Here is a 115,343-nt window from a genome sequence, read left to right as displayed (position 1 = left end):
AAACGTGCCATCGCTTCATCAATGCGTGAATTATCAAGTTGGCCACGCACACTGCGTGATGATGCCGCTGCTTGATAACGCACCTGCAATGCTTGCTGACGAGCACGTGTTTCGCTCAATTTTTTCTCAAGCTCACCCGCTTCACTGCTCATGCGGTGAATACTGATCTCTACCGCATCAAGCTCTTGTTGCAGGTGTGTGATCAACTCAGCCACTTTTTGCTTTTCAATCAAGGCTGCACGAGCCAAATCTTCACGATCTTTACGCAATGCTAACTCAGCTTTATCTTGCCACTCTGACTCTTGCATTTGAGTATGCTGAATACGGCGCGCTAAATTTTTCTTTTCTGCTAACGCGCTGGCTGAAGTAGATCGCACTTCAACTAGCGTATCCTCCATCTCTTGGATCATCAACTTAACCAACTTTTCTGGATCTTCTGCTTTATCTAATAACGCATTAATGTTGGCATTTACAATATCGGCAAAACGGGAAAAAACACCCATGGTCGTACTCCTCGTCAATAATTATGTTGGTTATCAAACAAAATCAGCTCAAGAAAAATACTGCGCTTGTCATCTGTTTGTACCTCACTACTACATATCAAATTGCATGCCAACATTTTAAATTAACGTATATCATTGAAAAATAAAGCATTTAAAATTAACCTTGGCTTTTACTGACTTTCACGCTATGAGTATATTTACTAAAAAATAGCTTATTTAACGAATAATCGGCGAATTTAACCATGCAGAAAAATGAAAATCTTATTGGTGTTTCAGACTCCTTTCTGGCGGTAATTGCACAGGTCTCACGCCTTGCACCGTTAAATAAACCGGTACTGATTATCGGGGAGCGTGGCAGTGGTAAAGAGCTAATTGCCAAACGATTACACTACTTATCGCACCGCTGGCAATCACCACTCATTACCCTTAACTGTGCAGCACTCAATGAAAGCCTGCTTGACTCTGAACTGTTCGGGCACGAGGCCGGATCATTTACCGGTGCACAAAAACGGCATTTAGGGCGCTTTGAACGAGCACAAGGTGGCAGCCTATTTCTAGATGAGTTGGCGAATGCCCCACTACGGGTTCAAGAAAAACTATTGCGTGTTATCGAATACGGTGAGTACGAGCGAGTTGGCGGAAATCAGCCCCTTTTTGCCGATGTACGGCTAATTTGCGCCACCAATGAAGATCTGCCACAAAAAGCCCAACAAGGTACATTTCGTGCTGATTTGCTCGATCGTCTTGCGTTTGATGTGATCAATATTCCGCCTTTGCGTCAACGTCAGGAGGATATCCCATTATTGGCTGATTTTTTTGCCGTAGAAATGTGTAAAGAACTCGGCCATGCTTTTTTTGCCGGATTCAGTGCAAAAGCACAACAGGCTCTATGTGAATATTCATGGCCAGGTAATATTCGTGAGCTCAAAAATGTCGTAGAACGTGCAGTCTACCGTAATCCAAACCCACATCATCTAGTAGAGCAGATTATCTTTAACCCCTTTTTGCCGTTAAACACAATAACACTTCCTGAAAAACGGACTATATTACCTACTCCATACCTTGAGGATCAACCACTTAGCCTCAAATTCCCCCTAAATTTAAAGCAATGGTTAGCACAACAAGAGCAATATGCGCTCACCGCTGCAATGCAGCAAACCCGCTATAATCAAAAACAGGCTGCAGTGTTATTAGGCATCACCTACCATCAGTTACGCGGCATGTTACGCAAGTACCCCACGCTATTTATCACACAAAAATCCACTGAAATTCAGCCAAAGGTTGGCGTTCAGCAGGAGTAATGTAAAATGACACTCTTGTCAGAACAAAAACGAGTCAACATGCGTGGTTTGAAAATAAGGGACACATTTTCTGTATGCTGCCATTTTTTGGTAGTCAGTAGCCTATTGGTTTTTTTCAGCAAACAGGCTGATGCCGATACATTACCGACAGAGGTGTATCAAAAAGGGTTTGTCTATTGTACCCCTGGAAGCACGAATATCTTAAACCCGCAACGGGTCAAAGCCGGTGTCACTATTGATGCTATCGCTAACCAAGTGTATGACCGCTTACTTGATATCAACCCATTTACGTATCGCTTAATGCCCTCTGCGGCAGAAAGCTGGGTCGTCAGTGATGCAGGGCGCACCTTTACCTTTACGTTGCGTCAAGGTATACAGTTCCACCAAACTTCGTGGTTCACCCCTTCGCGCACTTTAAATGCCGATGATGTTGTATTTAGCTTGCAGCGAGTACTTGATGAGAAATCCCCTTATCATGCTGTTGGTGGTGGGCACTACCCTTACTTTGATAGCCTGCAACTAAGCCGTAAAATTGCCTTCATTAGCAAACTCAGTGATAATCAGGTGCAAATTAAATTGCTGCACCCTGACTCCTCATTTCTAACCCATTTGGCTACACATTTTGCGGTTATCTTATCAAAAGAGTACGCCGATCAACTGCTGGCCATAGGAAAGCCTGAGCAAATTGACCGCTTACCGATTGGTTCAGGCCCGTTTAAATTACAAGAGTACCGTTATGGGCAATATATCCGCCTTGCGCGCCATGATGAGTACTGGAAAGGCCGAGCCCGAATTGCACAAGTGGTGGTTGATTTTGCTTCTGGTGGTGCTGGACGTATGGCCAAGCTCATTACCGGTGAGTGTGATGTTTTGCCTTATCCAGCAGCAAACCAAATTGCGTTACTGCGTGATGACCCTGCACTGAAACTGAGTGTGCAATCAGGAATGAATGTCTCGTATCTGGCATTAAACGTACAACGGCCTCCCCTGAATAACCCGAAAGTACGGCAGGCATTATCAATGCTTGTTAACCGAGATCGTCTACTAAAATCTATCTATTATGGCACAGCAGAACCGGCGCGTTCCCTGCTTCCTCCTGTATCTTGGGCTTTTAACCATCGGTTAGCTACCCATTATTACTCACCATCAGAAGCAAGAAAATTGCTTAATGAAGCAGGCCTAACGAATCTCAAACTCAAATTATGGGTACCTAGATCAGCGCAATCATATAATCCTGCACCACTTAAAATGGCTGAATTAATTCAGGCTGATATGGCAAAAGCAGGTGTAAAACTGACTATTGTACCCGTTGATACACAAAGTTTTGAACGTGGGCTACCAACAGGTGATTACGATATGGTACTCACAGGTTGGGTCTCTGATAGCGATGATCCCGACAGCTTCTTGCGCCCCCAACTTAGCTGTGCTGCTATGCAATCAGGCAGCAACTACGCACACTGGTGTAAACCCCAGTTTGATGCATTTTTATCTGCTGCATTGACTACCGAAAAACTGGCCAGCCGTCTGCTATTTTATCGCCATGCACTGGAAATTTTAGATACCGACATGCCCGTCATTCCCATTGCACACTCTTTACGCTTACAAGGGCATAGAGCCAATTTACAAGGGCTAGTTCTCAGCCCGTTTGGTAGTACCTCTTTCTCTGAAGTTTATCGGCAGGATACGCCTTAATGATTATCTACACCCTGCGCCGTCTGAGCTTACTTATCATCACGGTGTTCATTCTAACTATTATTGGTTATGGGCTAAAAAACTATGGTCAACCCCTTTCAACTGAAAGCCGTATTACTGGCTATACACAATATGTGACAGCCTTAAGTAAGGGGGATTTTGGTCTTTCGAGTGTATCGGGTGAAGCCATTACCCCGCAATTACTCAATGTGTTCCCAGCAACCCTTGAGTTGTGCTTATTGGCATTTATTGTGTCACTGCTCATTGGTATCCCATTAGGCATACTCGCAGGTGCACGACGCGGACGCTGGCAAGATATACTCATCTCCTCTTTTGCACTTTTTGGATTCTCAATCCCTGTCTTTTGGCTAGGTATATTGCTAATTATGCTTTTTTCCCTCAACTTAGGGTGGCTACCTATTTCAGGTCAACACAGCCTATTATTCGAAGTTAAACATGTGACCGGGTTTATTTTAGTTGATGCTTGGCTATCAGACTCACCCTATCGCCACGATATTATCTACAACACCTTATTACACATGGCATTGCCTGTTACCACCCTATCGCTCTCACCTACCACAGAGGTCATCCGCCTAATGCGTGCAAGCACTGAACATGTGGTCGATAAACCTTATGTGAAAGTAGCCGCAACCCGTGGCTGGTCACGTCTAACGATATTACGTCGTTCTATTTTGCGTAATGCACTGCCACCAATTATTCCCAAACTTGGCCTACTGTTCTCGACCATGCTGACACTTGCCATGATCACTGAAACCGTGTTCAGTTGGCCTGGTATTGGCCGTTGGTTGATTCAAGCACTTAACCAGCATGATTACACCGCAATTTCAGCCGGTGTAGTAGTGGTTGGTAGCTCCGTTATTTTACTTAGCGTGCTCGCTGAATTATTTGGCGCAGCGGTTAACCCACTTGTCCGTAAAGAATGGTACGAGGTTCGCTAAGATGTCAAACCGCTTACATATGCCGACCCGACTTGCACACACATGGAATTTATTTCGCAAAGACTCCATCTCTGCTATCGGATTTTATGGTTTATTAATTTTACTGATGCTCACTGCATTTGGTCAGCACATTGCACCATTTTCTGCCAACTTTCAGTTTATCGACAAAGAACTCATGCCTCCCTCATGGTCAAGCAGTGGAAAAATTGAGTTCTTTTTTGGTACTGATGATCTAGGCCGTGATATTTTCAGCCGCTTGCTGTGCGGCGCTCGATTCACTTTTGGCAGTGCGCTCTTAGTGGTGTGTTCAGCATCAATCGTAGGTATTGCCATTGGTATTTTGGCGGGGATGTCAAAAGGGTTAAAGTCCTCCATTCTTAACCACACTCTTGATGCTATTTTATCTATTCCTACATTGTTACTGGCCATTATTGTTGTTGCATTAACCGGTGCCGGATTACTCAATGCCATGTTTGCCGTCTGGCTGGCCTTAGTGCCACGTTTTGTACGGGCTGTGTATACTGCTGTACATGATGAAATGGAAAAAGATCACATCACTGCCATCCGGCTCGATGGTGCATCTGACAGCTACATTTTGCGCTATGCCGTATTGCCCAATATTCTTGCCATTTTAGTGATGGAATTTACCCGCGGTTTTTCCGTTGCACTGCTCGATATCGCCGCATTAGGTTTTTTAGATTTAGGCGCGCAACGCCCCAGCCCTGAGTGGGGAGCAATGCTTGGTGAAGCTCTGAGCTTGCTTTATATCGCCCCGTGGACAGTCACCCTACCAGGGTTGGCTATTTTAATCAGCGTGATTATCGTAAACCTTGCTGGCGATGGCCTGCACCGCGCTATTAATGCAGGAACTGAATAATGCCACTTCTTGATATTCGTAACCTGACGATTGAAATTATGACCCCAGCAGGCCCGGTCAAAGCCGTTGATCGTGTCAGTTTAACGCTGGTTGAAGGTGAAATCCGTGGTTTAGTGGGCGAGTCAGGCTCAGGAAAAAGCCTTGTTGCCAAAGCGATTTGTGGGATTAGCAAAGATAACTGGAAAATCACTGCAGATCGTTTTCGCTTTAATGATGTAGATATTCTTCGTTTAAGTAACAAAGCCCGTCGGCGCTGGGTTGGCAAACATATCTCCATGATCTTTCAAGAGCCACAATCATGCCTTGACCCGTCAGAACGGGTTGGCCGCCAACTACAAGAAGCAATCCCCGGTTGGACATTTAAAGGCCACTGGTGGAAACGCTGGAACTGGCGCTATAAGCAGGCTAAAGCCTTACTGCACAAAGTGGGAATTAAAGATCACCGTGAAATTATGCGCAGTTACCCGTATGAATTGACTGAAGGCGAATGCCAAAAAGTGATGATCGCCATGGCCATTGCCAATCAGCCAAAACTCCTGATTGCCGATGAACCCACCAATGCGATGGAGCCCACCACGCGCGCGCAGATCTTTCGCTTGCTTGATCGCATGAATCAACTCAACGACACCACTATCTTGCTTGTAAGCCATGACCTGCTCAGTCTTACACAAGCGGCCAACAAACTTACGGTAATGTATTGCGGCCAAACGATTGAATCAGGCACTTGTGAGCAGATCCTCGATACACCACATCACCCGTATACACTGGCTCTACTGCGTGCCATGCCTGATTTTCGTGATCCACTACCGCATAAAAGCCGTCTCAGTGCGCTGCCAGGAGCTATTCCTCCATTGCAACACTTACCTATTGGTTGCCGATTAGGGCCACGCTGCCCACATGCACAAAAAAAATGTATTGAAACCCCTACGCTGCGCAAAATTAAAACCCACGCCTTTGCCTGTCATTTTCCGCTCAATATTGAGGAGGGCCAACTGTGAGTGCGTTATTAGAAGTCAATGGCCTGAGTAAAACGTTTCGCTACCATATTGGGCTGTTTCGTCGCCATGTTGTAGAGGCCGTAAAACCGGTAGAGTTCACACTCGATGAAGGCCAAACACTGGCGATTATTGGTGAGAATGGTTCAGGAAAATCAACATTAGCAAAACTCATTGCAGGCATGGTTGAACCCACTCAGGGAGAACTCCACGTACAAGGTGAGCGGCTGTGGTATGGTGACTATCGTCACCGCTGTAAGCTCATCCGTATGATTTTCCAAGATCCGAACACATCATTAAATCCCAAAATGCAAATTGGGCAAATTCTTGATGGCCCACTCAAGCTCAATACCAGCCTCACCCCACAAGAGCGCGAAGCACGCATCACCGCAACACTACGAAAAGTAGGGTTATTGCCTGATCATGCGGGTTTTTATCCACAAATGTTAGCTACAGGCCAAAAACAGCGTGTATCACTAGCACGTTGCCTAATACTTGAACCCAAAATTATTGTCGCTGACGAAGCCCTAATACATCTAGATATGTCAATGCGCTCACAAATACTAAACTTAATGTTAGAGCTACAAGAGTCATTGGGGATCTCATATATTTATGTAAGCCAACACATGGGTGTGATTAAACATATCAGTGATCAAGTGCTCGTCATGCAACAAGGAAACATTGTTGAACGCGGCGATACCCAGCGTATTTTTTGTGATCCACAACATGATCTTACGCGTCGTTTAATTGAAAGCCATTTTGGGGATACACTCACGCCTGAAGCGTGGCAACAACCTGTCACACTATAATCCTGTTGTAGGCAACCTTGTAGTGCAAGGTATGCACACCTCAATGATATTCATTAAAGCACACCTCTTGGTAGTAGATTCAAGACCCAATGAGGTGTGCACTCAAAGTACCACTGCTCGGATGAGCATGCGAAGCCCTCGACCGATACGCCGAACATGGTAGAATCAAACGGTTTATTATTTTATACGATGTGCACATATCGCATGTTGTCACAATTAGGGTAACTTGTTATGGGTTTTTTGACCGGTAAACGTATTCTTATTGCGGGCGTAGCAAGCACCCGTTCGATTGCTTATGGTATTGCGGCCGCAATGCACCGCGAAGGCGCTGAACTGGCCTTTACTTACCAAAATGATAAGTTGAAATCACGCGTTGAAGCGATCGCCGCAGAGTGTGGTTCATCCATTATTCTGCCTTGTGATGTTGCTGATGATGCCAGCATTGAAGGCTTGTTTACTGAACTTTCTGCAGTATGGCCAAAGTTTGATGGCTTTGTTCACTCTATTGCTTATGCACCAGGTGATCAGCTTGACGGCGATTATGTTGATGCCGTAACCCGTGATGGTTTTCGTATCGCGCACGACATCAGCTCTTACAGCTTTGCGGCAATGGCCAAAGCATCACGCAGCATGCTAAACCCAGGCGCAGGCTTGGTCACCCTCTCCTATCTGGGCGCAGAGCGTGCTATTCCAAACTATAACGTTATGGGTCTGGCAAAAGCATCATTAGAAGCGAACGTACGTTACATGGCCAATGCCATGGGTGCACAAGGTGTTCGCGTTAACGGTATCTCTGCTGGCCCTATCCGTACATTAGCTGCAGCTGGCATTAAAAATTTCAAAAAAATGCTATCACATTGTGAAGCTGTTACCCCTATTCGCCGTACTGTCACTATTGAAGATGTGGGTAACTCTGCGGCATTCTTATGCTCTGATTTAGCGGCAGGTATTTCAGGTGAAATACTTCATGTTGATGGCGGTTTTAATATCGCAGCCATGAACGAGCTAGAAGTTAACGAGTAATTTATCTACGTTATCGCCTGATTTAAGAGATACGCTATTTTATAATCCGCTTCGGCGGATTTTTTACTTTTATCGTCTTTTTTATCAAAACAGAAACCGGAAAATAGATCACAGCTTGCTTATTGAATAAGATGTAATCATCTTTTTGTACATTTCACCTTTTCTCAACCCGCTTATAATCGTCAGCATCCCATTATTGTCATAAGCCTCTTACTGAATGACACAAAAAAACACTCCACAATCGTTGAATCTATGCCTTAAATAGCACCTCTTTGCCCTTGATACCACAAAAGGAAATAACGTTAATGCGCACTTGCTTTCGTCTTTTAACATCATCTCGCCTACGTTTTATACTCCCACTATTAGGAATATGGTCAGTATGCAACGTGCCTGTTGTACAGGCTAGCACTGAGCAAGAGCGCGCTCAACAAGCTGCTGAAATAGCTCGACAGCTACTTTGTGCAGCACAAAGTTCTTTGCAAAACTGTCTTGATATTAACCAAATCATTGCACCTAATGGCAATAATGGGCAGTGGAACAACGATCAAAATAATGGGCAATGGCAACAAGATGGGCAATGGAATCAAAATGGTAATTGGAACCAAAACAACCATTGGAATCAAAATAATCAGTGGAATAACAATAATAATGGCAACCCTATTGAAACAGGCCAACCATATGCTATTCGTGTTACCCACTTACAACGCCAATACCCATTAAACAATCAGCAAGCACTGATTCAATTTAATGTTTCAGCGCGCACGCACTATATCGTTAATGCTGAACTGTACGATAGCGATGGGAATCGTACCGCAAGCCAGCAAGTGCAAGTGAATAACCACCGAACACCTGTTACGCTTGTTGCCAATAATCCAGGAGTCTATACATTAAAAATTCGAGCAAATAATGGGCTTGGTGAACAACGTTACAGTGTAGAAGTCACGGGTTGGAATCAGAATAACGAGCAAGACAATAACAATAACAATAACAATAACAATAACAATAACAACGGTAATTATCCTTCATACCGCAGCGGTACTCAGTATCAAGCGGGTGATATTGTTCGCCGTAACGGGCGTTTATATCAATGTCGTCCATGGCCAAACAGTGGTTGGTGTGGTCAAGGTGCTGACCACTATGCTCCGGGAACAGGTATGAACTGGCAAGATGCCTGGGAACGCTATTACGAATAATTTTTGTATATAATACATAGGTAAATCAATAGGAAACACTATTTCTCTTCCTATTGATTTACCATACTATTTATCGATTGATATGTGTAAGCCATAACAACATAAATATTCATATGCAAAAATAGTGATCATTCCTATCTCAAGGAATACAGGCGATAAATCTCATTCAAAATCGTCAACAAATGGTATCATAGTAAGTAATAAGTCTCTCATCTCCTTGCCGGATAGGTTTATGTTTCAAGATAACCCGCTACTTTCCCAGCTCAAACAGCAGTTCCGTGAAAGCACCCCACAAATTGAGGGTGTAATCAAAGGCACCGACAAAGGTTTCGGCTTTATCGAAACAGACAACCAAAAAAGTTACTTTGTACCGCCTCCGTATATGAAAAAAGTGATGCACGGTGACCGTGTTGTTGCTTTTTTACGCACAGAAAAAGAGCGTGAAATTGCCGAGCCAGACGCGTTAATTGAGCCATTTCTTAGCCGTTTTGTTGGGCGTATCCGTAAAGGGCGTGACGACAAACTCAATATTGTTCCTGATCACCCATTACTGAATGATCCTATCATGTGTCGTCCAGTAAAAGGGCTAGAGACCCCGCTGAACGAAGGCGATTGGGTTGTTGGCCAAATGAAACGCCATCCACTAAAAGGGGATCGCGCGTTTTATGCTGATGTCACCGAATTTATCACCACTGCAGATGATCACTATGCACCTTGGTGGGTAACGTTGTCACGTCACCAGTTAGAGCGTGAAGCACCAACCGCTACCTTTGGTGAAATGCTTGATGAAGGTTTGGTACGCGAAGATCTGACTGCTCTGCCGTTTGTCACCATTGACAGCGCCAGTACCAAAGATATGGACGATGCACTCTATATCACCACTCAACCTGATGGCTGGCAGCTAACGATTGCAATTGCTGATCCGACAGCCTATGTTGCACAAGACAGTGAATTAGACCAAATAGCCAGCCACCGCGCGTTCACTAATTACCTGCCAGGTTTTAATATCCCGATGCTGCCGCGTGAGCTGTCAGATAACCTCTGCTCTTTGCGTGAAGGTGAGAAACGCCCTGCTCTGCTGTGCCGTGTCACAGTGAAGCAAGATGGCACGCTGTGTGATGATGCTCACTTCTTTGCCGGTTGGATCGAGTCGCACGGTAAACTGGTGTACGACAATATCTCTGACTGGCTAGAGGGTGTTGAAGGCGCATGGTCTCCGGAAAATGAGACTATTGCAGAACAAATCACCGAGCTACACAAACTGGCACTTGCACGTACCCAGTGGCGCAGTGAAAACACGCTGGTGTTTAAAGATCGCCCAGATTACCGCTTTATTCTTGATGAGAATGGTGTTGTTACTGACATTGTTGCCGAATACCGCCGTATCGCTAACCGCATGGTGGAAGAGGCGATGATTCTCGCGAACGAATGTGCAGCAACTGTATTAACGCAAAAAGTGGGCTTTGGTATTTACAACGCACACGCCGGTTTTGATCCGGAAAAAGTTGAACAGGCCATGACCATTCTGAGAGACAATGGCGTTGATTTTGATCGCGATACCTTGCTTTCCCTTGACGGTTTCTGCCAGCTGCGTCGCCAGTTAGATGCCATGCCAACCGCTTACCTTGATGGCCGTATCCGCCGTTTTCAGGCATACAGTGAAGTCAGTGCCGCTCCAGCACCGCACTTTGGTTTGGGGTTAAACGCCTACGCAACCTGGACATCACCTATCCGTAAGTATGGCGATATGGTTAACCACCGCCTGCTAAAAGCCGTTATTCGTGGCGAACAACCAACTACCCAGCCTAGCGTTGAGTTAACCACGCAACTGGCTGATCGTCGCCGCTTTAACCGCATGTCAGAGCGTGATGTTGGTGATTGGCTATACTCTCGCTTCTTACAACCTAAAGTGGCAGACAACACAAGCTACCGTGCCGAGATCATGGATGTGACTCGTGGTGGTCTGCGCGTACGCTTGCTCGATAATGGTGCTGTCGCCTTTGTTCCTGCACCACTGATCCACTCTGTACGTGATGAGCTAGAGTGCAGCACTGAAACCGCTACTGTCTCTATCAAGGGGCAGCCAGTGTTCCGTTTGGGTGATACCATTGAAGTGATGCTTAAAGAAGTCCGAATGGAAACACGCAGCATCATTGCTAAACCGGTACCCAATGTGGAAGCAGAAGTACCTACTGAATCTGTAGTACAGTAATATCAGTATCACGACTATCACAATAATACTGATTTTATTGTGATGTACTAAAATGATATCACTGCTCGCTTTATAAACAAAAAAGCTACCTCTTTAGGTAGCTTTTTTATTTTAAAAAATCATATACATTCCAAAATAGAGACTCTCTTTTAGAGTGTATTTAGTTTATGACACTAAGACCAAGGAAGGAAAAACGTAATGTCACTTTCATTGTTTGATTTAAATCATCTTAAATTGCTAACTCTGCATGGCGTAGAAATTCTTGAGTTTGCCCTTGAGCTAATTTCTGTTGCTTGTGTTTTATTAGGGCTGATTAAAACCCTTTGGTTAGCATCACACCTAAAAGATCAACCCCCTGGATTTAGGCATATTCGTGTTTGCTTTGGTAGTTGGTTAGCATTAGCCCTCGAATTTCAATTAGCTGCTGATATTTTGGCCACAACTGTTGCACCGAATAAAGAGGAGTTAGTCCGGCTTGCTATCATTGCGCTAATCCGGACTTTCCTAAATTACTTTTTGGCTAAAGAACTGGACACTCAAGCAGAAAAATCAGCCGACTCTCGTTAATTACTGTGTTTTTCTTTTATTTAAAGAAATAAGTAAACATTGTAATTAGTGAGGCATTAGCAAAATCAATAAACAGAGCCCCAACAAGCGGTAATACAAAAAATGCCTTTTGCGATGGACCATTACGCTCAGTAAAAGCTTCCATATTGGCCATCGCATTAGGTGTTCCGCCCATCCCGAAACCACAATGCCCTGTCGCTAAAACTACCGCATCATAATCTCGACCCATCAAATTATAGGTCACAAAATAGCTATACAGCGCCATCAGTGCCGTCTGACTGAGCAGAATAACCACTAAAGGTAGCGCCAATACACTGATATCCCACAATCGCAGGCCCATCAATGCCATAGATAAAAACAAGGCTAATGAGATATTACCAATAGAATCTATAACATATGTATTTACTTTTTTGCCAAAGTGATCCATCACATTACGCGTAATTGCAGCAACAATCATTGGGCCAATATAAATAGGTAACGTTAACCCCAACACATTGAGAATATCAGCTAAAATAGAGCCTATCCCCATGACAATAATCACTTTTAAAATAGTATCAAATGCAGAACGTTCATAAAGATGATTACGGTCTTCTTTTAACTCAATATTCTCTTCAGTTTCATGTTGATCATCATAACGGCTTTCTGCATGTTTACTCAGTAATAATTTACTGATTGGGCCACCAATAACACAACCAGAAATTAAACCAAATGTTGCAGCCGTAATTGCAACAGCCGTTGCACCATGAGCTCCCGCATTTTCTAATAGTGGGCCAAATGCCCCTGCAGTACCATGTCCACCGGTTAATGCCACTGAGCCTGCTGCAATACCCAATAATGGGTTAAGCCCAAAAAATTTAGCTAAACCAATGCCTAAAAGATTTTGTAATATCGCTAAAATTAATGCCACAATCAAAAAAGTGACAACTTGAATACCACCTTTTTTAAGCATTTTTAAACTAGCAGAAAAACCAATAGTCGTAAAAAACGCCACCATAAACAGTTGTCTAATACTATCATCAAAGGTAAAAACAAATAACCCTGAAAGATAGCCGAACAGGGTAATAAAAGAGAATATCACACCACCAATAACCGGAGCAGGAATAAAATACTTACTAAACAATGATACTTTAGTTTCAACATAACGACCGGCTAATAATACTAACACTGCGGTCATTAATGTGGTAATCATTGATAATGAAATTACATGCATTTAATTATTCCTGTTATTTTTATTTTCTCATCACCCACAATACGTAGGTATTATCACCATATTTAGATTAACCTAAATGTTATAATGAAAATCTTTTTTACATTTAATGTATTTAAATCAGTAGGTACTCATCTTTTTTACCCTAAATAGAGTAAAGTTAAATAGAACGTAAAAAATAGGTTTACAATCCACCCCATTTTAGCCTTTTATCTTGATATATGATGATTGTTCATTGAGTATTGAAATTTAATCATTTTACTAAAACAAGAATACCCAACTTTTAAAATTATAACACAATGTTAATAAAATAGCCACTTGGTAAATTTATACCTGTGAAATCATTCAAAAAAAAGTTACTATTATAAATAGTTAACCTGTGTGCTGTATATAAAAACGTACTTTTATATACAGCACACAGAAAATAAAATACATCCAAAAAATAACCTTATTGCACTTTTAGAAATGAAATAGCGCAATAAATAGATTTTTATTTTTAGTATCATAACCCTATTTATTCTTTAAATGATAAATCAGTAACGGTATGTGCTTATTATTTTATTAATTTACGGATTGTCTCTTTACAAAGCCTATTGTTAGGTAGATACCCCCATAACAGACGTTAATAGGGGTTTTATATTTATTCAAATACAAAGGGTTAACCCCCTGCAAGTTTTACTTTCATACCTTTTGTTTCAAGAAGTTGTTTAATCAAATCACGCTTATCGCCTTGAATTTCAATAACACCTTCTTTCAAAGTGCCACCACAACCACACTTCTTCTTTAACTCAGCCACCAATTTGGTTAAATCGGGATCCGACAGGTCAACCCCTGTGATCACACAAACCCCTTTCCCCTTGCGGCCACTGGTCTGGCGCTGTATCCGCACAATACCGTCACCTTGTGGTCTAGCTACAACCACCGGTTCTTCTTTAATCCGGCCAGTTTTGGTGGAGTACACCAAGCGAGAGTTATCACCCATACTTCTTCCCCTTCTTGGCAGAATGACTCTTACAGTAAGTGCTATTATGCCAGAGATTGATAGATCGTCTGTAGTGTCTGAGCAGGGTCAATCGATTGTGTAATTGGTCGGCCAATAACCATATAATCAACACCTGCCAACACGGCCTGTTTAGGTGTCATAATCCGGCGCTGATCGCCAGCATCAGCCCCTTCAGGACGAATACCCGGTGTTACCAGCATAAAATCAGCACCACAACGCTGTTTTAGCCTACTAGCCTCTTGTGCCGAGCACACTACACCATCAAGCCCGCTGCGCTGAGCCAATAACGCCAAACGCTCAACCTGCTCATGCGGTGAAACCTCAATACCAATACCTGCCAGATCACTATCTTCCATGCTAGTCAGTACCGTGACCCCAATCAGTAACGGAGCATCTTTCCCGTATGGCAGTAAAATATCACGGGCAGCACGCATCATTCGCTCACCACCGCTAGCATGCACATTCACCATCCACACGCCCAACTCTGCGGCGGCAGCAACAGCACGGGCGCAGGTATTCGGAATATCGTGAAACTTCAGGTCAAGAAAGACCTCAAATCCGCGCTGATGCAGTGCCCGTACAAACTCAGGGCCAAATAGCGTGAACATCTCTTTGCCCACTTTTAAACGACAACACGCAGGATCAATATGATCCACAAATGCCAATGCAGCAGACTGATCAGCATAATCTAATGCCACAATAATTTTATTTTGAGATAGACCCGCTTGCATTACTTATCCTCATTTAACACGCTTATTGAACACACCCATATTACTCAACAACATACTGAGTATAAAAAAACAGCAGTTCATTACGGCTGCTGTTTTATTTTATTATTTTACTCACCATCTAACCCACGAATAGATTTCACCGTTGCCCAACTACGACACGATGGGCACTGCCAATATAATGCATGCGATGTAAAACCACATTTTTGACAACGATAACGCGGCTTCGTACTAATTTGTTCAGCTACCATATGCTGTAATGAAGATAAGCTCTCTTTAGCTCGCCCCTCTTCTGCTTCAGCAAGATGGTATTGCATCAAACGATGAAACAAACGCATTGTTGGATGACGCTGCAACGCTTTATTAATATAATTTTGTGCAACCTCAATACCTTCACTCTGCTCTAACATATCAGCAAGCATCAACGTAGCCATTGCTCCTGCATTGGCATCACAGCAACGCTCTAAAAAAAGTCGCATATTGTCAGGTTGTTGTGCTGATTGATAACATTCATTGAGCATTGGCAACACTTCAGGAATAAAATCAACATCTTGTACTAAAACACGTTCAAGTTCATTTGCCGCTTTCGTATACTCACCCGATGCCATGAGTAAACGCCCCTGCATCAAAGAAACTCTGGCACAGAGACGATCTGATTGTGCGGCTTTCTTTAAATGAGCACCTGCTTTCTCTGGCAAATTTTCAGCCATAAGTTGTAAAGCCAGCTCACAATGAAAATGGGCAATATCCACATTCAATGTGGTTTTCCCTAGCTTTATCAACTTCTCTGCGACTTCTATCGCTTTAGCCCACTCACGGGTTGTTTGATAGATGGTCAAAAGTTGCTGTAATGCCGATTCACGAAAATCAGGCTCATCAATAAGCTGTGTAAACATATCTTCTGCACGGTCATAAAAACCAGCCGCAAGATAGTCTTTACCTAATTGCTGAATGGCTAACAGACGCTGATCGAAAGTTAATGATGCATTTTCAACTAGAGCCTGATGAATACGAATAGCACGGTCAACTTCACCTCGAGAGCGAAATAAGTTGCCTAATGTCAGGTGTGCTTCAACCGTTTCACTGTCTTCTTTGAGCATATCAAGAAACAGATCTACCGCTTTTTCTTGCTGATTAGAAAGCAGGAAGTTAACGCCAGTAACATACTCGCGCGAAAGACGGTTAACTTCCTGTTGTTCATCTTGCCGAGCACTCCTGCGCCCCATATACCAGCCATAGGCAGCGGCTATTGGTAGCAACAGAAACAACAGCTCAAGCATTGCATTGGTTTCCTTATTCTTGCTCAACCACTGGGGTTGCAGCAGCATGTTGATCCAGTTGTTCTTGCTGACGTTTAATTTGACGATGTGCACGGCTTAGACTAAAACGTACACGTAGATAAAATAAACCGCAAATCACCCAACCCAAAACAAAACCTGTACCAAACAGCATGGCTAACAAAGAAGAGAGACGAAACTCACCTTGTGCCAGTAAATAATTAAATGTTACTACAGTTTCATTTTGCGCACCGAACGTTACGCCAATAATAAAGAGTGCAAGTGCAATTAAAAAACCAAGTAGATACTTCACATCAATATCCTCTGTACTATCACAAATTTATGTAAATACGCCTAAAAACAGGGTATCACAGCCACAATGCAATATCGCCTATGATCTCAAAAATGCATACAATCTACAAAAGAAAACGGCATCCCGAAGGATGCCGTTTCAAATTAATCCGTCATACGCCATGACTTAGGCAGATATATTAACTCGCTCACGTAACTCTTTACCCGGTTTAAAGTGAGGAACGTGTTTACCTTCTAACTCAACTTTATCACCGGTTTTAGGATTACGACCAACCCGTGGCGCACGATAGTGCAGCGAGAAACTACCAAACCCACGGATCTCAATACGCTCACCATTAGCGAGTGTATCCCCCATATGATCTAACATCTCTTTTATCGCATCTTCGACTACTTTCGCAGACAGATGTGATTGCTGAGTCGTAAGCCTTTCAATTAATTCAGACTTGGTCATAGGCCCTCCGAGGTGGCTTATTCGCTTTACCATCAGGAAGCAGTAATCTACTTCCTAAATCGGTTAATTATTCGCCTTTAGCAGCTTTGAATGCTTCAGCCATTGCATTACCAAACGCAGCTTCATCTTGCTTGTTGTTCAGTGTTGCCATTGCTTCGGTTTCTTCAGCTTGGTCTTTCGCGCGAACAGACAAGTTTACAACACGGTTCTTACGGTCAACACCGGTGAACTTCGCTTCAACTTCATCGCCAACGCTCAGAACTAAAGTCGCGTCTTCGATACGGTCACGAGATGCTTCAGAAGCACGCAGGTAGCCTTCAACGCCGTCAGTCAGCTCAACAGTAGCGCCTTTCGCATCAACTGCGGTTACTTTACCAGTAACAATAGCACCTTTCTTGTAAACAGACATGAAGTTGTTGAACGGATCTTCTTCCAGTTGCTTAACGCCCAGAGAGATACGCTCACGCTCTGCATCAACTTGCAGAACTACTGCTGCGATTTCGTCGCCTTTCTTGAATTCACGTACTGCTTCTTCGCCTGCAACGTTCCAGGAGATGTCAGACAGGTGAACCAGACCGTCGATGCCGCCGTCCAGACCAATGAAGATACCGAAGTCAGTGATTGACTTGATCTTGCCTTCTACGCGGTCACCCTTAGCGTGGGTTTCTGCGAACAGCTGCCATGGGTTAGATTTGCACTGCTTCAGACCCAGGGAGATACGACGACGCTCTTCGTCGATGTCAAGAACCATAACTTCAACAACATCACCCACGTTAACAACTTTAGATGGGTGGATGTTTTTGTTGGTCCAATCCATTTCTGAAACGTGTACCAGACCTTCAACGCCTTCTTCGATCTCTACGAAGCAGCCGTAATCAGTCAGGTTAGTTACACGGCCAGTCAGACGAGTGCTTTCTGGGTAACGCTTAGCGATAGCAACCCATGGATCTTCACCCAGTTGCTTCAGACCCAGAGAAACACGGGTACGCTCACGGTCAAACTTCAGCACTTTAACAGTGATTTCGTCGCCAACGTTCACGATTTCGCTTGGATGCTTAACGCGCTTCCATGCCATATCAGTGATGTGCAGCAGGCCATCAACGCCGCCCAAGTCAACGAATGCACCGTAGTCAGTCAGGTTCTTAACGATACCCTTAACTTCCATGCCTTCTTGCAGGTTTTCTAGCAGCTGATCACGCTCTTGGCTGTTCTCAGACTCGATAACTGCACGACGAGAAACAACAACGTTGTTACGCTTTTGATCCAGCTTGATTACTTTGAACTCAAGCTCTTTGTATTCCAGGTGAGTAGTGTCACGAACTGGACGAACGTCTACCAGTGAACCTGGCAGGAACGCACGGATACCGTTCAGTTCTACAGTGAAACCACCTTTTACCTTGCCGTTAATCACACCGATAACGGTTGCAGCTTCTTCGTATGCTTTTTCCAGCATCAGCCAAGCTTCGTGACGCTTCGCTTTTTCACGAGACAGCAGAGTTTCACCGAAGCCATCTTCTACTGCGTCCAGTGCTACGTCAACTTCGTCACCGACGTTGATTTCCAGCTCACCCTGTGCGTTCTTGAACTGTTCAGCTGGGATTGCAGACTCGGACTTCAGGCCAGCATCAACCAGAACGATACCGTTCTGAATAGCGATAACAGTACCACGAACGATAGAACCTGGACGGGTTTCCAGTTCTTTTAGGGACTCTTCAAAGAGTTGAGCAAAAGATTCAGTCATGTTTATTAATCTTCACTAATGAAAGATAACTACCATTTAACGTCCTGCTAAATGGGGTTGCTTTAAAATAGCTCGCCGCATCCATGCAGTCCGCTGATAGAACATGCCAATATAACAAAAAAGCGAGACAACAGCAAAATATGCGTCAAACACCGGCTTAACGCTTCAGTGTTTTCCTGACATATTCCATTGCCGTTTCAATTACTTGTTCTATTGGCATTTCAGTCGAATCCAGTAACAGTGCGTCATCGGCAGCAATCAGCGGTGCAACCGCTCGATTACGATCACGGTGATCGCGTTCACGGATCTCGACTAAGAGGCGCTCAAAGTTAACATCAAACCCTTTCGCCTGCAACTGCAACATACGACGCTGTGCTCGCTCTTCTGCGCTGGCATCTAAAAAGATCTTTACCGGTGCATCAGGGAAAACAACTGTACCCATGTCGCGGCCATCAGCAATCAAGCCGGGAGCGGTGCGAAAGGCGCGCTGACGACGCAGCAGGGCTTCACGCACACGCGGAAATGCCGCGGCACGCGAAGCAATATTGCCGACAGTTTCAGTGCGGATATCATGCGAAACATCTTCGCCTTCTAAAATCACACAAACGTGGCCGTCAACTGACTTAAATTGTACATCTAGGTGTGCTGCCAGCGGCACTAAGGCATCTTCTGATTCAATGTCAATGTGATGATGCAATGCAGCCATGGCCAGTACGCGATAAATCGCGCCTGAGTCAAGTAAGTGCCAACCCAGTTGTTCAGCCAGTGCTTTGCACAATGTGCCTTTACCTGCACCGCTTGGGCCATCAACTGTAATGACGGGATTGACAGAGTTCGCATTGAACTGCGTGTGATCTGACATGGCATCCTCCGTTAAGTTCCGCGTAATACGCCATATAAGTGACAAAAAGAGTACCGACACACTCAGTGTGCGGGGCGTTTTTTGCCGGGCGCTATGTTGCGCGGGATTATACTGGAAAAGTGAGGTTATCCGAAGAAGATGCAGGAAATTAAACGCCAGTATTCATAAATGGATTAGAGGAAATAACACTGAGCCCGTTTCTATCCCGTAAACAGTATGCTTTTTGCACTTACGCTCAGCTTTTATTATAAATAGGCTATAAATGAGCATGTTGCTTATTAGCATTCATTTTATTACAGCGATATGTGCATGTATAAATATAGATATGTAATGAAAGCGCAAATCGCGGTAACGGCAGTCATCTGTTTAGATGACTGCGGTAAGCATGAAAAGAAGAGTATCCACCCGCTAAATGGTTTATTCCCGCGCTAGGGTATGAAAACGCTGAAAATAGTCAGGAAATGTTTTAGAGGTACATGCCGGATCAAGAATAGTGACCGGAGTATCTGACAATGCAACGAGTGAAAAACACATGGCCATACGGTGGTCATTGTAGGTTTCAATGTTGGCATGCTGCAAAACCGCAGGCGGTACGATGCGGATATAGTCATGCCCCTCTTCAACAATGGCCCCAACTTTGCGCAGCTCAGTCGCCATTGCCGCTAAACGGTCGGTCTCTTTAACCCGCCAGTTATATACGTTACGGATACAGGTTTCCCCCTGCGCAAACAGGGCTGTAGTGGCAATGGTCATGGCGGCATCAGGGATATGGTTCATATCCAAATCAATGCCTTTGAGTTCACCGCGCTGACACTCAACATAGTCATCTGCCCAGCGAATTTTAGCGCCCATTTTTTCCAGTACGTCGGCAAACTTCACATCGCCTTGCACGCTGTTACGGCCAATGCCGGTAACGCGAATCGTTCCGCCTTTAATTGCTGCCGCCGCTAAAAAATACGAAGCAGAAGAGGCATCGCCCTCCACCAAATAATTCTCTGGCGAGAGGTATTGTTGCTGACCTTGAATATGGAAAACCTGATAGTTTTCGTGTGTTATCTGTACACCAAATACCGCCATGATATGCAGGGTGATATCAATATAAGGTTTTGAGACCAGTTCGCCTTGAATGTGCAGTTCGGTATGGCCATTAAACAGGGGGGCAGCCATCAAGAAGGCGGTGAGAAACTGGCTAGACACTGAGCCATCAATGGTCACTTTTCCACCCTGAAGGCTTTTTCCGCGGATCAGTAGCGGTGGGTAGTTTTCTTGCTCAAGATATTGAATATCGGCTCCGGCCTGGCGCAAAGCATCAACCAGATGCCCTATTGGGCGCTCTTTCATGCGCGGTTCACCGGTAAGAATAACACTGCCCGCGCCAAGGCTCAGTGTGGCAGCTAACGGCCGCATGGCGGTACCGGCATTACCCAAAAAAAGCGTTAACGGCGAAGCATCAGTGCTAGCTGGTAGTGCAAAAGTATGGCCTATCCCCTGCACATCACAGGTTGTGCGATCATCAGACAGGTGATAAGTCACACCCAGTGCGGTGAGTGCACTCAGCATGTGTCGTACATCATCACTGTCGAGTAAGTTGGTCAGGCGGGTTGTGCCTTTTGCCAGCGCCGCCAACAGCAGGGCGCGGTTTGATACACTTTTGGAACCGGGCAGATTAATGGTGCCGCTGACGTGTGGTATTGGGTTAAGGGTTAACGAATCCATACTGATACTCTCGTACTCCTGCACATACATTTGCTGTTATTTATGGTTATTTTATATGTCGCGATTGTGTGGCTTATTGGCGGTTTTAGTTTGCAATGCCACAATAAAAGCGCCGCCATATTGCAATCAACATGGGGGTATTCAGGCCAGTAGCGGCGTTAATGCATCAATAAACCGCTGGTTTTCATGCGGTAAACCGATACTGACACGCAGATGATTTGGCATGCCATAACCGGCTATCGGGCGCACAATAACGCCTTGCTGCAACAGTTGCTCATAAAGAGGCGCGGCTGGCTGCCCCATATCCAGCGTAATAAAATTCCCTAATGAAGGGATATAGGCAATGCCCTTTTGCTGGCAAAAGGTGATCAACTGCTGCATGCCCTGACGGTTATTTTCAACTGAGGCGGCCAGATAAGCGTCATCAGCCAGTACGGTTTGGGCCGCCAGTAATGCCAAGCTGCTACAGTTGAACGGCTGGCGCAGGCGGTTAAGTAGTCCGGCTACCTCAGGATGAGATACAGCGTAACCTATGCGTAAGCCCGCCAAACCATAGGCTTTAGAGAAAGTACGGCAAACAATCAGGTTGGGGAAGTTTTCTACCCACTCAATAGAGGGTGAGCGGCGGGCCAGTGGCACAAATTCAGTATAGGCCTCATCAAGCACAACCATGACGTGCGGAGGTACTTGCTGTAAAAAGTCAGCCAGTTCAGCTGTTTCTAGAAAAGTACCGGTCGGGTTATTCGGGTTGGCAATAAAAATCAGTTTAGTTTTTGCCGTAATCGCTGCCAGCATCGCACTGAGATCATGCCCCCACTCGCGCGCAGGTACGACAACAGCATGTGCATTGAGTGCCTGTACCACCAGCGGGTATACAATAAAGGCATGCTGGGCATAAATCACTTCATCTTGTTCACTGACAAAGACCCGAGCAATCATTTCCAGCAGATCATTTGAGCCATTACCCAGTGTGATCTGGGCTTCTTGCGTACCAAAATGGGCTGCCAGTGTCTGCTTTAGGTAAAATCCGTTGGCATCAGGATAACGGCTCAAATCACTCAGAGCCTGTGTGAGTGCCTGCTGTACTGACGGGGCTAATCCGAGCGGATTCTCATTTGAGGCGAGTTTAACGATATTGCTGATCCCCAATTCACGCTCTAGCTCCTCTACCGGCTTACCTGCCTGATACGGCGATAACCCGCGAATGCCGGTATTTACATATGCAGTAAAGTCACAACTCATGAGGTTTCTACTCCTTTTCCCTGATGCTATCCGTAAAAAGTTACTCACTCCGTTATATCGGGTTATCGGTTTTCTGGCGAGTACAATTATACAAAAACCATCACATACTCAGTGAAAAACTCAGTAAGGCACGTTGAGCCTATAATGAATATTAATAGCTTATGCATATGATAAATATAGGTAAAACCATCTTGTCTTATTTTCTCACGTATTGAAAATAGTCACGACTATCTCTTTGTGCTATTGATAAAATTATTAAATAAAGATTGTTTAACGAATTTTATACTGAATACAAGGCAACGCATAAGATGAATAAACAACAAGTTGGTGTGATCGGTATGGCAGTCATGGGCAGTAATCTTGCCCGTAATTTGGCAAGCCGCGGGTTCTCGGTGGCGATATTTAACCGATCTTTTTTACGTACGCAGGAAGTGATTGATTCACATCCTGAGGCGAGTTTAACTCCTTATCAGCACTTAGCAGATTTTGTTGCTAATATTGAAGCTCCACGCAAAATCATTCTGATGGTAAAAGCGGGTGAGCCCACGGATGATACGCTAACGGCATTAATTCCGTTACTCAGTATTGGTGATATTGTGGTCGACGGCGGTAATACCTATTTTCTTGATACCGAGCGACGTGCGGCAATGCTTGCCGAACACGGTATTAACTTTATCGGTACCGGTATTTCCGGCGGTGAAGAGGGTGCGCTGCGCGGGCCTTCTATTATGCCAAGTGGGGATAAAGAGGCTTATCAGCATATTGCGCCTATATTGGGTAAGATTGCCGCACAATATGAGGGTGAGCCTTGCGTTACCTATATCGGTACCGGCGGTGCTGGACACTATGTGAAGATGGTGCATAACGGCATTGAGTACGGTGATATGCAACTGATCACTGAGGCTTATGCACTGCTGAAATACGGGTTAAAGCTCTCAAATGATCAGATGGCCGATATCTTCCACGAGTGGAATCAGGGCGAACTAAACAGTTATCTGATTGAGATCACCGCCGATATTCTGCGTAAAAAAGACCCGTTAACCGGTGAGTATCTGCTGGATGTCATCCTTGATGCTGCAGGCAATAAAGGTACAGGTAAATGGACCAGTCAGAGCGCGCTGGATCTTGGTGTACCGTTGAGTCTGATCACTGAATCAGTTTTTGCCCGTTATTTATCGGCACTAAAAGAGCAACGTATTAAAGCCAGCCGTTTACTCTCTGGCCCTGTTGATCAACAGCTTAATGGCCATCCAAATGATTTAATTGAGCAAATTCGTCAAGGGCTGTATTTAAGTAAAATTATTTCATATGCACAAGGGTTTGCTCAGTTACAACAGGCTTCTGAAACATACCAGTGGAATTTACCGTTAGGCGAAATTGCCAAAATTTTTCGTGCAGGCTGTATTATCCGCGCCCAATTTTTGCAAAAAATTGCCGAAGCCTACCAACAGGGTGCTGTTCTCGATAACCTACTGATTGCGCCTTATTTCCAGCAAGCCGCCGACCGCTATCAGGCTTCACTGCGTAATATTACCGCACAGGCAATTCTACACGGTATTGCTGTGCCAACATTCTCTTCAGCCATTGCCTATTACGACAGCTACCGCAGTGCAGTATTACCGGCCAATCTGATTCAGGCCCAACGGGATTATTTTGGTGCGCATACTTATCAGCGCCTAGATCGGGAAGGTATTTACCACACCACTGACTGGCAAAAGCCTTGATATTACAACCGAATAATCCATAACGAAAAAGGCGCTTTATCCGCGCCTTTTTTACTTTTATTACCACTCAGATTTTGTCTCTATCTTTGCGATTTTATCGCTTTGCATGACACCCATTATGCATTGCGGTGGGCAAAGTCATCCATAAAGTTAACCAACGCCTGAACACCTTCAATTGGCATCGCGTTATAAATGGACGCTCGCATACCACCGACAATCCGATGGCCTTTTAGTGCATGCAAACCAGCCTCAAATGACTCCGCCAAAAACAGAGCATCCAACTCGGCCGATGGCAGTGTAAACGGTACGTTCATCCAAGAGCGGTTATCGGGATGCACATCATTTTGGTAGAAATCAGACCTATCAATGTAGCCGTACAGTAATTCGGCTTTCGCCTGATTGCGCTGCCCCATCGCCGCAATACCGCCATGTGCTTTCAGCCACTTAAAGACTAACCCTGACAAATACCATGCAAAAGTCGGTGGCGTATTGAACATCGAGTCATTCTCAAACAGTACACGATAACCCAGTACAGAAGGCAGCATGTTCTGAGCACGATCAAGCAAATCATCACGCACAATCACCAGCGTTAAACCGGAAGGGCCAATATTTTTCTGCGCTCCGGCATAAATGACCCCATAGCGGCTCACATCAATCGGGCGGGATAATAAGGTTGATGACATATCGGCTACCACGATTTTATCGCCAAAATCTGGCTGCTCACTAATCTCCAAGCCATCAATAGTTTCATTTGGGCAATAATGTACAAATGCAGCATCAGCTGACAGTGACCACTCGCGCATCGGTTTCACCGCGCGCAAGCCATCACGACGCTCGGTGATATCTAGCACATTGGGTATGCAATATTTTTTCGCTTCTTTGATGGCACTGTGCGCCCAGTAGCCGCCATCAACATAATCAGCGTGCGTAGCATCACCCAGTAGGTTCAATGGCACGGCGGCAAATTGTGCACGCGCCCCACCCTGACAAAACAACACTTTATAATTATCAGGAATAGCGAGCAGATCACGCAGATCTTGTTCCGCCTGATTTGCAACGGCCATAAACTGTTTACTGCGATGGCTGATCTCCATCACTGAGGTACCCAGATCATGCCAGTTAATTAACTCTTGCTGCGCTTGTTTTAGCACATCAGCCGGTAACATTGCGGGGCCTGCGCTGAAATTAAATACCTGTTGCATAATAAGAACCTGTCCTAATGTTAGCGTTAATTATCCATATCCCATGACGCGGTTTTATCACTGGTCAAATTTTCATGCAAATGCTTTACATCACAGCCGCTTTTTTTTTGATGTAAGATCTAACATAAGATCGATATTAAATTACATTTTTAAAACACCCTTTCAACTGATCTGCACTATATTTTTATGGCACTTCGCATCACCATGTTATTACCAGAAAATGCTTATCGGTTTTATATTGTTTAAGGAGCTACGATGAAACGTTCTGTATTGTTCGCTATCACTGCCCTGACACTCTCCACTTCTGCTGCTTTTGCTGCCGATACCCTAACCGATGCTGCGAGCACCGCTATCTCTTCTGTGCAAGATGCAGCAACCTCTGTTGCCGATGCTGCAAAATCCATGAAAGATAAAATGGTTCCTGAATCACCAAAAACACCGGTTGCACAGTGGACATGTGAGGATTTTCTTGCACTTGATGAGTCTTTCCGCCCAAATGCGGTCTATTTTGCCGAGGGGTTTAATCAAAAAGAGAAGCCCGAAGGCGCTACGCTTGATGTTGCCAGTGTAGAACAGGTCATTCCAATGGTCGTAGAAGCGTGTGGTAAAGATCCAAAGACACACTTTGTCAAACAAGTTGAACAAACCCAACACGCTCAACACAACAAAATGCCATAACTGACCCCGATACTCGCTGAAATAAAAAAAGGGATGTCGCACTAATGCGGCATCCCTTTTTATCGGTTTATATTCAAACAATCTTGAGGTATTTACTCAGCTGTTTGATCGCTATCTGTTGCTTGATTATCTGTGTCTTGAGTGCTCTCTTGTGCAAGGTCAGTGGTATTTGTATCACTGATTTCACTGTCAGTTGCGTCAAGATCAGTATCATCAAGATCTTCATCATCCGCATCAAGAATGCGCTGTAAACCAACAACATGTTCTTGTTCAGACGTGCGGATTAAGGTCACACCTTGGGTATTTCGACCCACAATGCTCACCTCTTTCACACGTGTACGAACCAGTGTTCCCGCATCGGTGATGATCATAATTTGATCACTTTCAGCCACCTGAACCGCGCCAACCACCAGACCATTACGCTCGCTGACTTTAATCGAGATAACACCCTGTGTTGCACGTGATTTAGTTGGGTATTCAGCCGACGCAGTACGCTTACCATAACCATTTGCGGTTACGGTTAAGATTTCGCCTTCGCCTTGCGGAATAATCAGTGAAACAACGTTATCACGCTCGCTCAGTTTGATACCACGAACACCCGTTGCTGTACGGCCCATAGGTCGCACCTGATCTTCAAGGAAGCGAACTACTTTACCTTCGGCAGAGAACAGCATCACTTCATTCTGACCGTCAGTCAGATCAACACCGATCAGGGTATCGTCATCATTGAGGTTCAGCGCAATGATACCGGCACTACGTGGGCGACTAAAATCAGTCAGTGGCGTTTTCTTCACTGTACCGTTTGCCGTTGCCATGAAGATGTATTTATCCTCTTCATATTCACGAACTGGCAAAATAGCAGTGATCCGCTCGTTCTCTTCTAATGGCAGCAAGTTCACAATCGGGCGACCACGCGCACCACGGCTGGCCAATGGCAACTGGTACACTTTCAGCCAGTACAAACGGCCACGGCTAGAGAAGCACAAGATAGTATCGTGGGTATTGGCCACCAGCAGACGTTCGATGAAATCTTCCTCTTTCATCTTGGTTGCTGATTTACCCTTACCACCACGACGCTGCGCTTCATACTCAGTCAGCGGCTGATATTTCACATACCCTTCGTGCGACAGCGTAACAACCACATCTTCCTGATTAATCAGATCTTCAATGTTGATGTCAGCACTGTTAGCAGTAATTTCAGTACGACGCTTATCACCAAACTGATCACGAATGCTGTTCAGCTCTTCGCAAATCACTTCCATCAGACGAGCAGGATTTTGCAGGATATACAGCAGTTCGGCGATCTGCGCGAGCAGTGCTTTGTACTCATCCAGCAGTTTTTCATGCTCAAGACCGGTCAGTTTGTGTAAACGCAGATCCAAAATAGCCTGTGCTTGTTGCTCGGTCAGGAAATATTGGTTATCACGAATACCAAACTGCGCTTCCAGCCAGTCAGGGCGAGCGGCATCAACGCCAGCCGCTTCCAACATCACTGAAACGTGGCCCAGATTCCAACCACGCGCAACCAGAGCCGCTTTCGCTTCTGCTGGTGTAGGCGTGCGACGGATCAGCTCAATAATCTCATCGATATTTGCCAGCGCAACGGCTAGACCTTCCAAGATATGTGCACGATCACGCGCTTTACGTAGCTCATACACCGTACGGCGTGTTACCACTTCACGGCGGTGCAGCACGAACGCTTCAAGCATATCTTTTAAGTTCAGCAGCTTTGGCTGACCTTGACTCAGTGCCACCATGTTGATACCAAACGTGGTTTGCAACTGGGTTTGTGAGTACAGATTATTCAGTACCACTTCACCGACTGCATCACGCTTGATCTCAATGACAATACGCATACCGTCTTTATCAGACTCGTCACGCAGTGCACTGATACCTTCAACTTTTTTATCTTTTACCAGCTCGGCAATTTTCTCAATCAGCCGCGCTTTGTTCACCTGATACGGAATTTCGTGAACAATAATTGTTTCACGGCCGGTTTTCTCATCGGCTTCCACATCGGCACGTGCACGCATGTACACTTTACCGCGACCGGTACGGTAAGCATCTTCAATACCCTTACGGCCATTGATAATTGCCGCCGTCGGGAAATCAGGGCCCGGAATGTGTACCATCAACTCATCAATGGTAATTTCTGGGTTTTCAATATACGCCAGACAACCGTCGATCACTTCTGTGAGGTTGTGTGGGGGAATATTGGTCGCCATACCTACGGCAATCCCCGATGAACCATTCACCAGCAGGTTCGGGATTTTCGTTGGCAGCACAGCAGGAATTTGCTCGCTACCGTCGTAGTTAGGCACGTAGTCAACGGTTTCTTTATCCAGATCAGCCAGTAATTCATGGGCAATCTTAGACATACGGACTTCGGTATAACGCATTGCAGCGGCAGAGTCGCCGTCAATCGAACCAAAGTTACCCTGACCGTCAACCAACATATAGCGCAGGGAAAATGGCTGCGCCATACGCACAATAGTGTCATAAACAGCACTATCACCATGCGGGTGATATTTACCGATTACATCACCGACCACACGGGCCGATTTCTTATAAGGTTTGTTCCAGTCATTACCGAGTACGCTCATTGCGTACAACACACGGCGGTGAACCGGCTTAAGGCCGTCACGCACATCTGGTAAGGCTCGTCCGACAATCACGGACATTGCATAGTCCAGATAGGAGCTTTTCAGCTCTTCTTCGATATTGACCGGCGTGATTTCTTTGGCTAGGTCGCTCATGGCGCCACATTCCCTCAGCTAATTGTCGTCTGACCGGATGAAAAAGGTGTAAGACTATACCACAAAAGCAAACTTTACGCCCAGTGTATAAAAAACAAGACACGCGTATTCCTGCTGCAAAATGGCCACGAGAACAGCCAGAGCAATCAAGCTATCTCTATTTATGTTAATAAGTGTGCTCATCAAAACAGGTAAATACGAGCAATCTACCCATAGTCGATATTTATCTGCAGTAGATCAGGTATAATTGTCATAATAATAGTGTATGAAGGGATGCGTTTTATCCATGCAAAACAATCGTAATGTTGATGATCACGAAATCGCCAAATTTGAAGCCGTTGCCTCAACATGGTGGGATCTCGAAGGTGAATTTAAGCCGTTACACCGCATTAATCCGCTGCGTCTTAGCTATATTCTTGATGCCACTGAAGGTGTTTTTGGCAAAAAAGTGCTCGATGTAGGGTGTGGTGGCGGTATTTTGTCAGAAAGTTTGGCACGGGAAGGCGCACACGTTACTGGTCTGGATATGGGCGCAGAGCCGCTGCAAATAGCACGCCTGCATGCGCTAGAAAGCGGTGTTGATGTCAACTACATACAACAAACGGTTGAAGAGCATGCTGATCAGCATGCCGGTCAATATGACATTGTCACCTGCATGGAGATGCTAGAGCATGTGCCTGATCCTGAGTCAATTGTTCGCGCTTGTGCACGCTTGGTCAAACCAAACGGTCATGTCTTTTTTTCCACTCTAAACCGCAATCCAAAATCATTTCTATTGGCGATAGTCGGCGCAGAATACCTGTTACGCATGGTGCCCAAGGGTACACATAACTTCAAAAAATTCATCCGCCCATCAGAGTTGCTGCACTGGATTGATGCTACCCCGCTGCGCGAACAAGACATTATAGGGATTACGTTTAACCCCTTACTCAATCAGTTCTCACTGCGCAAAGATATCGATGTTAATTATATGATCCACACTCGTTGTGACGATCTTGCATGATCTTTTGGCTACGGCGATAACGATAATATTGTCTGTTTCGTCGTAGTCAGAACCGTATCAACCACGATGATCCTGTTATAGCAAAATTTGATCTGCTGCATGTTTATCCGGTTTGCATAAAAGCTGTGCGAATGGCTTCAGATCAAAAAAAAATTTTTCTAGCGAGATAATTTTAATAAAAAAGCCTTGCATTTTGAAGAGGCGAAATACGCTGTTTATGTCAAAGTAAGTGACTACTCACAACACCAAGATTCAACACAGTTATCCACAAGATTACAATTTTTTGTACACTTGCATCTGTGATAATACCTCACTATCTTGTTATCTAATTCCTGTAGATACCCCATATGTTGTGTTGCATGCTTATTCTACTCTGTCAAGTACAGAGCGCGATAGCATGCATTTTTGTGCGTATCCGATCATCGCGTTCACGCACTTTTAAACCGTGTTGCCCCGTACAACACGGTAGGTATAGCGCGTTCGGTATTATCTACTTTTTATATTACATTGGCTGAATAAAAGAACTATGACTCAATCTCTGCTAGTAACTAAACGTGACGGACGCGAAGAGCGCATTGATCTGGATAAGATCCACCGGGTCATTACATGGGCGGCTGAAGGTCTTAACAATGTGTCGGTTTCGCAGGTTGAATTACGTTCGCACATTCAGTTTTACAATGGGATCAAAACCGAAAACATCCACGAGACCATCATCAAAGCAGCAGCAGATCTGATCTCGCGTGAATCCCCAGATTATCAATATCTGGCTGCGCGTTTGGCTATTTTCCATCTGCGTAAAAAAGCCTATGGTCAGTTTGAGCCGCCGGCACTGTACACCCATGTCAAAAACATGGTGGAGTTAGGTAAATACGACGCTGAACTGCTGGAAAATTACAGCGAAGAAGAGTTTTCGCTGATGGATGAGTTTTTGGATCACTGGCGTGATATGAACTTCTCGTATGCTGCAGTAAAGCAGTTAGAGGGGAAATATCTGGTACAAAACCGTGTCAGCGGCAAAATTTATGAGAGTGCTCAATTTCTGTACATCTTGGTTGCAGCCTGTCTGTTTGCGAACTACCCACGTGAAACGCGTCTTGACTATATCCGCCGTTTCTATGATGCGATCTCAACATTTAAGATCTCACTGCCAACACCGATTATGTCTGGTGTACGCACCCCAACCCGCCAGTTCAGCTCATGTGTGTTGATCGAGTGTGGTGACAGCCTTGACTCTATCAACGCCACATCCAGCGCCATTGTTAAATATGTCTCACAGCGTGCAGGCATCGGCATTAATGCCGGCCGTATTCGTGCTCTGGGCAGCGAGATTCGTGGCGGGGAAGCATTCCACACCGGTTGTATTCCTTTTTATAAGCACTTCCAAAGTGCGGTGAAATCGTGCTCACAAGGCGGCGTACGCGGTGGTGCAGCAACACTGTTCTACCCGTTATGGCATCTAGAAGTAGAAGACTTGCTGGTACTGAAAAATAACCGCGGTGTCGAAGAGAACCGTGTTCGCCATATGGATTACGGCGTACAAATCAACAAGCTGATGTATCAGCGTCTGATTAAAGGCGGCAACATTACCCTGTTCAGCCCATCAGATGTACCAGGTTTATATGATGCATTCTTTATGGATCAGAACAAATTCGAACAGCTGTATATCCAATATGAGCAAGACAGCAGTATCCGTAAAAAGAGTGTTAAAGCTCTGGACTTGTTCTCATTGATGATGCAAGAGCGTGCGTCTACCGGCCGGATTTATATCCAAAATGTTGATCACTGCAACACGCACAGTCCGTTTGATTCACATGTGGCTCCGATTCGTCAGTCAAACTTGTGTCTGGAAATTGCCTTGCCAACCAAGCCGATGAATGATGTGAACGATGAGCAGGGTGAAATTGCACTTTGTACATTGTCTGCATTCAATCTCGGGGCTATCAATAACCTTGATGAGCTTGAAGAGCTGGCTGATTTGGCTGTTCGTGCACTCGACTCACTGCTTGATTACCAAGACTACCCAATTCCAGCTGCGCAACGGGGTTCAATGGGCCGCCGTACTCTGGGTATTGGTGTCATTAACTATGCCTACTATTTAGCGAAAAACGGCGTACGTTACTCTGATGGCAGCGCCAATGATCTGACTCACCGCACCTTTGAAGCGGTTCAATACTTCCTGCTAAAAGCATCGAATAAGCTGGCAAAAGAGCAAGGCGCTTGCCCGTGGTTTAATGAAACCACCTATTCACAGGGCATTTTACCGATTGATACCTATAAAAAAGATCTGGATCTGCTGACTAAAGAGCCGTTGCACTATGACTGGGAAACGCTGCGCCACGAGATTAAAACTCACGGTTTGCGTAACTCTACCCTGTCGGCACTGATGCCATCAGAAACGTCATCACAAATATCGAACGCAACCAACGGTATTGAACCGCCGCGTGGTCATATCAGTGTGAAGGCTTCGAAAGACGGGATCTTAAAGCAAGTTGTGCCTGAATATGATGAACTGCAAAATGCCTACGAGCTGCTGTGGGATATTCCTAACAATGATGGTTACTTGCATATTGTTGGGATAATCCAGAAGTTTATCGATCAGTCGATTTCTGCAAATACTAACTACGATCCGGCACGCTTCCCAGGTCAAAAAGTACCCATGAAGCAACTGCTAAAAGATCTGCTGACCGCTTACAAATACGGTGTTAAGACACTGTATTACCAAAACACCCGTGATGGTGCTGACGATCTGCAAGATGATGTTGCACCTACGGCTATTGATGATTGTGAAAGTGGTGCGTGCAAAATCTAATAGCATGATCAAAGCTTAAACGAAAAGGATCACCTTATTACTGAGGTGATCCTTTTTATTTTTCAATTACCAAAACGTATTTTTTTGTACTGAAAACACGTAGCACGCTATACTCTGCAGCTCTGTTTTCTTTCAGAACAAAGGTAACGTTTCATGGCTTACACCACGTTCAGTCAACATAAAAATAATCAATTATTAGAACCGATGTTCTTCGGCCAACCCGTTAACGTGGCTCGTTATGATCAGCAAAAACATGAAATTTTTGAGCGCCTGATCGAAAAACAGCTCTCTTTCTTCTGGCGACCAGAAGAGGTTGATGTCTCTCGTGACAGAATTGACTATCAATCACTGCCAGAGCATGAAAAACACATATTTATCAGTAACTTAAAATACCAGACGCTGCTCGACTCTATTCAAGGGCGCAGCCCGAACGTAGCATTGCTACCACTCGTTTCTATCCCAGAACTTGAAACGTGGATTGAAACGTGGTCATTTTCCGAAACCATTCATTCGCGCTCATATACCCACATTATCCGCAATATCATGAAAGACCCTGCGGTGGTGTTTGATGATATCGTGGTCAATGAAGAGATTAAAAAGCGTGCTACCGATATTTCAGGCTATTACGATAAACTGATCCATGACAGTAATCTGTATCACCTACTCGGTGAAGGCACACATACGATCAATGGTACAACCCACACGATCAGCCTGCGGGAGCTGAAAAAGACGCTGTATCTGTGTCTGATGAGCGTCAATGCGCTCGAAGCGGTACGCTTTTATGTCAGTTTTGCCTGTTCGTTTGCGTTTGCTGAACGTGAACTGATGGAAGGCAACGCCAAGATCATTAAGATGATTGCACGTGATGAAGCACTGCACTTAACCGGCACACAGCACATCATCAATTTAATGCGTACAGGGCGTGATGATCCTGAAATGGCGGAGATTGCAACAGAGTGTGAAGCCGCTTGTTTTAATCTATTTTTAGAAGCGGCAGAACAAGAGAAAAATTGGGCTGAGTATCTGTTTAAAGATGGTTCTATGATTGGCCTGAATAAAGATATTTTGTGCCAATATGTTGAATATATCACCAATATTCGTATGCAAGCGGTGGGCCTGATTATGCCATTCCCAGCGCGCTCAAACCCGATTCCGTGGATTAACAGCTGGCTGGTCTCTGACAACGTACAAGTTGCGCCACAAGAGGTAGAAGTGAGCTCGTATCTGGTTGGTCAAATTGACGCTGAAGTTAATCAAGCAGATTTAGACGATTTTGAGCTCTAAACGCTATTTTCGGATCGCCTTGCATGATCCGAACTCAGTTTCTGTTTCGCCTGCGGTCATTGAGTATCGCGGGCAACAAAGTCTGCTTGAAACACTAGAGCAAGCGCAATATTATCCTGAATTTCAATGTCGTTCAGGGTTTTGTGGTGCATGTCGTTCTCGTTTACTTAGTGGGCGAGTTACTTATTCTCAAGTACCTCTAGCATTTATTGCTACTGATGAAATTTTGCTCTGTTGTTGCGTGCCTGTCTCTGATATTGAAATTGAGTACTCACGCTAATTATTTTAGTGACTTTACCGACTACAATATCCATATCTTTATCACTGTTTATCTCTCTTTTCATGTGGTTTTTATATTGCCCTTATTTAGGGATCACCACCGTTTCAAGAGACTCAATCCACTCATAATGGCCAAAAATATCACGCGACTCTAAATAGCGGCGCAACATATCAAGCAGTAATGTTGTTACAATAACTCGCTGCTCAGCTGCGTGGCGTACATTTAATTTAACCCGTTGGCCAAACTCATTACGACTATCGGCTAATGCTACGGCCACTTCAATATGGTTATCAACCAGTAAAATCCGCGAGGTAGATAACCCCAAATCAGCTCCGGTTCGCTCCCGACTCGCCTCTGCCATAGCAATAGCATGCCCGAGCAGTTTTTGGTTATCTGGCAAGCGCTGATCTGTCTGGCCAATCACCCACCCCTGACGCAGAGCCAGTGCAGTTCGCTGATCATCTTGCAATGTGGCAGCCACTAACCCACCGGTAAAGGTTTCAGAAAGAGACAATGTTATTTTACTCAGTGCTAAAAAATCACCCAACTGTTCAGGTAATGATCCGCTGCCCGAAAAAACAATATTATCTTCCAAAATATCCGCAATCTGATTCATCAATTTAAGCAAATCACTGTGCAGTTCAGCAGGCCCTGACACTTTAATTTCAATAAACGGCAATGCCGAACGGTAGCCTATCACTACACCAGTAGGAACATTTAGTATGGCAAGGCGATCTGCAATACCGCTTTCCGTTAAACCAAATGAGGTGATACGTAGACAAATAGGCGCGGCAGGCAATGTAAAACGCTGTTGAATCAGCGGAATAATTTGCTGATCAATCATCGCCTTAAACTCAAATGGCACGCCAGGGGTAAAAAAGAGTAAACAGCCATTGAGCTTAAACATAAACCCGCACGCCGTACCAACAGGGTTATCAATAATCTCGGCATATTCAGGCAATAGTGCTTGTTTGCTGTTCGATTCAGGCATCACTTTTCCTGACGCAGCATAACGTTGTTGCAATGTATCTAACCACACCAAATTGACCACTAACCGCTGGTTCAGTGCATATGCGGCAGCCTCGGCAGAGAGATCATCACTGGTTGGCCCTAAACCCCCGTTCACTATAATGATATCAGCTTGCATGCTGCGATCTGTAAAACAGCGAACTAAGCTCTCAAGGTTATCGCCTGCCGTTGCCCGATAAGTCAGCGGAACGCCACTTTGAGATAACCGTTGCGCCAGCCATGCTGCATTAGTGTCGACTATCTCACCCTGTAGCACTTCATCTCCGGTGCTGATCATCTCAACGCGCAATGCTTTACTCATGTGGGTCTCCTTGATGTGATGCAGACGACCCGCCTCGCCTGAACTCTACACTATGCATACATCTTAACCATTTAATAAAAAAGAGAAAATTCCGTTTTGCTATTTGTTGGATCAAAAACGAAGTCTGCCATATTTTCATACAGTTTCCAGCCCACATTACAGGAGGAAACCAGCAAAGTGTAATTTAAAAATTACACTTATTTTGAATATATCTCCATTTATCACACTGATTATGCTCGAAACACCAAGGGTGTAATTAAAAGTTTACATTGCAAACAGAGTTTGACAGCCATGGGCTTATTATTTAATCTGCAGAATATTCATTCGTTTATTTGATAAATAATCAGATTAAATAATCAAACATTGTTAACTGTTGGTTAAATACAGCAGACGCTGAATGTATTATTGGATTTTATACTCGCGGTTATGTTTATAGGCAGAGGGAGTCATCAGTGAAAAGCCGAGTTTTAGGTAGTATTTTGATTGTGGCAGGCATCACGATAGGTGCAGGAATGTTAGCAATGCCACTGGCTTCTGCGGGAATCGGTTTTTTACCCACCCTAGCAATGATGATTGGATTATGGGCATTAATGAGCTATAGCGCGCTGATGCTGGTTGAAGTGCATTTATCTGCACCAGAAGAGCCGGCTCTCAGCGCTCTGGCAGAACGCTATCTAGGCAAACCCGGCCGCTGGTTAATCAGTTTTAGCATGTTATTTCTGATGTATGCACTGACTGCCGCCTATATTACCGGTGGCGGTAGCCAACTGGTTCACAATATAAACAGCTGGTTTGGCTGGGCCCTAACCCCGACACAAGGCACGCTACTGTTTACTGTATTGTTGGGTGGCGCTGTGTGTGTCAGCACACGTTTTGTAGATTCCTGCAATCGTGTGTTATTCAGCATTAAGCTGATTGCACTAGCACTGGTTTTATTGCTCCTGATCCCCCATGTTGAAGCACAAAACCTGACCGCAATGCCCGTTCAGAATATGCTACTACTCTCTGCTTTACCGGTATTTTTCACCTCATTTGGTTTTCATATCTGTACAACCAGTTTAGTGCGCTACCTAGAAGGTGATGCGGCAAAATTACGCTTTGTTTTTCTTACCGGTAGTGCCATTCCACTGGTAATCTATATTCTCTGGCAACTCGCCACTCATGGTGCAATCAGTCAGCAGGCATTCACCCATATTATTGATGTCAACCCAACCCTGTCAGGGCTGATGGAAACGGTTGATTCGGTAGTTCAAAACCCGCGCGTTGATCTGGCCGTCCGTATTTTTGCCGACATGGCACTTGCTACCTCATTTTTAGGCGTTTCACTGGCACTGTTTGATTTTCTGGCCGATGCCTGCCGCCGCAGTAATCAGGCATCAGGGCGCATGCAAACAGGGCTGTTGACCTTTATCCCCCCAGTATTGTTCGCATTATTCTACCCGCAAGGCTTTATTTTAGCTCTTGGCTATGCGGCTATTCCGTTGGCGATACTGGCACTGTTGTTACCTGCTGCAATGGTCAGAAAAGCCAGACAACAAGCACAGCAAAAACCCTATGCCTATCAGGTTATGGGAGGAACTGCCGGATTAGCACTGGTTGCAGTACTTGGGCTTTTTGTTATTGCAGTGCAGATAGCCTCAGCGTCAGGCTTGTTACCTACTGTTGCCGGTTAATAACTTGCTGATAAATAAAATATAAAATTAATGCCGGAAGAAAAAGAGGTCGCAAAGTGAAAAACCGTTTTATAGGAAGCGTTCTGATTGTTGCCGGAACGACAATAGGTGCAGGAATGCTGGCCATGCCACTGGCCTCTGCCGGAATTGGCTTTACTGCCACCTTGATAATGATGTTAGGTTTGTGGGCTCTCACCTGCTACAGCGCATTAATGCTGCTAGAAGTTCACCAGCATGCTGCACCTGATGCAGGGTTAGGCTCATTAGCAGAACAGTGCTTTGGGACGGCTGGCCGCTGGATTGCCAGCAGCAGTATGGCATTTTTAATGTATGCGCTAATCGCCGCGTATATCACCGGAGGTGGCGGCCAGTTATCGAACAATCTCAAGCTTTGGCTGCACTGGGATTTCAGCCCACTGCAAGGTACTTTGTTGTTTACAGCTCTGCTTGGCGGTGCGGTATGTATCAGTACACGGGCTGTTGATGCACTAAACCGTGTGCTGTTTACCGTGAAAGTTATTGCGCTCATTCTGATGCTGTTCCTCATGTTACCACACGTAGAAGGAACAAATTTATTGGCAATGCCACTGGAGCAAGGGCTAATTTTATCGGCTATTCCGGTAATTTTTACCTCATTTGGTTTTCATGGCAGTATTCCTAGCCTCGTACGCTATCTCAATGGTGACACCAAAAAGCTAAAATTTGTGCTGATACTGGGCAGTGCTATTCCATTATTTGCCTATATTTTGTGGCAACTTGCTACACATGGTGCTATCAACCAAGCACAAATGACCTCTATTTTAGCTGAGAACCCAAGTTTAGCCGGTTTAATGCATGCTGTAGATAACGTAGTTGCCAACCCAAAAGTCGATGCTGCGGTGCGCATTTTCGCTGATATGGCATTAGCCACCTCATTTTTGGGTGTGACGCTTGGCATGTTTGACTTTCTGGCAGACGCATTCCGCCGCAGTGACAATGCATCAGGTCGCTTACAAACAGGCTTAATCACTTTTATCCCTCCGCTTATCTTTGCACTTTTCTATCCGCAGGGATTTGTGATGGCACTCGGCTATGCCGCCATTGCACTGGCTATTCTGGCCTTGTTACTGCCTGCTGCTATGGTGTGGAAAATGCGCCGTCACTCAGGCGATACTTCCTCAAGCCGTAGCCTAAAACCAAGCCACCAAATCTACACATATGGTTTAAACAGCTATAAAGTGAGCGGAGGCATTATCGGAATTTTCGTTGTGTTCGCTTCAGGCATTGCCATTATTGCTATTCAAATTGCCGGATCATTCGGGCTATTACCGGGCGTTGTTGGTTAACCGCTCATTTCTATGATTGTTCACATTATTGATAGCCTCGCAATAACAAGCATAAAAAAGGCGCTGAAAAATCAGCGCCTTTTTTTTTTATAAACAGCCTATTTTTTCAATAACGCTGTTTTACCTATTAATGAGACAGCGTATAGAAAATAGCTGAAATTGCGATACAACCAATCAAAGTCACAAAAATATTGCTTGGTGAACCCGCATACTTTTTCATCGCCGGTACTTTACGTACTGCATACATTGGCATGATGAATAACAGTAACGCAATAACCGGGCCACCCAGCATCTCAATAATATGCAGAATGCTTGGGTTCAATGTTGCAATACCCCAGGTAGTTAGCAGAATAAAAATAGCAGTAATACGGTTCAACGTTGTGGTTTGTACCGTTTTACCTTTTCTGCGTGCCGCTTTCAGTACCAGACCATTCAAACCTTCACGCGTGCCTAAATAGTGCCCCAAGAAAGATTTAGTTATCGCCACAAACGCGATCATCGGTGCTAAATAAGCAATAACAGGATTGTTAAACTTGTTGGCTAAAAAAGATAAAATTGAGATATTATCTGCTTTTGCCTGTGCCAGTTCAGCCGGAGATAAGCTCAATACACAACTGAACACAAAGAACATCACAGTGATCACCATCATGATGTGGCTCATCAGCAAAATGCGTGAGCTTTTCTTATCTGCCAGTGCGCCGTATTGCTGCTTTTGCTCTACCGCAAATGAAGAGATAATCGGAGAGTGATTAAAAGAGAACACCATCACCGGAATAACTAACCACAATGTTTTTGCAATATTCATCACACCATCACCGCCAGCAGGCACGTAATGGAAAATAGAGGTGTTCCACTCAGGGATCAGGTACAAAGACATAAATACTAATACTGCCACAAACGGGAATACCAGCACGCTCATCGCTTTCACGATCAGCTTCTCACCACAACCGACAATCGCCATTAAACCAACAATCAGCACTAGAGACAAAATTGCACGCGGTGGCGGCGTCATCTGCAACTGATTTATCATAAAGCTCTCGACCGTATTGGTGATCGCCACACTGTAAACCAGCAAAATGGGGTAAATCGCAAAGAAGTATAAAAATGTGATCAAATAACCGGCTTTTGAACCAAAGTGCTCTTCTACCACTTCAGTAATATCATCACCTTGTTGACCTGAGCCTGATAGCACAAAACGGCATAATGCACGATGCGCAAAAAATGTCATCGGCAATGCCAAAATGGTCATAACCAACAAAGGCCAGATACCACCGATACCTGCTTCAATAGGCAAAAATAGTGTGCCTGCACCGACTGCCGTACCATATAAACCAAGCATCCATGTAATGTCAGTTTTATTCCACTTCATTAATGCTTTTGTATTGCCAGCGTTTAATGGCTGTTTTACTGCTGTGTTATCCATAGGATTATCTTCAAATAATTAATATAAAAACTCTCTGTATAACCATATCAATCATCAGGTTGAAACGATTCAATTCAATGGCTAACAGCAAGATGGTCTACTAAAAAATGCATGCAACTATCCTCTGCTAAAAATGTTAAAGCAGTCAGAAAGAAACCATCCATTGGAATATGCTCAGAAATGAGACTTAAATTGCAGACGATGATGTGTTCCGATCATCGTAGAATAGGCAAATAAACACATGAAAATAATGTTTACCAAGATGTTACTGATGGCGGATTAATTTTTAATATATGCCACCTAAACATCGAGTACCTTACTCGCAGCTTCAGTATAAAAAGAAGCTATCTACTTGATAAACAATATAGTATCTACCCTCAAACATCTTATGTTTTCATAAGTCTTTAGTGATATGTAACCTATTGCTATGCAAGCAAGTGAGTTTCATTATAGCGATTCACATCAATTGGTCGAGCCCTAAATCACGATTTTTATATGGCTTTATGTAATTTATAAAGCCACAAAGAGATCTAGATCACAGCTCGATACAACGCACGCACACAAACGGAGCAGATTTGTAATCTATCATCAAACACTATTATGCCAACCGGTTCATACCAATATGAGGGATGCTATCTTCCAAATACACCTCTCCTGCTGCAATGAAACCATGTTGTTGATAATAAGCTTGCAGATGTGCTTGTGCACTCAGGTGTATAGCACGGTTTGGCCAGTATTGTGTACAAAGCGCCACGCCTTGTGCAATGAGTTGATGCCCCAAACCCTGACCACGGTATAACTTTCCTGTTATTACACGGCCAATTACAGGCATAACAGGATCAACAATACCCGGCCCCATCGCTCGCAGGTAAGCAACTAACTCATTATTTTGATAACCAAGTAAATGGTACGTGTCCGGATATAGATCTTTTCCATCCAAATCTTGATAAGCACACGCTTGCTCAACAATGAATGTCTCTGCTCGTAACTGTAATAATTGATATAAGGCGACATTATCTAACTGCTCAAATGTACAACTACGCCACACTAACGACATCAACCACTCCTTCAACGCTCACCGATAGGTGTAAAATGTACACCATAAGATAAACCACATATTGTAGTGCTACCGAATAACAGTAATTACGTTAAACCACATGTCAACGCATTACCATAAGTAGTATAAGTATAAAGGTATAATGTAATGAATCAGAACTATATCGCAGTATAAAAATACACCAGTATAGAAATTGAAGGTATAAAATGCAGAGGGTGTTCCAAAATGCAAACACCGATAACAAGCAGATAATGTGAAAAAAACCGTAAATCAATATGTAATCTGAGTAAATTGTAAACTCAAAAATCCCTTTAAAAGATCAGTAACTCACGCCTGATACGTATACAAACAAAGCATATGGGCGATAACAAATAAAACCGCCTCACCGTGAAGTAGTAAACCCCTTCACGGTGAGGCGGCTTTTTATTAGCCAAATACTTTCTATTGTAAAGACTCTCTATAATGTAGAAAGAGTCTACCTTATCTTATTAGTTATATTTAAAGGCATAAGCTTCACGTAATGAAGCTGCAATTTGATCTTTAATCACAGGTGAGAGTGCCGCTGCATGACATCCCTCTAATGCTCCGGCTAATGCCCACAGCAATTTATCGGTGACATCACTACACTGTGCTTTTACCTTTACATAAGCGGCTACTGCACCAAGAGCCTGTAATTCGCTAATAGAGCCAATACCGGCTTTACGTAACAAACGTTCTGTTGATAACCCCATATTAGGCAAATCTTTTAAACGTTTTGCTTCTCCTCCCTTTTTCTCTTGTTTGTCACTGCGAGCACCAATGAGTGCTTGATTTGCCATAACAATCAATTGATCAAGGTTATCCCACATGACTTGCTCAACTTTATAATACCGTAGCATCACTGGACGGCCACGTTTAGTATAAACAAAGGGGCTCATCCCTCGGGCGATAAAACGTGCTTCTAATCCATTGCAAGCACGCAAATAAAGATGGTCTTCAGATACAACAGCAAACATTACATCACCTTGATACAAACCAAACCCGCCAAACATAGAGCGAGATTTAACTTCACCAAAGTGAGCCGAAAAAATTTCACACGCTTTTTTAATAAGGTCTTTATCCACAGCGTTCATTTTGCCTCCATGTTGCTTGTTTTATCAGATAAACAAGCTCTCCCTATGCGAATGAGATAATGCATACCAATTTATAAAATATTACAAACTTCAGAGGTTAGTAACATAAGTATGAAACTATCGCTATCTTCGCGATTCCACCAACAATAAGCAATACCACCAGTCACATTTTTGACGCAAGACCGACTAAATGTTTTAAATAAGCAGTGATTATTGGGTCAAGACATATTAGCAAATATGAAACAAAACACGTAAAAACTAAAATATCTCCCTTCGATATGCGAAACTAATCGCGTTTATCATGTAATAAAAAGTTTATAACTTAGTCATTCATTTTTAATAACACTCTGTATTTTATGTTTCGACAGCAAGTTTGACACTTTGATACTTTCGAATAAATTAACGATGAAAACATAACCACTAAGATGAGAAAAACATCCGCTATGACTCCATAAGCCACCCTATTTATCATTTTTTCTTGTATCTAATTATTTTCATTAGGTTAATTTTTTATATTAAAAAATAACCACCTTGTTTTTTTTCCAATTAAAATCAAATAGATACAAAACAAGGAAAATCAGCTGTATTTTTTTTAGCCTAAACAGTTTGCGAACTTAATCACGTTAGTCTTGTATCTTTCAAAAGTCTCGGTAGACTTATTGTCAAGAATGGAACATTTGTGTGGCAATCTTATGCCACCGTCTAGACGATGGAATGTTCATTCAAAAATGACGTAAGGCCTTTGAGCCTTACGCAATTATTTATGCCTTTCATTGATGATAACGAGGCGCAAGACATGAAAAAGACTGCAATTGCACTGGCTCTGGCTGGTATGGCATTCGCTGCTTCAACTCAAGCAGCTCCACAAGAAGGTACTTGGTACACTGGTGCTAAACTAGGCTGGTCTAACTACTTCAGCACTGAAAAGAACCAAGATTTCTTCGGTTCAGACAACGTTCTTAGCCGTTCTACTCATTTCAGCAAGAACTCTCTGGCTGGTGGTGTATTTGGTGGTTACCAAGTAAACCCATGGTTCGCAGTTGAAATGGGCTACGACTACCTGAACAACATGCGTTCTGGTAGCGGCAAAATGAATGGCCAAGGCATTCAACTGAGCGGTAAGTTTAGCTACCCAGTAATGCAAGATCTGGACCTGTATACTCGTATCGGTGCTATGGGCTACCGTGCTGACATGAAAGGCAGCGACAACAGCCAATTCAACCGTCACGAAACTGGTGTTCGTGCGTTGGCAGCAGTAGGTGCTGAATACGCATTCAACCAAAACTGGGCTGGTCGTTTGGAATACCAATACACCAACAAGTTGGGTAACTCTAACCAAATCGGTACTAGCGCAGACAACGGTATGTTGAGCATGGGCGTTTCTTACCGTTTCGGTCAAGAAGCTGCTGAAGCGCCAATTCCAGTTCCAGTAGCAGCACCAGAAGTTGAAACTAAGCGTTTCACTCTGACTTCTGACGTTCTGTTTAACTTCAACAAAGCAACACTGAAGCCAGCAGGCGAGCAAGCTCTGCAGAAGATGTACAGCGAAATTAGCAACATGGGTCTGAAAGACCAAACTGCTGTTGTTATCGGTTACACTGACCGCCTAGGTTCTGACGCTTATAACGATAAGCTGTCTCAAGACCGTGCTCAGTCAGTAGCTTCTTACCTGGAAACTCTGGGTGCTCCAGCTAACATGCTGTCTGTTGAAGGCCGTGGTAAAGCTGATCCAGTAACTGGTACTAAGTGTGACGGCATCAAGAACCGTAGCTCTCTGATCTCTTGCCTGGCTCCAGACCGCCGCGTAGAAATCGAAGTTCAAGGTGTTAAAGAGCAACCTGTTGCAGCTCAACAGTAATTTTGCTTACCTTTGAATAAGTATAAACCCCGCAATTGCGGGGTTTATTTTTTTAGTAACTCAGCTAAATCACTACGTGCTGCAATAATCTTATTTTCGTAACGATTTTTGCTTATAGACTCTTCAAGCAAATAAGTAATTGTACTTGATAGTGTCATACCTAAAGATGTTGCTCGCTGCGATAATTTTTCCCATACCAGATATTCAAGGTCGATCGACTTTTTTCGGGTGTACTCTTTTTCTGCATTAAAATAGCGTTTGCGTGTTGCACGCACTACCTGCTTTAACTTCGTTTCATAAGCAACATGTAAATGTTCACTGATCCAAGTATTGATCTGCTCAGGCTGATACTCAATTTGTAATAAGAGTTCGTATAACGCATTAATTTCACTCTGTTCTGCGTAGCATGTCACATTCTCCCCTGCGCGCATTTTTTTTACCAAATATGCCCATTTCCAGCCACTCTCTAAATTTTCAAGTTGCTGATATTTCATCTTTAAATCCTCAATGAGAGGTGTATTCTTCACGATACGCAATGATAACAAAAGCAAACACAGTCTGCTTATACTCTCTGGCAGTTACGGGCGCTAAATTTGTTATAATCCTATATCTTATTCACTATGCAGTATACGAACTTGACTAAACACGAACTTGAATGGCAGCAACTTTTGCCTGATACCCAACAATATGAGTCATTGTTTGCTCTTTCAAATGAGCAATCACCGCATAGTTTTTTAGATATGCAACCAAGACTTGCCGATACGCTTGATCGCTTTTGTCGGATCACACATCAGCCCTCATTTTTGTTAGTTAAAGGCAAAGAAAATCAGCGTTATCTTTCGTTGATAGCAGAAGCCGTGAGCGAACGCCTTCCTCCGCTAGAGGAAGTCACCGGAGTCAGCTACCGTTTTGATAACAAAACCAACAAAATGCTGATGACTCCCGCCATTCATACTCATGATAATTTTGCCGCAAAAACAGTTTGTGCCTTTGATGAGTGGCTAAGTTGGGATCAACTGTTTGGCTGTGTACGTGAACGTGGGGAAAATATCACCGTTGAACCTGGTTTAATTCATCAGGCAAACGGGGGGGTTTTGGTTCTACCGTTACGTACATTGTTAGTACAACCTGCATATTGGTTTCAATTACGCAAAACGCTACTGAGTAAAACGTTTCACTGGTGTTCACCAGATGAGTCTAAATCACTTCCTGTTGCAATGCCGCCTATGCCTCTCGATATTCGAGTGATTTTACTTGGTGATCGCTTCAGTTTAGCGGAGTTTGGCGAACTTGAGCCTGATCTTGATACACTCTCTATGTACACAGAAATTGAAGATAATATTGCTATTACAGATGAAACAGCCCTTTCATCATGGATAGGCTATGTTAATCGGACATGTAATGATCTCAATTTGCCAACACTCACTTCAACTGCTTGGCCTGTGCTATTTCATGCAGGTTCACGTGAAGTTGATGATCAAATGCGTTTACCGCTCTGCCCATTATGGCTAGAAAACTCACTGGTAGAAGCTGCTATTGAGTCTGATGATGAGCCGATAACTGATGAGCACTTAAGTCGTGCTATTCATGCTCGTAAAGACCGCGCTAATTACCTGCCTGAAAGAGCCATGGATGATATTCATCGTGGACAGGTGTTTATTGACACAGAGGGCGAGCAAATTGGTCAGGTCAACGGCTTGTCTGTGCTTGAGTACCCAGGCCATCCGTTTGCCTTTGGTGAACCTTCACGTATTAGCTGCGTTGTGCATCTGGGCGATGGTGATATTGCTGACGTTGAGCGTAAAGTCGAGCTTGGTGGGAATATTCATGCGAAGGGTATGCTTATTATGCAAGCATACTTATCATCTGAGCTGGCCTTAGAGCAACAATTGCCTTTTTCAGCGTCATTAGTCTTTGAACAATCCTACGGTGAGGTTGATGGTGATAGTGCCTCATTAGCTGAATTATGTGCGCTAGTCAGTGCATTATCTCTTAAGCCCGTTAGCCAATCTATTGCTATTACCGGTGCTGTTGATCAGTTTGGTCGGGTGCAAGCTGTTGGCGGTATCAACGAAAAAATTGAAGGTTTTTTTGCTGTTTGTGAAAAACGTGGCTTAACCGGTGAACAAGGTATTATTTTGCCCGAAAGTAACTTGCGTCATCTGTGTCTTTCTGATGAAGTTGTTGATGCAGTAAAAGAGGGAGCATTTCATCTGTATGCCGTAGAACACGCATCTGAGGCATTATCACTGTTAACGGGTGTACCGTTTGACACTGAAGATGAAGAGAAAGAGTCGTTACTGAATCTTATCCAATTGCGGATAGACCAAGTAAATTTACCACCATTAAGGCCGTTACCGTTCTTTTTACGCTGGCTCAACTGGTTTAACCACAGCTGATCGGACTTGTTCAGCGTACAAGTGTTAGCTAAGTTAGAGGCAGAATTTACTGACAAACAAAATGAATGCCATGCTTATGAAACGCTTTTCGTACTCAAAGGAAGATTTACTGGCCTCTAGCCGTGGTGAGTTGTTTGGTGAAACAGGTCCACAATTGCCAGCACCCAATATGCTGATGATGGATCGTATCGTCAATGTCTCTGAAACGGGTGGTCATTTTGGTAAGGGCTATATCGAAGCTGAACTCGATATTCAACCTGATCTGTGGTTTTTTGCCTGCCACTTTCCAGGCGACCCTGTTATGCCAGGTTGTCTTGGTCTTGATGCTATGTGGCAATTAGTCGGATTTTTCCTCGGCTGGAGTGGTGGTGAAGGTAAAGGCCGTGCACTCGGTGTGGGTGAAGTAAAATTTACTGGCCAAGTTCTGCCGACTGCGAAAAAAGTGGTTTACCGTATTCATCTTAAGCGTCTGATTAACCGTAAGCTAATTATGGGGTTAGCAGATGGTGAGGTTGAGGTTGATGGCCGCGTTATCTATACAGCTACTGATTTGAAAGTTGGCTTGTTTAAAGACACCTCAGGTTTCTAATTAATATCTCTATAGAAAATTGGTTATTGTATGGTTATTATCGGTTGAGCAAAGCGATACCATCAATAAGTGTTACGGTATAAGCAACATGCTCAACGCACAACATAGCAGCATCGTCGAAAATACAATAATCTGCAACTGCAGGATAAAACACCAAAATAATCTGTTTATTTTGGTGTTTATTGTATATCTAATTAGCGTTATAACCGTACAATAATATTAAAGCTTTTAGAAACTATGCTGCCTCTACAGACTTTTGTACTATATTTTTCATCCATACTCGGCTACGAACGCGATAATAACAACCGACAATTTTCACAGCCTCTTCGGTAAAGATAGCTAAGTAAACCCATTGCATTCCGACATCTGTATAAAATGCGAGAAACGCAACTAACGGGATACCAATAAACCATTGGGCTATAACATCCTGATAAAAACAGAATTTAATGTCTCCCCCTGCACGCAATACACCAATAATCATCAGCATTGGAATACTTTTGAGCAGTACTGCGATAGAGAGCATCACATAAAAACTGGATGCTAATTCCAGTGTTGGCCCTTTTAATCCACTGAACAAACTCAATATTGGTGCTTTTATAAGCAGCATGGCAATAGCCACTATCACGGCACTGGCCATACAAAAAGCATTAGCAAGCCATGCCTGACGATAGGCCAGCTCAAAGCGGTTTGCACCAAGTTGATTACCAATCACTACCGCAGCGCCTGTAGCAATACCGTTTAATAGTGCTAGACATAATGACTCTAACGGAGCCATTACTGTCAGTGCTGCCAAGGCTTGTGTACTAATATGACCAAAAATGGCGTTATACATAAATACGCCACCAGACCATACCACCATATTCCCAATCAGTGGAATGGCGAGTCTTAATAGGCGAATGACTTCAAGGCGATTTAAACTTTCAATAAAATCTTGCCCACTAAATGCTAATAAGTGATTACGCCAATATAGCCATATCGTGAGAGCGGCAACCTCAATCAGCGCACTGAGCAGTGTACCCCATGCAGCACCTACGATACCGAGTGCCGGAAAGCCCCACTTCCCAAAAATAAGTATGTAGTTAAACAATACATTCAGGCTGATACCAAAAGCACTAAACAGGGTGCTCGTCGTAGCCTGATGCATAGAGCGTAAGCCCGCAGCAAAACTCGCGCCGACAGCGGTAAGCAGCATGTTTCCAGCAGTGATCTCCATAAACGAAGCGCCAAGGGCAATCACTTCTGGAGAGTTTGAAGCCAGCCCCATAACATGCTCGGGTAAAAACAAAAATACACCCGCACCCAATAAACCGACAACGCCAGTAATGAGCATAGTTAGCGCGACAGTGCGTTTCATTCCACCGTTATCACCGGCTCCCCAATACTGGGCCAGCAGCATACTGCCACCAGTGCAAACACCGATTACCAGCAGTGTAGTCACAAAAATGGCACGGCCAGCAACACCGATCGCGGCAACATCGGCTTCCCCCAGTTGCCCCAGCATGACAATATCTACCAAGCTGCGTGAAGAGAACAGCACCACTTGCAGGGCTACCGGTACGGCAACAGTTAATAACTGGCGGAAAAACGCCATATTTGTGGCTGCGATATGTATATTTGACTGCCGAGCCTGTGACATAACCACTCCAAATACAAAACCGGTAAACAGGAAAAAGAGCGTAAAAACCACGTTTCCGGTAAGACATCTAAAAACAATGTCTAGTGTAAAGGAGCAGTAAAAAAGTGTTATCTGCTTATCCGTGACACTGATGGCAAATTTACGTTCAAAAACTGAGAAGGTTACAAAGTGCTGTTTTATTCAGCAATATTTGGTGAGGATTATCGTATTTGGTTATGAGTAAGTGATATGACATGCATTAGTGCAATAAGCTATCGTTCAATAAACGATCATGCAATAAACGATCGTCAGCACACACCAGTAAGCACGTAAGCCGTCAAACAAAAAAACGGCGACCTCAAATGAGATCGCCGCCTCTGTTCTTCAATTTTTGCTGTTTTATATCGCCTAATCCAATACCTATCAGGCAAAAAAGAGTACAGCACAAATTATACTTGGGATGATGGCTCTTTTTCCGGTGCAGCACCGCGAACGGCCATGCCGTAATAGCAGCCGATAGAGATCACTGCACAAGCGGCCATCGTGCCGACCATTGGCCAAATTGTACCTGACGGCATAAATGCCACCAGCGATCCGACTACAGCGCCGGTACCAAAGCGCAATGTACCGGCCATTGAAGAGGCTGTTCCGGCAATATGCGGAAACTCTTCCAAAATCGCCGCCATCGCATTTGAGCCAACAATGGATATTGCACCAACAAACAGAGCAACACCGCTGACCAATGCCCAAAAGCCTAGCCCCAATAGCCCTCCGAGCACCAGCCAGACCCCCATACTAAATTGGATCCACAAGCCGGTTTTCATCATAAAATTAGAGCCTTTGCGTTTCACAAAGCGCCCATTAAGGCTGGTAATGATGATTAAACAGAGAATGTTTAGCCCAAAATAGTAACCAAAATGCTGTGGATCAACCCCGTTGAGATCGATATACACAAATGAACCGGCCGTTAGGAAAGTGAACATACCGGCAAATGAGAATGCACCGCTGAGCATGTAACCGAGCACCTGCCGTTGACGCAGCAGTACGGAAAAATTCCCCAGTGTACTGCGGACATTAAATGGCTGACGTTTTTCAGGTGCAAGTGTTTCAGGGATAAAACAGGCTACCATCAGCGAGCAGATCACTGCCGCAATAGTCAGTACCCAGAAAATAGCATGCCAATCAAACCAGACTAGCAGATAGCCCCCCAGCAACGGGGCAATGAGCGGCGCAACGGTCATAATCAGCACAACCATTGACATCATGCGCGAAAAGTCATCTTTGTGGAACAGATCGCGCAACAATGCATTGATCACTACGCCAGAAGCGGCTCCCGCAAAGCCCTGAATCAAACGTGCGGCAATAAAACCGTCAATATTGCTCAGTTGGGTGCAGGCCAGCGAAGCCAGCGCAAACAGCAGAGTGCCGATAATAATAATCGGTTTACGGCCAAAACTGTCGGCCGCTGGGCCGTGAAACAGCTGACCAACAGCAAACCCCAGCGTATATGCCGTTAGCGTCAGCTGTACCGAGCCTGCAGTTGCATTCAGTTGTGAGGCGATAGTTGGCAAGCTGGGCAGATACATATCGATTGCCAGCGGCGTTAACATCGCCAGCATGCCGAGGATAAAAATCAGCAGAGGTTGCCGCTGATGGGTATGGCTTTGTGTAGTCACTATTATCGGGTTCCTGATCGGTTATTGCGAAACAATGCGCTGTACTTCATCATCTGTAAGTCGGCGGTATTCGCCTTCGGCCAGATTGCTGTCCAGTGCAATACCGCCGACACACTCACGGTGCAAAGCCGTCACCTTATTGCCAATGGCAGCGAACATACGTTTGACCTGATGGTATTTCCCTTCCGTGATAGTCAGACGTGCCTGATGCGAACCCAACAGTTCAAGCACCGCAGGACGCGTTAAATCAGGCTCACTGCGCAGTTGTACGCCTTCGGCAAACAATGCAATAGCGCTAGCATCCACCGGATCGGCCAACGTAACCAGATAGGTTTTCTCACAATGGTGGCGCGGAGAGGTAATTCTGTGCGACCACTGGCCATCATCGGTCAGCAGAACCAACCCTGTGGTATCAATGTCTAAACGTCCGGCTGGATGCAATTTATGGCTGGCTGGCTCTTCAAGCAAAAACAGGACAGTTGGGTGATCAGGATCATCGGTTGAGCAGACATAACCTTGTGGCTTATGCAGCATAAAATAGCGTGGGCCTGTTTGTTGCTCGAGAGAATGTCCGTTATATTCTACTTTGTCATCAGGCTGTAACTTAAGTGCGCTGTTTTTGACAACTTCACCGTTTACAGTGACTTCCCCTCGGCGGATTTCGCGCCCTGCAATCGAGCGTGTCATGTCGGTTTGTTCGGTAAGAAATTTGTCAAGGCGCATGTTTATTCTCTAAAAATAACTCAGGTTAATACACGTATTATAAGCAGATTGCCGCTAACGGGCTAACGCATTCTGGTAAACTCACTTTCTGGTACTGTATCCAAACCGACGACTGACTTTGATGAAGGACTATCCGCGTGACAACACAAGAGCAGATTGCGCTTTGGCAAGCCCGCTATGGCGAGGAGCATAAAATCCGGCGCGATGATTATCGGTCAGCATTTCAGCGCGATCGGGCACGTATTCTACACTCTGCTGCGTTTCGCCGTTTACAGGCCAAAACACAGGTGCTGGGGGCGGGCATGAATGATTTTTACCGTACCCGCCTGACCCATTCGTTAGAAGTGGCACAAATTGGCACCGGTATTGTTGCGCAGCTCAAACGCAAATATCCCGAACAAAAAACAGTGCTACCTTCTGATAGCCTGATGGAGTCACTCTGTTTGGCGCACGATATTGGTCATCCTCCCTTCGGACACGGCGGAGAAGTGGCCCTAAACTATATGATGCGAGATCACGGCGGGTTTGAAGGAAATGCACAAACTTTTCGTATCGTGACACAGCTTGAGCCTTACACCGAGCAATATGGTATGAATTTAGCCCGCCGGACACTGCTCGGGCTGCTCAAATACCCCGCACTACTCAGCGAAACGCAAGCCACAGAGCTCCCCCCAGCCGTTGCTCATTTTCGCCATTTACAGGCCAATCAGTGGAAACCGGCTAAGGGAATTTACGATAAAGACAGGGCACTGTTTGAGTGGGTATTAGACCCGCTGACACCGACTGATCGCACACTGATTAACACAATGCGGGCCGAACGCACAGTACCAACACAACAGCTGAAAACTCGCTATAAATCGCTCGATTGCTCAATTATGGAACTGGCTGACGATATTGCCTATGGCATTCATGATCTGGAAGATGCCATTGTGATGGGTATGGTGACTCGTGAACACTGGCAGTGGGTAGAGCAGGCTCTGCGCCCGATTAATGACCCCTGGTTTAGCCAAAATATTAGCGGCCTGACTGATAAATTATTCTCAACTCAGCACCATCTGCGTAAAGATGCGATTGGTGCGATGGTCAACGCACTCATCACCGGCATTAGTTTGCAATATGACGCGCAATTTACTGAGCCGTTACTGGCATGGAATGCTACCCTGCCAGAGTCACTACAAAAAGTGATTGCCGTGCTAGTGCGGTTTGTGAACGAATTTGTCGTTCGTCGCACTGAAGTACAAATGCTCGAATACCGTGGCCAACAACTGATCATGACACTGTTTGATGCCCTCAGTGCCGACCCCGAGCGTCTACTGCCCAACAATACCCGCCAGCATTGGCAACAATCACGCGCCGAAGGGCACTCTGGTTTGCGCGTAATTACTGACTATATTTCAGGTATGACTGACGGATTTGCTCAGCGCATTTACAACCAGTTGTTTATCCCCGGAGATAGCGTGTTGTTTGAAGCACACCATTAATGCGGTAATTTTGCCATCAACACTTACAATAACGAAGGGTAGTTGACTACATATTCCGTTTATTTAGCGGTTGAGGATGTGCTAGGGTTTATAATTACGGTAACCGCCGTTAACCTTATTATCATCAAGGAGCTGTCGGCGTTATGCCTGTAAAAAACACTTCATCATCTGTTGTCTCACCCCGGCTCTTTTTCTATGCATTTCGTCAGGCCTCTTGGCGTGGGCTAAGTGGTGATCTAATTGCGGGGATCTCGGTTGCTGCTATCGCCCTGCCAGCACAGATGGCCACCGCGCACTTAGCTGGCATGCCGCCGATTACCGGCATTTATGCGTTTATTGCCGCAGCGATTGGCTTTGCTATTTTGGGCGGCAACCGTTATCTGTCTGGGGGCGCTGATTCTACTATTGCCCCGATTTTTGCCTCAGGGTTATCACTGATGGCTGTAGCGGGATCAACCGAATATGTGCATCTGGCTGGGTTACTCTCAATTCAAGTCGGTATTATTTTATTGGCTACCTACCTATTTCGGCTCGGTTGGCTTGCTGATTTACTCTCATTTCCAGTGACTATCGGTTTTTTAGCCGGAATATCGTGCCATATCCTGATTGGGCAATTACCACAAATTTTTGAAATACCGGTAGCTAACGGGCATTTGTTATCACAATTATGGAGTATTGTGCGACAACTACCTCAGTTAAACCTACTTTCAACTATGATTGGATTGGGGATTTTTGCATTAACAACGTTCTCTAGCAAACATTGGCCTCGCCTGCCGGCAGCACTGATTGGGCTAAGTATTGTGGTTGCCATCAATGTGCTGTTGCCTTTAACGCACCATTTTTCCTCTTTATCTCATTACGGACTAACGATGTTAACCCATGTCAGTGGTCAAAAACCCGATTTTGCTTTTTGGCACTATCCGTGGCACGACATTTTTAGCCTATTTCCGTTAGCACTGTTAGTTGCCATGGTTTGTATCATGCAAACGGCAGCGGTATCGCGTACCACAAAAGATAGCAGTGCACCGGTCAGTAAAGATTTTGCAGGTATTGGTTTAGGCTGTATTTTTTCAGGAATGGCAGGAACATTTCCAACTAATGCCAGCCCTGCCCGCTCAGTTGTCACGCAAAACTCCGGTGGAAAAACCCAATTATCTGCTCTGATTGCTGCAGGGATTTTAACACTCATTGTAATGTATGCTCAGTCTCTATTGAGTTTGATCCCACATGCTGCACTTGCAGGAGTATTGATGTATGTTGGGCTCAGTATCTTGAAAGTCAGTGAGATAAAACGCATTTATCGTGAAAGCCGAGAGGAGTTTTATCTGTGTATAGCAACACTGTGTATGATTTTATTATTACGGATTGAAGTGGGTGTCATGTTAGGGGTGGTACTCTCTTTATTACACGGTGTTTTTGTCACCGCTCGCCCAAATAATACAGAGTTTATGCGCATTCAACACTCCACCATTTGGTGGCATCCTGATGCTAAACGGCCAATGGAAACACTGCCAGAAGTGTTGGTTTACCATTTTGCTGCGCCACTCAACTTTACTAATGCAGAGTATTTTACACGGCAACTACAATATTACATGCAACAAAAACCGGCAATGCGTCTGCTGGTTATCGAGTGCAGTGGTATTTTAGATATCGATATGACTGCTGCAGATAAACTCAAAACGTTGATTACCGAGCTACACCAACAACAAATTTGTGTCTGTATTGCGCGCTTAGAAGCGGTGCGTGCTCGTCAGGCACTCTGGAATACAGGTTTATTGAATATTCTCCCTAAGGAAAACGTTTTCTATAGCGTACAAAATGCCATTGATGCGCGCCTTGCACAAATACAGCGCACGCAACCCCCATTGTCAGAGTAGTTGCTGACTAAAGTTTAGTCTATCTTCTTTCAAAACGGCTGATCTCGATTACGATCAGCCGTTTTGTATACTCATGCATATATGCACATTCTATGTACATTAAAAGATAACAAGATGACTACCACTTTGCCTGTAAACAGGAAACCGCATGGTGGAAATTGCCTTCGAGTAATGGTTTAGTCAAGGTACACTCTGTTCTAGCCACTGGGCAACGAGTGCGAAAAACACAGCCTGACGGTGGATTAATCGGCGAAGGTAACTCACCTTCAAGCAACTGAATCTGCTTAGTTCGCTCTTTATCAGGGTCGGGAATTGGCACGGCTGACATCAGTGCTTTGGTATAGGGATGTTGTGGGTTGTGGTAAACTTCATCATACGTACCAAGTTCTACTGGATTTCCCAGATACATGACCAGAACCCGATCAGAGATATGTTTCACTACCGACAAATCATGTGCGATAAAAATCAGCGATAACCCCATCTCACGCTGCAATGATTTGAGCAGGTTCACCACTTGCGCCTGAATAGAGACATCCAATGCCGAAACCGGTTCATCACAAATAATCAGCTTTGGCTCAAGGATCAGCGCGCGGGCAATACCAATACGCTGACACTGACCGCCGGAAAACTCGTGCGGGTAACGGTTGATTAAGTTTGGCAGCAGCCCTACTTTCATCATCACGGCTTTCACTTTATCGCTAACCGCCTGTTTTGACAGTTCAGGATAAAACGTCTGCAATGGCTCAGCGATAATATCGCCGATGGTCATGCGCGGGTTGAGCGAGGCCAGCGGATCTTGGAAAATCATCTGGATCTCTTTGCGTTTATTGCGCATTTGCTTTTCAGTCAAACACGTCAGATCTTCGCCCAGCCAAACCACATGTCCTTCGGTAGCTTTCACTAGCCCGATAATCGCCCGTGCAAACGTTGATTTTCCGCAACCTGACTCCCCCACCACACCGAGAGTTTCCCCTTCATATAACCGTAAGGTCACACCGTCTACGGCTTTGAGTTTTTGTGCCGGTTCCCAAAACCATGCATTATCATCTTTAATCTCAAAGTGCACTTTTAGATCAGTCACTTCAAGCAAGACCTTTTTATCTGCTATGGTATCACTGGCATTCGCACTGGCACTGTTTTGCGGGTGGTTTGGTACAAAAGTGTGCTCTGCAACCCTATCAACTGACTGACTCATTTTATGTTCTCCCAGTTCCAATGGCAGGCTCTAACCCTACCTTCACCAAATGGCAGTAATGCAGGGGTACTTTGGCGGCATAGTGAACTGGCATTCAAGCAACGCTCTTGAAACGGGCAGCCCTGTGGTAGACGCAGCAAGTTTGGCGGGTTTCCCGGAATAGTCGCCAGCTCACTGCCTTTGCTGTCTAGCCGTGGCACGGCATTGAGCAAACCGGTTGAATATGGGTGGCTTGGGCGGTAAAAAATATCACGCGCCTGACCATATTCCATGGTGCGGCCAGCATACATCACCAGCACCTTGTCACAGATCCCCGCCACGACACCCAGATCATGGGTGATCATAATAATTGCGGTATTCAGCTCACGTTTAAGCTCGTTTAAGAGATCCATAATCTGCGCTTGTACGGTGACATCCAGCGCAGTGGTTGGCTCATCGGCAATCAGCAATTTCGGGCGACACATTAACGCCATAGCGATCATTACCCGCTGGCGCATGCCGCCGGAAAACTCATGCGGGTACATCCGCATCCGCTTGCGTGCTTCCGGCATTTTTACGGCATCAAGCATTTTGACCGATTGATCAAACGCCTCGGCTTTGCTCGTACCTTTATGCAGCATCAGTACTTCCATCAGCTGATCACCGACCCGCATATAGGGGTTTAGTGAGGTCATCGGATCTTGAAAGATCATCGCGATTTTTTCGGCTCTGATTTTATTGAGCTGCGCTTGCGGCAGATTTAAAATCTCTTTGCCATCAAACAGCGCCGAGCCGCCAATTGTCCCATTACTGGCCAATAATCCCATCAACGCAAAAGCGGTTTGCGATTTTCCCGAACCAGACTCGCCGACAATCCCCAGCGTCTCTCCGGCGCTGAGTGAAAAATTCAGATCGTTCACGGCGGTGACTGCACCGTCTTGCGTTGCAAAGGTCACTCGCAGATCTTTTACTGCTAACAATGTCATGCTGCGCTCCTTGCTTAACGATCTTTCGGGTCGAGGGCATCACGCAAGCCATCGCCAATAAAGTTGAAACAGAACAGCGTGATAATCAAAAACGTTGCGGGGATCAATAACTGCCATACCGCCACTTCCATCGAAATAGCACCATCTTGCAGCAGCGCACCCCAACTGGTCATCGGCTCTTGTACGCCTAATCCCAAAAAGCTTAAAAAGGATTCAAACAAAATCATGCCAGGAACAAGCAGAGAAGCGTAAATAACCACTACACCCAATACGTTTGGCACAATATGCCGTAAAACAATATTTTTAGAGGATACGCCGCAGACCAGTGCCGCTTCGATAAACTCTTTACGCTTTAGGCTTAATGTCTGCCCACGCACAATACGCGCTACATCCAGCCATGACACCATGCCGATAGCGACAAAAATCAGGAAAATATTGCGCCCGAACAGTGTTACCAGCAGGATCACAAAGAACATAAATGGAAATGCGTTAAGGATTTCCAATACACGCATCATCAGCGAATCAACCCGACCGCCAAGATAACCCGATGTTGCACCATAAAGCGTACCAAACAGCACGGCCACCAGCGCACCAGCCAACCCGACCATCAGTGAAATACGCCCGCCCACTGCCGTACGCACAAACAGATCGCGCCCGAGCGAGTCAGTGCCAAAATAGTGCTGCCCTTCAAACGCGGGCATTGCACTCATCGCTGTCCAATCGGTGGCATCAAATTCGAACGGTGATAAAGAGGGTGCAACCAATACATACAAACTCACCAGTGCCAAAATACACAGGCTAACCATGGCGGCACGGTTACTTTTAAAACGGCGGAACGCATCTTGCCACAAGCTGCGCCCTTCAATATCCAACTGGGTGGCAAACTGCTCAACCGCGGCGGAGTTATTTTTAGTCATCATCATAAAATACTCCTGTTAATAGCGGATTTTCGGGTCAATAAACGCGTATAGAATGTCGACTATCGCGTTAAAGAGAATGGTCAGCGTACCGACAATAATCGTCAGGCTCAGTACCATCGAATAATCACGGTTTAGTGCACCGTTAACAAACAGTTGCCCGATCCCCGGTAGCCCGAAAATAGTCTCTATCACGATAGAACCGGTGATAATGCCGACAAATGCCGGGCCGAGGTAAGAAATTACCGGCAACATGGCAGGCTTAAGAGCATGGCGCAGCACGATATGCCGCATCGGTAACCCTTTGGCACGGGCAGTACGAATAAAGTTGGAGTGCAAAACCTCAATCATTGAACCTCGGGTGATCCGAGCAATACTGGCGGTATAGGCAATGGCCAGCGCAGCAACGGGCAACACCATGTTGACGGCACTGCCATCATTCCAGCCTCCCGCAGGGAGCAGTTTTAGCCCCAACGAAAAAATCAGTACTAATAATGGCGCAATCACAAAACTGGGGATCACCACACCGGTCATGGCAAATGCCATCACGCCGTAGTCAATCATGCTGTTTTGCCGTAGCGCGGCGATAACACCAGCCGTCACCCCCAGAATCAGAGCCAGCACAAACGCATAAAAACCAATTTCAATTGATACCGGAAAGGCTTGTGAAACCAAGTCATTCACTGAGAAATCTTTATACTTAAACGATGGGCCAAAATCGCCCTGCGCTAACTGCCCTAAATAGCGGAAATATTGGCTATACAGGGGTTCATCAAGGTGATATTTGGCTTCAATATTGGCCAAAACTTCAGGTGGCAGGCTACGTTCACCGGTAAACGGGCTACCCGGTGCTAAACGCATCATAAAGAAAGAGACGGTAATCAATATCAGCAGCGTGGGAATCGCTTCTAATATGCGGCGAAAAATAAACTTCAACATCATGACATACTCCCTGTCATACGACGATGTAACAATGCAAACTCTGTTTATCGCTGTCACGGCATGTTCAGCTTATCGTTATCCAAGGCTTACCGTTTGGTAAGCCTTGGTTGACAGAGGATCACACTGGTGGTGCACCTTTGTTGGCGTAGCTAACAGCCCGTTGCAAAAAGCTGTCAGCACGCAATTGGTATCAGTGTTGCTTGATGTAAAGATCCTTCGAATAGATCTCATCTTGCGGGTTATTACCGCTATAACCGCCCACATATGGCTTCACCAAACGGGTGCTTACGTAGTGGTAAATCGGCATCAGCGGGGTATCTGTTTCAACGATATTCTCAGCTTGCTGATACAAGTTCGCGCGATCAGTATCGTTGCCCGCAGCCAAGGCTTTCACCATGGTTTCATCAAACTCAGCACTCTTATACTTCATGTCATTGTTGCTGCTTTTTGACAGCAAAATATTCAAGAAGGCGGTCGGGTCATTGTAATCACCACACCATCCGGCACGGGTCACGTCATAGTTACCGAGACGACGGTTATCCAAGAAGGTTTTCCACTCTTGGTTTTCCAGCGCCACATCAACGCCTAAATTTTTCTTCCACATCGAAGAGATAGCAACCGCCACTTTCTTGTGGTTATCAGAAGTGTTGTACAACAGGGTAAATTTCAGTGGATGGTCTTTACCAAAACCAGCTTCAGCCAGTAATTTAGCCGCTTCAGCATTACGCTGCTCTTGTGTCCATGATGCCCACTCCGGCTGTTTAGCCGCCAGCCCGTTGGTGATGCTTGGTGTGAAGCTGTATGCCGGGATCTGGCCTTGCGCCATAACCTGTTTAGCTATCACATCACGATCCATCGATAAAGAGAGCGCCTTACGTACCCGAGGATCAGTAAACGGTGCTTTTGAGGTGTTGATGCCGTAGTAGTATGAACACAGATACGGGTCAATATTCACTTCCTGCGGAATTTCAGCCTGCAGCTTTTTGAACACGTCAATCGGCAACTGGTTGTAAGTCATATCTACTTCACCAGCGCGATAACGGTTTACATCTGTGCCTTCATCAATCGGCAGATAAGTGACCTGATCAATGGTTACATTCGCGTTATCCCAGTAGTTCGGGTTACGTTCAAGCACAATGCGCTCATTCACCCGCCAGTCTTTCAGCTGATATGCCCCGTTACTGACATAATTTCCAGGGGAAGTCCACTTATCACCAAACTGCTCTACCGCCGCTTTATTGACCGGCTTGGTGGAGGTATGCGCCAGCATCTTCACAAAATACGGTACAGGTTTTGACAGCACCACTTCCAGTGTATAAGGGTCAAGTGCCTTCACACCTAGCGTTTCCGGTGCCGCTTTACCGGCAATCACATCACTGACATTCTCAATTTGTGCATACTCAAGGTATGAGGCGTAAGGTGATCCTGTTTTTGGGTCAACCAAACGTCGCCAACTGAAAACAAAATCTTCTGCCGTAACCGGTGTGCCGTTTGACCATTTAGCATCTTTGCGCAAATGGAAAACCCAACGTTTGTAATCCTGATTCTCCCAGCTCTCAGCCACACCGGGGATCACCTCACCGTTACCGTTGAGGTTAATCATGCCCTCTTGTAAATCACGGATAATGTTCGCTTCTGGAACACCTTCTACTTTATGGGGATCTAACGATGCAGGCTCATCACCGTTACCGCGCACCAGTGTCTGTGTTGCAGCCAGCACATCACCATTTTTGGTTTTTGCATTAGCAGGCACAGTTGGCGGGGTTGACGGTGTTTCAGCAGCAGAAGATTGTGGGGCCGCAGGCTTGTTATCACAACCGGTTAATCCGACAGTTGCACCCATTAACAGGCTGATAGCCACTGCCAGTTTTTTCTTGTTATATGTCATCGTTAATCTCCAAGATCGTATAAAGGTATTCACTATCCGGTGAACCTTGAGTAACCTTATGATTTATAAATAAAAGTTACTTCTTTAATTTGCATTTATCCCCATAAATATTTTTTTTGTGGGGAATAAACGCAATAACACACTTAAACTCTGTTTATGCCACCACCTTCCCTATCAGTTAAACAGAGTAATTAACCTTAAAAACAAAAAATATGCAAACTTAACATTTAATATTTTTTATTTTCCATTATTTAACTATGCATAATATTGGTTATGCGGAATATCACTATGACGTAACAAAAGAAGATATCCAACATGCTACACAATGCATAAAATCAGACTATATGCTTATTTTTTAATCTTAAAATAGATAAACATTGTTTTAATTCGATCTGTTAACACAGATATCAGCTATCAAATAGCAATACAATAGAATACTGTTAATTAACAAATAAAATAATTTCAAACAAACATTGTCTGAGTTATTAACATAGTAAGAGATGTAAAAATGAAAGGAATGCACAAGGAGTGCATCAATCTGCATAAAATAAGAGGTAAAGTAAAAAATAATCAAGAAAATAAATAGGATAGGAAAAACGCATGATAAGTGTAACAAAAAAAGTAATAAATACAGAGTCTACGATTAAAACAGCCCCAAATATGCCGATTAGTCAATATGACTGTGCACCATATTTGGGATATTCGAGCACATTACCTAAGCAAAAAAGTGAGTATTGTCTTTTTAAAACCCACGGTAAGCTGAAAATATCAACTTACCGTATCAGTTAAAATCAACCTAAACCGGGAAACAGTGCACGCACACCTGTCACGATAAACTCAATACCTAGCGCCATGAGCATTAACCCCATAATTCGGGTAATAACGTTAATCCCCGTCTGCCCCAGTAAACGAACAATGTAGGGAGCTGCACGGAAAATAGCCCAGCACAGCAAAGCAAACAGTGCAATGGTAAGTGATAACCCCAGCATATTGTACCACTGGTGATAACGTGTACCCCATACAATGGTTGAGCTAATGGCCCCAGGCCCTGCCATTAAAGGCAGCGCAAGTGGAACAACTGCAACATTATCCCGCAGTGCCGATTCCGATTTTTCTTGATTATTCTGCTTATCTTCGCCCAATTTACCGCTGATCATCGACATCGCGATACTGATCACCAAAAAACCACCCGCAATACGAAACGAGTCAAGCGAAATACCAAAAATACCCAAGATCCCATGTCCTAAAAACAGTGCGACCCACAAAATAATAGCGACCGATAAGGTGGCTGTTAAGTTGGTTTTATTGCGCAACTGCTCACTTTGGTGACTGGTCAGGCTAATAAAAGCAGGCAAAATGCCGACTGGATTCACCAGTGCAAATAGCCCGATGAAAAACTTAGTGAATATTGCAAGATCAAATAGCTGGGCCACGCTTAAAACTCCAGTCTGCAATCCAATGATGTAAAGTAAATAAAAATACCTTAAATAAGGTGCTACTTGAGGCACTTTTATATAAGCATAAAAGCAAAAATTCCCCCTGCCATAATCTAATAAAATTACATCACTACGTCTACGTTGGCAAAGCAGTCATATTGACTCACTTTTTACGACTTTATGGTGTCTTATTGGGTATTTATCTCTTCTTACATTACTGTCGTTTGGCGTTTGTTTACGGTGTTTTTTTTACATTTATCTCAGTTTCACATGCAATTTTACACACAAAACCACCAAGCTGAATGGAGTCAGCAAGCAAAATATGTGAATTTAATCACATAAATCATACGAATAAATGCGTATGCTTAAGTTCAAGAGAAAAAAGAAAGGGTTGTTAGTTTTACATAAATATTGCGAGATAAATAAAAACACAAAAATACAGTAAATATCCTATTGATGAGAGCACTTTACTCAGCATGTACACAGCAGGTTAAAAAATACACTTATACTGAGTGTTTTGACCGGTGCCTGCTTACTAAAAAGTTTTCATTTTATTCAGGAGATAAACATGGCTGTTACTAACCTTGCTGAACTTGATGCGCTAGTCGCACGTGTGAAAAAAGCGCAACAAGAATTTGCTAATTTTTCACAGGAACAAGTAGACACTATCTTCCGTGCTGCGGCATTAGCAGCAAACAATGCGCGTATTCCTTTGGCGCAAATGGCGGTTGAAGAGTCCGGTATGGGTATCATTGAAGATAAAGTGATCAAAAACCACTTTGCTTCTGAGTATATCTACAACAAGTACAAGGACGAAAAAACCTGCGGTATTTTGAGTGAAGATGACGAGTTTGGTACTATTACCATTGCTGAGCCTGTAGGTATTATTTGCGGTATCGTGCCAACCACGAACCCAACCTCAACGGCTATCTTCAAGTCACTGATTTCACTGAAAACCCGTAACGCGATTATCTTCTCTCCGCACCCACGTGCGAAAAATTCTACCAACACCGCCGCGAAATTGGTGCTTGATGCAGCAATAGCTGCGGGTGCGCCAAAAGATATTATTGGTTGGATTGATCAGCCTTCTGTTGAGCTGTCAAACGCGCTGATGCGCCACAATGATATCAACCTGATTTTGGCTACCGGTGGCCCAGGCATGGTAAAAGCGGCTTACTCTTCAGGTAAACCGGCTATCGGTGTAGGTGCAGGTAACGTGCCGGTTGTTATTGATGAAACTGCCGATATTAAACGTGCCGTCGCTTCTGTTCTGATGTCTAAAACATTCGATAACGGCGTGGTCTGTGCTTCTGAGCAAGCTGTGATTGTTGTTGATGAAATTTATGACCAAGTGAAAGCACGTTTTGCTTCCCACAATGGTTATGTGCTGAATAAAGAAGAAGCGGACAAAGTTCGTAAGGTGATTCTGATCAACGGGGCGATGAACGCCAATATCGTGGGTCAATCAGCCGTTAAAATTGCTGAAATGTCAGGCATTACCGTTCCTGCTGATACCAAGATTTTGATTGGTGAAGGCTTGGAAGTGTGCGAAGAGGAAGAGTTTGCACACGAGAAGCTCTCCCCTACACTGGGTATGTTCCGCGCCAAGAACTTTGAGCAAGCCGTTGAGATGGCCTGTAAAATGGTCAATCTAGGCGGTATCGGCCATACCTCTGGTCTGTACACTGATCAAGATCGCAATGCTGACCGTATCAAGTATTTTGGCGACAAAATGAAAACGGCCCGTATTCTGATCAATACCCCAACCACTCAAGGGGGTATCGGTGATTTGTACAACTTCGCAATTGCACCGTCATTGACTCTCGGTTGCGGTTCATGGGGTGGTAACTCTATCTCTGAAAACGTAGGTCCTAAGCACCTGATCAATAAGAAGACAGTCGCGAAGCGGGCAGAAAACATGTTATGGCATAAACTTCCAAAATCAATTTACTTCCGTCGTGGCTCACTGCCAATTGCACTGGGCGATCTGGAAGGCAAAAAGCGTGCAATGATCGTTACTGACCGTTTCTTGTTCAATAACGGTTATGCTGATGAAGTTGTACGTCTGCTGAAAAAATTGCGTATGGAAGTGGAAGTTTTCTACGAAGTAGAAGCTGACCCAACACTGTCTGTTGTACGCAAAGGTGCAGAGATGATGAACTCGTTCAAACCAGACGTAATTATTGCGCTGGGTGGCGGTTCACCAATGGATGCTGCAAAAATCATGTGGGTGATGTACGAGCATCCGGACACGCATTTCGAAGAGCTGGCCATGCGCTTTATGGATATCCGTAAGCGTATCTACAAGTTCCCGAAAATGGGCGTGAAGGCAGAGCTGGTTTGTATCACAACCACTTCAGGTACGGGTTCAGAAGTCACACCGTTTGCGGTAGTAACCGATGACCGTACCGGCGTGAAATACCCACTGGCTGACTACGAGCTAACACCAAACATGGCGATTGTTGATGCCAACTTGGTGATGAACATGCCTAAATCACTGTGTGCATTTGGTGGTGTTGATGCGGTAACGCACGCAATGGAAGCTTATGTTTCTGTACTGGCGAACGAATATTCTGATGGCCAAGCACTGCAAGCACTGAAGTTACTCAAAGAGTATCTGCCAGCAAGCTACCATCAGGGTGCAAAAGATCCGATTGCACGTGAGAAAGTACACAATGCCGCGACTATCGCAGGTATTGCGTTTGCTAACGCCTTCCTAGGTGTGTGTCACTCAATGGCACACAAGTTAGGTGCTGAGTTCCATATTCCTCACGGTTTGGCTAATGCCCTGCTGATCAGCAACGTGATCCGCTACAACGCGAACGATAACCCAACGAAGCAGACTGCATTCTCACAGTATGACCGTCCGCAGGCACGTCGTCGTTACGCAGAAGTGGCTGACCATCTGGGGCTGACTACTGGCAGTGACCGTACTGGTGCAAAAATTGAGAAGCTGCTGGTGTGGTTAGATGGCCTGAAAGCTGATTTGGGTATCCCAGCCTCTATCCGCGATGCGGGTGTTACTGAAGCTGACTTCCTCGCGAAAGTAGACACGCTGGCCATTGAAGCGTTTGATGATCAGTGTACCGGTGCTAACCCGCGTTACCCGCTGATTAGCGAGCTTAAGCAGGTGTTGCTCGACTCTTTCTACGGTCGCCCATATGTTGAGCTTAACGCCCAGCATAATGATGAGCCCGTAAAACCGGTTAAAGCAGAAAAAACGGCTAAAACGAAAGCTTAATAATAAGATGAAGCACTGTTAAATATTACTGTGCTTCATTTTTTAGCGTTATTTTTATAATTGCTTAATAACGTTAACCCTGATTAAAACGCCTGACTTATTATCAGGCGTTTTTTTTAAGCTCTTCTATTATCTTTTTAATAAAACTTCATTTCCCATAAAAGCACCAAAAAAAATAGCAGCCTTTCGGCTGCCACTAAATAGGGATAATGTAGGTTACACACTGAGTACTTTGGTTATCAGGCCACATTTTGGAGGAGGAAATGCACCGATTCCATTAATCTTATTGTTATGTGTTTCACCTATCTGTTGTTGTTTTAGTATCCAGATTCCATGTTTTCTCGCAGAGTTCCAGAGGGTAACGGTGTTCTACTTCATGATGGCTCTGTGTGAAGCAGTTTCGCGTTAACTTGCTTGGCTGACAAGCAATGATTTCTCTATTTTCAATCTATTAAACTATTTTGCTCGCTGAATCGCACCAGCACGTAAAACAAAATCAAATCAGGTTGATAGCTCTGATTCTGCTTTTTCGCTCTCTGTTTGCCTCCCACAATCACCTTTTTTACACTCTTCATCGACTTCACGCCCATCACCCAATAAAATCGCGAGTTTGCGGTACTGTGGGTTTGATTCGAGCGCAATTTTAACGGCCATGGTCAGGGGTACACTGAGCAACATGCCCACAGAGCCGAGCAGCCACCCCCAAAATATCAGGGATAAAAAAACCACCAACGTAGAGAGCCCGAGCCCTTTTCCCATATAACGCGGTTCAAGCACGTTACCGCACAATAAATTAATCAACACGTAACCCGCTGCCACACCGGATGCTTCCGGTACACCATTGAGCAACAGAGCCTGCAATAGTGGCGGGATAGCGGCAATCACTGAGCCAATATTGGGAATATAGTTAAGTAAAAAGGCCACGGTTCCCCAGAGTATAGCGTAGCGAACGCCTAAAGCAGACAGCAAAGCCCAGGCTAAAATACCGGTCAGCAGGCTTATCCATGTTTTAATGGTTAAGTAGCGGTTTACGCTGTCTAACACTCGATCAACCTGTTGCAAACGCATTTTAGGATCATTCAGTGCAAGGTGGATCTTTCCCTTTGCCGACGGTGCTTCAAACAGCATGAACACAACGGTCAGCAGCAGTAAAAAGACATTCGCCATGATGCCAGAAAAACTCGATACCATGCGGCTGATCATCTGCATGATGATACTTGGGTCAAGCAACTGCTGAATATAATCGGCTGAAATTATGATATTAAATTTTGCTGCCAATGCCATTAGCGTATGAATATGTGCGGTGATTTCACCTCTATATTGTGGAACTGTGCGGCTAAAATCATTAATTGATGCAGCCAATAGCCCACCTAACAGCAGGCAAAATACGGCCACTACAACCAACACCAGTAACACGGCAATAATGCGCGGAATTTTCCGCCGAACCATCATATCCACAACGGGATAACACACTATCGCAATAAACAGTGCCAATAAAAAAGGCACAACAATTTCAGATGCCGCTTTTATTCCAGCAAACGTTATCACAAGTGCTGCCATTAATATGGCCCAGCTATTATTGGTCAGATTTTTTGTTATATCAGACATAGCCCTCTTCCATTCGTTAACCACTGTGTAGTGATTTCTCCTTGTACCTCATACATATAAACTCACCGTGAAATCAGTTTTATGTTAGGTAACTCGGCTAAAATTAACCAGATTATGGTATAAACTCGATACAGTCATCGCGCACTCTATTCTGCCATACTGACCTGGGTAACGGCGTAGCATAAAAGGTAAACCGTGTATAAATGCCCACAATATGCAGATAAATATGTTTATCGCACCCTATTTGGGAAAACTGCTGCTCAAAAAATACGATTAAAATAAACGATTAAAAGAAGGAAATAGACATGCACTCTGACGCTATCATTCGTATTAAAAATCTACGCCTGCGTACCTACATCGGCTTTAATCAAGAAGAGATCAACAATAAGCAAGATGTAGTGATTAATGCTGAAATTCACTATCCCGCCACACAAGCAAGTTTAACCGACAATGTTGCTAATGCGCTCAATTACCGCACGATCACCAAAAAAATGATTGCTCATGTGGAAAATAACAACTTTTTACTGCTCGAACGCCTCACTAAAGATCTGCTCGATATTGCCAGTGAGCATGAGTGGGTCAGTTTTGCCCAAGTTGAAGTCGACAAACTGCATGCCCTGCGCTTTGCTGACTCAGTCTCAATGATGCTGACTTACCGCAAGGAAGCCCGCTAGAGGATTGTCCTATGAATATTCTGATCACCGGTGCTACAGGGCTTATTGGCCGGGCGCTGACCAAACAGCTCAAACGTGAACATCAGCTGACTATCTTAACGCGTGATATTGACAGCGCACGCTCAGTATTGGGCAGCAATATGGTGTTTTGGTCTACGCTCGATGATCGACAATCGCTTGATGGTATTGATGCTGTCATCAATCTTGCCGGCGAACCGATAGCCGATAAACGCTGGAGTGATTCCCATAAAACACTGTTGTGCCACAGCCGCTGGGATCTGACAGAAAAGCTCAGTATGCTGATAACACAAAGCAGTACGCCGCCGCATACGTTCTTATCTAGCTCGGCAGTAGGGTTTTACGGGCGACAAGGTGATCTGACGATTGAAGAGGACGATCTTCCGCACGATGAATTTACGCATCAGCTATGCGCGCGCTGGGAAGCGTTAGCATTACAGGCGCAAAGTGACAAAACGCGTGTTTGCCTGCTGCGCACCGGTATCGTGCTTGACGCACAAGGTGGCGCACTGGCCAAAATGCTGCCACCTTACCGCCTTGGTGCTGGTGGCCCTGCGGGCAGCGGTACACAGTATATGCCGTGGATCCACATTGATGATATGGTCGCGGCAATCTACTTTTTACTTGCTAACCCAACGCTACAAGGGCCGTTTAATATGACAGCGCCTTACCCAGCCCGAAACTATGATTTCAGCGAAACTCTAGCACGTGTACTGCATAAACCCCATATTATGAAAATTCCGGCTCTGGCACTGAATTTATCGATGGGTGAAATGGCCGTACTGATTTTATCAGGGCAAAAAGCCGTGCCAGCCAAACTGGAAAAGGCTGGCTTTGAATTTAAATTTACCGATTTACAGGCCGCACTGGCTGATTTATTACCACAACAATAGTGTTATAACAAAGATTGTATCGAACTAATACAAGGCGCTGAGTGCATAGAGTGCATAAGCTGTATACACTCAGCGGTATACCGTATGTTTCTTTATATGCTGCAATAACTGCAATGTTTTTTTATAGCTTGTTTATATCACACCGCACACTTGTTGTTATCGGTTATGCTATTGACTCGTCACTACTGCCTATTCATACCTCTAACTAAAAAATCATACCCTCTTTAGCAAACCATTAATGCTGTTGGCTTATCACTGCTGAGAAACGGATAACACCAAAATGGATAAATACCTAAATAGCAAAAAAACAGCTAAAATAGCAAAATCAATTTTGATTACTGGTTGCTCTTCTGGCATAGGATATGAAACTGCCATTGCGTTACAACACGCTGGCTATCAAGTTATTGCCAGTTGTCGCCATCTTGATGATGTTGCTCGGTTACAACGTGAAGGGTTAACCGCCATTCAACTTGATCTTACTGACAGTGAAAGTATTGCCCGTGCAGTAGAAAAAACCCTCGCATTAACCGGAGGCACACTGTATGCCCTATTCAATAATGGCGCATATGGGCAACTCGGTGCGGTTGAAGATCTCTCGCGCGCAGCACTGCGTGAGCAATTTGAAACAAACCTGTTTGGTTGGCATGAGCTAACAACATTAGTGCTACCTATCATGCGTCAACAAGGTACTGGGCGCATCATTCAAAATAGCTCGATTCTTGGGCTAGTCGCAATGAAATACCGTGGTGCTTATAATGCCAGTAAATTTGCACTAGAAGGGTTAACAGATACCTTACGCCTTGAACTTCGCGGTAGCCCAATCTTTATTAGCCTGATAGAACCAGGCCCCATTGCTACTCGCTTTCGCTCAAATGCACTAGCAGCTTTTTTACGCCATATAGATAATACGCGTAGCATACATAGCCACGCGTATGAAAAACATATTGAGCGCCTTTCAAAAACCCAAAGTACCAATCGCTTTACACTGCCAGCAAACGCTATTGTACCGCTAGTTCGCCACGCACTAGAAAGTGATCGCCCAAAAGCACGCTACACACTGACTACCCCCACTAAACTCTTTTCACTGTTGCGGCGTATATTACCAAATAGATGGCTTGATAACGTCTTGGCAAAAGGTGATTAACCCATTATCTAATACCTAAATACCAAGACCTACTGAAGCTCACTTGATACTGAACACATCCCACCCCATATTCTTATTATGAAAATAATGCATTAGTTTTTGAGGGTTATTATGGAAAACAACCAGACAGACACTAGCTTTGCTAATATGTCGTACATTATTGATGTTACTGATGCCAACTTGCACGATATTCTAGAAGCCGCACAAACAAAACCGGTGGTGTTCGATTTTTGGGCAGAGTGGTGTTCACACTGTAAAACCTTACTGCCAATACTCGAAAAACTGGCTCACGAATATCAAGGGCAATTCATTTTGGCTAAAGTAGACTGTGATAAACAGCCTGCTGTTGCTTCCCAATTTGGTATTCGAAGCTTACCTACGGTGTATTTGTTTAAAAACGGTGAACCGATTGACGGTTTTCAGGGCGCATTACCTGAAAGCGAGATCCGCGAAAAACTACTACAAATTTTACCACAGCAAGATGAAGTGAAACTTGAACAGGCCATTCAACTGCTCGGTGAGGGAAAACACCAAGAAGCGATTCCTGTTCTCCAAGAAGCATTAGTACTATCAAAAAATGCCAGTGATATTGCACTGCTGTTGGCTGAAACCTACCTTGTTACCCATCATATTGATGATTCCGAAGCGATATTAAATAGTATTCCACTGCAAGATCGCGATAGCCGCTGGCAAGGGCTTATCGCACAGATAGAGCTACATCGTCAGGCTGCTGATTCTCCAGAAATTCAGCAATTACAACGCGAAATGAGTAACGAACCAGAGAATGCAGAGTTAGCAATTAAATTAGCCTTACAGTTGCATCAGGTGAGCCGTAATGAAGAAGCCCTTTCATTATTGATGCGTTTTTTACGCAAAGATTTGGGTATCGCTAATGGGAATGTACGTAAGACACTCATGGATATTGTGACTGCACTTGGCAATACAGACTCACTTGCCTCACAGTATCGTCGTCAACTGTATGCACTACTCTACTAATAAAATAATGTATTTTATTAATGCCTAATCCATATTAGAAAATTATTTATAAACATCATGTTGTGATTGTTCCCTCTTTGTAAACCCCTGAGGGAATGATCACAAAATATCATCTAATGCTTTTTACTTATTACAACTTACTCTTGCATATGTGTATCAGGCCACTGCATACAAAAATCAAGAAAACAGCGTAAGAGTGGTGATACATACTTATCACGATGTACCGCTATTCGTAGTTGTCTTTGCGTAGGCAATGGAATAGGTAACTGACATAACGTACCGAGCATAATATCAGTTGTCAGTGCCACAGCAGGCATATATCCAATACCTAATCCCGCACGGCATGCACCTAAAATAGCTTCACTTTGATTTAGCTCTAACCGCAAATGCCACGAATCAAGATGCAGAGCAATGGCTTGATTAAAACTCTCGCGCGAACCAGAACCTAACTCACGCACAATCCAATACTGATCTTCAAAATCAGCTAACGTTAGCACACCTTGCTGCTGATACCGCAATGCCAGCGGATGTTGAGGTGAAACCACCAACCACATTTCGTCTTGCTGCCAATCGGTGAGCATCAATTGTGGATCATGCAGCCCCCCTTCAACCAGTGCAATGTCTAGCTCAAAACGCGTTAATTTGCCCACTAAAACATGTGTATTATCAATAATAATATGAGGTGCACATTCAGGATGACGGGCAATAAATGCACCTAGCATTGTCGGTAACATATAATTACCAATTGTATTACTCGCCCCGATATACAAACTCCCACTTAATTCAGTATCTTGTTTAAAAGTCTGCTCGATAAGCTGTGCCCGTTGCAACAGCTCATCTGCCATAGGCAATAAACGTTTACCTTGGCTGTTTAAATGCAGACGATTATTGACTCGATCAAACAAACGCTGGCCTAGCTGCCTCTCTAACTCTTGCAGTGCCATACTCAACGCAGGTTTGGTCAGAAACAACGCTTCCGACGCTTGTGTCATGTTTCCGTGCAGCGCAATCGCACTAAACACTTTGAGTTGCTTGAGTGTCAGACTCATTAATTCAACCTTCATGGTGAGTAGAATGCAACCAAATGCACCCAATTATTGCTTAGTTATTACAGATTTGCTGCATAAGTTTGCTGAACAGTTTTATTTAACAACACATTAAGTTTATTAAAATATTATTACTTAACGAATGCATATATCATAGATGACATTGAAATAAGACTCTCCGAGGCATCTATGATCCAGTCCATCCACAGAAGAATCAGTAAAGTTCCAACCCCCATGGCAGGATTAGCCTTGGGTATTGCAAGTGTTTTATGGTGTTGGGAAAACTTCACCCCTCTGAATGGAATGGCGCAACTCATCGGTGCAATTATCGGTGGAACAATGTTAGCTGTTTTAACCATTAAGTTTTTGTTGCACCCGCAACTGCTGCTTGATGATTTAGCACACCCTGTTGTAGGTAGTGTTGTACCAACATTTGCAATGGGCGTTATGGTGGTTTCAGCAACCGTTAGCCATCATGCTCCTGAAATTGGTATCGCATTATGGATTGCTGCAGTTGTACTGCATCTAATCTTTTTATCTGTATTTACAATACACCGAGCACGTGATTTCTCACTGCACCACATGGTTCCTAGCTGGTTCGTGCCCCCTATTGGTATTATTGTTGCCGCAGTGTCAGCACCACATACACCTGCACTGATTCATGTTGCACAGTACTTACAAAATTTTGGGATGATTTGCTATGCGATTATGCTACCACTGATGCTATATCGCTTCATCTTTACCCATAACGTGCCTGATGGTGCAAAACCTACTATTGCGATTATGGCAGCACCGGCGAGCCTCTCATTAGCAGGTTACTTAACTGTAATGAGCAACCCATCGCCTGTTATCGTTGCGCTATTGTTTGGTATCGCTATTTTAATGACAACGCTAATTTATTTGGCATTTTTCTCACTGTTGCGTCTGCCATTTAGCCCAGGTTATGCTGCCTTTACATTCCCAATGGCCATTGGTGCAACTGCTCTGTTTAAACTGAGTCATCTGCTACAAACATGGGGTGTTTCAGCTCAATATGTCAACCAAGTTCATATGCTTGCAAATATTGAACTGATTGTTGCTAGTGCGATTATTGCCTATGTTGCTGTACGTTATATCTGGAACTATTTGCCACGTGCAAATGATACCAAAGATGAAAGCCAAAAAGAGAGCATGATTCATAAAATGAGCTAAAGAGAACGTTTATAAACGTATTATCTAGCCTTATTGATCGCTTTTATTCGTATTGCTATATCATCCCTACACTCTGTGTGGGGATTTTTTTATCCTCTTTTCTATTTTATTGTTGCCTATTTATCAAGCTCACCAGATTGTTCTGCTATTGGATGACAACAAAGTAGTTGAGATACCTGTTGAACAACAGGCACATCAGACGGGTAAGAGAGCTGACTTAAACCTGATATAATCGGACACTCTGCTTTATCATCACCAGGGCACTCTTGTACTAATGTCGATAATATCCGACGCATCTGTGTTAAATCAGCAATTTGTTTATCAAGTTCAACAATTTTCTGTTCTGTTTTGACTTTAACATCTGCACTGCGTCGTGCTGGATTACGAAATAAATCCAGTAACTGAGCACACTCATCTAAACTAAAGCCAACTAACCGAGCTTGGCGTAATAACGTTAACTCCTCTTGATTTTTCTGCGAATAAACACGGTAACCATTATCTTGCCGCAACGGTATGACTAAGCCTTTATCCTCATAAAACCGTAATGTTTTTGCGGTTAAGCCCGTTAGTTTTGCGACCTCACTGATATTCATCTCTACTTACCTTCTTTACTGAGTTGATACTTTTCAGTAATAGCTCTTGACCTTCCCCTTGCTGTAACCTTTATCTTACTACACAGTGGTTAAAAAGAAGCGCATCTTTACAAAAGTGAGTGCTTCAACGCAGAGTGCTCTGTATGCACTCTTTACCAAAAGGAACAGACTTATGTCACATATTACGATCCTATCGCTTGACGGTCTTAGCTGCATGGGTTGTGTCAATAAAGTAAAAACTGCCCTCTTACAGCATGACAATATTACTGACGCAAAAGTTACCCGTACCTATGCGTGTGTTACGGGTAATGCCACAGTTGCTGAAATAATCAATAGCATTACTGACTTAGGATACAAAGCTCATACAGTAACCACCCCAACAATAGCACTGGCTCTACAAGGGCTTGCCTGTGAAAGTTGCATTAACAATACACGCCAAGCACTTGAGCAGGTTGATGGCGTAGTATTTGCCGATGTGGATAAAACATCAGCCCGTATTTACGGCGCAGTAGATAGCGCAACGTTAATCACCGCAGTACAAACCGCAGGCTACCAAGCTATTGAGGATAACGTAAAAAAGCCTGAGCCGGAGCACGTCAGCACATCTGCACGTACTTCGGCAGTAATACCGGTCGCACTGACTAACACAACTGAGAACATCAGCTCTGTTATCACACCCGTGCCCTTAGTGGCACGAGTGGCTATGCCGGTAGTTGCAGAAACCGTAATACAACCGGATCAGCCATTTACTGCTGTCATGGCCGAACCGACAGATATTGCTCATATCACCACAAATAAAATACACACTCCTCAACCAACACTGAGCGCACCAAATAATATAGGCTCTACTTCTCACATCGCTGAGAATGAAGCTATTCAGCTCATGCTAAACGGAATGAGCTGTGCAAGCTGCGTAAGCAAAGTACAAAATGCACTGCAAAATGTCAGCGGTGTGACACAAGCACGCGTCAATTTGGCTGAACGCACAGCATTGGTTATGGGTGCACCTGATCCTACCGCACTCGTACAAGCGGTTGCTGATGCAGGCTATGAAGCGGAAGTGGTGGTTGATGAAGCCCTGCGCCGAGAGAAACAGCAAAAATCAGCCGATGATACATTACGCCGTTTACGCTGGCAGTCAGTATTGGCATTGGGTACGGGTATTCCTCTGATGATCTGGGGGATGTTCGGCGATAACATGATGATCACCGCGAACAATCAAGGGTTATGGAAACTCTTAGGTATTTTGACGCTACTGGTTATGATTCTCACTGGGCGACACTTTTACACCAGTGCATGGCGTGCGTTGAAAAACGGTTCAGCAACAATGGATACACTGGTTGCGCTTGGTACGGGTGTTGCGTGGCTCTACTCAATGGTTGTCACACTTTGGCCACAATTTTTCCCGATTGAAGCCCGACACTTGTACTTTGAAGCCAGTACCATGATTATTGGCCTGATTAATATTGGGCATGCACTTGAGCAAAAGGCACGTTCACGATCGTCTGCCGCGTTAGAGCGTTTGCTCGATCTCACCCCTCCGACTGCCCGAGTCATCATCGAGGGCAGTGAACACATACTTCCGCTAGAACAAGTGCAAACTGGTATGATTTTACGCCTCACCACTGGAGATCGTGTACCGGTTGACGGCGACATACTCAGTGGCGAAGCATGGCTTGATGAAGCCATGCTAACAGGTGAGGCTATCCCACAACAAAAACAAGCTACAGATACCGTACATGCCGGTACTGTGGTGCAAGATGGTAGCGTTCTATTTACTGCTCGTGCCGTTGGTAGCCAAACAACTCTTTCACGTATTATCCATCTTGTGCGCAGTGCCCAAAGCAGCAAACCACAAATTGGCCGGATAGCGGATAAAATCTCTGCGGTCTTTGTTCCTGTGGTGATTGCCCTTGCGGTAATCAGTGGCGCTATTTGGTTCTTTGTTGGCCCACAACCACATATTGCTTATGCCCTCTCTATTACTACTACCGTATTGATCATTGCTTGCCCTTGTGCGCTAGGCCTAGCAACCCCAATGTCTATTATCTCTGGTGTAGGCCGTGCAGCAGAGTTTGGTGTACTCATTCGCGATGCTGATGCGCTGCAACAAGCAAGTAAAGTTGATACATTAGTTTTTGATAAAACCGGCACACTGACCGAAGGCCGACCAAAAGTCACCGCAATCACCACGCTCAATAACCACAGTGAAACAGAGGTATTGCAGTGGGCTGCAGCTCTCGAACAAGGCTCTAGTCATCCACTGGCGTTGGCTATTTTGCAAAAAGCCGATGGCCTTCACATCCCTGAAGTGGCCGAGTTTAAAACGCTACGTGGGTTAGGCGTACAAGCTGCAATAAATGGTCACTCTCTATTCTTGGGCAACCTAGCCTTAATGCAACAGCAACAAATTGATGTCGCGCATATCATCCCCGCCCTTGAACACACAGCAAGACAAGGTGCTACACCTGTTCTGCTCGCATGCGATCAACAACTTATTGCATTGTTTGCTATTCGTGATCCGCTGCGCAGTGACAGTATCAGTGCATTGCAACGCTTACGTGCAGAAGGATTTACACTGGTAATGCTCACTGGTGATAACCCACTCACTGCCGAAACTATCGCCCAAGAAGCGGGAATAGATCATGTTGTTGCCGGTGTGCTGCCTGATGGCAAAGCCGCAGAAATTCGCCGCTTGCAACAACAAGGTCAAGTGGTTGCCATGATTGGCGATGGCATTAACGATGCCCCAGCATTAGCTCAAGCTGATGTCGGTATTGCAATGGGAGGTGGCAGTGATGTGGCCATTGAAACTGCAGCAATGACTTTGATGCGTCACAGTTTACACGGTGTTGCTGATGCAATGTCACTATCACGGGCTGTATTGCGCAACATGAAACAAAACTTGTTTGGTGCATTCGTGTATAACTCGCTAGGTATTCCTGTTGCCGCAGGAATTTTATATCCATTTATCGGGCTACTGCTTAACCCGATTGTCGCAGGAGCGGCAATGGCACTCTCTTCCATTACGGTGGTTTCGAATGCCAATAGACTATTGCGCTTTACACCGCGCAACAGCCCAACAACATAATTAGGAATCAACATGAAACGTGCTCTTTTTGCTGCATCTTTAGCCTTAATTTCTGCTACTGCATCAGCAGCAACTGATATGACTATGTATAAATCCCCGTATTGTGGCTGCTGCTCTAAATGGGCAGAGTATATGCAAAAAGAGGGATTTAACGTTAAAACTGTGATGATGGAAGACAATGAGATGTACAAACTCAAAATGCAACACCACATCACCCCTGATTTAATGTCATGCCATACTGCTATTGTTGAAGGCTATGCCGTTGAAGGGCACGTACCGGCTGCTGATGTGCGTCGAATGCTCAAAGAAAAACCAGCGATTAGTGGCATCAGTACACCCGCAATGCCTATTGGTAGCCCAGGTATGGAACAAGGCGACCAAAAAGATCCTTATGTAGTTTTAGCCTTTGATGCACAAGGAAAACAAACACCTTACAGCCGACAAAATGGCGCATAAACATAACGTTAAACAGCATAGATAACCGTAGCGATAAACGGAAACAGAATTATTTACACAATGGGGCTTGCGGGAACTTTTCGTAGCCCCCATTTTCTGAAGTAGAGAATACTTTTTTCCGGAGCAACAGCATGAAAAAACTACTGACCCGATTAGCCTTATGGCTGGGTCTATTATCACCTCTAGCACAAGCCTATCCCGCTGTTGATGTCCGTCTTGATGATGTTGATCTCGAACTGGTTGGTAGTATTCACATGGCCAGTGATCGCCTCTCTACACTGCCCCCAGAGCTGCTGCGTAAACTCGATAATATCGATGCACTGATTGTAGAGGCAGATATCACTGCAGATACTCCGCTAACTAAAATTACACCACCAGAAAAACCACTTTCTGCCTTGCTCACTGCTTCTCAAATCAGCTTACTAAAACGCTATGCACAAGAAACGGGTATTTCTGTAGATTTACTTAATAGTCTACATCCATGGCAAGCAGCACTTACACTGCAAGCAATGCAAGCGCAAAAAATGGGGATGAAAGCAGAATACGGCGTTGATTACCAAATATTGAACTATGCTCGTCAGCGTGGTTTACCGATTATCGAACTTGAAGGCTCGCAAGCACAAATGAACATCCTTGAAACACTTGAGGATAATGGCCTACCACTGCTCATTGAAACACTTGAAGACTGGAATACCACCGCAGATACATTGCGTCAAGTTGAGGCATTATGGGTCAAGCCCAATGCTAATGAACCTACTTTACACACTATTCCTGATTTAGCTGAAGGTCTACATAGCCCACTGTTAGCCGAACGAAATCAAAAATGGGCTGATAAACTTAAAGGCATGCCTGCAGGTCGCTACATGGTTGTCGTAGGGGCATTACACCTGATAGGGAAAGATAACCTTCCGGAATTACTAAAAACACCGGTTACCACACCAACAGCGTATATAACCCGAAGTATATAATCTATTAATATTGTCTATAACGTGCTAAATGAGTATTAAGCACTCACAATGTATATATAACAGTGTATGGCACGTTTACAATTAAGTGCCAAATACCGCAATTATTCATTTAGGATATCAATATATCATCTTATGATAATATTACTCTGACTCAAAACCCCATGACCACTCGCCATTGGCTCAGTGATTCAAATACACACAAGCCTTTTTTATTGCTGATACTGCATGAATAGCAGATATTTGCCGTTATTCAGGAGCTCATCAGCTATGACTATCGAACTAAAATACCTCAATGGCTACTCTGACAGTCTAAAACAACAAGTCTTTCAGGTTATCGAAAAAGGGCAGCTTGGCCGTTTACTGCAAGAACGCTACCCTAATCCACACAATATCAACAATGATAAAGCACTGTATCAATATACTATGGCCCTGAAAAATGACTACCTGCGTAATGCACCGTCACTTAATCGCGTCTATTACGACAGCAAAATCAGTGTCATCAAACATGCTCTTGGTCTGCATACCTCTATTTCACGAGTGCAGGGAAACAAACTCAAAGCTAAAGCAGAAATTCAGATAGCGTCATTGTTTAAAGATGCACCAGCCGATTTTCTACGTATGATAGTTGTACATGAACTGGCCCACCTTCGTGAAAAAGATCATAACAAAGCTTTTTACCAATTGTGTCAGCACATTGAACCCCGTTACCACCAGCTAGAATTTGACGTTCGGCTGTATTTAACACACCTCGATCTCTTCGGGAAAATTAACTAAAAATTCACGAAAGCCGCAGTAAAAATAGCTTATGTTTTTATAAATAACACTGATCACGCAGTGCGTTACCCATATATTTCACCTCTCTAAGAGGGATATTAAAAATCTGCAAACTCCGAAATTGCAGGCTTTCCATGCATCTCTAAAAAATCGAGCAACTTACGGGGGGATGTATTTAATAACCGTGTATGCGGAAAATTAGCCGCATTAATTAAACGCAGTGAGTGCTCAAAATCACCCAAACTATAGGCAATGTGCGAGTCAGACCCCATCACCAGATAAGCGCCATGCCGTTTTGCTGCATCAATAATGGCCGGACACGTCAGCTCACTGCCCTGTCGTGAGACCACAAACGATGAATTATTCACCTCAAGCGCAACCCGATACTCTGCCGCAGCCTGCACAACCTCATCAACATGAATCGGAAATTTAGGGTTTCCTGGGTGAGTAATAATCTGAACTTTTCCGCTTTTAATCGTATTAATCAAAGCCTGTGTATGCACATCTTTGTCTTGCGGGATAAAGAAGGGATCATGCAGACCGGCCTGAATCAGATCCAACACCGCCCACATCTTGTCATTACAATCAATCTCACCGGCAACATTGCGAATATTAGCCTCAATACCGCGTAAAATACCGACACCCTCAACGACACGTGGCAATACCCGTAAATTCATAAAATGCCAGTGATGCGGAGAGTCAGCCGTTTCAGGGCCATGATCAGTGGTTGCAAATAGACGAATACCCTTGAGTTTAGCCTGTGCAATATAATCATGAATGGTACTGTACGCATGTGTACTCGCAACGGTGTGAGTATGTGTATCGACAGGAAACATCGGTAACTTCTCCTTGTTAAACAATAAACGCATTGCACTACATCTTGTCGTATTGACTCAAGAAACTCAGGTAGATTACACAGCTATTTCATGGATAAAAAGCAAAAAGCCCCAAATAGACTTCACTATTCAGGGCTCTCATTTACCTAACCTGTATATACATAGCTTACAAGCCAAACACATCAAAAACGTGGTTATTTAACAACTTCACCACTCTCCACCACGGTTTGACGCACTTTATCTGCAAATGCCAGTGCTTCTTTACGCACCGCATCTTCATCTAATGTCAGCACTTTACGATCTTGCATCAACACCTTGCCATCAACAATCGTGTGGCGAACATTCGCACCATACGCACCGTAAACCAGTGCAGCAAACGGGTTATACATTGGCACCATGTTTGGCGCTTTTGTATCAACAACAATCACATCCGCCAGCTTACCGTTTTCAAGAGAACCGATTTTATCTTCCATATGCAGAGCACGTGCCGACCCCATGGTCGCCATCTCAACAACCGTCAATGGTGGCATTGCTGCACGATCTTTGGTCGCCAATTTATGTACCTTCGCAACCTGACCTAACTCATCCATTGTGGTCAGCGTGTTCCCTGACATCGGGCCATCAGTCCCCAACCCAACGCGAACGCCTTTCTCCAGCATCTGAGTCACCGGAGCAACGCCTTTAGCTGACTTGATATTGGCACTCATATTGTGTGCCACACCCACATCGTACTTTTTCAGCAGATCGATATCTTTTTCATCAACCATAATCGCATGCGCAGCCAGCACTTTATTATTCAGCGCACCGATATCTGCCATATACTGCACGGGGCTTTTCCCGCCCGTACGTTTAGCAATCTCTTCCTGCTCACGATCTGTTTCGGCCAGATGAATCATCACCGGCACATCAAGCTCTTGAGACAATTTAGCAATCTTTTGCAGATGCTCGGTCGTATTGGTATACGGTGCATGCGGTGCAAAAGCCGGTGTAATACGTGGGTGATTTTTATACTGCTGAATAAAATTCACCGCATACTGAATGCCTTCATCCGCATTTTTTGCATCCGCAACCGGAAACTTGATCACCGACTCACCTAAAATGGCACGCATACCCGCTTTATCCACGGTTTTAGCCACTTCATCTTCGAAATAGTACATATCCGCATAGGTGGTCACCCCACCTTTAATCATCTCTATATTCGCCAAATTCGCACCAACCCGCACCATATCGCGCGAAACCATCTTATTTTCCAGCGGGAAAATATAGCGGTGTAAACGGTCTGGCACATCATCAGCTAACGAACGGAATACCGTCATCGAGGCATGAGTATGAGTATTAATCAGCCCAGGCATCACAATATCACCATCCACATCAAGCACCGTGGTTGCCTCGTACTGTTTTGCAACCTCAGGGCCACCCACTGCCACAATTTTGTTGCCCTTCACAACCACAGTACCTTGCTCAAATACACGGTTTTCAGCATTCATAGTGAGTACCGTAGCATCTGTGATCATTAAATCTGCTTTCTCTACAGCATAAGATGAAAATGAAACCGCCACAGATACAGCAGTAATCGTTAGGGCAAGAACAGATTTAGACAGCGACATGTTTACCTCAAATGAACAGAACTGTTACCGGAAACATGATACGTACTACGCACCGCTACGCAAACGATTACTCAAAGAGGAACAAGATAGCGTGATCAGTTTCACGCTCAGAGAATAAACTTATATGCTCAAGCTCACACTCTCCTCTTGTCTAGCAACCTGCGCAGCAATATACAAAGTGTCTATGCCTCTCATCAGAGAGTCTGCTATTCCTCTTTTACAGCTCTCACCGCCCCATAAAAAGCCGTAAAAATAACGTGTTTTTATTATGAAAGAGATACAAAAAACATGACATCAAAATCTATTTCAATCAAAATTTCGCATAATTATTCATGCAACGCTTATTTAACACTCCGGATAAACACAACAATGCCTCTTATCATAAAAAAACTTCAGGCTAACACCTTGAGGTTAATAGGTAAAAAATACGTAATAATTCTTCGCGAAGAGGAAATACATAGTAACGCAGATGCTCAATCAAACAACAAACGCATCATCTTGCATAAAAGAGTGCTCGAAATACCCTGCGTTTTTAGGTAGTATCGCGGTCCGTTGTGCATTTCGTGCTACAAAACTGTACAAAATGTGGAAAGATCTGAAAATAATGGCAGTCAATGTCCTGCATAAATGTGGGCAAGTGCACGTTTTAGAGATCTTTAATTTGCCCTAATGATGAGCAATTCGTAGTCTGAAAAACGTTGAGCTGATCTGTTTACCCATAACTCGATACATTCAATGGAATGAACAAAAGGAAATGTTACCAATGACAGAGGGTCCCTCGGCCTTTAACAAGGTCTTACGAACGCTGCCAATGGCAACCTTGATGCTTCTGCTTTCAGCGTGTAGCACAACAGCCACTAAAACACATACCAAGACTCATACTGATAAGAGTGCGGAAACGCATATATCGCAAGTACAGCAAGCTTCTCAGGCTGAGTTTGAAGAGTTAGTCAGCAATACGACAATTAATGTTAAAACACGCATTCTTGAGCAATTCTCTGAATGGCGTGGCGTGCGCTATCGATTAGGTGGTAATAGCAAGAAAGGCATTGATTGCTCTGCATTCGTACAACGTACTTTCTTTGAACAATTTGGGATTGAGCTTCCACGCTCTACCCGTGATCAGCAAACAACGGGCAAACTTATCAATAAAAAACATCTTCAACCCGGTGATCTTGTTTTATTTAAAACGGGCTCGACAGGTCGTCATGTTGGCATCTATATTGGTAATAGTAAGTTCGTCCACGCATCAACCAGTTCAGGGGTTATGATCTCGAACCTGAATGACGGTTACTGGAAGAACCGTTATCGTCAGGCTCGTCGTGTGATTTCTGTTAACGAAGCGACTTAACATTGCCGATCTAGCGTATGATTTTGCGAATCATATCAATGAAAATGTATTTTCAATGCGATCGTCAAAATAGATAGCCCGCTTTTTTCGTTATAAAATCTTATGCACATGCATGATGAGAAACTATAGCGAAAGGAGTGATTAAGATGTATTTTATCCGCCAATTCTATCTAGCTGCGCTGTCTACACTCTCTGTATGCAGCGTATTCTCAGTGAATGCGGCAACACTTAACACACCGGCTGTCAACACAGTGCAATATCAAAATATTGCGCATGATAATACCCATATCAATGCCGAAATTAATGATGGTTATGCTTTTGCTGCAATAGGCTCACCAAAATACGCCTCTGAATTTACTCAATTTGATTATGTAAACGCCGCTGCCCCTAAAGGCGGAAATATAACACTCCATGCAATTGGCACATTTGATAATTTTAACCGATTTGCCCAACGCGGCGTAGCGGCCATTGATACAGATACTCTTTACGATACACTGTTTACCCCTTCTGCCGACGAAATTGAGAGTTACTACCCACTCATTGCTGAAGTTGCCCGTTATCCGAGCAATTTTGCGTGGATGGAAGTGCGTATTAATCCGAACGCCCGCTTCCATGATAAACAGCCTATTCGCGCTGAAGATGTTGTATTTTCATTTTATAAATTCATGCAACAAGGTGTGCCACAATTTAAAACGTATTACCAAAATGTCCGCAATGTTGAAGCTATCTCTCCACTTACTGTTCGTTTTAATTTAAAACATCCTGATCGCGCACTGCTATTAAGTTTAATTGGCGGATTAAAAATTTTACCCAAACACTATTGGGAAAAACGCAATTTGGCCGAGCCACTCACAACCCCCCCTATTGGTAGTGGGCCATATACGATCAGCAAATTTGCGCTTGGCCAGTCAGTCACTTATCAACTACAATCTGATTACTGGGCAGCCAATCTTCCGGTAAATCGTGGACGATTCAATTTCAATACTATTCGCTATGACTATTATCGTGATGACACTGTTGCGCTAGAAGCGTTTAAAGCGGGTGAGTACGATTTTCGTGAAGAGAATGTCGCAAAATATTGGGCAACACTGTATACCGGCCCAAACTTCAACAAAGGCTATATTCTGCGTGAGACTATCCCCCATAAAACACCACAAGGTATGCAAGGGCTCGTCTTTAATACACAAAAACCACTGTTTAATCAGCGTAATGTCCGCGAAGCTATTAACTTAGCCTTTGATTTTGAATGGCTGAATAAAACCATGTTTTATAGCCAATATAATCGCACCCGTAGCTATTTTCAAAATACAGCCTATGAAGCGAAAGGCTTACCCTCAGAAGATGAGCTGGCAATTCTCTCTCCCTACAGAAGCCATGTTCCACAAGAGATATTCACAACCGAGTATCAGCCCGTAAGCTCTGACGGTTCAGGAAATAACCGCCCTAATTTGCGCAAAGCGATGCAACTACTAGAACAGTCAGGTTGGAAAGTTAAAAATGGTAAACTTGTGAATACAACCACTGGTCAGCCTTTTGAATTTGAACTATTAACGTATAACAGTACTAATGAGCGTATTGCTGCACCGTTACAACAAAATTTAGCTCGGTTAGGTATTACAATGAATATCCGTGTAGTGGATACTTCACAATATATCAATCGATTACGTAAACGTGACTTTGATATGATAGCCAGTGGGTATGCTGCATCGGCCTATCCGAGCCCAGATCTGAAACTAGCTTGGCATAGCAAATATATTGACTCTACCTATAATCTTGCGGGTGTCACTGACCATGTTATAGATACACTAACAGAATACATCGACCGCTCTCAGCATGATCCTAAACGTTTACTCGCACTCGGCCGTGTTCTTGATCGCATTTTACAATGGAATATGTTTGTGATCCCACAGTGGCACATGAGTAACTTTCGTATTGCCTATTGGGATAAATTTGGTAAACCAGAAATGCGCCCTGAATATGCACTTGGGTTTGATACATGGTGGGTCGATATCAATAAAGCAATGAAATTACCGGCCAAACGCCAATAAATTAAGGCTAATGGCATAACGTATTTTTATTACATTGTATAATTAATAAGAATTTAACTCCCTTTGGCCATTATTTCGGCCAGTTAGGTAGAAAATAACAAAGCAGGGAAATGCAATATGGCAACTTACTTATTGCGGCGATTACTCTTAATTATCCCAACGCTGTGGGCAATTATTACTGTTAATTTTTTTATTGTACAAATTGCTCCCGGTGGGCCAGTTGACCAAGCGATTGCCGCCATTCAATTACAAGATGCTGATGTTCTTGGCCGCTTTAATGGCAATGCAGGTGCTGAAGTGAATATTTCTAATACTCACGCACAAGAGAGTACATATCGCGGTTCACGAGGCTTAGATCCAGAAGTTGTTGCAGCAATTAAAACACGTTTTGGTTTTGATAAACCCTTGCATGAACGCTATTTTAGTATGTTGTGGGATTATCTGCGTTTTGATTTTGGTGATAGCCTATTTAAAGGAAGCTCTGTCACACAACTTATTATTGATAGATTACCTGTCTCTATCTCTATTGGCTTATGGAGCACACTGATTATTTACTTTGTTTCAATTCCTCTAGGAATAAAAAAAGCAGTACGCCACGGTTCAGTATTTGATATTTGGAGCAGCAGCCTAATCATTATCGGCAATGCTATTCCCGGTTTTTTATTTGCTATTTTATTGATTGTACTCTTCGCTGGGGGCAGTTATTTTGATTGGTTTCCTCTGCGTGGATTAGTTTCACAGAATTTTGATTCACTTTCATGGTATGGAAAAATAACCGACTACTTCTGGCATATGGCACTCCCCATTGTTGCCACCGTTATTGGCGGTTTTGCCACGCTCACCATGCTGACTAAAAACTCATTTCTTGATGAAATTCGCAAGCAATATGTCACCACTGCACGGGCAAAAGGCTTATCAGAAAAGAAAGTACTGTATAAACATGTTTTTCGTAATGCCATGCTGCTCATTATTGCCGGTTTTCCTGCCGCATTTATCAGCATGTTTTTTACTGGTTCAATGCTGATAGAAGTAATGTTTTCCCTTGAAGGTTTAGGGTTACTTGGTTTTGAAGCGACTATGCAGCGTGACTATCCTGTCATGTTTAGCACCCTTTACATATTCACTCTGCTTGGGTTGCTACTAGGTATTTTAAGTGACATAACCTATACCGCTGTAGATCCTCGAATTGACTTTGAGGCGCGCAAATAATGGCACTATTTAGCACATCAATAGCACAACAACGCTGGCAACGCTTTTGCGCGAATAAACGTGGTTATTGGTCGTTATGGTTGTTTATGCTGATCTTTATTATCAGCCTTGGTGCTGAATTTATCGCCAATGATAAACCGCTATTAGTTTATTATCGCGGAGATCTGTACGCCCCAGTATTTTCTAATTATACCGAAACCACCTTTGGTGGTGATTTTGAAACAGAAACAGATTACCGTGACCCTTATATCAGTGAAAAAATAGAACAACATGGCTGGATGCTGTGGCCATTAATCCGCTTTAGTTACAACACTATCAATTACAACTTGCAAACGGCTGCACCTTCTGCGCCAACCAATATCAACTGGTTAGGCACTGATGATAAAGGGCGTGATGTTCTTGCTCGTTTACTGTATGGCTTGCGTATTTCAATCTTATTTGGGTTTTCATTAACCTTTCTTTCAAGCATTATTGGTATTATTGTTGGCGCAGTGCAAGGCTATTATGGCGGGAAAATAGACTTGCTTGGACAGCGTTTCATTGAGGTTTGGTCAGGCATGCCGACCCTTTTTTTACTAATTATTTTATCTAGCATTGTTGAGCCTAACTTTTGGTGGCTGCTGGGTATTACTGTACTGTTTGGCTGGATGAATCTTGTTGGGGTTATTCGAGCCGAGTTTTTACGGGCCAGAAATTTTGACTATATCCGCGCAGCCCATGCAATGGGTATCCCCGATCATCTGATTATGTGGCGACATATTCTGCCTAATGCTATGGTGGCCACACTGACATTTTTGCCCTTCATTCTCAGCAGCTCTGTTACTACGCTCACTTCGCTCGATTTTCTTGGCTTTGGTTTACCTTTAGGTTCTCCCTCTTTAGGTGAGTTATTAGCGCAAGGTAAAGCTAACTTACAAGCCCCATGGCTTGGGATCTCCGCTTTTGTGGTGTTATCCCTGTTACTCTCTTTACTGGTCTTTATTGGTGAAGCATTGCGCGATGCCTATGACCCTCAAAAGGCGTATTGATGATGGATAACTGCAGCCACATAACGCACACGAATCAATCACCGGCCAATTCTCCCCTCATTGAGATCCGCAATCTGCATATCAATGTCAGGCAGGGAAAAACCGATACCACGCTGGTGCAGGATATCTCGCTCACCATTATGCGCGGGGAAACATTGGCTCTCGTCGGTGAAAGTGGATCGGGAAAATCTGTCACCGCCCTCTCCATTTTGCAACTGCATCCAGAGAGTGTGCACTATCCAAAAGGTGATATCACCTATGCCGGTAATAATCTGCTGCACAGCACCGAGCAACAATTGCGCGGGCTTCGGGGCAATAAAATTGGCATGATATTCCAAGAACCCATGGTTTCGCTCAATCCGCTGCATACGGTACAGCAACAGTTAGCTGAGTCACTCGATATTCATCAAGGCATCAGTGGCACACAGGCTGATACACTGATTTTGGCATGGTTACACAAAGTAGGCATCCGGCATCCGGAGAAAAAGCTATCGGCATTCCCCCACCAGCTTTCAGGTGGTGAACGTCAGCGTATTATGATTGCGATGGCGCTAATTAATGAACCCGATCTGCTGATTGCCGATGAGCCAACCACCGCACTCGATGTCTCGGTACAGGCACAGATCCTGACCTTGCTAAAACAGTTACAACGCGATCTCAATATGGCGATGCTGTTTATCACACATGATCTCAATATCGTAAAATCATTAGCAAACCGTGTTGCTGTCATGCGCCACGGGCAGATAGTAGAAACCGCAACCACAGCAGCACTGTTTTCTACCCCTAAACACCCCTATACACAGCAATTAATTCATGCCGAACCACGTGGAAAACCTATTCCAATCACTTCACCAGCCCCTGAACTGCTGCAAGTTGATAATTTACAGGTTTGGTTTCCAATAAAAAAAGGCTTTTTCAAACGTACCGTTGATCATATCAAAGCAGTAAATAACATTAGTTTTACCCTGCGCAAAGGTGAAAGCTTAGGGTTAGTTGGAGAGAGTGGATCTGGCAAAAGTACCTGTGGCCTCGCCCTATTACGCCTGATTGACGCACAAGGCAATATTGAGTTTGCTGATCATGCACTCAATACGTTTAACCGCAAACAGATGCTGCCTTACCGTTCACGTATTCAAATAATCTTTCAAGACCCATTTTCAGCACTCAGCCCACGTATGCCAGTGGGTGAAATTATTGCTGAAGGATTTAAACTGCACGCCAACCCCAGCCCTCAAACCTGTGAAGCCAGTGTCATCGCGATTATGCAAGAGGTAGGCTTAGACCCAGCAACCCGCCACCGCTATGCTTTTGAGTTTTCCGGTGGACAACGCCAGCGAATAGCTATTGCCCGTGCCTTAATTCTCAAGCCTCAACTCCTTATTTTAGATGAGCCCACTTCATCATTAGATCGAACCGTACAAGCCCAAATTCTTGATCTTTTAAAACAGTTACAACAAACACACTCACTCTCTTATCTCTTTATTAGCCATGATCTCACAGTTGTTAAAGCACTGTGTCACAGAATGCTTGTTTTAAAAGAGGGCTGCATTGTTGAAGAGGGTAAAACAGAGGATCTCTTTGCTCATCCAAAAGAAATTTATACTAAAATGCTCATTCAAGCAGTACACAACATTACTCTTTGATTTAAAATAACATTTCAAACAAACCAAATTAAAAAAATGTATTTTCCTGTATTCTTTTTAATATAAAGTCAGATGAATATGATGATCATGTGGCAAAATTTAATCGATAAATACTGTAAATGAATCACTTTTTGGTATTTTTTTATTTTGTTTATCGTTAAAATCTGTTAAATATTTCATACTATTTTTCTGTAATCCCATTCAAAACTCTCTTGCACAAGAGTAAACTTAATACGATTACTAAAATGAAACTCAGTTCTTGTGAACCAGAGGAATTTATGACTCCATTACCGGCTTATCATCGCAGTCGTCCTACCGCTTCACGTGTACGCCATAGTGTTGTTCAACCGCCAAAATCAAATCCTGCAGAGAAAACCACATCCACAATTCTCGCAAAAGAAGAGTCTAAGTCTGTTATTGAAAATAATAAGTAGCTTTTATTACCAAGCCCATTCAAGGCAGTATCAACGTGCAATATACTGCCTTATTCATCTGTTTTATTGATTGATTTTCTCTACTTAGTATTTATCAATATAAGATCATTACTCGCAGAAACACTCCCATACAAATAACATGAATTTTTGTCTTTTATCGCATTGCTGACATTAATAGTTAGCGTTAATGTTTAATTAAACAGTATCTGTTAACATTTACTGTTGTTTTATACATTTAAGGAGCAAAATATGAACAAAAAAACCATGCTCGGTATAACATTTGCTGCACTGTGTTTTTCCGGTGCTTCTTTTGCTGCTACTGCTCCTACTGTTTCAATAGTACCCGTACCACAAGATATGACATGTCAAGATTTTTTGTTATTAAACCCACAAGCTCAAACACCAATGACATTTTGGGTAGCAAATTCTAATACTCACTACAAAAATGGTGATTATGTCGATGCTCAAGTTGTAGGTTCAATTACACCCATGATTATTCAAGAGTGCCAAAAAAATCCACAGCAAAAAATTAGTACAATGAAAGCTAAAATTCATGAACAAGCTCTAGCATTACAACAAGCTACAACAAAATAGCAGTATAAATGTTAGTTCTGTGCTTATTGCTCTACTAAAATAGAGTAAAAATGCCAAACATCTCATCTTTTATCTAAGAAAAACAGGTAGGTATTTACTTTATTCTGCCTGTTTTTTATTTTATTATTAGCACTCAACTTTTTTATTATAAATCACGCTGCTTTAAGTCACACTTTAAGAATAAAAAGTAGTAATAAATCATCATAAATATGTTCATTTATACTATTAAAAGATGCTATAGAGTATCTGTTTTTAGTGTCCGGTATGCTTATATTTTATAGAATAATATTTTCTTAGACGGGGAATCATAATGTTATATGTTATCATTGCTGAAGATGCACCAAATAGCTTAGAAAAACGGCTGTTAGCTCGGCCTCAACACCTTGCTAGATTACATAAACTACAACAAGAAGAGCGTCTTTTAGTTGCAGGTCCTAATCCTGCCATCGATCAAGAAGATCCCGGTAATGCTGGTTATAGTGGATCAATTATTATTGCTAAATTTGATGATTTAGCCAGTGCAACACAATGGGCTGACACTGATCCCTATAAAATAGCTGGCGTATACCAATATGTTACCGTAAAGCCATTTCGTAAAGTATTCCCCGACTAAAAACCAAAGGGTATGCACAGCATTGAATATAACCTGACTACGTATTTTAAAATAGACCTCAATCAAACATCACTCATTTTATCTTATATACTCATGCTACACTCTCTAACGATTGAGAATTATATTGATATAATATGATATGATATAAATAGAATCCTATTTACATTAACAGATCCTTAGATAGGTGATTAACTCTTTATGTTACGTCAACTTAGCTGCTCACTCATCATATTAGCTCTTGTCGGATGCGCAGCATCTCAATCACAACAAGATGCTGAAAATCTTGCTGCAATTCAAGTCAATAAACTGACTAAATATTTACCGATGCAATCAGATGGCTATACATTGGTTGTTGCTAACAAACTTGTTAGCAATATTAAATTGATTTTTATACAAGATAATCAACAAAAACCTAATGATCAGTCACCTAACCAATTTTTAGATGCATATAAAATACAAATGTGCCGTAGTGATGAAATTCGTCATTTACTCAAAAAAGGTGTTACCTACACAATTACAGTTAACAGTCTACAAAGCCAACCTGTTGGACAATTGGCACTCAATAGCAAAAGTTGCTCATAACAAAATATCACGGGTACCTTTTATTTTTTTAATACCCGTGAATTTATTCAATACATTACTCGTCTATCTATCTGCATAATAAACGATAAGCATTAATCTTCCAGTTCATTGGTTTGAACTACTCCTTGAGGTAACAAGAGTGATGGCCAAGGTAAATCCCATGGGTTCTGCCAATGTATTAATTGTGTAAGCACTGCTGGATGTAGAAACCACTCACCAACATCAGGCATTACCCTCAGCGCGTAACACTCATCTTGGTAGATAAATCGCAATTGCCATGCATGCAAATAACCGCGATCAGCTATACTGCTTGCATATAAAGAATCACCTAAAATTGCAGCACCAACACTTTTTAATGCTACACGTATTTGGTGTGTTTTTCCGGTTAATGGTTTGATAATAAATAATCGCTTTCCAATTCCGGTTCCCGCACTAAAAAATTGAGTTGCCGCTGGATTATGCTGAGATGAGAGCAACTTCCAACTTCCACGCCGAGAGCGTTGCATATCACCCACTATTTTCCCTTGTTTACGCTGTGGTTGTTTATCAGAAATTGCAATATAAAATTTTTCAACTTTACGCTGGGCAAAAAGCATAGATAATGCTGCGGCTGCTGAAGCATTCAGTGCTAAAATAAGAAGGCCTGATGTCATTTTATCTAAACGATGCACCAACCAGACTTGCTCAACGCCTAATTGTTGTGCAACTTGCGTTGTTAATCCTACTGCCTCATCATCACGGTGTACACTTATGCCCGCAGGCTTATTAATAACAATAAAATCAAGGTGTTGAAAAACAATCGAAAACATGAATACCCCACAAATAGTGGATAAATTATACCCCTGTTATGTTATAGATAAAAATTTAAGCGTAACAATTACACATAATTTATACAGTCAGAACAGTTTCACCAAGCCGTATAAATACTTAACCTACTGAAAAAAAAGATAAAGCTGACGTAAAATGAAATACTTTTCTGACATTGTTAATATCGTCGACTGGATACTTATTTTTGGCTACTGGCTACTGGTTGCTGGAGTAACCTTCAGAGTCTTGATGAAACGCCGTACTGTTGCCGTTTCAATGGCATGGTTGTTGGTCATTTACATTTTACCGTTATTGGGTATTGCAGCCTATTTACTCTTTGGTGAGCTATATCTAGGTTCACGTCGAGCGGCACGCTCACAAGCGATGTGGAAACCTTTTTCTGACTGGTTTAATACGCTTAGTCAGTGTGATCAACTCGTTAATTTAAAATCTAGCCATACCGCAGCACCACTATTTAATTTATGTCGCCGTAGGCTCAAAACACCGTGTATTAATGGTAATCAACTCAACTTATTTACAACACCTAATGATATTTTAAAAAGTATTGCCCATGATATCTCTCTAGCAACTCACACCATTTCAATGGTGTTTTATATCTGGCACAGTGGTGGGCAAGTTGATAGCATTATCAATGCACTTTTAGATGCAGCTAAGCGCGGTGTAAAGTGTCGAGTTATGCTTGATTCTGTTGGCAGCATAAAGTTTTTTCGTAGCCAATACCCACATCTATTTCGTACTGCCAACATCGCTTTAATAGAAGCCTTACATGTAAATCCATTACGGGTTTTTCTACAAAGAATGGATCTTCGCCAGCATCGTAAAATTATCATCATTGATAACGCGATTGCTTATACTGGCAGCATGAATATGGTCGATCCTCATTTTTTTAAACAAAACGCTGGGGTTGGTCAATGGGTTGATATGATGGTACGTATTGAAGGGCCGGCAGCCTCTGCTCTCAATTGTATTTATGCATGGGATTGGGAGGTTGAAACCGGTGAGCGCCATCTTCCCGCGCTTCCTAATTGTTCCATATTGCCTGGAACACCAGATAATGCACATGCAGTACAAGTACTTGCATCAGGGCCTGGATTTCCTAAAGATCTGTTACCACAAGCACTGTCTACGGCCATATTCTCTGCACGTAAACGTATCGTGATGACAACACCGTATTTTATCCCCGATGACAGCCTGATGCTGGCACTCTGTTCAACCGCTTCACGTGGTGTACAAATTGATATTGTACTGCCTAAACACAATGATTCTCTGATGGTCGGCTGGGCAAGTCGAGCATTCTTTGATGAATTACTTACCGCAGGTGTCAGAATTCACCAATTTGAAGATGGTCTGCTGCATGCCAAAAGTCTGCTTATTGACGATCATCTCAGCCTTGTTGGTACAGTGAACTTAGATATCCGCAGTATGTGGCTCAATTTTGAAGTCACCATTGCTATTGATGATACCAACTTTGGTGAACGGCTAGGCATTGTGCAGGATGACTACATCGCCCGATCTACCCTACTCAATATCAACCAGTGGGCCCAGCGCCCATTACTGCATAAAATTACCGAGAAGATGTTTTACTTCTTTACCCCACTACTCTAATAACGCCGTTTTTTAACGAAAATAGAGCAGGCAATAAATAGCTCGAAATTAAGAATGATTCGTATTATCATAAAAATGTATTTGTATGATTATTTTATGTGGTACATATAAAGGTGAATAATGATACTGACTACTCGGGTTATATTGATCGCAGCACTGCTGATTATCTCCACCATCAGTGGCCTCTATCTTGGCTGGCCAATCACGATTTCAGGCTTATTTATTGTGCTACTGTTTGGATATAATCTTTATAAGCGCAGTAAACCTGATTGCGGCTGTGGGTGTGGCAGCGAATAAAGTAAAACAGAAATATGTGCTATTTCTCCATAATGCGCGGCATATAATAAATAGTACTGGAAGAAATATGCCCTAAAATCTATAATTCACGCACAAGGGGAGTAACTTCATTGCTGGGCTATCGTCATTACGGTGTTTTATTGCACCCGGTACTCAGGCAACATATGTTGTAAGTGAGACCTTGCCGTAAGGCAAAGTCTATCCTAAAAAAAGATGACCAAGCCTTACGGACTTGGTTTTTTTGTTTTTAGGAGTTTACTAATATGGAAAGTATCGGCAATAGTTGGATGTGGATAGCATTCTTCGTGCTGGTTATCGGGTTACTGCTCGTTGATCTTCTCGTCCTCAAAGGTGGTAAAAACCACAAAGTATCGTTAAAAGAAGCGGCTATCTGGTCTGTGATCTGGATATCTGTTGCGATGCTGTTCAACCTCGGCATTTGGTATTACCTTGATCTTAATCTGGGTCGGGAAATTGCAAACCAAAAATCACTCGAATTTTTAACTGGTTACGTCATTGAAAAAGCCCTCGCGGTTGATAACGTTTTCGTCTGGCTAATGATTTTTGGCTACTTTGCTATCCCTGCCGAATTACAACGTCGTGTACTGCTCTACGGTGTACTGGGCGCTATCATTTTACGTACCGGTATGATTTTTGCCGGCAGCTGGTTAATCACTCAATTCCACTGGATCCTCTATCTGTTCGGTGCATTTTTGGTACTTACCGGTATTAAAATGCTCAAAAGTAGTGATGGTGAAGGGAATTTTGATAAAAACCCGTTACTCGTATGGGTTAAGAAAAACTTCTCAGTAACACACGAACTTGATGGTGAAAACTTCTTTACCGTACGTAACGGTGTACGCTTTGCCACCCCAATGTTTTTAGCCTTAATACTGGTTGAAATCAGTGATGTGATCTTTGCGGTAGACAGTATTCCGGCTATTTTTGCCGTAACCACAGACCCTTTCATTGTCTTAACCTCAAATATCTTTGCCATTATGGGGTTGCGTGCAATGTACTTCTTATTGGCTGACTTTGCCGATCGGTTTGCCCTGTTGAAATACGGTTTAGCTATCATTCTGGTCTTTATCGGTACAAAAATGCTGATTATTGAGTGGATAAAGCTTCCGGTATTACTGTCATTGGGTATTGTGGCCGCAATTTTAGCCACATCGGTTATTGCCAGCTTGGTTTACAGTGCGCGTGAAGGAAAAGCTAAAGAGTAATAGACCACTATTACCACGTGTAGTACGTGTAGTACGTAGTTAATAACAAATACGTTAACCACGTTTATACCCCTAACACCTGCATAATAAAAATCCCCGCTGATTGAATCAGCGGGGATTTTTTATCTCTGATGAGTGATCACTCAATATCAAATTATGCCATACAATGAGATTTATATTAAACAATAGCGGCTATCATCCTATTAGAACAGGCCATTATTGTCGTCATCGTCATCAAAAAAATCATTGTCATCATCATTACTGCTGTTATCCAAAAAACCATTATCATCTTGTGGATCAACAATATCATTATCCAAACCAAACGGATTATCATTATCCGTATTGCTCATTGCGGTTAATGCATCGGAGTTAGCCAGAAAATCATTCGAATCATCAGACGTTAACCCAGCGGTATTTGCCGGATCAATAAAGTTATTCGTGATATTTTCAACAACAGGTTGCGGGTCAATATTCATCGCATTCATTCCCTCATCACGTGAAGAGAACAAACCACTTAGCGCATCTGAAATCAAATTCCCAGCCACAACACCGGTTGTCATTGCCGCTGCGGTTTTCATAAAACCACCAAACATAGAGGGTTGATATTGCGGAGCGGGTTGTTCAACAACCGGTGTTGCCCCACGCATTCTCTCCATCATTCCCTGTTCACGATATGCTTTTAATTGCTCTTCAAGGTAGGCTACCTTACTCTTAGCTTCTGTTAACGCCACTTCCTGTAAAATATTACTCTGTGTTAAGCGATACAAAGCATCAGGCTGCATTGCAATCTGCTCACTGATTAATGCTTCTGCTGCAGGGTCTTTACGGCTCAATGTATGATTACGTAAACGATCAGCTACACCCTCAATCATGTTCTGTTCTTGCGGTGTCATACCCTATACTCCAACAGTTTCATCATCACCAAAACTGCTGATAGTAGTACTGCTAAACGAAAAAAAACGCTACTTAATCAGTAGCGTTTTACACAATTTATTACTCTTTCGCATTCACTATATGCAATCATATTATGACGTTATTTTATCTTCGCCACGAAATATATCCATATCTGTTTGCCCCAGAGCACGGCTTGAAACCATACCCGCTGTCATTGCACCATTAACATTCAATGCCGTTCTTGCCATATCAATTAAAGGTTCAATTGAGATTAGAAAACCTGCTAATGCAATAGGTAAATTCATCGTTGAAAGTACAATGATTGCAGCAAATGTTGCACCACCACCAACACCTGCAACACCAAACGAGCTTAATGTTACCACCGCAATTAATGTGGCAAGAAAAGAAGGATCCAGTGGATTAATACCGACGGTAGGCGCAATCATTACTGCCAACATTGCTGGATAAATACCCGCACAACCATTTTGCCCAATAGTTGCACCAAATGATGCAGAAAAATTGGCAATGGTAGAAGGGATACCTAACTTATCAATTTGTGCTTCTACGTTCAGTGGAATAGTCGCTGCACTTGAGCGCGAAGTAAACGCAAAGGTCAACACAGGCAACACTTTACGATAATAACGAAACGGATTAACCCCAGCAAAAAACAAGAAAATACCGTGCACTATAAACATCAAGCCAATAGCCACATATGATGCAACCATAAAGCCCAACAAATTAATAATATCGTGTATATTAGATGTGGCGACAACTTTAGTCATCAACGCCATCACACCGTAAGGTGTTAGACGGATCACCATACGCACTAAGCGCATAATTAATGTTTGTAATGTATCAATAGCTGCCGTGATTTTTTCGCCCACTTCTGGCTTCTCAGCCTTCAGTTTCAATGTAGCGACACCTAAAAATGCAGAGAATACAACAACACTGATAATTGAGGTCGAACGAGCACCAGCTAAATCAGCAAACGGATTCGTCGGAATAAAAGAGACCAACATTTGTGGGAACGTCAGACTCGCTATTTCCCCACTCTTTGAGATCATCATTTCACCACGCGCCAGTTCACGTGCCCCTTGTGTTAACCCTTCCGCTGTTAAACCAAATAGCTCAGTAATACCAATTCCAATAGCTGCAGAAATTGCAGTCGTCACCATAAGCATCAACAAAACAGAAAAACTGATCCGCCCCAATGAACTTGCATCACTTAACTTAGTTACAGCAGACAAAATAGAGACAAATACCAGTGGCATGACTATCATCTGCAATAGGTTAACATAACCATTGCCAGCAATATTCAACCAGTCTAATGTCTCTTTAACAACAGAATCCGTGTTTTGGAAAAAAAATTGCAATAATGAGCCAAAACCAACCCCAATAACTAAGCCAACAAATACGGCCCTTGAAAGACTAATACCACTACGTTGATAGCGTACCAGCAGCAACGCTGCTACTAAAAAAATGGCAATATTACCCAGTACAACAAAACTCATATTACCCTCGATACAGAATTAACCTGATTTTTATAATAAATAGTTACATTGCCATCATCGCTGAATACCAAATAAATGGAAAGTTCATTAATTTCAATGCATATCTAAAAAAAGCATAAAGGAAATAATGCTACCTGCGTCATCTAAAAACATGTTTTTGTTTTCTTTTAGATAAAGATCACATCAGATAATGTTTTATGTACCAAATCATACCCATATGTAAAAAAGCCTATAAGTATAGAAAACTTATAGGCTTTTAGGTATATAAATATACGATGCTAGGTTTTATTTATCGCTACAAATAATGCATTAACGGCCTAATGAATCTAACCGTGATTTTGCCATTTTTGCTGATGACGAAGTTGGATATGATTTAACAATTTGTTGGAATAAGGTTTTAGCTGCTGCTGTATCACCTTTTTCTTGTGCAATAATACCTAGCTTTAGCATAGCATCAGCGCGCTTAGGTGATTTAGGAAAATCTTTCACTACCGCTGCAAACTGCTGAAGTGCCTCATCTTTGCGTTGCTGGTTAAACAATAACTGCCCTAACCAATAGTGTGCATTCGGGCGATAAACTGATTTTGGGTACTGGCTGATGAACGCCTGAAATGCAGCAATGGCTTTATCATACTGTTTATCACGTAAAACAAGTTGTACGGCTGCATCATAAGCCTGATTTTCAGTAGCATTATTGCTCACTACAGTATCTGTTTTTGCTGTATCCGCGTTTGCGGACGTAGCATTAATTGGTGCAGATACAGGCACAGATGATTTTGTCTGAGTAGACATATTATCAATCTGTTGATATAGCTGACGTTGGCGTTCAATCGCCTGATTTAATTGATACTCACTACGCTCAAGAGAACCACGTAATTGATCCATTTCGCCTTGCAGAGACATCAACTGTTGCTGTGTATCTGTCAGTAACTGGTTACGCGCTTCCATCATGCGTTCAAGGCGAGTAACCCGATCTTCTAAAGATCCAGTTCCCGCCTCGTAGACTGGAGCTTGCGCTGTAGCCGTGTAGGACACGGCTACAAGTACCAGTAACGACAGACTCGCAAGCGATCTGTAGTTACGGTTCATGCAATACCCTTATTAGTAAACTAGCACTGCGCGACGGTTTTTCGCGTATGCATCTTCAGTATGGCCTAGAACAGCTGGTTTCTCTTTACCGTAAGAAACGATAGAGACTTGATCTGCATTTACGCCACGACCTTGTAAGTACATTTTCACTGCGTTTGCACGACGCTCACCCAATGCAATGTTATATTCAGGTGTACCGCGCTCATCTGCATGGCCTTCAACAACCACTTTGTAAGATGGATTATCACGCAGGAACGTTGCATGCGCATCAAGCATTTGAGCAAACTCTGGCTGAATATCGTACTTATCAAAACCGAAGTAAACGATGTTATTTTGCTGAAGTTCTTGCATCATCATACGTGCTTGCTCTTCAGCAGACATACCGTTGCTGCCATTACCGACACCATTCTCTTCAGGTGTAATAACTTGATCTGTATTTTCGTTGCTCTTATTTGAACTACATGCAGCAACAGCCATTACAGGCAGAACTAACATCAATCCCTTCAACACTTTATTCAGTTGCATTTATTATATCCTTTAATTTAATTATCTTTACTTCATCACAGATACGGCGACCAAGCCGGGAATTTCACTTGCCCATCAGTTGCCGGAACACGTGCTTTAAAACGTCCGTCCGTTGACACTAAATTCAATACTCTGCCAAGGCCTTGTGTTGAACCGTAAATAAGCATAGTGCCATTAGGAGACACGCTTGGAGTTTCATCAAGAAATGTATTAGTCAGAACCTCAACAGAGCCTGTATCTAAATCTTGTTTTGCAATATTTTGCCCTTTTCCTGCGGAAGTCACCATATACAGTGCTTTTCCATCAGGCGATATTTCACCATTTTGGTTCTGCGCACCTTCCCAAGTCAAGCGTTCAACAGCGCCCGAACCCAAATTTAATTTATAAATTTGTGGGCGACCACCGCGATCAGAGGTAAATGCAATTGACTGACTATCTGGATACCACGATGGTTCAGTATCATTAAAACGGCCCTCTGTTACTCGGCGAATTTGCCCAGATGCCATATCCATAACATATAGCTTCAAACTACCATCTTTTGATAGCGCAAATGCCATTTTAGTGCCATCAGGTGAGAATGCTGGCGCACCGTTATGACGTGGGAACGAGGTTAAAACTTTACGTTTTGATGTGCTTAAGTCTTGTAACATTAACTGAGAGTGGCGATTTTCAAATGTTACATATGCTAATTTACGCCCATCTTTTGTCCACGCAGGGGACATAATAGGCTCTGGGGAACGATGCACAACGAACTGATTAAAGCCATCATAATCAGACACACGTAACTCATAGGGATAACGGCCACCGTTAGTCTGTACCACGTAAGCAAGACGTGTTCTAAAAGCACCTTTAATACCGGTTAAACGCTCAAATACCATATCACTGACAGTATGCGAAGCATAACGTACCCACTGTTTAGTAACACGATACTGATTCGTTTCTAGTACAGTACCCGGTGAGCCGGCTGTATCAACCAGTTGATATGAAATCAGATAGTTTCCATCGGCCCCAGCTTGAATTTGGCCAATCACAATGGCATCAATACCCATTGCTGACCACAATGCTGGCTTTACTTCTGATGCGGTGCTTGGTTGTTGTGGCATACGTGCTGGCGGAATTGGATTAAACTTACCGCTGTTTCGTAAGTCAGCTGCAACAATTTCAGCTACATTATCTGGTGGGTTACCGCTGCCCGTCCATTTAAAAGGAACAACGGCAATTGGGCGTGCAGTATCTACACCTTGATCAATAACAATGCGGACTTCTGCACTGGCTACCGCAGTAACCAGCATCATTAGCCCTGCAAACAATTTTAAGACCGGTTTCATTGTTTCTCCTAATTCAAAACCCGTGCTGCAACATTAGAATTGGAACTCTAAAACTGCATTCTTAAACTTATTGTATACAGCATCTGAAGGCGGTCGTGGTAACTTTTGTGTTATCTTAATCGCTCGTTCTGCTGCTTGGCACAATGCAGGATCACCTCCAACAACTGATGAGCTTAAAATCAAACCATCAGGTGCAAAATTAATTTTTACGCTACAGGTTTTACCACGGTACAAGCTAGTGTCATACATATTACGGCTTACCGCTTGTTTAATCAGACCACCGTATTTGTCACCATCAGGGCCAGGATCACCTGCTTTACCGGAACCTGCAGCTTGACCACGTGCTGAAGCACTGCTTCCACCACTGGCATCTTGTGTTAAACCATTTAAAACATCATTTAAAGCTGCTTCACTGTTAGCAGCTTCTTTTGCTGCCGCAGCTTTGGCTGCATCGGCTTTTTTCTTAGCATCGGCATCTGCCTTTTTCTTGGCCTCAGCATCTGCTTTCTTTTTTGCATCCGCAGCCGCTTGTTTTTTTGCTTCTGCTGCTTTTTCGGCAGCAGCTTTCTCAGTAGCTATTTTCTCTGCGGCAACCGCTTCTGCTTTTTTCTTGGCCTCCGCTTCAGCTTTACGTTTTACCTCAGCATCGGCTCGTTGTTTAGCTTCTGCATCGGCTTTCGTTTTTGCTGCCAAGGCTTCTGCTTCTGCTTGTTTTTTTGCATCTTCTGCTTTTTTCTGTGCTAATTCCGCTTTCTTTTTTGCCTCTTCTGCTTGTTTTCTCACAGCTTCAGCTTTTTGAGCCTCTTCTTGCGCTTGTTTTTTCTGCTCTTCAGCTTGCTGACGAGTCTTTTCTGTTTGTTTAGCAGCCTCTTGTGCTTTTAAACGCTCTTTTTCAAGCTCACGTAAACGCTCTTCTTCAGCTTGTTGTTTTTTCTGAAGCTCTTCCTTTTTCTGCTGTTGTTTTCGTTTGCGCTCATTTTCAGCATGACGTGAATCATCGTTTTGCTGTTGTAAACGCTTATACTGTTGTGCTACTGCACCCGGATCAACCATGACTGCATCAATTGCTCCGCCGCCCCCACCGCCACCAGCGGGGATCTCCTGATACATAGAACCGAATATCAGCAGAGCAATCACCAGTACATGCAAGATAACGGAGACAACAACCGATTTTGTCAGTTTATTTTTGTTGTTGTTATCCATCAATACAACATTCTCTATTTATATCGGGTTAGTCATAAGGCCAACGGATGTTACGCCAGCCTCATGCAGTAAATTCAGGGCTTTAATCACTTCTTCATAAGGAACATCTTTTGCTCCCCCTACTAAGAAAGTTGTTTTTTGATCCCCCTGCCCTATATTTAAACGGGCATTTTGCATCACTTGATCTGCGCTGAGATTTTCATCACGTTTGCCATCAATCGACATGGCGTATTGATCAACGCCTGACACTTCCAAAATCACCGGCGGACGATCATCTTTGGTCTCCACGGCACTGGACTCTGCTGAGTCAGGCAGATCAACTTGTACACTTTGGCTAATGATGGGTGCTGTTGCCATGAATATCAGCAATAACACCAATAACACATCCAAAAATGGAACAATGTTAATCTCTGATTTTGTTTCGTGCCGTCTACGCCGTGTATAGGCCATCTGGAACGCTCCTCATTTACTGCTTTGCTGCATCAGCAGCAAATGCTTGCCGATGCAAAATAGCGGTAAATTCTTCGGTGAAATTACCGTAATTTTGTTCTAATTTAGACACGCGCAAATTGAGTCGGTTATAGGCCATAACGGCTGGAATAGCAGCAAATAAGCCGATAGCTGTTGCAATCAGTGCTTCAGCAATACCCGGTGCAACCATTTGCAAAGTGGCCTGTTTTACTGCACCTAGTGCAATAAAGGCGTGCATAATTCCCCAGACCGTACCAAATAGGCCAATATAGGGGCTAATAGAGGCCACTGTTCCTAAAAAAGGAATATTGTTCTCTAAACTTTCTAGTTCGCGGTTCATCGAGATACGCATAGCACGGGATGCCCCTTCAAGCACAGCCTCTGGTGCATGGCCATTAGCACGGTGCAAACGGGCAAACTCTTTGAATCCTGAATAAAAAATTTGCTCTGTTCCACTGAGTTCATCGCGGCGCGTTGAGCTCTCTTGGTATAATCGAGCGAGATCAATACCAGACCAAAACCGATCTTCAAAGGCATCGGCTGCACGAGTAGCTGCATTCAATACACGTGAACGTTGAATGATAATTGCCCAAGAAGCGATGGAAAAACCGATTAAGATCATCATGACGATCTTAACCATAAAGCTTGCCTTTAAGAAAAGGTCTAATAGGTTCATTTCAGCAGACACTAGTAAACTCCGCGACTAACACAGCTGGAAGTGCAACAGGTTTCATTTTCGACGGGTCTATACATGCAACCAATACTTCGGCTGATGACAGTAACCGCCCATCCTGATGAATAATTCGTTGGTTAAAGGTTATCGATGCCCCGCGCACAGCGACAATTTCGGTCTCGACAGTGAGGAGATCATCAAGGCATGCCGGTAAACGGTAGTCAACAACGATACGACGCACGGCAAAGGCGATATGACTTTGCCGTAACGTGTGCTGCTCGAATCCACTACTGCGTAGTAGTTCAGTTCGCGCACGCTCAAAAAAGGCCACATAACGTGCATGGTAGACGACCCCTCCTGCATCCGTGTCTTCATAATAAACGCGAACGGGCCATTGATAGATCTTATTGCTCACCTGACATTCCAATGTTTGGGCTTGTACAAGGTGTTACTATACTCAAGTGTCTGGTTATTGGGAATAATCTGTCAGTGCTTTACGGTGATTTATTTATCTATTTTGGTAAATTACCTTTAATACTCTTTGAGTATACTCATCGATTTGTGTATCTTTTTTGACATATTTAGGTTTAAGTGTGTTACGTTCCTTTCTCACTCTGCAATTTATGTTGAGTGCATTGTCAATACCTTTACAAAAAAACCCAGAGCAACCGCACATTCTGGCTCGATTTTTATAGATGTAAACGGTATTCTGCCTGCCTATTTATGTGTAATCAGAGATGTACCATGACAAAAAAACTCTATGTAGTGTTAGCTTTGCTGCTGACCGGTTTTCTTGGCGCATGCAGTCAACTGACTCAATATTCCTTGAGTGAGCAACAAGTCAATGAGTATTTGCAGCAAAAAGTTGAATTTCAAAAACAGTTAGGATTACCGGGTGTTTTTGAAGCACATATTACGTTGAAAAACATGACAGCTAAAATTGGCCGTACTGAGCCAAATCAGGTGATTTTAGATGGCATTGCTGATCTCAATTTAGACACGCTTGTTGGCAAAGATCACGCAACCATTAATTTATCACTGGCTGCTCGCCCCTATTTTGATCATGATACGGGTGCTATCTATTTGCGTGATATGCAATTACTTAATACCACTGTTAGCCCTGAATCTTTAGATAAGAGTACAAAAGTGCTGTTACCTTATCTGAAAAACTCACTGCAGTTGTTCTTTAATCAAACGCCGGTTTATGTGCTTGATGCTAAACGAAGCAAGGAAGAGGCTTTAGTTCGTCAGCTTGCGAAAGGTATTGAGATTAAACCCGGTAAAATTGTTATTCCTTTATCAGAATAATCGCAATAAGTAATAAAGCGGTTTTCTTATTAGGCTGAATCTGTATCCCATATAGATTCAGCCTTTATTTTTTATTGCTATTAATTTTATTTGGCTTGTTCGGTATCACTTTGTTGGTGTTCTAGTTGCTCAACAAGCTCATCTGCCATTGCTGAAAGTGCTTCACGTATCAGTACAGCAAGACTACGGTAAAAACCATTGGTTGCATGAGTTTCGATTTGGCCAAGAATTTTGGCTGCTGTAGGCAGTAGATAGTGCTGAAATAACTGCTCTTGTGCGGTAATTTCATCTTCTGCACTGTGATCTTCAATCCAGGATGCGGTTAACAACATCAATCCTAAATGTCCGCGTTGTGCTGCATCACTGGCAATAGCAGGCATGCCAATTTGTTGCTGAAATGCGGGAAACGCTGTGCTATCAATGCCGTAATCAGCAGCAAATAACGATACACTTCCCTCAGTAGCAAACAGGTGTTGATAGTCACTGTTTAGTGCAGCAATATCCTGCTTCATTCGTAACTGCTTCATGGCAAATTCACTGTTATCACTCAATACCAGTGGCCACATTTCACTGAGTGCACCTTGTTCTAGCATGGCTAATACCGGCGGCATAACAGAGTCATTAGGTTGACGGTATAACAACGTGCCAAATAAACGACAAAGTGTAGAGAAAGTATTCATTTACATATCCTGCAATGAGCCATAAAACCATGAAGTTTACGCATTTACTGCTTGTTGTACATCTTGATTACGGTGAGCAAAGTGTTGATGCTGTAAAAAATGGTCAACTTGCTGAATAACATCCCACTGATAAATCATATTGGTATGGGTAACGGCAATATCAATATGATCAGTAGAGCCTTCTATTTTTACTTCACTCACTAAGACTAATCCGTCGTTTGGCTCGTTATCCCATTGCCAAAAGAGTAAAGGACGCATACCAATGGCGGTTGTTCCAGCGATTGTGCCGAGCGGAATATCAACGGACCAGGTTTCTGGTAAGTCGGTTTGCAATAGCCCATGTTCACCCGAGTTGCCCATCATCCAGCCTAACCCCAGTTGTTGTAAGCGAGCGGCAGTGCTGGCACGCTGATGTGGTGTACCTAGTGTGATGACTCGGCTTATCTGAGGTTGTTTTTGCTGAGTATGTTGATGGGAAAATGAGCCATAATGCCGGTGCACATAGTAGCGGATAATCAGCCCTCCCAAACTGTGCCCGACCAGATATATTGGCTGATTTGGGTGCTGATTGATCAGAGCATCGAGGGCTGCATAGATTTCATTTAACTGAATATTGACCGAGTTATAAGTTAACATTTCTGTTTTCCAGCCTAGATGATGCAGCCTATCAGTGAAAGGCTGCATCATAAGGCCATTCATAAACAGGCCATGCAGTACAATGATTACGCCCTCGCGCATGGCAACCCTCTTACTTTTATTATTAGTATTTCTTCTTTATATCTGCACGGATGGTTTTAGTGTCACAGATTTTAGGCCTGCGAAATGCTCTCTGTTCAATATTTGCTATATCGGTGTTGTACACAGTTGATTGAGTAATAATGCATTGCCTGTTTCCGGCACGACAGCAGTAAAAGGTGCAGACTCATAGCTGGCCATAATAAAATGTTGGCCATTATCTTGAATAGCAACAATATTATCTGTTGCGCTCTGTTGTGCTGCACAATTAATTCTGACTTTGCTGTGTTGCCCAACTAATGACAATGCGCCTGCGGCAACAGGTTTTGTATAGTCAATCCGCATCTTTGCATAGGTTATGCCTTTTTCATCGGTTGTTATCGTTTGGGTATCGAGATAGACCTGCCCCTGCGGTATATTGCCAACCGGTTTCCAATCAGACTCGGCTGCCTGTACAGTCAATGCCACCAATGAGGTAACGAAGGCTAACGTATAGACGGTGAAGGGATGAGCAAGGGTAATTAGCATCGTAAGATCCTCTGTATTTATGTGTATAGATAGGGTCTGTTTCCTACCCCATATTGGCTTTAATGATCTGCTCTCTCATCCCTGAATATTTTGTTGAGTTCTTAAGTTCTTACGTTCTTAAGGCTTTTCAATCACGATGTTTGATGATCGCTTTAATAAACGTAGGCAATAAGTAGGGAAAAATGCCAATAATTCGAGACGCGAATTACTGTTTTATGCTGTAAACCGATTCAGCCCCGCGGCATAATAAAAAGAGAAGGAGTGCATAAATGACAAAATATATTGGCGCACATGTTAGTGCCGCAGGTGGTGTTGATCAGGCGGTATGGCGGGCAAAAGAGCTCAATGCAACGGCGTTTGCGCTATTTACCAAAAATCAGCGCCAGTGGGCTGCTGCACCATTAACCCCAGCAATAATTGATGCGTTTAAACAGGCGTGCGAGCTGACCGGTTTTAAACCTGAGCAAATTTTACCGCACGACAGTTACCTGATTAATTTGGGCCACCCAGAAGCCGATGCACTGGAAAAATCACGCGCCGCGTTTTTAGATGAGATGCAGCGGTGTGAGCAACTGGGGTTAACGCTGCTCAATTTTCACCCTGGTAGCCACCTGAATAAAATCAGTGAAAAGGAAAGTCTGGCAAAAGTGGCTGAATCTATCAATATTGCACTGGATAAGACTTCTCAAGTCACTGCAGTGATTGAGAATACTGCCGGTCAAGGTTCTAATTTGGGCTGGAGGTTTGAGCATTTAGCCGAAATTATTGCACAGGTTGAGGATAAGAGCCGCGTGGGTGTTTGCATTGATACTTGCCACACGTTTGCTGCCGGTTATGATTTGAGCAGTACTGAGGCTTGTGTCAAAACGTTTGCCGAGTTTGATGCTGTAGTCGGGTTTAACTATTTGCGTGGTATGCATATTAATGATGCAAAAAGTACGCTGGGTAGCCGTGTTGACCGCCACCACAGTTTGGGTGAAGGTAATATTGGCCATGCGGCATTTGAGTTTATTATGCAAGACTCGCGCTTTAACGGTATTCCGCTGGTGCTTGAGACTGTAGATATGAGTATCTGGCCGCAAGAGATTGCTTGGCTACAGTCTTTAGCAAATAAGGCACAACAAATCAGTGCATGACAGCGTGTAACCAAAAACTGCATACTTTGTTGGAGTATGCAGTTTATATTGACTGCTTATGATGAGTGCTTAATTTTCATTATTCGCTTTAATGCTTAGTAATCAACCTGTTGAACCAGTGCCGAGAGATAGGCATCTGAGAGTTGGTTTATTCTCACTTTCTCTTCAATATCGTGCGCGCTGTAGAACTGGCTGTTATACACCACCACAACGCTGCGATCCCCCAAACGTAAAAAGTGGGTTTCGCCAAATTCGGTATAACGGGTAGCGCCGATACTGATCAGTGCTTGTGCCGGATAACCAGCCTGTTTGAGCAGTGCTGCAATGTTCTCCGCTGGGCCTTGATCTTGCTGAAAATTCATCTGATTTATCAGCCAATCAAGCAAGCGGTGGTGAAAATAGCTGTACTCAACCACCGGGCTATCAATGCCATACGCATGCACCTGACCATCGCGTACCAGATAGCAGGCGATACGGTAATCATCCATCACCCCACCTTCAGCGAATTTATCGATATCCAGCAATGTGGCAGAAACCCCTTTGCTGCACATGCCCCAGTTCTTTTTCTCGCTGATTTTTTTAGCATTCGGGCGGCGAATTGAACAATCATTGTAGGCAGCAAATTGGCGTGGAGTCAGCCCGACCACCTGCCCGTTCTGATAATGAATATCACAAACGATGGCAACTTCCGGTTCAATTTGCAGGTTATCAGCATCCGCCGGAGGCACGATATGATCGGAAGAGAGTGGGTAAGTGTGCAGAAAATGCGGAGCGCGCTCTGCTGCGCAGGTATTTGGCACATAAAATGGGAAGATGGCTTTTGGGGCAACCACATCAGATACGGCTACAGCAACGAAATCTTTTGCTTCGCCCGCCTGTTCAAGATGCCCGGCAAAATTACCGGCAACGCCCAACCCGATCATGTGCTGAAAATTCATATCCGCTTCTCTTTGAGTCAATGTGTAAGCCGTAAAGTGCCATTATATCGGAAAGATGTGCCCTGCATCCGCGCGCGGTATCAAAGTTGTGCACATTTTGTAGGTAGTAATAAAGGGACTGGTAACATGGCCGATTTACCTGTGTTTCGGGAATCGGGTGAGACAGTATATACTTTCCCACAGTTATCCTTTTATAGCGGTTTATGTTGTTACCCATGGCTTTTACTCTGCGCCCATACCAACAAGAAGCTGTTGATGCAGCAATTCACTATTTTCGTCAGCATACCAGTGCAGCAGTCATTGTTTTGCCCACCGGTGCGGGGAAAAGCTTGGTAATTGCTGAACTGGCACGTAAGGCACGCGGGCGTGTGTTGGTACTTGCTCACGTAAAAGAGCTAGTCGAACAAAATCACGCTAAATACTGCGCGTACGGGCTAGATGCAGATATTTTTTCGGCGGGATTACAGCAAAAGCAGAGCCAAGGTAAAGTGGTTTTCGGCAGTGTACAATCTGTTGCCCGTAATCTGACCGCGTTTGAAGAGGCATTTTCACTGCTGATTATTGATGAGTGCCATAGGATCAGTGATGGTGAGGACTCACAATATCAGCAGGTGATCCGACATTTACAACAGCATCAGCCAAATGTGCGCATTCTTGGGTTAACCGCCACACCATATCGTTTAGGAAAGGGGTGGATTTACCGCTATCACTACCACGGCATGACCCGTGCCGATGCGGAACAAAACCCAATGTTCCGTGACTGTATTTATGAACTCCCACTGCGGTATATGATTAAGCACCGCTATTTAACGCCACCTAACCGGCTCGACATGCCAGTGGTACAGTATGATTTTAGCCAGTTGCAGGCTAATCAAATGGGGCTGTTTTCTGAGCGCGATATCAACCTCACTCTGCAACAACAGCGAATAACCCCGCATATTGTCAGCCAAATTATTGAGTATGCACAAGCACGCCAAGGTGTAATGATCTTTGTGGCAACCGTCGAGCATGCAAAAGAGGTGTACGGGTTATTACCCGACGGACAAGCGGCGCTGATTACCGGCGAAACCCCAGCCAGTGAGCGGCAACACCTAATCACCGCATTTAAACAAAAAACGTTACGCTATTTGGTCAACGTTTCTGTATTAACGACCGGTTTTGATGCTCCACACATTGATTTAATTGCTATTTTACGGCCTACCGAGTCGGTCAGTTTGTATCAGCAAATTATTGGGCGCGGTTTGCGCCTTGCGGAGGGAAAAACCGACTGTTTAATCCTTGATTATGCCGGTAACCCGCATGATCTGTTTACACCGGAAGTGGGTAGCCACAAACCGGCAACCGACAGTCAGCCGGTGCAGGTGTTTTGCCCTGCTTGTGGTTTTGCCAACCAGTTCTGGGGGAAAACTGACACACAAGGCACGGTTATTGAACATTTTGGCCGCCGTTGTCAGGGCTGGTTTGAGTATGAAGCCGATGAAGGTGTTTCAAACGGGAAAAATCGTGAGCGTGAACAATGCGATTACCGTTTTCGCTTTAAGGTGTGCCCGCATTGCGGGGCAGAAAATGATATTGCTGCCCGCCGCTGCCATCAGTGCGATCAAGTATTGGTTGATCCTGATGATATGCTCAAAGCCGCGCTCAATTTAAAAGATGCAAGGGTGTTACGCTGCTGCGGTATGTTGCTACAAGAGGGGCGTGATGGCAAAGGAGCATGGCTCAATATCACCTATTTTGATGAAGATGGCGGCGAAGATGGTGCTGAGGTCAAAGAGCGTTTTTACCTTGAGACAGCGGCTCAAAAACAGGTATTCCAGTTGAAGTTTTTGCGGGTACACCAGCGTGCGCCGGGTGTTCCATTTGTTTGGGACAGTGCAGCGAGCATTATTGCCCAACAGTCTTGCTTGCGCGCCCCCGATTTTGTCGTCGCGCGTTTACAGGGTAAGTACCTAAAAATTCGCGAAAAGGTTTTTGATTATCAGGGCCGTTTTCGGAAAGCATATGAGTTACGGGGATAACGGCACGTACCTCGACACAATAAATAGAATTGGTTTGCGATTAAGGGCGATTTTCGTTAAAATCCGGCCTCGTTTTATAATAGGTTCAGTGCTGGGTCGCCTGCATTGCTGCCTTTAATTATCCTTAGTGAGAAACAATTATGTTTACTTTCAATGCTGAAGTTCGTTCCGACAAAGAGCAAGGTAAGGGTGCGAGCCGCCGCCTGCGTATTGCTAACAAAGTACCTGCAATCGTTTATGGTGGTAACAAGCCACCAGTAGCAATCGTTCTGGAACACGATCCAATCATCAACGCGCAAGCTAACGATGCGTTCTACAACAGCGAAATGACTCTAGTTATCGCTGGTGAAGAAGTTAAAGTTAAAGTTCAAGCTATGCAGCGTCATGCGTTCAAGCCAAAAGTAACGCACATCGACTTCGTTCGCGCTTAATTTCGCGTACTTTGTTCGAAAGAAAAACGCCGCATTATGCGGCGTTTTTTGTGGGCGCGGATAAGCGAACACATATCATTAGGTGATTATTTTCCCGCTGCTCGACGTTGCAGTTGGTCACGCAGGTTTGGCGGAGTGCCTTTGATCGTCAGGGTATCTGTTGTGGCATCCCAGTAAATACGCTCACCAAGCAGTAGAGCATCAAAACTCAAGGTGATCCCACCGCCACTGCCGGTAAATTTGGTTAGCTGACGTAAAGTCGATCTGTCGGCTGGAAAGCTCTCTTCCAGTGCATAATCTTGCTGCTCCGCAAACTGATAAAAGTTCTGTTCAGCCACTTCCGGCAATACATTTGAGAGATCTTTCAGTTCTATCTCATCACCGGCTTGTAATTGCTCATTACAGTAGGCATACACTTTTTGCCGATACTCTTGTCGCTCTTCTTTATCGAACTGCGCTTCGGCACAGTAGTCATTAACCGCTTGTAATAAGCCACGATTCTGCGCTTTAGTGTCTAGCCCTTCCGCTGCGCCGAGAAAATCCATGAAAAAATCAGACACTTTTCGCCCTACTCGCCCTTTTACAAAGGTCAGATAACGTTGAGATTCAGGATTACTTTGCCATTCGGTAAGATCAATACGTGCAGCGATATCTAAATGGGTGATATCAAGATAGTGAGTCGTGCTGACATCAAGCAGTTCATTGACACGCATACTGACACAGTTGTTAAGCTGGGCAATCAGTAAGTATTCTGAAGCCAGATAGCGGTAATGGCACAATACCACCACACCACTCTCGGCAAACGGGTATTTTGCTAGTTGATCACGCAATTGTTCGGTTGCCATACGTGAAAAGGTAAGAAAATCTGTCGATTCAGCGATCCAGTTTTGTAATGTTGGTGCAAAAACACTCTCTGGATTAAACAGACCATAAGCCTTTCCTGCTTTAGCAGAGTAAACTCGATGTAGCTCTTCCATCATCTGCTCAACAGCATCATTAATGGGTAGCGGAGAGTCGCGCAACATGATATCGAGTGTACTCTCATCACGCTTTACTAACTGGTGTAATGCAATATGATTAACCTTTAGGCTCATGGTGTTTTTTTATCCTCTTTGCATTTGGCCTTGTTCTTTAGATGTGTATTGAAGCACCGCCTTTTGTTCTGTGCAAGACACAGCGCGTCAGTATGAAAAGGCAAATGTGCGGAATCAATCTTCAATGCACAAAAATGCGGAAATCAATGGCCAGTTTAGGTATTATGTAAGGCTAAAACTTCGTTATGAGCACACGCGAATGGCACAAGAATCACGTTATAGCGACGAAAAAGTCGAAAATATTCTGACGGATATGATTGAAACTCTAGAACGTCATCAAGTTCCTGTAGATCTATCATTGATGGTCTTAGGTAATATGGTCACTAATCTGATCAACTCCAGCATTGCACCACAACAGCGTAAAGTGATTGCACGCTCTTTTGCTGATGCCTTGCTCTCTTCTGTAAAAGAAGAAAAACTGCAATAACAGGAGTCGCAAGAACCCGATGCTGAAAACTGGCCCGCGCTACCGTGAAAAAGTTTCCCAGATGATCACTTGGGGTCACTGGTTTGCTTTATTTAATATTCTGGCGTCACTGGTGATTGGGAGCCGCTATTTTCTGGCTGCTGACTGGCCACCAACCCTGCTAGGCCGTGCTTATGCATTTATCAGTTGGATTGGTCACTTTGGGTTCTTGGGCTTTGCCGCTTACCTATTAATTCTCTTTCCTCTGACATTTTTAATAATGTCACAACGATTATTACGTATCGGTGCTGTTGTTTTTGCAACAAGTGGACTTACGCTTTTATTAGTTGATACTGAAGTATTTAACCAATTTCATCTTCATTTAAGCCCTATTGTTTGGCAAATCTTAGTTAACCCTGATGACGGCGAGCTCTCGCGTAATTGGCAACTCTTATTTATTGCTGTTCCAATTATTTTTTTAATTGAACTGCTCTTTGCCACGTGGAGCTGGCAAAAATTGCGTAGTTTAGGCCGCCGAAATTTCGACCGTTATTTTGCTATTCTATTTATTTGCTGCTTTATTACATCACATCTTGTTTATATGTGGGCTGATGCTACGCTTTATCGTCCAATCACGATGCAAAAAGCCAATTTACCACTTTATTACCCAATGACAGCTAAACGCTTTCTTGAACGTCATGGGTTTATGAATCAAGATGAGTATTTGCGCCAGCTTAATCAGCAAGGCACACCGGATGCCGCAACAGTACACTATCCGCGTAATGACCTTACATATACCCCACAAGCAAAAGACTACAATATTTTATTAGTTGTTGTTAATGGATTACGCGCTGATGCACTTAACAATACAACAATGCCAGCACTTAACCAGAAAGCTAATTTAGCAACCCGTTTTAATAATAATTACAGCACTGGTAATAATGCAAATACGGGCTTATTTGGCCTATTTTATGGGCTCTCGCCTACTTATTTAGATGGTATTTTATCTATTCAAAAATCATCTGAGTTTATTGATGCATTACAACACCGTGATTATCAGATGGGGCTATTTTCAGCTAACGGTTTCGCTGCACCACTCTATCGCCGTGCTCTATTTAATGGTTTTTATCTGCCTAAAGCACATCCAAAAAATCTGGTTGCTAGTGATGTTGCTGTTACGCAGCGTTGGAAACAATGGCTTGAACAACCTGGGCGTGGCAGCAAACCGTGGTTTACCTATGTCAATTACAGTGCACCAGCCTCATTTGATAAAGGCTTTACACAACGTAGCCGTAGTGTAGAAAACCATAGTGAAGAGAGTGTTGAAGCAACCAGTGCCCAAGAGTTGCGGCAAAAATATCAAAATAGTGTACAGAAAGTGGATCAACAGATACAACAGCTTTTTGACACATTACAAGAACAACATTTGCTTAATAATACTGTGGTGATCATTACTTCTGACCATGGTATGGAGTTTAATGAGACTGGCCATAATAATTGGGGCTATAATCAAAACTTTAGTCAATATGAATTGAAAGTACCGCTACTCGTATATTGGCCAGACAAAGTGCCGAGTATGGTAGATAAACTAACCAGTAATACGGATATCTCGGCTACATTAATGCAAGATGTTCTTGGTGTTACTAACCCACTATCTGATTACACTCAAGGCGAAAATCTGTTCACACCAGAGCGTAAACATAATTGGGTACTGGCGGGTAATGCAAATCAATTAGTGATTATCAGTAACGATCAACAAATGCATTTAGACAATCGAGGTAATTTTAGTGCCTACGATATAAACTATAAACCGCTACCGGAAGACAAACCGCGCTTAAGTATTTTATTGCAAGCACTAAAAGAAGTAAGGCGCTTTATTACTGATGAAAATTAAATTATATAGCCATGATATTTATAAAATAATGTGATCTATCTACTTGTATTCAAATGATAAATCAGTAATATAGTAATGGTTCGGCATGTAGCGCAGCCCGGTAGCGCACTGTCATGGGGTGTCAGGGGTCGGAGGTTCGAATCCTCTCATGCCGACCAGAATCCCTATAAAAGCTCACCTATTATGGTGGGCTTTTTTCATAGTGTATCAGCATTAAATAGTCTATATTTAATGTTTTCATATTTAAATGGCAAATAATCGATTAAGTTTTAAACAACACAACCATATTGTTAAATATCTCTAATACCGTAGTTAATGAAGTCGTAAGTGCCTCTTCAGTAACAGAGATCTCTGCTAATAAGACCAACTTATCCTCTTGAATGTTTAAAAAAACATGCTGGCATGATTTGATAGCATCTATCAATGCTAACGATTGATTACTTACGATATCTTGTGCTTGGGTATCTATCTCAATGACAGCATGTAAAATTTCTTTTTCGATATAGATATAAATCTCCTCTCCTGTATGTAAACTAATACTAACAGGCTCGGTATACTCAATATTAGAGAGTAAACCAACATCCAGATTTAAATTATCAACTAACACGCCGAGTACTATTTCACGAATATTTTTCAAATTCGCTCTCTTTTTAATCCTATCTTTCATAAAAATAAAACAATCTGAGTAATAAAACTAGACTTGCATATAAAACACACTTCTTTTAGCACATTGTCTTGTTAGTCATATCAGGTAAATACTTGCTTATTATCACTATAGTGTATTTTTATATTTGCAATATGTTGAACTAATTTACTGTACTATAGAAAATTTAAAGACCATTTGTCATTTAAATTGAATGATAAATTCGATTATCACTCATTATTAAATGCTATTAACGTAACGCTCATGCCACAATATTATGCGTTATTCCCAATAAACAATGAAAAAAAATGAAATAAAAATATCTTTATCCTGTTTAAATTTTATTTTCAATTTGAAATTAACCTTTTTTATAAAAAAAACACAAAAAAAGTGATTTTTATAGTTTTATAATAAATTTTAATCACATATACATTACAATTTTTATACGTATCCATTTTCATACGTATCCGTTGAAAGTTCAGGTTTAATCTGTAGCACTATCATCTTTTCACATTAATTAACACACACATAAGGGGTCTATTTAAATTATGGAGCGAATTTATAGTTTAGGTAATGGTGTCATTTTTGATTCACTAAAAAATCAAATCGCAAAAAACAGCGATATTATTTCATTAGGAAGTAGAGAGGCAGCAATACTGAAATTACTTTGTGACCATAAAAATCAAATCGTAAATAAAACAGATCTTCACGATTATGTTTGGGGGAAGGTATATGTAAGTGAAACATCCTTAACTAAAGCGATATCTAACTTAAGACGTTCGCTATCTTTATTTCAACTCAGTTCTAGTGAGATAAAGACTGTACCTAAAGAGGGGTATATTTTTATTTATGAAGATTTGCCAGAGCCAGAAAATAACCCCCTATTACAAAAGCAAAATGATAACCAAGATTATCTAATTTCTTCTTTATCTCAACAAGAATTAACAAAACCATTAATAACGAAAAAAAATAAATCACACCCTCGTATAAACCGTTATATCACATTAGCTTTATCTTCATCTTTTGCATCTTCTTTAATTACTGGTGTAGCTTTTATTATCTTTGATTTTTGCGCTTAGTTAATTTTTTAATTAAAACAACCAAAATAGAAAATACAGTTAACGCCTTTACACCATAGAGATATTATTAAACCTCAATTTATTGCTTAACCAACCTTATTTATCTCAAATAAGATAAATATATTATGAATGATTAAACTAAAACCCCAAACGCAAAAAGCCCATCCTTTCGGATGGGCTCTCTACTTATTTGATGCCTGGCAGTTCCCTACTCTCGCATGGGGAGACCCCACACTACCATCGGCGCTACGGCGTTTCACTGCTGAGTTCGGCATGGG

General features: G+C 43.5%; 100 protein-coding genes, 1 tRNA gene and 1 rRNA gene (1 of these 102 running past the window's edge). 53 read left to right on the top strand and 49 right to left on the bottom strand.

The annotated features are described in order from the left end of the window. Positions 1-503, bottom strand: the 5' portion of a protein-coding gene (pspA, locus tag ACRC53_RS03080; protein ID WP_438642101.1) for a phage shock protein PspA. It extends 163 nt beyond the left edge of the window; 503 of the gene's 666 nt are visible here — the first part of the coding sequence; it begins with the start codon at positions 501-503; its stop codon lies beyond the left edge, outside the window. Positions 504-745: 242 nt separating this feature from the next. Here pspA and pspF point away from each other — a divergent pair, with 242 nt between their 5' ends. From pspF to ACRC53_RS03030, 10 genes are all read left to right on the top strand, one after another. Continuing rightward, entirely contained in the window at positions 746-1,804 is a 1,059-nt protein-coding gene (gene pspF, locus ACRC53_RS03075; protein WP_438642100.1) for a phage shock protein operon transcriptional activator, read from the top strand. A gap of 6 nt (positions 1,805-1,810) precedes the next feature. Beyond that, positions 1,811-3,496 (top strand): ABC transporter substrate-binding protein SapA, encoded by a 1,686-nt coding sequence (gene sapA, locus ACRC53_RS03070; RefSeq protein WP_438642099.1) that lies wholly within the window; start codon positions 1,811-1,813, stop codon positions 3,494-3,496. Next, entirely contained in the window at positions 3,496-4,455 is a 960-nt protein-coding gene (sapB, locus tag ACRC53_RS03065) for a putrescine export ABC transporter permease SapB (protein ID WP_438642098.1), read from the top strand. The genes sapA and sapB overlap by 1 nt, the downstream gene beginning before the upstream one ends. A gap of 1 nt (position 4,456) precedes the next feature. Further along, positions 4,457-5,332 carry a putrescine export ABC transporter permease SapC gene (gene sapC / locus ACRC53_RS03060; protein WP_438642097.1) on the top strand — a complete coding sequence of 292 codons (876 nt, stop codon included), beginning with the start codon at positions 4,457-4,459 and terminating at the stop codon, positions 5,330-5,332. Further along, positions 5,332-6,330, top strand: a complete 999-nt coding sequence (locus ACRC53_RS03055; protein WP_438642096.1) for a peptide ABC transporter ATP-binding protein — start codon at positions 5,332-5,334, stop codon at positions 6,328-6,330. Before sapC ends, ACRC53_RS03055 begins: the two co-directional genes overlap by 1 nt. Beyond that, positions 6,327-7,136: a peptide ABC transporter ATP-binding protein gene (locus ACRC53_RS03050; protein ID WP_438642095.1), complete on the top strand. Its 810-nt coding sequence runs from the start codon at positions 6,327-6,329 to the stop codon at positions 7,134-7,136. Before ACRC53_RS03055 ends, ACRC53_RS03050 begins: the two co-directional genes overlap by 4 nt. Before the next feature lie 231 nt (positions 7,137-7,367). Further along, on the top strand, positions 7,368-8,159 hold the full coding sequence (fabI, locus tag ACRC53_RS03045) for an enoyl-ACP reductase FabI (protein ID WP_438642094.1): 792 nt from the start codon (positions 7,368-7,370) through the stop codon (positions 8,157-8,159). A 305-nt stretch (positions 8,160-8,464) separates the two neighbouring features. Next, the gene (locus ACRC53_RS03040) at positions 8,465-9,352 is read left to right on the top strand and encodes a hypothetical protein (RefSeq protein WP_438642093.1); all 888 of its coding nucleotides are present in this window, start codon (positions 8,465-8,467) and stop codon (positions 9,350-9,352) included. A 232-nt stretch (positions 9,353-9,584) separates the two neighbouring features. After that, positions 9,585-11,564 (top strand): exoribonuclease II, encoded by a 1,980-nt coding sequence (locus tag ACRC53_RS03035; RefSeq protein WP_438642092.1) that lies wholly within the window; start codon positions 9,585-9,587, stop codon positions 11,562-11,564. Between the two features lie 198 nt (positions 11,565-11,762). Further along, the gene (locus ACRC53_RS03030; RefSeq protein WP_438642091.1) at positions 11,763-12,131 is read left to right on the top strand and encodes a DUF1622 domain-containing protein; all 369 of its coding nucleotides are present in this window, start codon (positions 11,763-11,765) and stop codon (positions 12,129-12,131) included. Between the two features lie 16 nt (positions 12,132-12,147). Here the strand turns inward: ACRC53_RS03030 and gltS are convergent, their stop codons facing one another. From gltS to hisC, 10 genes are all read right to left on the bottom strand, one after another. Further along, entirely contained in the window at positions 12,148-13,341 is a 1,194-nt protein-coding gene (gene gltS / locus ACRC53_RS03025; protein ID WP_438642090.1) for a sodium/glutamate symporter, read from the bottom strand. Positions 13,342-13,996: 655 nt separating this feature from the next. Continuing rightward, complete coding sequence (gene yciH / locus ACRC53_RS03020; RefSeq protein WP_438642089.1) at positions 13,997-14,320, bottom strand: stress response translation initiation inhibitor YciH; 324 nt, start codon at positions 14,318-14,320, stop codon at positions 13,997-13,999. Between the two features lie 44 nt (positions 14,321-14,364). Then, positions 14,365-15,072, bottom strand: a complete 708-nt coding sequence (gene pyrF / locus ACRC53_RS03015) for an orotidine-5'-phosphate decarboxylase (protein ID WP_438642088.1) — start codon at positions 15,070-15,072, stop codon at positions 14,365-14,367. 107 nt (positions 15,073-15,179) lie between these two features. After that, complete coding sequence (gene lapB, locus ACRC53_RS03010; RefSeq protein ID WP_438642490.1) at positions 15,180-16,349, bottom strand: lipopolysaccharide assembly protein LapB; 1,170 nt, start codon at positions 16,347-16,349, stop codon at positions 15,180-15,182. A gap of 13 nt (positions 16,350-16,362) precedes the next feature. Continuing rightward, positions 16,363-16,659: a LapA family protein gene (locus tag ACRC53_RS03005; protein ID WP_438642087.1), complete on the bottom strand. Its 297-nt coding sequence runs from the start codon at positions 16,657-16,659 to the stop codon at positions 16,363-16,365. Positions 16,660-16,824: 165 nt separating this feature from the next. After that, positions 16,825-17,109, bottom strand: a complete 285-nt coding sequence (gene ihfB, locus ACRC53_RS03000) for an integration host factor subunit beta (protein WP_438642086.1) — start codon at positions 17,107-17,109, stop codon at positions 16,825-16,827. Between the two features lie 67 nt (positions 17,110-17,176). Further along, positions 17,177-18,850, bottom strand: coding sequence for a 30S ribosomal protein S1 (rpsA, locus tag ACRC53_RS02995; RefSeq protein WP_438621863.1), 1,674 nt, complete (start codon positions 18,848-18,850; stop codon positions 17,177-17,179). A 157-nt stretch (positions 18,851-19,007) separates the two neighbouring features. Beyond that, on the bottom strand, positions 19,008-19,712 hold the full coding sequence (cmk, locus tag ACRC53_RS02990; RefSeq protein WP_438621864.1) for a (d)CMP kinase: 705 nt from the start codon (positions 19,710-19,712) through the stop codon (positions 19,008-19,010). Between the two features lie 417 nt (positions 19,713-20,129). Continuing rightward, positions 20,130-21,428 (bottom strand): 3-phosphoshikimate 1-carboxyvinyltransferase, encoded by a 1,299-nt coding sequence (gene aroA / locus ACRC53_RS02985; protein WP_438642085.1) that lies wholly within the window; start codon positions 21,426-21,428, stop codon positions 20,130-20,132. A 141-nt stretch (positions 21,429-21,569) separates the two neighbouring features. Continuing rightward, positions 21,570-22,670: a histidinol-phosphate transaminase gene (gene hisC, locus ACRC53_RS02980; protein ID WP_438642084.1), complete on the bottom strand. Its 1,101-nt coding sequence runs from the start codon at positions 22,668-22,670 to the stop codon at positions 21,570-21,572. A gap of 308 nt (positions 22,671-22,978) precedes the next feature. On the opposite strand from hisC, the gene gndA reads away from it, so the two are divergent. Continuing rightward, entirely contained in the window at positions 22,979-24,394 is a 1,416-nt protein-coding gene (gene gndA, locus ACRC53_RS02975; RefSeq protein WP_438642083.1) for an NADP-dependent phosphogluconate dehydrogenase, read from the top strand. A gap of 116 nt (positions 24,395-24,510) precedes the next feature. Here gndA and serC read toward each other — a convergent pair whose 3' ends face one another. Further along, positions 24,511-25,596 (bottom strand): 3-phosphoserine/phosphohydroxythreonine transaminase, encoded by a 1,086-nt coding sequence (gene serC / locus ACRC53_RS02970; RefSeq protein WP_438642082.1) that lies wholly within the window; start codon positions 25,594-25,596, stop codon positions 24,511-24,513. A gap of 255 nt (positions 25,597-25,851) precedes the next feature. On the opposite strand from serC, the gene hdeA reads away from it, so the two are divergent. After that, positions 25,852-26,274: an acid-activated periplasmic chaperone HdeA gene (hdeA, locus tag ACRC53_RS02965; protein WP_438642081.1), complete on the top strand. Its 423-nt coding sequence runs from the start codon at positions 25,852-25,854 to the stop codon at positions 26,272-26,274. A 92-nt stretch (positions 26,275-26,366) separates the two neighbouring features. Here the strand turns inward: hdeA and gyrA are convergent, their stop codons facing one another. Next, positions 26,367-29,030, bottom strand: coding sequence for a DNA topoisomerase (ATP-hydrolyzing) subunit A (gyrA, locus tag ACRC53_RS02960; RefSeq protein WP_438642080.1), 2,664 nt, complete (start codon positions 29,028-29,030; stop codon positions 26,367-26,369). 286 nt (positions 29,031-29,316) lie between these two features. Here gyrA and ubiG point away from each other — a divergent pair, with 286 nt between their 5' ends. The 4 genes from ubiG to yfaE all read left to right on the top strand — a co-directional run bounded on the left by ubiG (position 29,317) and on the right by yfaE (position 34,406). Then, positions 29,317-30,033, top strand: a complete 717-nt coding sequence (gene ubiG, locus ACRC53_RS02955) for a bifunctional 2-polyprenyl-6-hydroxyphenol methylase/3-demethylubiquinol 3-O-methyltransferase UbiG (RefSeq protein ID WP_438642079.1) — start codon at positions 29,317-29,319, stop codon at positions 30,031-30,033. A 526-nt stretch (positions 30,034-30,559) separates the two neighbouring features. Next, positions 30,560-32,842 carry a class 1a ribonucleoside-diphosphate reductase subunit alpha gene (gene nrdA, locus ACRC53_RS02950; protein ID WP_438642078.1) on the top strand — a complete coding sequence of 761 codons (2,283 nt, stop codon included), beginning with the start codon at positions 30,560-30,562 and terminating at the stop codon, positions 32,840-32,842. 153 nt (positions 32,843-32,995) lie between these two features. Then, positions 32,996-34,126 (top strand): class Ia ribonucleoside-diphosphate reductase subunit beta, encoded by a 1,131-nt coding sequence (gene nrdB / locus ACRC53_RS02945; RefSeq protein ID WP_438642077.1) that lies wholly within the window; start codon positions 32,996-32,998, stop codon positions 34,124-34,126. 58 nt (positions 34,127-34,184) lie between these two features. Then, positions 34,185-34,406: a class I ribonucleotide reductase maintenance protein YfaE gene (gene yfaE, locus ACRC53_RS02940; protein ID WP_438642489.1), complete on the top strand. Its 222-nt coding sequence runs from the start codon at positions 34,185-34,187 to the stop codon at positions 34,404-34,406. An 82-nt stretch (positions 34,407-34,488) separates the two neighbouring features. Here the strand turns inward: yfaE and ACRC53_RS02935 are convergent, their stop codons facing one another. Then, positions 34,489-35,736 (bottom strand): CinA family nicotinamide mononucleotide deamidase-related protein, encoded by a 1,248-nt coding sequence (locus ACRC53_RS02935; protein ID WP_438642076.1) that lies wholly within the window; start codon positions 35,734-35,736, stop codon positions 34,489-34,491. 452 nt (positions 35,737-36,188) lie between these two features. Here ACRC53_RS02935 and tyrP (ACRC53_RS02930) point away from each other — a divergent pair, with 452 nt between their 5' ends. Further along, on the top strand, positions 36,189-37,409 hold the full coding sequence (tyrP, locus tag ACRC53_RS02930; protein WP_438621874.1) for a tyrosine transporter TyrP: 1,221 nt from the start codon (positions 36,189-36,191) through the stop codon (positions 37,407-37,409). 116 nt (positions 37,410-37,525) lie between these two features. Next, complete coding sequence (gene tyrP / locus ACRC53_RS02925; protein WP_438642075.1) at positions 37,526-38,734, top strand: tyrosine transporter TyrP; 1,209 nt, start codon at positions 37,526-37,528, stop codon at positions 38,732-38,734. Between the two features lie 127 nt (positions 38,735-38,861). On the opposite strand, the gene ACRC53_RS02920 is transcribed toward tyrP (ACRC53_RS02925), so the two are convergent. From ACRC53_RS02920 to ACRC53_RS02910, 3 genes are all read right to left on the bottom strand, one after another. Continuing rightward, positions 38,862-40,157, bottom strand: coding sequence for a serine/threonine transporter (locus tag ACRC53_RS02920; protein ID WP_438642074.1), 1,296 nt, complete (start codon positions 40,155-40,157; stop codon positions 38,862-38,864). A 598-nt stretch (positions 40,158-40,755) separates the two neighbouring features. Next, positions 40,756-41,214, bottom strand: a complete 459-nt coding sequence (locus ACRC53_RS02915; RefSeq protein ID WP_438642073.1) for a GNAT family N-acetyltransferase — start codon at positions 41,212-41,214, stop codon at positions 40,756-40,758. A gap of 488 nt (positions 41,215-41,702) precedes the next feature. Continuing rightward, positions 41,703-42,326: a TfoX/Sxy family DNA transformation protein gene (locus ACRC53_RS02910; protein ID WP_438642072.1), complete on the bottom strand. Its 624-nt coding sequence runs from the start codon at positions 42,324-42,326 to the stop codon at positions 41,703-41,705. Positions 42,327-43,122: 796 nt separating this feature from the next. Here ACRC53_RS02910 and ompA point away from each other — a divergent pair. Then, positions 43,123-44,184: a porin OmpA gene (ompA, locus tag ACRC53_RS02905; RefSeq protein ID WP_438642071.1), complete on the top strand. Its 1,062-nt coding sequence runs from the start codon at positions 43,123-43,125 to the stop codon at positions 44,182-44,184. A gap of 44 nt (positions 44,185-44,228) precedes the next feature. On the opposite strand, the gene matP is transcribed toward ompA, so the two are convergent. Further along, positions 44,229-44,678 (bottom strand): macrodomain Ter protein MatP, encoded by a 450-nt coding sequence (matP, locus tag ACRC53_RS02900; RefSeq protein WP_438642070.1) that lies wholly within the window; start codon positions 44,676-44,678, stop codon positions 44,229-44,231. 141 nt (positions 44,679-44,819) lie between these two features. Here matP and ACRC53_RS02895 point away from each other — a divergent pair, with 141 nt between their 5' ends. Further along, on the top strand, positions 44,820-46,583 hold the full coding sequence (locus ACRC53_RS02895) for an AAA family ATPase (protein WP_438642069.1): 1,764 nt from the start codon (positions 44,820-44,822) through the stop codon (positions 46,581-46,583). A 70-nt stretch (positions 46,584-46,653) separates the two neighbouring features. Beyond that, positions 46,654-47,172 (top strand): 3-hydroxyacyl-[acyl-carrier-protein] dehydratase FabA, encoded by a 519-nt coding sequence (gene fabA / locus ACRC53_RS02890; protein WP_438642068.1) that lies wholly within the window; start codon positions 46,654-46,656, stop codon positions 47,170-47,172. Positions 47,173-47,407: 235 nt separating this feature from the next. Here fabA and ACRC53_RS02885 read toward each other — a convergent pair whose 3' ends face one another. The 3 genes from ACRC53_RS02885 to rsuA all read right to left on the bottom strand — a co-directional run bounded on the left by ACRC53_RS02885 (position 47,408) and on the right by rsuA (position 51,186). After that, the gene (locus ACRC53_RS02885; protein ID WP_438642067.1) at positions 47,408-48,808 is read right to left on the bottom strand and encodes an MATE family efflux transporter; all 1,401 of its coding nucleotides are present in this window, start codon (positions 48,806-48,808) and stop codon (positions 47,408-47,410) included. A gap of 428 nt (positions 48,809-49,236) precedes the next feature. Further along, the gene (locus tag ACRC53_RS02880) at positions 49,237-50,463 is read right to left on the bottom strand and encodes a Bcr/CflA family multidrug efflux MFS transporter (RefSeq protein ID WP_438642066.1); all 1,227 of its coding nucleotides are present in this window, start codon (positions 50,461-50,463) and stop codon (positions 49,237-49,239) included. 21 nt (positions 50,464-50,484) lie between these two features. Further along, entirely contained in the window at positions 50,485-51,186 is a 702-nt protein-coding gene (gene rsuA / locus ACRC53_RS02875) for a 16S rRNA pseudouridine(516) synthase RsuA (protein ID WP_438621885.1), read from the bottom strand. A 137-nt stretch (positions 51,187-51,323) separates the two neighbouring features. On the opposite strand from rsuA, the gene ACRC53_RS02870 reads away from it, so the two are divergent. Both ACRC53_RS02870 and ACRC53_RS02865 read left to right on the top strand, forming a co-directional pair. Continuing rightward, a complete protein-coding gene (locus tag ACRC53_RS02870; protein WP_438642065.1) occupies positions 51,324-52,667 on the top strand; it encodes an anti-phage deoxyguanosine triphosphatase in 1,344 nt (447 codons plus the stop codon). 143 nt (positions 52,668-52,810) lie between these two features. Beyond that, positions 52,811-54,544 carry a SulP family inorganic anion transporter gene (locus ACRC53_RS02865; RefSeq protein ID WP_438642064.1) on the top strand — a complete coding sequence of 578 codons (1,734 nt, stop codon included), beginning with the start codon at positions 52,811-52,813 and terminating at the stop codon, positions 54,542-54,544. 118 nt (positions 54,545-54,662) lie between these two features. Here ACRC53_RS02865 and oppF read toward each other — a convergent pair whose 3' ends face one another. From oppF to ACRC53_RS02835, 6 genes are all read right to left on the bottom strand, one after another. After that, a complete protein-coding gene (gene oppF / locus ACRC53_RS02860; protein WP_438642488.1) occupies positions 54,663-55,652 on the bottom strand; it encodes a murein tripeptide/oligopeptide ABC transporter ATP binding protein OppF in 990 nt (329 codons plus the stop codon). Between the two features lie 83 nt (positions 55,653-55,735). Then, the gene (locus ACRC53_RS02855; protein ID WP_438642063.1) at positions 55,736-56,704 is read right to left on the bottom strand and encodes an ABC transporter ATP-binding protein; all 969 of its coding nucleotides are present in this window, start codon (positions 56,702-56,704) and stop codon (positions 55,736-55,738) included. Between the two features lie 14 nt (positions 56,705-56,718). Continuing rightward, positions 56,719-57,624 (bottom strand): oligopeptide ABC transporter permease OppC, encoded by a 906-nt coding sequence (oppC, locus tag ACRC53_RS02850; protein WP_438621950.1) that lies wholly within the window; start codon positions 57,622-57,624, stop codon positions 56,719-56,721. A gap of 15 nt (positions 57,625-57,639) precedes the next feature. Then, complete coding sequence (gene oppB, locus ACRC53_RS02845; RefSeq protein WP_438630691.1) at positions 57,640-58,560, bottom strand: oligopeptide ABC transporter permease OppB; 921 nt, start codon at positions 58,558-58,560, stop codon at positions 57,640-57,642. Between the two features lie 193 nt (positions 58,561-58,753). Further along, positions 58,754-60,451: an ABC transporter substrate-binding protein gene (locus ACRC53_RS02840; RefSeq protein ID WP_438642062.1), complete on the bottom strand. Its 1,698-nt coding sequence runs from the start codon at positions 60,449-60,451 to the stop codon at positions 58,754-58,756. A 791-nt stretch (positions 60,452-61,242) separates the two neighbouring features. Then, positions 61,243-61,905, bottom strand: coding sequence for a YchE family NAAT transporter (locus ACRC53_RS02835; RefSeq protein WP_438642061.1), 663 nt, complete (start codon positions 61,903-61,905; stop codon positions 61,243-61,245). 550 nt (positions 61,906-62,455) lie between these two features. Between ACRC53_RS02835 and adhE the strand changes: the two genes are divergently transcribed. Beyond that, complete coding sequence (gene adhE / locus ACRC53_RS02830; protein WP_438642060.1) at positions 62,456-65,128, top strand: bifunctional acetaldehyde-CoA/alcohol dehydrogenase; 2,673 nt, start codon at positions 62,456-62,458, stop codon at positions 65,126-65,128. A gap of 501 nt (positions 65,129-65,629) precedes the next feature. Here adhE and ACRC53_RS02825 read toward each other — a convergent pair. Then, entirely contained in the window at positions 65,630-66,736 is a 1,107-nt protein-coding gene (locus tag ACRC53_RS02825; protein ID WP_438642059.1) for an AI-2E family transporter, read from the bottom strand. A gap of 305 nt (positions 66,737-67,041) precedes the next feature. Here ACRC53_RS02825 and folX point away from each other — a divergent pair, with 305 nt between their 5' ends. The 4 genes from folX to ACRC53_RS02805 all read left to right on the top strand — a co-directional run bounded on the left by folX (position 67,042) and on the right by ACRC53_RS02805 (position 70,461). Next, complete coding sequence (gene folX / locus ACRC53_RS02820; protein ID WP_438642058.1) at positions 67,042-67,410, top strand: dihydroneopterin triphosphate 2'-epimerase; 369 nt, start codon at positions 67,042-67,044, stop codon at positions 67,408-67,410. A gap of 11 nt (positions 67,411-67,421) precedes the next feature. After that, on the top strand, positions 67,422-68,321 hold the full coding sequence (locus ACRC53_RS02815; RefSeq protein WP_438642057.1) for a TIGR01777 family oxidoreductase: 900 nt from the start codon (positions 67,422-67,424) through the stop codon (positions 68,319-68,321). A gap of 316 nt (positions 68,322-68,637) precedes the next feature. Then, complete coding sequence (locus tag ACRC53_RS02810; protein WP_438642487.1) at positions 68,638-69,465, top strand: SDR family oxidoreductase; 828 nt, start codon at positions 68,638-68,640, stop codon at positions 69,463-69,465. A gap of 111 nt (positions 69,466-69,576) precedes the next feature. Continuing rightward, a complete protein-coding gene (locus ACRC53_RS02805) occupies positions 69,577-70,461 on the top strand; it encodes a tetratricopeptide repeat protein (RefSeq protein ID WP_438642056.1) in 885 nt (294 codons plus the stop codon). Positions 70,462-70,598: 137 nt separating this feature from the next. Here the strand turns inward: ACRC53_RS02805 and ACRC53_RS02800 are convergent, their stop codons facing one another. After that, positions 70,599-71,510: a LysR substrate-binding domain-containing protein gene (locus ACRC53_RS02800; RefSeq protein ID WP_438642055.1), complete on the bottom strand. Its 912-nt coding sequence runs from the start codon at positions 71,508-71,510 to the stop codon at positions 70,599-70,601. Between the two features lie 186 nt (positions 71,511-71,696). Between ACRC53_RS02800 and ACRC53_RS02795 the strand changes: the two genes are divergently transcribed. After that, positions 71,697-72,698: a TDT family transporter gene (locus tag ACRC53_RS02795; RefSeq protein WP_438642054.1), complete on the top strand. Its 1,002-nt coding sequence runs from the start codon at positions 71,697-71,699 to the stop codon at positions 72,696-72,698. Positions 72,699-72,814: 116 nt separating this feature from the next. On the opposite strand, the gene cueR is transcribed toward ACRC53_RS02795, so the two are convergent. After that, a complete protein-coding gene (cueR, locus tag ACRC53_RS02790; RefSeq protein ID WP_438642053.1) occupies positions 72,815-73,291 on the bottom strand; it encodes a Cu(I)-responsive transcriptional regulator in 477 nt (158 codons plus the stop codon). A gap of 172 nt (positions 73,292-73,463) precedes the next feature. Here cueR and copA point away from each other — a divergent pair, with 172 nt between their 5' ends. From copA to ACRC53_RS02770, 4 genes are all read left to right on the top strand, one after another. Next, positions 73,464-76,382 carry a copper-exporting P-type ATPase CopA gene (copA, locus tag ACRC53_RS02785; RefSeq protein WP_438642052.1) on the top strand — a complete coding sequence of 973 codons (2,919 nt, stop codon included), beginning with the start codon at positions 73,464-73,466 and terminating at the stop codon, positions 76,380-76,382. 12 nt (positions 76,383-76,394) lie between these two features. Next, the gene (locus tag ACRC53_RS02780) at positions 76,395-76,838 is read left to right on the top strand and encodes a DUF411 domain-containing protein (RefSeq protein ID WP_438642051.1); all 444 of its coding nucleotides are present in this window, start codon (positions 76,395-76,397) and stop codon (positions 76,836-76,838) included. A 131-nt stretch (positions 76,839-76,969) separates the two neighbouring features. After that, entirely contained in the window at positions 76,970-77,806 is an 837-nt protein-coding gene (locus ACRC53_RS02775; protein ID WP_438642050.1) for a TraB/GumN family protein, read from the top strand. Positions 77,807-78,073: 267 nt separating this feature from the next. Continuing rightward, a complete protein-coding gene (locus tag ACRC53_RS02770) occupies positions 78,074-78,580 on the top strand; it encodes a YgjP-like metallopeptidase domain-containing protein (protein WP_438642049.1) in 507 nt (168 codons plus the stop codon). Between the two features lie 98 nt (positions 78,581-78,678). Here ACRC53_RS02770 and ACRC53_RS02765 read toward each other — a convergent pair whose 3' ends face one another. Both ACRC53_RS02765 and ACRC53_RS02760 read right to left on the bottom strand, forming a co-directional pair. Beyond that, the gene (locus ACRC53_RS02765) at positions 78,679-79,416 is read right to left on the bottom strand and encodes a phosphatase (protein ID WP_438642048.1); all 738 of its coding nucleotides are present in this window, start codon (positions 79,414-79,416) and stop codon (positions 78,679-78,681) included. A gap of 194 nt (positions 79,417-79,610) precedes the next feature. Then, the gene (locus ACRC53_RS02760; protein WP_438642047.1) at positions 79,611-81,023 is read right to left on the bottom strand and encodes an amidohydrolase; all 1,413 of its coding nucleotides are present in this window, start codon (positions 81,021-81,023) and stop codon (positions 79,611-79,613) included. A 763-nt stretch (positions 81,024-81,786) separates the two neighbouring features. On the opposite strand from ACRC53_RS02760, the gene mepS reads away from it, so the two are divergent. From mepS to gspS2, 9 genes are all read left to right on the top strand, one after another. Continuing rightward, positions 81,787-82,374: a bifunctional murein DD-endopeptidase/murein LD-carboxypeptidase gene (gene mepS, locus ACRC53_RS02755; protein ID WP_438642046.1), complete on the top strand. Its 588-nt coding sequence runs from the start codon at positions 81,787-81,789 to the stop codon at positions 82,372-82,374. 146 nt (positions 82,375-82,520) lie between these two features. Continuing rightward, positions 82,521-84,422: an extracellular solute-binding protein gene (locus ACRC53_RS02750; protein WP_438642045.1), complete on the top strand. Its 1,902-nt coding sequence runs from the start codon at positions 82,521-82,523 to the stop codon at positions 84,420-84,422. A 117-nt stretch (positions 84,423-84,539) separates the two neighbouring features. Beyond that, positions 84,540-85,631 carry a microcin C ABC transporter permease YejB gene (locus tag ACRC53_RS02745; RefSeq protein WP_438642044.1) on the top strand — a complete coding sequence of 364 codons (1,092 nt, stop codon included), beginning with the start codon at positions 84,540-84,542 and terminating at the stop codon, positions 85,629-85,631. Continuing rightward, entirely contained in the window at positions 85,631-86,659 is a 1,029-nt protein-coding gene (locus ACRC53_RS02740; protein WP_438642043.1) for an ABC transporter permease, read from the top strand. Before ACRC53_RS02745 ends, ACRC53_RS02740 begins: the two co-directional genes overlap by 1 nt. Further along, positions 86,659-88,302, top strand: a complete 1,644-nt coding sequence (locus ACRC53_RS02735) for an ABC transporter ATP-binding protein (protein ID WP_438642042.1) — start codon at positions 86,659-86,661, stop codon at positions 88,300-88,302. The genes ACRC53_RS02740 and ACRC53_RS02735 overlap by 1 nt, the downstream gene beginning before the upstream one ends. A gap of 278 nt (positions 88,303-88,580) precedes the next feature. Then, positions 88,581-88,736, top strand: coding sequence for a hypothetical protein (locus ACRC53_RS02730; protein ID WP_438642041.1), 156 nt, complete (start codon positions 88,581-88,583; stop codon positions 88,734-88,736). A gap of 249 nt (positions 88,737-88,985) precedes the next feature. Beyond that, the gene (locus ACRC53_RS02725; RefSeq protein WP_438642040.1) at positions 88,986-89,330 is read left to right on the top strand and encodes an HdeA/HdeB family chaperone; all 345 of its coding nucleotides are present in this window, start codon (positions 88,986-88,988) and stop codon (positions 89,328-89,330) included. 310 nt (positions 89,331-89,640) lie between these two features. After that, positions 89,641-89,943: a YciI family protein gene (locus ACRC53_RS02720; protein ID WP_438642039.1), complete on the top strand. Its 303-nt coding sequence runs from the start codon at positions 89,641-89,643 to the stop codon at positions 89,941-89,943. A gap of 198 nt (positions 89,944-90,141) precedes the next feature. Further along, entirely contained in the window at positions 90,142-90,525 is a 384-nt protein-coding gene (gene gspS2 / locus ACRC53_RS02715; RefSeq protein ID WP_438642038.1) for a type II secretion system pilot lipoprotein GspS-beta, read from the top strand. Positions 90,526-90,617: 92 nt separating this feature from the next. On the opposite strand, the gene ACRC53_RS02710 is transcribed toward gspS2, so the two are convergent. After that, positions 90,618-91,334 carry a TIGR01621 family pseudouridine synthase gene (locus ACRC53_RS02710; RefSeq protein ID WP_438642037.1) on the bottom strand — a complete coding sequence of 239 codons (717 nt, stop codon included), beginning with the start codon at positions 91,332-91,334 and terminating at the stop codon, positions 90,618-90,620. Positions 91,335-91,488: 154 nt separating this feature from the next. On the opposite strand from ACRC53_RS02710, the gene cls reads away from it, so the two are divergent. The 3 genes from cls to ACRC53_RS02695 all read left to right on the top strand — a co-directional run bounded on the left by cls (position 91,489) and on the right by ACRC53_RS02695 (position 94,481). Next, a complete protein-coding gene (cls, locus tag ACRC53_RS02705) occupies positions 91,489-92,958 on the top strand; it encodes a cardiolipin synthase (RefSeq protein ID WP_438642036.1) in 1,470 nt (489 codons plus the stop codon). A 120-nt stretch (positions 92,959-93,078) separates the two neighbouring features. Continuing rightward, entirely contained in the window at positions 93,079-93,255 is a 177-nt protein-coding gene (locus ACRC53_RS02700) for a hypothetical protein (RefSeq protein WP_438642035.1), read from the top strand. Between the two features lie 263 nt (positions 93,256-93,518). After that, the gene (locus ACRC53_RS02695; protein ID WP_438642034.1) at positions 93,519-94,481 is read left to right on the top strand and encodes a TerC family protein; all 963 of its coding nucleotides are present in this window, start codon (positions 93,519-93,521) and stop codon (positions 94,479-94,481) included. 203 nt (positions 94,482-94,684) lie between these two features. Here the strand turns inward: ACRC53_RS02695 and ACRC53_RS02690 are convergent, their stop codons facing one another. The 9 genes from ACRC53_RS02690 to ybgC all read right to left on the bottom strand — a co-directional run bounded on the left by ACRC53_RS02690 (position 94,685) and on the right by ybgC (position 102,590). Then, on the bottom strand, positions 94,685-95,374 hold the full coding sequence (locus tag ACRC53_RS02690; protein WP_438621925.1) for a DUF2076 domain-containing protein: 690 nt from the start codon (positions 95,372-95,374) through the stop codon (positions 94,685-94,687). A 132-nt stretch (positions 95,375-95,506) separates the two neighbouring features. Continuing rightward, entirely contained in the window at positions 95,507-96,886 is a 1,380-nt protein-coding gene (locus tag ACRC53_RS02685) for an L-cystine transporter (RefSeq protein ID WP_438642033.1), read from the bottom strand. 309 nt (positions 96,887-97,195) lie between these two features. Further along, a complete protein-coding gene (gene ybgF, locus ACRC53_RS02680; protein WP_438642032.1) occupies positions 97,196-97,975 on the bottom strand; it encodes a tol-pal system protein YbgF in 780 nt (259 codons plus the stop codon). Positions 97,976-97,987: 12 nt separating this feature from the next. Further along, positions 97,988-98,500, bottom strand: a complete 513-nt coding sequence (gene pal / locus ACRC53_RS02675; protein ID WP_438642031.1) for a peptidoglycan-associated lipoprotein Pal — start codon at positions 98,498-98,500, stop codon at positions 97,988-97,990. Between the two features lie 35 nt (positions 98,501-98,535). Further along, on the bottom strand, positions 98,536-99,828 hold the full coding sequence (gene tolB, locus ACRC53_RS02670; RefSeq protein WP_438642030.1) for a Tol-Pal system beta propeller repeat protein TolB: 1,293 nt from the start codon (positions 99,826-99,828) through the stop codon (positions 98,536-98,538). Between the two features lie 33 nt (positions 99,829-99,861). Beyond that, entirely contained in the window at positions 99,862-101,031 is a 1,170-nt protein-coding gene (gene tolA, locus ACRC53_RS02665) for a cell envelope integrity protein TolA (protein WP_438642029.1), read from the bottom strand. A gap of 18 nt (positions 101,032-101,049) precedes the next feature. Then, positions 101,050-101,481, bottom strand: coding sequence for a colicin uptake protein TolR (gene tolR / locus ACRC53_RS02660; RefSeq protein ID WP_438642028.1), 432 nt, complete (start codon positions 101,479-101,481; stop codon positions 101,050-101,052). A 16-nt stretch (positions 101,482-101,497) separates the two neighbouring features. After that, positions 101,498-102,178 carry a Tol-Pal system protein TolQ gene (gene tolQ / locus ACRC53_RS02655; protein WP_438642486.1) on the bottom strand — a complete coding sequence of 227 codons (681 nt, stop codon included), beginning with the start codon at positions 102,176-102,178 and terminating at the stop codon, positions 101,498-101,500. A gap of 1 nt (position 102,179) precedes the next feature. Next, complete coding sequence (gene ybgC, locus ACRC53_RS02650) at positions 102,180-102,590, bottom strand: tol-pal system-associated acyl-CoA thioesterase (protein ID WP_438642027.1); 411 nt, start codon at positions 102,588-102,590, stop codon at positions 102,180-102,182. 329 nt (positions 102,591-102,919) lie between these two features. Between ybgC and ACRC53_RS02645 the strand changes: the two genes are divergently transcribed. Next, complete coding sequence (locus tag ACRC53_RS02645; RefSeq protein WP_438642026.1) at positions 102,920-103,483, top strand: lipoprotein; 564 nt, start codon at positions 102,920-102,922, stop codon at positions 103,481-103,483. Positions 103,484-103,569: 86 nt separating this feature from the next. Here the strand turns inward: ACRC53_RS02645 and ACRC53_RS02640 are convergent, their stop codons facing one another. The 3 genes from ACRC53_RS02640 to ACRC53_RS02630 form a co-directional block, all read right to left on the bottom strand. Further along, entirely contained in the window at positions 103,570-104,163 is a 594-nt protein-coding gene (locus tag ACRC53_RS02640; protein WP_438642025.1) for a TorD/DmsD family molecular chaperone, read from the bottom strand. Between the two features lie 36 nt (positions 104,164-104,199). Then, positions 104,200-104,901 carry an esterase/lipase family protein gene (locus ACRC53_RS02635; protein ID WP_438642024.1) on the bottom strand — a complete coding sequence of 234 codons (702 nt, stop codon included), beginning with the start codon at positions 104,899-104,901 and terminating at the stop codon, positions 104,200-104,202. Between the two features lie 105 nt (positions 104,902-105,006). After that, positions 105,007-105,426 (bottom strand): surface-adhesin E family protein, encoded by a 420-nt coding sequence (locus ACRC53_RS02630; protein WP_438642023.1) that lies wholly within the window; start codon positions 105,424-105,426, stop codon positions 105,007-105,009. 269 nt (positions 105,427-105,695) lie between these two features. Here ACRC53_RS02630 and nfo point away from each other — a divergent pair, with 269 nt between their 5' ends. After that, complete coding sequence (gene nfo, locus ACRC53_RS02625; protein WP_438642022.1) at positions 105,696-106,562, top strand: deoxyribonuclease IV; 867 nt, start codon at positions 105,696-105,698, stop codon at positions 106,560-106,562. 95 nt (positions 106,563-106,657) lie between these two features. On the opposite strand, the gene ACRC53_RS02620 is transcribed toward nfo, so the two are convergent. Then, complete coding sequence (locus ACRC53_RS02620) at positions 106,658-107,500, bottom strand: DUF5718 family protein (protein ID WP_438642021.1); 843 nt, start codon at positions 107,498-107,500, stop codon at positions 106,658-106,660. A 215-nt stretch (positions 107,501-107,715) separates the two neighbouring features. Between ACRC53_RS02620 and ACRC53_RS02615 the strand changes: the two genes are divergently transcribed. Together ACRC53_RS02615 and rplY are read left to right on the top strand one after the other, a co-directional pair. After that, positions 107,716-109,518 (top strand): DEAD/DEAH box helicase, encoded by a 1,803-nt coding sequence (locus tag ACRC53_RS02615; protein ID WP_438642020.1) that lies wholly within the window; start codon positions 107,716-107,718, stop codon positions 109,516-109,518. Positions 109,519-109,658: 140 nt separating this feature from the next. Continuing rightward, entirely contained in the window at positions 109,659-109,949 is a 291-nt protein-coding gene (rplY, locus tag ACRC53_RS02610; RefSeq protein WP_438642019.1) for a 50S ribosomal protein L25, read from the top strand. An 86-nt stretch (positions 109,950-110,035) separates the two neighbouring features. Here rplY and yejK read toward each other — a convergent pair whose 3' ends face one another. Next, positions 110,036-111,043, bottom strand: coding sequence for a nucleoid-associated protein YejK (gene yejK / locus ACRC53_RS02605; RefSeq protein ID WP_438642018.1), 1,008 nt, complete (start codon positions 111,041-111,043; stop codon positions 110,036-110,038). A gap of 199 nt (positions 111,044-111,242) precedes the next feature. On the opposite strand from yejK, the gene ACRC53_RS02600 reads away from it, so the two are divergent. The 3 genes from ACRC53_RS02600 to ACRC53_RS02590 all read left to right on the top strand — a co-directional run bounded on the left by ACRC53_RS02600 (position 111,243) and on the right by ACRC53_RS02590 (position 113,501). Beyond that, the gene (locus tag ACRC53_RS02600; protein WP_438621942.1) at positions 111,243-111,470 is read left to right on the top strand and encodes a YejL family protein; all 228 of its coding nucleotides are present in this window, start codon (positions 111,243-111,245) and stop codon (positions 111,468-111,470) included. A 19-nt stretch (positions 111,471-111,489) separates the two neighbouring features. After that, positions 111,490-113,343 carry a DUF3413 domain-containing protein gene (locus ACRC53_RS02595; protein ID WP_438642017.1) on the top strand — a complete coding sequence of 618 codons (1,854 nt, stop codon included), beginning with the start codon at positions 111,490-111,492 and terminating at the stop codon, positions 113,341-113,343. Positions 113,344-113,424: 81 nt separating this feature from the next. Continuing rightward, positions 113,425-113,501, top strand: a tRNA-Pro gene (locus ACRC53_RS02590). Positions 113,502-113,605: 104 nt separating this feature from the next. Here ACRC53_RS02590 and ACRC53_RS02585 read toward each other — a convergent pair. Then, a complete protein-coding gene (locus ACRC53_RS02585; RefSeq protein WP_438642016.1) occupies positions 113,606-113,980 on the bottom strand; it encodes a hypothetical protein in 375 nt (124 codons plus the stop codon). 554 nt (positions 113,981-114,534) lie between these two features. Between ACRC53_RS02585 and ACRC53_RS02580 the strand changes: the two genes are divergently transcribed. Then, positions 114,535-115,065, top strand: a complete 531-nt coding sequence (locus ACRC53_RS02580; RefSeq protein WP_438642015.1) for a winged helix-turn-helix domain-containing protein — start codon at positions 114,535-114,537, stop codon at positions 115,063-115,065. A 195-nt stretch (positions 115,066-115,260) separates the two neighbouring features. Here ACRC53_RS02580 and rrf read toward each other — a convergent pair. Next, a 5S ribosomal RNA gene (gene rrf / locus ACRC53_RS02575) occupies positions 115,261-115,343 on the bottom strand; the annotation flags it as partial.

The organism is Plesiomonas sp., from assembly GCF_051652165.1.
GTDB lineage: Bacteria > Pseudomonadota > Gammaproteobacteria > Enterobacterales > CAMTGL01 > Plesiomonas.
Note: the sequence above shows the minus strand (reverse complement) of the source record. Positions and strands in the feature narration are given on the sequence as shown.

Excerpts from the sequence above, each read along its gene's own strand:
- pspF (WP_438642100.1), top strand. The coding sequence starts at position 746 with ATGCAGAAAAATGAAAATCTTATTGGTGTTTCAGACTCCTTTCTGGCG.
- sapA (WP_438642099.1), top strand. The coding sequence starts at position 1,811 with ATGACACTCTTGTCAGAACAAAAACGAGTCAACATGCGTGGTTTGAAA.
- sapB (WP_438642098.1), top strand. The coding sequence starts at position 3,496 with ATGATTATCTACACCCTGCGCCGTCTGAGCTTACTTATCATCACGGTG.
- sapC (WP_438642097.1), top strand. The coding sequence starts at position 4,457 with ATGTCAAACCGCTTACATATGCCGACCCGACTTGCACACACATGGAAT.
- ACRC53_RS03055 (WP_438642096.1), top strand. The coding sequence starts at position 5,332 with ATGCCACTTCTTGATATTCGTAACCTGACGATTGAAATTATGACCCCA.
- fabI (WP_438642094.1), top strand. The coding sequence starts at position 7,368 with ATGGGTTTTTTGACCGGTAAACGTATTCTTATTGCGGGCGTAGCAAGC.
- ACRC53_RS03040 (WP_438642093.1), top strand. The coding sequence starts at position 8,465 with ATGCGCACTTGCTTTCGTCTTTTAACATCATCTCGCCTACGTTTTATA.
- ACRC53_RS03035 (WP_438642092.1), top strand. The coding sequence starts at position 9,585 with ATGTTTCAAGATAACCCGCTACTTTCCCAGCTCAAACAGCAGTTCCGT.
- ACRC53_RS03030 (WP_438642091.1), top strand. The coding sequence starts at position 11,763 with ATGTCACTTTCATTGTTTGATTTAAATCATCTTAAATTGCTAACTCTG.
- gltS (WP_438642090.1), bottom strand. The coding sequence starts at position 13,341 with ATGCATGTAATTTCATTATCAATGATTACCACATTAATGACCGCAGTG.
- yciH (WP_438642089.1), bottom strand. The coding sequence starts at position 14,320 with ATGGGTGATAACTCTCGCTTGGTGTACTCCACCAAAACTGGCCGGATT.
- pyrF (WP_438642088.1), bottom strand. The coding sequence starts at position 15,072 with ATGCAAGCGGGTCTATCTCAAAATAAAATTATTGTGGCATTAGATTAT.
- lapB (WP_438642490.1), bottom strand. The coding sequence starts at position 16,349 with ATGCTTGAGCTGTTGTTTCTGTTGCTACCAATAGCCGCTGCCTATGGC.
- ihfB (WP_438642086.1), bottom strand. The coding sequence starts at position 17,109 with ATGACCAAGTCTGAATTAATTGAAAGGCTTACGACTCAGCAATCACAT.
- rpsA (WP_438621863.1), bottom strand. The coding sequence starts at position 18,850 with ATGACTGAATCTTTTGCTCAACTCTTTGAAGAGTCCCTAAAAGAACTG.
- cmk (WP_438621864.1), bottom strand. The coding sequence starts at position 19,712 with ATGTCAGATCACACGCAGTTCAATGCGAACTCTGTCAATCCCGTCATT.
- aroA (WP_438642085.1), bottom strand. The coding sequence starts at position 21,428 with ATGGATTCGTTAACCCTTAACCCAATACCACACGTCAGCGGCACCATT.
- hisC (WP_438642084.1), bottom strand. The coding sequence starts at position 22,670 with ATGAGTTGTGACTTTACTGCATATGTAAATACCGGCATTCGCGGGTTA.
- gndA (WP_438642083.1), top strand. The coding sequence starts at position 22,979 with ATGAATAAACAACAAGTTGGTGTGATCGGTATGGCAGTCATGGGCAGT.
- serC (WP_438642082.1), bottom strand. The coding sequence starts at position 25,596 with ATGCAACAGGTATTTAATTTCAGCGCAGGCCCCGCAATGTTACCGGCT.
- hdeA (WP_438642081.1), top strand. The coding sequence starts at position 25,852 with ATGAAACGTTCTGTATTGTTCGCTATCACTGCCCTGACACTCTCCACT.
- gyrA (WP_438642080.1), bottom strand. The coding sequence starts at position 29,030 with ATGAGCGACCTAGCCAAAGAAATCACGCCGGTCAATATCGAAGAAGAG.
- ubiG (WP_438642079.1), top strand. The coding sequence starts at position 29,317 with ATGCAAAACAATCGTAATGTTGATGATCACGAAATCGCCAAATTTGAA.
- nrdA (WP_438642078.1), top strand. The coding sequence starts at position 30,560 with ATGACTCAATCTCTGCTAGTAACTAAACGTGACGGACGCGAAGAGCGC.
- nrdB (WP_438642077.1), top strand. The coding sequence starts at position 32,996 with ATGGCTTACACCACGTTCAGTCAACATAAAAATAATCAATTATTAGAA.
- ACRC53_RS02935 (WP_438642076.1), bottom strand. The coding sequence starts at position 35,736 with ATGAGTAAAGCATTGCGCGTTGAGATGATCAGCACCGGAGATGAAGTG.
- tyrP (WP_438642075.1), top strand. The coding sequence starts at position 37,526 with ATGCTGGCCATGCCACTGGCCTCTGCCGGAATTGGCTTTACTGCCACC.
- ACRC53_RS02920 (WP_438642074.1), bottom strand. The coding sequence starts at position 40,157 with ATGGATAACACAGCAGTAAAACAGCCATTAAACGCTGGCAATACAAAA.
- ACRC53_RS02915 (WP_438642073.1), bottom strand. The coding sequence starts at position 41,214 with ATGTCGTTAGTGTGGCGTAGTTGTACATTTGAGCAGTTAGATAATGTC.
- ACRC53_RS02910 (WP_438642072.1), bottom strand. The coding sequence starts at position 42,326 with ATGAACGCTGTGGATAAAGACCTTATTAAAAAAGCGTGTGAAATTTTT.
- ompA (WP_438642071.1), top strand. The coding sequence starts at position 43,123 with ATGAAAAAGACTGCAATTGCACTGGCTCTGGCTGGTATGGCATTCGCT.
- matP (WP_438642070.1), bottom strand. The coding sequence starts at position 44,678 with ATGAAATATCAGCAACTTGAAAATTTAGAGAGTGGCTGGAAATGGGCA.
- fabA (WP_438642068.1), top strand. The coding sequence starts at position 46,654 with ATGCTTATGAAACGCTTTTCGTACTCAAAGGAAGATTTACTGGCCTCT.
- ACRC53_RS02885 (WP_438642067.1), bottom strand. The coding sequence starts at position 48,808 with ATGTCACAGGCTCGGCAGTCAAATATACATATCGCAGCCACAAATATG.
- rsuA (WP_438621885.1), bottom strand. The coding sequence starts at position 51,186 with ATGCGCCTTGACAAATTTCTTACCGAACAAACCGACATGACACGCTCG.
- ACRC53_RS02865 (WP_438642064.1), top strand. The coding sequence starts at position 52,811 with ATGCCTGTAAAAAACACTTCATCATCTGTTGTCTCACCCCGGCTCTTT.
- ACRC53_RS02855 (WP_438642063.1), bottom strand. The coding sequence starts at position 56,704 with ATGACATTGTTAGCAGTAAAAGATCTGCGAGTGACCTTTGCAACGCAA.
- oppC (WP_438621950.1), bottom strand. The coding sequence starts at position 57,624 with ATGATGACTAAAAATAACTCCGCCGCGGTTGAGCAGTTTGCCACCCAG.
- oppB (WP_438630691.1), bottom strand. The coding sequence starts at position 58,560 with ATGTTGAAGTTTATTTTTCGCCGCATATTAGAAGCGATTCCCACGCTG.
- ACRC53_RS02840 (WP_438642062.1), bottom strand. The coding sequence starts at position 60,451 with ATGACATATAACAAGAAAAAACTGGCAGTGGCTATCAGCCTGTTAATG.
- adhE (WP_438642060.1), top strand. The coding sequence starts at position 62,456 with ATGGCTGTTACTAACCTTGCTGAACTTGATGCGCTAGTCGCACGTGTG.
- ACRC53_RS02825 (WP_438642059.1), bottom strand. The coding sequence starts at position 66,736 with ATGTCTGATATAACAAAAAATCTGACCAATAATAGCTGGGCCATATTA.
- folX (WP_438642058.1), top strand. The coding sequence starts at position 67,042 with ATGCACTCTGACGCTATCATTCGTATTAAAAATCTACGCCTGCGTACC.
- ACRC53_RS02815 (WP_438642057.1), top strand. The coding sequence starts at position 67,422 with ATGAATATTCTGATCACCGGTGCTACAGGGCTTATTGGCCGGGCGCTG.
- ACRC53_RS02805 (WP_438642056.1), top strand. The coding sequence starts at position 69,577 with ATGGAAAACAACCAGACAGACACTAGCTTTGCTAATATGTCGTACATT.
- ACRC53_RS02800 (WP_438642055.1), bottom strand. The coding sequence starts at position 71,510 with ATGAGTCTGACACTCAAGCAACTCAAAGTGTTTAGTGCGATTGCGCTG.
- ACRC53_RS02795 (WP_438642054.1), top strand. The coding sequence starts at position 71,697 with ATGATCCAGTCCATCCACAGAAGAATCAGTAAAGTTCCAACCCCCATG.
- cueR (WP_438642053.1), bottom strand. The coding sequence starts at position 73,291 with ATGAATATCAGTGAGGTCGCAAAACTAACGGGCTTAACCGCAAAAACA.
- copA (WP_438642052.1), top strand. The coding sequence starts at position 73,464 with ATGTCACATATTACGATCCTATCGCTTGACGGTCTTAGCTGCATGGGT.
- ACRC53_RS02780 (WP_438642051.1), top strand. The coding sequence starts at position 76,395 with ATGAAACGTGCTCTTTTTGCTGCATCTTTAGCCTTAATTTCTGCTACT.
- ACRC53_RS02775 (WP_438642050.1), top strand. The coding sequence starts at position 76,970 with ATGAAAAAACTACTGACCCGATTAGCCTTATGGCTGGGTCTATTATCA.
- ACRC53_RS02770 (WP_438642049.1), top strand. The coding sequence starts at position 78,074 with ATGACTATCGAACTAAAATACCTCAATGGCTACTCTGACAGTCTAAAA.
- ACRC53_RS02765 (WP_438642048.1), bottom strand. The coding sequence starts at position 79,416 with ATGTTTCCTGTCGATACACATACTCACACCGTTGCGAGTACACATGCG.
- ACRC53_RS02760 (WP_438642047.1), bottom strand. The coding sequence starts at position 81,023 with ATGTCGCTGTCTAAATCTGTTCTTGCCCTAACGATTACTGCTGTATCT.
- mepS (WP_438642046.1), top strand. The coding sequence starts at position 81,787 with ATGACAGAGGGTCCCTCGGCCTTTAACAAGGTCTTACGAACGCTGCCA.
- ACRC53_RS02750 (WP_438642045.1), top strand. The coding sequence starts at position 82,521 with ATGTATTTTATCCGCCAATTCTATCTAGCTGCGCTGTCTACACTCTCT.
- ACRC53_RS02745 (WP_438642044.1), top strand. The coding sequence starts at position 84,540 with ATGGCAACTTACTTATTGCGGCGATTACTCTTAATTATCCCAACGCTG.
- ACRC53_RS02740 (WP_438642043.1), top strand. The coding sequence starts at position 85,631 with ATGGCACTATTTAGCACATCAATAGCACAACAACGCTGGCAACGCTTT.
- ACRC53_RS02735 (WP_438642042.1), top strand. The coding sequence starts at position 86,659 with ATGATGGATAACTGCAGCCACATAACGCACACGAATCAATCACCGGCC.
- ACRC53_RS02730 (WP_438642041.1), top strand. The coding sequence starts at position 88,581 with ATGACTCCATTACCGGCTTATCATCGCAGTCGTCCTACCGCTTCACGT.
- ACRC53_RS02725 (WP_438642040.1), top strand. The coding sequence starts at position 88,986 with ATGAACAAAAAAACCATGCTCGGTATAACATTTGCTGCACTGTGTTTT.
- ACRC53_RS02720 (WP_438642039.1), top strand. The coding sequence starts at position 89,641 with ATGTTATATGTTATCATTGCTGAAGATGCACCAAATAGCTTAGAAAAA.
- gspS2 (WP_438642038.1), top strand. The coding sequence starts at position 90,142 with ATGTTACGTCAACTTAGCTGCTCACTCATCATATTAGCTCTTGTCGGA.
- ACRC53_RS02710 (WP_438642037.1), bottom strand. The coding sequence starts at position 91,334 with ATGTTTTCGATTGTTTTTCAACACCTTGATTTTATTGTTATTAATAAG.
- cls (WP_438642036.1), top strand. The coding sequence starts at position 91,489 with ATGAAATACTTTTCTGACATTGTTAATATCGTCGACTGGATACTTATT.
- ACRC53_RS02700 (WP_438642035.1), top strand. The coding sequence starts at position 93,079 with ATGATACTGACTACTCGGGTTATATTGATCGCAGCACTGCTGATTATC.
- ACRC53_RS02695 (WP_438642034.1), top strand. The coding sequence starts at position 93,519 with ATGGAAAGTATCGGCAATAGTTGGATGTGGATAGCATTCTTCGTGCTG.
- ACRC53_RS02690 (WP_438621925.1), bottom strand. The coding sequence starts at position 95,374 with ATGACACCGCAAGAACAGAACATGATTGAGGGTGTAGCTGATCGTTTA.
- ACRC53_RS02685 (WP_438642033.1), bottom strand. The coding sequence starts at position 96,886 with ATGAGTTTTGTTGTACTGGGTAATATTGCCATTTTTTTAGTAGCAGCG.
- ybgF (WP_438642032.1), bottom strand. The coding sequence starts at position 97,975 with ATGAACCGTAACTACAGATCGCTTGCGAGTCTGTCGTTACTGGTACTT.
- pal (WP_438642031.1), bottom strand. The coding sequence starts at position 98,500 with ATGCAACTGAATAAAGTGTTGAAGGGATTGATGTTAGTTCTGCCTGTA.
- tolB (WP_438642030.1), bottom strand. The coding sequence starts at position 99,828 with ATGAAACCGGTCTTAAAATTGTTTGCAGGGCTAATGATGCTGGTTACT.
- tolA (WP_438642029.1), bottom strand. The coding sequence starts at position 101,031 with ATGGATAACAACAACAAAAATAAACTGACAAAATCGGTTGTTGTCTCC.
- tolR (WP_438642028.1), bottom strand. The coding sequence starts at position 101,481 with ATGGCCTATACACGGCGTAGACGGCACGAAACAAAATCAGAGATTAAC.
- tolQ (WP_438642486.1), bottom strand. The coding sequence starts at position 102,178 with ATGAACCTATTAGACCTTTTCTTAAAGGCAAGCTTTATGGTTAAGATC.
- ACRC53_RS02645 (WP_438642026.1), top strand. The coding sequence starts at position 102,920 with ATGACAAAAAAACTCTATGTAGTGTTAGCTTTGCTGCTGACCGGTTTT.
- ACRC53_RS02640 (WP_438642025.1), bottom strand. The coding sequence starts at position 104,163 with ATGAATACTTTCTCTACACTTTGTCGTTTATTTGGCACGTTGTTATAC.
- ACRC53_RS02635 (WP_438642024.1), bottom strand. The coding sequence starts at position 104,901 with ATGCGCGAGGGCGTAATCATTGTACTGCATGGCCTGTTTATGAATGGC.
- ACRC53_RS02630 (WP_438642023.1), bottom strand. The coding sequence starts at position 105,426 with ATGCTAATTACCCTTGCTCATCCCTTCACCGTCTATACGTTAGCCTTC.
- nfo (WP_438642022.1), top strand. The coding sequence starts at position 105,696 with ATGACAAAATATATTGGCGCACATGTTAGTGCCGCAGGTGGTGTTGAT.
- ACRC53_RS02620 (WP_438642021.1), bottom strand. The coding sequence starts at position 107,500 with ATGAATTTTCAGCACATGATCGGGTTGGGCGTTGCCGGTAATTTTGCC.
- ACRC53_RS02615 (WP_438642020.1), top strand. The coding sequence starts at position 107,716 with ATGGCTTTTACTCTGCGCCCATACCAACAAGAAGCTGTTGATGCAGCA.
- rplY (WP_438642019.1), top strand. The coding sequence starts at position 109,659 with ATGTTTACTTTCAATGCTGAAGTTCGTTCCGACAAAGAGCAAGGTAAG.
- yejK (WP_438642018.1), bottom strand. The coding sequence starts at position 111,043 with ATGAGCCTAAAGGTTAATCATATTGCATTACACCAGTTAGTAAAGCGT.
- ACRC53_RS02600 (WP_438621942.1), top strand. The coding sequence starts at position 111,243 with ATGGCACAAGAATCACGTTATAGCGACGAAAAAGTCGAAAATATTCTG.
- ACRC53_RS02595 (WP_438642017.1), top strand. The coding sequence starts at position 111,490 with ATGCTGAAAACTGGCCCGCGCTACCGTGAAAAAGTTTCCCAGATGATC.
- ACRC53_RS02580 (WP_438642015.1), top strand. The coding sequence starts at position 114,535 with ATGGAGCGAATTTATAGTTTAGGTAATGGTGTCATTTTTGATTCACTA.